Source organism: Azoarcus sp. PA01 (assembly GCA_001274695.2).
In the GTDB taxonomy this organism is placed as follows: Bacteria; Pseudomonadota; Gammaproteobacteria; order Burkholderiales; family Rhodocyclaceae; genus Aromatoleum.
This window is the reverse complement of sequence record LARU01000004.1, coordinates 1,192,707-1,280,760: the sequence shown is the minus strand read 5'-3', so window position 1 is coordinate 1,280,760 and position 88,054 is coordinate 1,192,707. Positions and strand designations below refer to the sequence as shown.

Genomic DNA, 88,054 nt, shown 5'->3' with positions numbered 1-88,054 from the left:
AATCGCCTTCGGGTGGATTCGGCATTGCAAAGATTGAGTGCTCACGGAAGTCAGTAGAGATTCTTTGAGTACTTTGTTGGATTGAACTTAAGAGTTTGATCCTGGCTCAGATTGAACGCTGGCGGCATGCTTTACACATGCAAGTCGAACGGCAGCGGGGCTTCGGCCTGCCGGCGAGTGGCGAACGGGTGAGTAATGCATCGGAACGTACCCAGTCGTGGGGGATAACTACGCGAAAGCGTAGCTAATACCGCATACGCCCTGAGGGGGAAAGCGGGGGACCTTCGGGCCTCGCGCGATTGGAGCGGCTGATGTCGGATTAGCTAGTTGGTGGGGTAAAGGCCTACCAAGGCGACGATCCGTAGCTGGTCTGAGAGGATGATCAGCCACACTGGGACTGAGACACGGCCCAGACTCCTACGGGAGGCAGCAGTGGGGAATTTTGGACAATGGCGCAAGCCTGATCCAGCCATGCCGCGTGAGTGAAGAAGGCCTTCGGGTTGTAAAGCTCTTTCAGACGGAAAGAAATCGCGCGGGTCAATAGCCTGCGTGGATGACGGTACTGTCAGAAGAAGCACCGGCTAACTACGTGCCAGCAGCCGCGGTAATACGTAGGGTGCGAGCGTTAATCGGAATTACTGGGCGTAAAGCGTGCGCAGGCGGTTGTGTAAGACAGGTGTGAAATCCCGGGCTTAACCTGGGAACTGCGCTTGTGACTGCACGGCTAGAGTACGGCAGAGGGGGGTGGAATTCCACGTGTAGCCAGTGAAATGCGTAGATATGTGGAGGAACACCGATGGCGAAGGCAGCCCCTGGGCCGATACTGACGCTCATGCACGAAAGCGTGGGGAGCAAACAGGATTAGATACCCTGGTAGTCCACGCCCTAAACGATGTCGACTAGTTGTTCGGGAAGGTAACTTCCTGAGTAACGCAGCTAACGCGTGAAGTCGACCGCCTGGGGAGTACGGCCGCAAGGTTAAAACTCAAAGGAATTGACGGGGACCCGCACAAGCGGTGGATGATGTGGATTAATTCGATGCAACGCGAAAAACCTTACCTACCCTTGACATGCCTGGAATCCTCGAGAGATCGAGGAGTGCCTTCGGGAGCCAGGACACAGGTGCTGCATGGCTGTCGTCAGCTCGTGTCGTGAGATGTTGGGTTAAGTCCCGCAACGAGCGCAACCCTTGTCGCTAATTGCCATCATTAGGTTGGGCACTTTAGCGAGACTGCCGGTGACAAACCGGAGGAAGGTGGGGATGACGTCAAGTCCTCATGGCCCTTATGGGTAGGGCTTCACACGTCATACAATGGTCGGTACAGAGGGTTGCCAAGCCGCGAGGTGGAGCCAATCCCACAAAGCCGATCGTAGTCCGGATCGTAGTCTGCAACTCGACTACGTGAAGTCGGAATCGCTAGTAATCGCAGATCAGCATGCTGCGGTGAATACGTTCCCGGGTCTTGTACACACCGCCCGTCACACCATGGGAGTGGGTTTCACCAGAAGTAGGTAGCTTAACCTTTCGGGGAGGGCGCTTACCACGGTGAGATTCATGACTGGGGTGAAGTCGTAACAAGGTAGCCGTATCGGAAGGTGCGGCTGGATCACCTCCTTTCAAGAGAAGACGGCCGCGGCGGCCGCAGTATCCACAACTTATCGGTTGTTCAGGCAACGAGCGCCTCGCAGGCATGAGGGTCTGTAGCTCAGCTGGTTAGAGCACCGTCTTGATAAGGCGGGGGTCGTTGGTTCGAACCCAACCAGACCCACCACCGCCGCAGGACAGGGGGGGATTAGCTCAGCTGGGAGAGCACCTGCTTTGCAAGCAGGGGGTCGACGGTTCGATCCGTCATCCTCCACCACCGCCTCATCGGGTGGGCTCGAGAGTAGGGCTAAGCAGTGCGCACGGACGGTGCGTAGTGCTTAGGCCTAGTGCCAGTGTTCTTTAACAAAGTGGAAGAAGTAAAGTGTGCGACAGTGGGCCGCAAGGCGCGCTGTTGCATGGGTTGGTGTGATTGCATTTTTTGCATTCACCTGCGCTTTGAACCAGCGCAGGTGAGTGCGCACAAGCGTGAGTTCGTCTATGACGGTGCACCCTGGCGACAGGGTCCATGGTTATAGGATCAAGCGACTAAGTGCATGTGGTGGATGCCTTGGCGATCACAGGCGATGAAGGACGTGCAAGCCTGCGAAAAGCGGGGGGGAGCTGGCAATGGAGCTTTGATCCCCCGATGTCCGAATGGGGAAACCCACTCCTTTTGGAGTATCCCGCGCTGAATACATAGGCGTGTGGAGGCGAACGCGGCGAACTGAAACATCTAAGTAGCCGCAGGAACAGAAATCAACCGAGATTCCCCAAGTAGTGGCGAGCGAACGGGGAGGAGCCTGCACGACTAAACCAATTACTTAGCAAAACGGTCTGGAAAGTCCGACGATACAGGGTGATAGTCCCGTATGCGAAAAGTGGCTGGCGGGTCTGAGCGTGCGACAAGTAGGGCGGGACACGAGAAATCCTGTCTGAAGATGGGGGGACCATCCTCCAAGGCTAAATACTCGTGATCGACCGATAGTGAACCAGTACCGTGAGGGAAAGGCGAAAAGAACCCCGGGAGGGGAGTGAAATAGATCCTGAAACCGCATGCATACAAACAGTGGGAGCCTCCTTTGTGGGGTGACTGCGTACCTTTTGTATAATGGGTCAGCGACTTACGTTCAGTAGCGAGCTTAACCGAATAGGGGAGGCGTAGGGAAACCGAGTCTGACAAGGGCGATTGAGTTGCTGGGCGTAGACCCGAAACCGGATGATCTATCCATGGCCAGGATGAAGGTGCGGTAACACGCACTGGAGGTCCGAACCCACTAATGTTGAAAAATTAGGGGATGAGCTGTGGATAGGGGTGAAAGGCTAAACAAATCCGGAAATAGCTGGTTCTCCCCGAAAACTATTTAGGTAGTGCGTCGTACGGACACTTGCGGGGGTAGAGCACTGTAATCGTTGGGGGGTCACTGCGATCTACCCCGCGATAGCAAACTCCGAATACCGCAAAGTGATATACGGCAGACAGTCCTGGGGTGCTAACGTCCTGGGACAAGAGGGAAACAACCCAGACCGCCAGCTAAGGTCCCAAATACATGGCTAAGTGGGAAACGAAGTGGGAAGGCCCAGACAGCTAGGAGGTTGGCTTAGAAGCAGCCATCCTTTAAAGAAAGCGTAATAGCTCACTAGTCGAGTCGTCCTGCGCGGAAGATGTAACGGGGCTCAAGCCATGAACCGAAGCTGCGGATCTCGCAAGAGATGGTAGGGGAGCGTTCCGTAAGCCTGCGAAGGTGTCTCGAGAGGGATGCTGGAGGTATCGGAAGTGCGAATGCTGACATGAGTAGCGATAAAGGGTGTGAAAAGCACCCTCGCCGAAAGCCCAAGGTTTCCTGCGCAACGTTCATCGACGCAGGGTGAGTCGGCCCCTAAGGCGAGGCAGAAATGCGTAGTCGATGGGAAACGGGTCAATATTCCCGTACCGCTCTTAGATGCGATGGGGGGACGGAGAAGGTTAGGCCAGCCGGGTGTTGGACGTCCCGGTTTAAGCGTGTAGGCGTGCCCCGTAGGCAAATCCGCGGGGCTAAGCTGAGGCGTGATGACGAGGGCTCTTTGAGCCCGAAGTGGTTGATACCATGCTTCCAGGAAAAGCCTCTAAGCTTCAGTCTAAGAGCGACCGTACCGCAAACCGACACAGGTGGGCAGGTAGAAAATACCCAGGCGCTTGAGAGAACTCAGGAGAAGGAACTCGGCAAATTGATACCGTAACTTCGGGAGAAGGTATGCCCCGCTAGCTTGTAGGCGAACAGCCGAAGGGCGAAGGGGCCGCAGAGAATCGGTGGCTGCGACTGTTTATTAAAAACACAGCACTGTGCAAACACGAAAGTGGACGTATACGGTGTGACGCCTGCCCGGTGCCGGAAGGTTAAGTGATGGGGTGCAAGCTCTTGATCGAAGCCCCGGTAAACGGCGGCCGTAACTATAACGGTCCTAAGGTAGCGAAATTCCTTGTCGGGTAAGTTCCGACCTGCACGAATGGCGTAACGATGGCCACACTGTCTCCTCCTGAGACTCAGCGAAGTTGAAATGTTTGTGAAGATGCAATCTCCCCGCGGCAAGACGGAAAGACCCCATGAACCTTTACTGTAGCTTTGCATTGGACTTTGACGGGACTTGTGTAGGATAGGTGGGAGGCTGTGAAGCGGGAACGCCAGTTTCCGTGGAGCCAACCTTGAAATACCACCCTGGTGTCGTTGAGGTTCTAACCTTGGCCCGTGAATCCGGGTCGGGGACCGTGCATGGCAGGCAGTTTGACTGGGGCGGTCTCCTCCCAAAAGGTAACGGAGGAGTACGAAGGTCGCCTAGACACGGTCGGACATCGTGTTGATAGTGCAATGGCAAAAGGCGGCTTGACTGCGAGACCGACAAGTCGAGCAGGTGCGAAAGCAGGTCATAGTGATCCGGTGGTTCTGTATGGAAGGGCCATCGCTCAACGGATAAAAGGTACTCTGGGGATAACAGGCTGATTCCGCCCAAGAGTTCACATCGACGGCGGAGTTTGGCACCTCGATGTCGGCTCATCACATCCTGGGGCTGTAGCCGGTCCCAAGGGTATGGCTGTTCGCCATTTAAAGTGGTACGTGAGCTGGGTTTAAAACGTCGTGAGACAGTTTGGTCCCTATCTGCCGTGGGCGCTGGAAGTTTGAGAGGACCTGCTCCTAGTACGAGAGGACCGGAGTGGACGCACCCCTGGTGTACCGGTTGTGACGCCAGTCGCATCGCCGGGTAGCTAAGTGCGGAAGAGATAACCGCTGAAAGCATCTAAGCGGGAAACTCGCCTCAAGATGAGACTTCCCCGGGGCCTCGAGCCCCCTGAAGGGTCGTTGAAGACCACAACGTTGATAGGTCGGGTGTGGAAGCGCAGCAATGCGTTGAGCTAACCGATACTAATTGCCCGTGAGGCTTGATCCTATAACCCTGGATCGAACACCGCGTGACGACTCACCGAAAAAAACGCCTCACACCTCCCCCACACACTTCGCTTCTCCGCTTTGTTACCCCTTACAGTCTGACGACCATAGCATCCTGGTACCACCCCTTCCCATCCCGAACAGGACCGTGAAACAGGACCGCGCCGATGATAGTGCCCATGCGGGTGCGAAAGTAGGTCATCGTCAGACTAACTCTTCACCCGAAAAGCCGCTTTCCCGAACCGGAAAGCGGCTTTTTGCTGTCCACCTGCCGCCCAACCCAGCCACGACACGCCCGCGCCGCCCGGCCGCAGTAAGCCCCTGAAGAACACGCCTTCTCCCGTTCCGCTGCCCCTTGAAGACAGTGTCAACAAACTTTTCTTTCCTGGTCACTATGGACGTCGTCATCCCGCGCCGAGGCCGGCGCACAGTAAGCACCCGGCGAAGTCATCTGTGATGGAGCGCCGCGATTGAGGAGGATGGTGTCCACCATCAACTGATCGTGGACACCATCATGGAGATTGCGAAACCGCAACGCCAGAAGCGGCAGCACAGCGAGGAATTTCGGCAGGCGGTTGTTCAGGCGTGCGGCGAGCCTGGCGCGTCGGTGGCTGGGGTGGCGCTGGCCAACGGCGTGAATGCCAACCTGGTGAGGAAATGGATGGCCAAGCGCGGCGTGAGGCCGCCAGGCCAAAGCGTGCGGCGGGGTGCATTGCAGGCTGCCGTTTCCGAATTTGTTCCGCTCCACGTTGCGCCGGCATCGCCCCCGGACATCCGCATCGAGCTTTGCCGGGGCAACACGACGGTGCGCATCGAGTGGCCTGTGCAGGCGGCCGGCGAATGCGGCGCCTGGCTGCGTGAGTGGCTTCGATGATCCGGATCGACGCGGTCTGGCTGGCGGTGCAGGCGCTGGACATGCGGGCCGGTACCGATACGGTGCTGGGTCGGGTCGTTCAGGTGTTCGGTGAAGCGCGGCCGCACCATGCCTACCTCTTCGCCAACCGTCGAGGCAACCGAATGAAGGTGCTGGTCCATGACGGCTTCGGCATCTGGCTGGCGGCGCGCCGACTCCAACAGGGGCGCTTCCATTGGCCGGCCGGCGAGACGACGGCGACGCTGAGTCGGGCGCAGTTCGACGCCCTGGTGCTGGGGCTGCCGTGGCAGCGGATCGGCGACGACGGCATCATCCGGGTGCTGTGAGCCGCGGCAATTCTGACCTACCCTAATAGCCAACGAGCATCAGGGCGGGCATCATGCCCGCATGCTTCTTCCTGCCCGGCTTGACGAACTGAATGCGGATGAACTGCGCCACCTGGTGCAGGAATTGGCCGCCGAAGTCAGCCAGCAAGCGGCGCTGATCGGCCAGAAGGATCACGAGCTGAACTGGCGTCAGGCCAAGATCGACAAGCTCACGCATGAACTGGCGTTGCACAAGCGCTGGCGGTTCAGTGCCCGATCCGAGCAGCTGTCGGCCGAGCAGGCGCGACTGTTCGAGGAAACCGTCGACACCGACCTCGCCGCAATCGAAACAGAACTCGAACAGCTGTCGAGTCCGAAGCCACCGGACGAGAAAGCCAAGCCGCGTCGGCAGCCGCTGCCGCCGCATTTGCCACGCCACGACATCCACCACGAACCGGAGCAGAGGACCTGCCCCTGCGGCTGTCAGCTCAAGCGCATCGGCGAGGATATCGCCGAGAAGCTCGACTACACGCCGGGCGTGTTCACCGTCGAGCGGCACATTCGCGGCAAGTGGGTCTGTGCCCAGTGCGAGACGCTGATCCAGGCCCCGGTGCCGGCGCAAGTGATCGACAAGGGCATTCCGACCGTCGGCCTGCTGGCGCACGTGATGGTCGCCAAGTTCGCCGATCATCAACCCTTGTATCGGCTGAGCGGCATCCTCGATCGGTCCGGCATGACGATTCCGCCCTCGACGCTCGGCCAGTGGGTCGGCGTAACCGGCGTCGCGCTGCAACCGCTGGTCGACGCTCTCAAGGAGGCGTTGCTCGAGCGTCCGGTATTGCATGCCGACGAGACGCCGGTGGCGATGCTCAATCCCGGTGCCGGCAAGACGCATCGGGCGTATTTATGGAGTTACGGCACGCCGGTCTTCGAAACGATGAAGGCGGTGATCTACGACTTTGCTGACAGCCGGGCGGGCAAGCACGCGAAAGCCTTCCTCGGCGACTGGCGAGGGACGCTGGTCTGCGACGATTACGCGGCCTATAACGCCCTGTTTGCCCACGGGATCACCGAAGCAGGATGCATGGCCCATGCGAGGCGACGCTTCTTCAACCTGCATGCCAACCACCAGAGCCAGATTGCCGGCGAAGCGCTCGAGATCTTCGGCCAGATCTACGGCGTCGAGCGCGACGTGGCCGACCTGACCGCCCATGAACGGCTCCGAATACGACAGGCGAAAGCGCGACCGATCGCCGATGCCTTGCATACTTGGCTGATGACGCAACGACAACGCGTGCCAACCGGTTCGGCGACGGCCAAGGCCATCGATTACAGCCTGAATCGATGGGCGGCACTGACCCACTATCTTGACGACGGCCGGGTGCCGATCGACAACAACTGGATCGAGAATCGAATCCGGCCGGTGGCCCTCGGCCGTGGGAACTGGCTATTCGCGGGCAGCCTGCGCGCCGGCCAGCGGGCGGCGGCGATCATGAGCCTGATTCAGTCGGCCAAGCTCAACGGCCACGATCCGTATGCCTATCTGAAGGACGTCCTCGCCCGGCTGCCGACCCAACCGGTCAGCCGGATCAGCGAGTTGCTGCCGCATCGCTGGCAGCCCCAATCCGGCGCCTGCTGATCCGCGTTACCGGCCGTCAAGATGAGATGGCCGGTTGGATACTCCTCCCGGCTCCCTAGCCACTGAAGATCGTGGCCACGACCTTTTCTTTCGTGGACAGTGTGGACGTCGTCATCCCGCGCCGAGGCCGACGCACTCACAGTGAAGCATTCAAGCAGGCGGTGGATCTCGGCCTGCCGTGCGTCCGGCATTTCGGTGGCTCGCGTCGCATTGGCCTACCAAGTACCGGCAGCAGGATCATCAGATCCCGGTACAGAATGTCTTCGGAATTTCGGATATGCTCGGATAACCTAATTCGACAGCGAGCAATCATGCAGGTCGTCGTCGGATTTCATGTTATCAACGAGCTAAAACGGGATGCAAGATGAGTGAAGCGGTCCGCGATTTTTCACAGTGCTACGGTCATGCTTTCGAGGACCTGAAAGTAGGTATGTCAGCGGCGGTCGGGCGCACCGTAACCGAGGCGGATATCGCTATTTTTGCCGGTGTTTCGGGTGATACGAATCCCGTTCACCTCGATGCCGAATTTGCGGCGTCGACGATGTTTGGTGAACGAATCGCTCATGGGATGCTGTCGGCGAGCTTCATTTCCGCAGTGTTCGGTACCAAGCTGCCGGGACCGGGGTGCATCTATCTCGGGCAGTCGATGAACTTCAAGGCGCCGGTCAAAGTCGGCGAGACGGTCGTTGCGCGTGTGACGGTGCGCGAACTCGTGACGCACAAGCGCCGTGCGTTCTTTGATACTGTCTGTACGGTGGCCGGAAAAGTGGTACTCGAAGGCCATGCGGAGATCTATCTCCCCGCCAGGGACTGACAGGTCTTCCCTCCCTTGCAGCAGCGAGGGCGTGGCCGATGAAGTGGGGGCGACTACGCCGTTTCGATAATCGGTGCGCGCTTCAGGGCGCGCCAGCACCGACGCGCTTGTCACATTCGATCAGCGCATACGCCGAATGATTGTGGATGGATTCGAAGTTTTCGGATTCCACCCGGTAACTGTCGACTCGCGGCTCGGTATTGAGAAGACCGGCAACGTCGCGAACCATATCCTCGACGAACTTTGGATTGTCGTACGCGTGCTCGGTCACGTATTTCTCGTCAGGGCGCTTCAACAGGCCGTAGAGCTGGCAGGAAGCCTGACTTTCGACGAGCTGCACGAGCTCTTCGATCCAGAGGAAGCTGTTCGTTTGAGCAGTGACGGTGACGTGAGAGCGCTGATTGTGAGCGCCATATTCCGAGATCTTTTTCGAGCACGGGCACAGGCTCGTTACCGGTACGACGGTCTTCATCGTGAAACTGTATGCGCCGCCTTCCCGTATTTCGGCGGTAAACGTGACCTCATAGTCCATGAGGCTCTGAACGCCGGAGATCGGGGCGGATTTGTTGATGAAATAGGGGAAGGTAAGCTCGATCTGACCCGTCTCGGCTTCAAGGCGCTTGACCATTTCACGCAGCATCGGCTCAATCGACTCGACTGAAATCTCCCGCTCGTTCCCGTTGATGATCTCAATGAAGCGCGACATGTGAGTCCCCTTGAAATTATGGGGGAGGCCGACGTACATGTTGAAAACGGCAATCGTGTGCTGCACGCCGCCGTTCTTGTCGCTGACTCGCACTGGATGACGAATGGACTTTATGCCGACTTTGTCGATGGCCAGTTTCCGGCTGTCGTTGAGATTCTGGACGTCGGGAATGGCCTGAGCCTGGTGTGAAGTCATCTGCTGTTCTCTGGTGAAGCCGGTAGTGAATCCTATCATTCCCGACAAAAACACTCAACTATTGTCAGGGTGGGCGCGCCTTATTGACGCCACAATTCCCGGAGCGTCAAGTCCGACCGACTCGAGGAGCTGGGACTGGTCTCCGTGGTCGATGAAGGCGTCCGGCAAGCCGAGGCGCAGCAGCCGGGGGCGGTTTTGCAGGTTTTCCAGCACTCTCGCCACCTCTGATCCAGCGCCTCCGACAACGGCGTTTTCCTCGAGGGTGACGATGAGATCGTGGCGAGCGGCCAGTTCCTCGATAAGCGTGACGTCGAGCGGTTTGACAAAACGCATGTTGGCCACCGTCGCGTCGAGCTGCTCGGCGGCCTGCAGTGCATTGAGGAGAAGACTGCCAAAGACGAGCAGCGCAATGCGCTGGCCGTTTCGACGGACCTCGCCTTTGCCAATCGGCAGCGCCGCCATCGCGGTTTCCGGCTCCACCTGCATTCCGCTGCCGCGGGGGTAGCGCACCGCCGCTGGCCCGTTGTGGCGGTAAGCCGTGTAGAGCATCTGCCGGCACTCGTTTTCATCGGCAGGCGCCATGACGACAAGGTTGGGAATGCAGCCGAGATAGGAGAGGTCGAAGGCTCCGTGATGCGTGGCCCCGTCGGCCCCGACGAGTCCGGCGCGATCGATCGCAAACACCACCGGGAGGTTTTGCAACGCGATGTCGTGGATGAGCTGGTCGTAGGCGCGTTGCAGGAAGGTCGAATAGATCGCCACGACGGGCTTGAAGCCCTCGCATGCGAGGCCTGCGGCGAATGTCAGCGCGTGCTGCTCGGCGATCCCTACGTCATAGTAGCGATCCGGGAACTCCTGCGCGAAGCGCACCATCCCCGAGCCCTCTCGCATCGCCGGAGTGATGCCGACGACTTTTTGATCCTGGGCGGCGATGTCGCACAGCCAGTCTCCGAACACCTGCGTGTACGTGAGCTTGGCGGCGCCTTTGGCGGTCTGGATGCCCGCGGTATGGTCGAATGTCGAGACCCCGTGGTAGAGGACGGGATCCGCTTCGGCGAGCTTGTACCCTTGTCCCTTGCGCGTGATGACGTGCAGGAAGTGCGGACCGTTGAGCTTGCGCAGGTTCTGCAGCGTCGGGAGCAGGGCGTCGAGGTCATGCCCATCGATGGGGCCGTAATAATGGAAGCCGAACTCCTCGAACAGCGTTCCCGGAGTGATCAGCCCCTTCACATGCTCTTCGACCTTGCGGGCGAAGTCGAGCATCGGCGGGGACACACCGAGCACTTTTTCGCCGGCACGGCGCGCGGCATTGTAGGTTCGCCCCGAAAACATGCGGGCGAGGATCTTCGTCAGCGCGCCGACCGGAGGTGATATCGACATTTCGTTGTCGTTGAGAATCACCAGCAGGTTGATGTCGCGCATGTCTCCGGCATTGTTCAGGGCTTCGAAGGCCATGCCCGCCGACATTGCGCCATCGCCGATCACCGCAATCGAACGCCGTTGCTCGCCGCGGTCGCGTGCGGCCACCGCCATTCCCAGCGCAGCCGAAATCGACGTCGACGAGTGCGCGGTGCCGAACGTGTCGTAGCTGCTTTCCGAGCGGCGCGGGAAGCCCGAGATTCCGCCGAACTGGCGCAGCCTGCTCATTGCCTCGCGTCGGCCGGTGAGGATCTTGTGTCCGTAGGTCTGGTGACCCACGTCCCACACGATGCGGTCGTCCGGCGTGTCGAAAACGTAGTGCAGCGCGATCGACAGCTCGACCGTGCCGAGGTTGGAAGACAGGTGTCCGCCGGTCTTCGAGACCGACTCGATCAGAAATTCGCGCAGCTCCGCGGCGAGTGCCGGGAGTTCGCGACGGTCCAGCTTGCGCAGATCAAACGGTGAGTCGATGCGGTGAAGCAGGGGGTACGGGGGCATGTGCAGGTCCGGCGGAATCGGAAATTCAGAATCTTCGATGGACGATGAAAGTGGCGAGTTCGTCGAGTCTGGCGGCCTCGAGTCCGAAAGGCGCGAGAGCTTCACGGGCGTCGGCAAGCAGCGATTCGGCGAGCACGCGCGCTTCCGTCATGCCGAGGAGAGTTACGTAAGTCGGTTTGTTGTTGTCGGCATCTTTGCCGGCTGTTTTTCCGAGCGTCGCCGTGTCCGACTGGGTATCGAGGATATCGTCGACGACCTGGAACAGCAGGCCCACGAGCTTGCCGTAGTGATCGAGGCGTTCCATGAGGTCGGCGTCGAGTCTCGTGCCGCACGCCGCTCCGAGCAGTACCGAAGCCCGGATCAACGCGCCGGTCTTGTGGATATGCATGTATTCGAGCTCTTCGCGGCTGAGCTGTTTGCCGACCGCCGCAAGGTCGATCGCCTGTCCGCCCGCCATGCCTCGCGAGCCGGACGCGCGCGCGAGCTGGGCGACCATCGCCAGCTGCTGCGACGGGTCCTCGGTGAGCAGGTGCTCGGAGAGGGACTGGAAGGCGAGCGCCTGCAGGGAGTCCCCCACGAGCAACGCCGTCGCGTCGTCGTATTCGACATGCACGGTCGGTTTCCCGCGCCGCAGCACGTCATTGTCCATGCAGGGCAAGTCGTCGTGGACCAGGGAATAGGCGTGAATCAGCTCGACGGCGCAGGCAACTTTGTCCAGCCGCTCAGCAGCAGCACCGACGAGACCTCCTGCCCCATGGACGAGCAGCGGTCGGATGCGCTTGCCGCCGCCGAGCACGGCGTAGCGCATCGCTTCGTGAAGCCGGGCGGGAGCGATGTTCGCGTCGGGGAGAAGATTTTCCAGCGCGGTTTCCGAGCGTCGCTGGATGGCTTCCATCCAGGCCAAAAAATTCGTGTGGCTCATTCCTGGTCCCTCATGTCTTCAGCCGGATTCAACGGCGCCAGAACATCGTTTTCCAGCTGGCGCACCCGCTGTTCAGCGGCTTGCAGAGTTTCCTGACAGTGTTTCAGCAGGTTGGCGCCGCGTTGATACCGTTCCAGCGCCTGCTCGAGCGAGATCGCTCCGCTTTCCATTTCCTGAACAATCGCTTCGAGTTCGGCAATGGCGGATTCGAAGGATTTTGGCGCAGTTGGGGCCTTGGCCATGACTCGAAGCCGTGCAAAATAAAAGGGGGAAAAGTAACCGATCGGGCTACTGGCGGTCAAACAACTTCTCGAATAGAATCATCCGCTCATTTTTCCGAATTTCTTGGAATTTACAGGGGAGGTTCGGGGATGTCCGATCTCGCATTCAAGGCCAAAACGGCCCCGGCGATTTCCCAGTTGCCGGTTTCGATGTACTTCGACGAAAAAATCTTCGAACTCGAGAAGCGCCTGTTGTTCCAGGGCGGGGCGGGATATGTCGGCCACGAGTTGATGGTACCGGAAGTCGGAAACTATCGCTCTCTGGAATGGCTGGATCACTCCAAGTTGCTGTTTCGCACGCACGACGGCATCCATCGCCTGTCGAACGTCTGCCGGCATCGCCAGGCAATCATGTTGGAAGGTGCGGGCAGTGCCGAACGGATCGTCTGCCCGGTCCATCGCTGGACGTACGACCAGCAGGGCCGCCTGCTCGGTGCGCCGCGTTTCCCCGAGAATCCGTGCCTCGACCTCAAGCGTGATGCGCTGGAAAACTGGCGTGGCCTGCTGTTCGCCGGTCCGCGCTCGGCCCGCGCCGACCTGGCCGGAATGGAGGTGGCGCCGGAACTCGACTTTTCGGGCTTCAAGCTCGATCGGGTCGAGATTCACGAGTGCAATTACAACTGGAAGACCTTTATCGAGGTGTACCTCGAGGATTACCACGTCGTGCCCTTCCACCCTGGCCTGGGACGCTTCGTTAGCTGTGACGACCTGTCTTGGCAATTTGGCGACTGGTACTCGGTGCAGCGTGTCGGCATCACTTCGCTCGCGAAGCCCGGTTCCGAGGCATACCGGACGTGGCATGAGGCGATCCTCGCCTACTACGGCGACAGCCGGCCGGCCCAGGGCGCGATCTGGCTGACGTATTACCCGAACGTGATGGTGGAGTGGTACCCGCACGTGCTCGTCGTCAGCACGCTGGTGCCGCGCGACGTGAACAGGACGACCAACGTCGTCGAGTTTTACTACCCTGAGGATATTGTCGAGTTCGAACGCGAGTTCGTCGCTGCCGAACAGGCTGCCTACATGGAAACCGCGATCGAGGACGACGACATCGGCGAGCGCATGGACCGGGGTCGCCGGGCGTTGCTGCAGGAAGGGCGCGACGAGGTCGGGCCGTATCAGTCGCCGCTCGAGGACGGGATGCGGCATTTCCACGAGTTCTACCGGCGCATCCTCGGGCCGCATCTCTGAGTGCGGCCGCCACCGCGTCCGGCGGTCGCGCGCGGTGAACGGCCGAGCCGCGCGCCGGCGGGAGTTCAGTCCGGAGTCTGAAGCTCGCGCGGCAGCGGGAAGGTTACGCGCTCGGGCACTCCTTCAAGCGTGCGCACCGAGCTTGCTCCCAACTCCTTGAGGCGTTCGACGACTGCATCGACGAGCACTTCCGGTGCCGACGCGCCGGCCGTGACGCCGACGCGTTTCTTGTTTTCGAGCCATGCCGGGTCGATGCCGGCGGCGTTATCGACGAGATACGCCGGCACCCCGAGCAGTTCGGCGACTTCGCGCAGGCGGTTCGAGTTCGAGCTGTTGCGCGAGCCGACGACGAACACGATATCGACCCGCGGCGCCATGAACTTGACCGCGTCCTGGCGGTTCTGCGTCGCGTAGCAGATGTCGTCTTTCTTCGGGCCGACAATCGCCGGGAAACGCGCCCGCAGTGCGGCGACGAGCGTCGCGGCGTCGTCGACCGACAAAGTCGTTTGCGTGACGTACGCGAGCTGCTGCGGGTCGGCGACTTTCAGCTTTGCGACGTCCTCGACGACCTCGACGAGGTGGATGCCGTCACCGACCTGTCCCATCGTCCCTTCGACTTCGGGGTGGCCCTTGTGTCCGATCATCACGATCTCGCGCCCCTGCTCGCGCATGCGGGCGACTTCCAGATGAACCTTGGTCACGAGCGGACAGGTCGCGTCGAAGACTCGCAGGCCGCGCCTTGCCGCTTCGCTGCGCACGGCCTGCGGCACTCCGTGCGCGCTGAAGATCACGGTCTGGCCGGTCGGCACTTCGTCGAGGTTTTCGACGAAAATCGCGCCTTTCGCGCGAAGCCCGTCGACGACGAACTTGTTATGCACGACTTCATGACGTACGTAGATCGGCGCACCGAAACGGGCGAGCGCCTGCTCGACGATCTCGATCGCGCGCTCGACGCCCGCACAGAAGCCGCGCGGAGTCGCGAGCAGGATTTCCTTGTCGTCCATGACTGTTCCCTGGGGTGGCTGGGCTCGGAGCTTCGCGTTCGGGCGCTCAAAGAACGCCGATCACTTCCACTTCGAAGCGGATCGTCTTGCCGGCGAGCGGGTGGTTGAAATCGACGACCGCGAACGCGTCGTTGATTTCCCGCACGAGGCCCGAATAGCGGGAACCGTTGGGGGCGCTGAACTCCATGATCGTCATCGGTTCGATCTCTTCTTCCGGCATGTGCTCCCGTTTCACACGCTCGATCAGCTCAGGATTGTGAGGGCCGAACGCCTCTTCGGGCGCGAGCGTGAACAACTGGTGCTTGCCGACTTCGAGGCCGGCGAGCACCCGCTCGAGGCTCGGAAGCAGTTCTCCGGCACCGAGCTGCAGCGTCGCGGGCGTGCCTTCGAAAGTGCTGATCAGCGGTTGGCCGTTTTCCATGGCGATGCGGTAGTGCAGCGTCACCAGGCTGTCGGGTTGGACGATCTGGGTCACGAGGGGTTCTCCGAAGTGGATGTGTCGCGCGAGGCATCGCGGGGTGAGCGAAATTGCGCCCACAGCATCACGGCGACGCCGACAGTGATCGCGGAGTCGGCGACGTTGAAGGCCGGCCAGCCGTGGCGGCCGATATGGAAGTAGAGAAAATCGACCACTGCCCCATGCACGAGCCGGTCGATGACATTGCCGACCGCTCCGCCAATGATGAGGCTGAACGCCAGCGGCAGCGCGCGTTCGCGCTGGTGATCGCGCAGCATCGCGAGCAGCCAGCCACAGACGACGAGCGCGAGCACAACGAAGAACCAGCGCTGCCACCCGGAATGGTCGGCAAGAAAGCTGAATGCCGCGCCCGGGTTATAGACCAGGACGAGCTGAAAGAAGTCCGTGACGCGCACCGCCTCGCCGAAGTCGAGCCGTGACAGCACCAGCCATTTCACGAGCTGGTCCAGCGCCACGACCAGCGCAGCCAAGCCGAGCCAACCGAAGAAACGTCGCGTCAGCCCGTGCGGTGCAATCGGCGCGGCTTCCCGAAACGGTTCAGGCATGCGTGCGACTTTCCCCGGCGCCATGGAGGTTCGTGCAGCAGCGGCCGCACAGCTCGGGGTGATCGGCATCGGCGCCGACGTCTTCGCGGAAATGCCAGCAGCGGCCGCACTTCTGGTGACTCGAGGGCACCGCGTCGACGCCTTCATCGGCGTCGGTTTCGACGCGCACCAGTTCCGCGCGGGACGTGATCAGCACGAAATGCAGATCGGCGCCGACGCTCGCGAGCGCATCGAAACGCGCCCCGCTCGCGCGCACGCGCACTTCGGCCTGCAGCGAAGCGCCGATCCTGCCGTCGCTGCGCAGGCTTTCGAGCACTTTCTGCACCTCGGCCCTCGCGCTGCGGATCAGCTCCCAGCGAGCGAGAATCTCATTGCTGGCCGCGAGTTCGGGCAATTCGTGCCAGGTGTGCAGCATCACGCTGCCGTCGGCGTCGTTGCCGGTCACCCGCCAGATCTCCTCGGCGGTGAAGCTCAGGATGGGCGCCATCATCCGGGTGATCGCCTGCGTGATGTGCCACAGCGAGGTCTGGGCGGCCCGGCGCGCGCGGGAGTCGGCCTGCGTCGTGTACAGGCGATCCTTGAGGATGTCGACGTAGAACGCCCCGAGATCCTCGGCGGCGAAGTTCTGCAGCGCCTGCACGATCTTGTGGAACTCGAAGCGCGCGTAATCCCCCGTGACCTGCTCCTGCAGGCGGCGAGTCAACGCGAGCGCGTAATGGTCGATGTCCAGCCACTGCTCGACCGGCACGGCGTGGCGGGCGATGTCGAAGTCGGCAGTGTTGGCGAGCAGGAAGCGCAGCGTGTTGCGCAGGCGGCGATAGACTTCGACGACACGGTCGAGGATCTCCTTCGAGATCGTGAGCTCACCCGAATAATCGGTCGCGGCGACCCACAGGCGCAGGATCTCGGCGCCGAGCTTGTCCGAGACTTCCTGCGGCGCGACGACGTTGCCTTTCGACTTCGACATCTTCTTGCCCTGGCCATCGACGACGAAGCCGTGCGTCAGCAATGCGTCGTACGGAGCACGCCCGTCGATCGCGCAGCCGGTCAGGAGCGACGAGTGGAACCAGCCGCGGTGCTGGTCCGAGCCTTCGAGGTAGAGGTCCGCCGGCCAGCGGCTGTCGGCAGCGTGCGAGCCGCGCAGCACCGTCCGGTGCGTCGTGCCGGAGTCGAACCAGACGTCGAGCGTGTCGCACATCTTTTCGTACTGCGCGACGTCGCTGCCGAGCAGTTCCGCCGCGTCGAGCTTGAACCAGGCGTCGATGCCGTGCCGTTCGACGCGCTGCGCGACCTGCTCGAGCAGTTCGAGCGAGCGCGGGTGCGGTTCGCCGGTTTCCTTGTGCAGGAACAGCGGGATCGGCACACCCCAGTTGCGCTGGCGCGACACGCACCAGTCCGGTCGGTTCGCGATCATCGAATGCAGCCGCGCCTTGCCCCACGCGGGGTAGAACTGCGTCTCGTCGACGGCTTTCAGCGCCAGTTCGCGCAGCGTCGCGCTCCCCGGCTCGACCGCTTCCCGCCCCGGCAGGCGGTCCATGCCGACGAACCATTGCGTCGTCGCACGGTAGATCACCGGCGTCTTGTGGCGCCAGCAGTGCATGTAGCTGTGCGTCAGCGTGCCCGAGGCGAACAGGCTGCCGACTTCGGCGAGCTTGTCGACGATCTTCGGGTTCGCGTCCCACACTGACAGGCCGCCGAAAAAAGGCAGGCTTTCGTGGAACACGCCGTCGCCCTGCACCGGGTTGAGGATGTCGTCGTTGCGCATGCCGTAGCGCATGCAGGACTGGAAGTCGTCGAGGCCGTAGGCCGGCGCGCTATGCACGATGCCCGTACCGGCATCGGCCGCGACGTAGTCGCCGAGGAACACGGGCGAGAGGCGGTCGTAGAACGGGTGGCGGAAGTTGATGCGGTCGAGCGCGACGCCCCGGGCGGCAGCGAGCACGCGACCTTCGAGCTGGTAGCGTTCGAGGGCCGATGCGCGCAGTTCGGCAGCGAGGATCAGCAGGCCTTTCGGCGTTTCAAGCAGTTCGTACATCAGTTCGGGATGCACGTTGAGCGCCTGGTTGGACGGGATCGTCCAGGGCGTCGTCGTCCAGATCACGATGTGGACGGGCTGCTCCGGCAGGGAATCGAGGCCGAAAGCGCGCGCGAGCTTGTCACGTTCGCTGTCGGCAAGCGGGAAGCCGACATCGATCGCGGGCGATTTCTTGTCCTGGTACTCGACTTCGGCTTCGGCGAGTGCCGAACCACAGTCGAAGCACCAGTTGACGGGCTTCAGCCCCTTGAACAGGAAACCTTTGCGGAGCAGATCGCCGAGCGCGCGGATTTCGTCCGCTTCATTCGAGAAGTTCATCGTCCGGTACGGGTTGTCCCAGTCGCCGAGCACGCCGAGGCGGATGAAGTCCTTCTTCTGCCGCTCGATCTGCTCTGCGGCGTACTCGCGGCACAGTTCCCGGGCCCGATCGGCCGGCAGGTGCTTGCCGTGCTGCTTCTCGATCTGGTGCTCGATCGGCAGGCCGTGGCAGTCCCAGCCCGGCACGTACGGCGCGTCGAAACCGGCGAGCGTCTTCGAGCGGACGATGATGTCCTTGAGGATCTTGTTCACCGCGTGGCCGATGTGGATGTCGCCGTTCGCGTACGGCGGGCCGTCGTGCAGGATGAACTTCGGCCGTCCGGCCGCCGCGTTGCGGATCTTCTGGTACAGCTTCTTCGCCTGCCAGTCGGCAACCCAGCCCGGTTCGCGCTTCGCGAGATCGCCGCGCATCGGGAACGGGGTGTCTGGCATGTTCAGGGTCTTGCGGTAATCAGCCATGGTGGTGTTTTCGGCCTCAGGGGCGAATCGGGTGTTGTGCGAACCAGGCGCGCGCGTTTTCCGCGTCCCGGGCAATCTGGGCGATGAGGGCGTCGAGCGATTCGAACTTGGTTTCGTCGCGCTGCTTGTTGAGGAAATGGACGCGCAGGTGGGCGCCGTAACAGTCACGGTCCCAGTCGAAGAGATGGACTTCAAGCGTCGGCCGCCCCGCAGCGGTTATCGTCGGCCGCACACCGATGCTCGCGACGCCTGCGACGGGTTCCGCGGCGAGTCCTTCGACCGCGACCGCGAACACGCCCGACAGCGCCGGCCGGCGGTGTTTCATCTGGATGTTCACGGTCGGATAGCCGAGCGTGCGGCCGATCTTGTCGCCGTGCACGACACGCCCGGCAATGCTGTAAGGCCGGCCCAGCAGCCGCGCGGCATGGGCGAGATCGCCTTGTGCGAGCGCTTCCCGCACCGCCGAGCTCGACGCGCGTTCTCCGCCGACATCCAGCGTCGGCATCGCTTCGACTGCGAACCGATGGCTGGCGCCGCGGGCCTGCAGCAACGCGAAGTCGCCCTGGCGCTTCACGCCGAAACGGAAGTCGTCGCCGATGATCAGGTGCCGCACGCCGAGGCCGCGCACCAGGATGTCGTCGATGAACTGGTCGGCGGTCAGTGCCGCGAGGCGCGCGTCGAAACGGCAGACGTGGACACGATCGACACCGCAGCTGGCGAGCAGCAGCAGCTTTTCGCGCAGCGACGCGAGGCGTGCCGGAGCGTCGGCCGGCGAGAAGTATTCACGCGGATGAGGTTCGAACGTGAGCACCACCGCCGGCAGGGCCAGCGCACGGGCCTTGTCGGTGAGCAGCTTGAGCAGCGCCTGGTGGCCGCGGTGCACCCCGTCGAAATTGCCGATGGTGAGGACCGAGGACTGCGCCGCGCGCTCCGGAATCCCGCGAAAAACCTGCATGACCGCCCGAAAAAGCGGTAATTATAACGGCAACGCGAGCGCTCTGGCGGTTCGCGCCGGTCAGTCCAGCTGCGCGACCCGGGTCGGGCCGAGCGGCGGGTTGTCCTTGAAGTAGCGACGCAGGCCGCGCATGATCGCTTCGGCCATTTTGTCCTGATACGCGTCGTCGTTCAGGCGCCGCTCTTCCTCCGGGTTGCTGATGAACGCGGTCTCGACGAGGATCGACGGGATGTCCGGCGCCTTCAGCACCGCGAATCCGGCCTGTTCGACGTGCGCCTTGTGCAGCGTATTGATGTCGCCGAGCTCGTTCAGCACGGCTTTGCCGAGCTTCAGGCTGTCGTTGATCGTCGCCGTCTGCGACAGATCGAGCAGCGTGCGTGCGAGATGGCCTTCCTGTTTCGCGAGATTCACGCCCCCGATCAGGTCGGCGTCGTTTTCCTTTTGCGCGAGCCAGCGCGCGGCCGAACTCGACGCGCCGCTTTCCGACAGCACGAACACCGAGCTGCCGCGCGCTTCGGGGCGGACGAACGCGTCGGCGTGGATTGACACGAAGAGGTCGGCCTGTACGCGCCGTGCCCGCGTCACCCGCTGGCGAAGCGGCACGAAATAATCGCCGTCGCGCGTCAGCACCGCGCGCATGTTCGTCTCGGCGTCGATCTTCCGCTTCAGCCGGCGGGCGATCGACAGCGTGACGTTTTTTTCGAAGCTGCCGCGCCGCCCGACCGCGCCGGGATCCTCGCCGCCGTGGCCGGGATCGAGCGCGACGGTGAGCAGCCGGTTCGCGGGCGGACGCTTCTGGCGCTTTGCCCTGTCCTGCACGGCCTGCTGCACTGGCGCGTCGCCGCTTCGCGCAGCCACGGCATCGCCGGCGGCAGCATCGAGCGGCGAGGATTTCTCGATCAGCGCGAGCAGCGGGTCGACCGGCACGGTCGGATACAGATCGAGCACCAGGCGGTGGCGGTAATCGCCGACCGGCTGGAGCGTGAATATCTGCGGAGTGATCTCGTTCTTCAGTTCGACGACCAGCCGCACGACGCCGGGACGATTCTGCCCGGCGCGGATCAGGCGGATATACGGATCGGACTCGAGCACCTTGGAGGGCAAGGTCTGCAGCACGCTGTCGAGTTCGATATCTTCGAGATCGACGACGAGGCGGTCGGGATCCTTGACGAGGAGGTGGCTGAACTTCAGTTGGCGGCTGCCTTCGAGCGTGATGCGGGTGTAATCGTCGGCGGGCCAGACGCGCACCGCGACGAGGCTCGCGGCCGCGGCGACCGGACTCACGAGCAGCACAAGGGCGCCGCCGGCGAACTTCAGAACGTCGCGCCGGCCGAATTTCGGCGTGGCGGACGTCACGGAGCGGGCCGGTTCAGTTCCGAGTTCAGTTTTCTTGTACATGTCCGTCCTGCCTCCGTCAGCGCAGCGGCCTCGAGGCGCCGACCCGTGCCGGCGACGACGAGGCGCACTTCCACGTCCGCCGGTGCGAGATAGGGACTGGCTTTATCGGGCCATTCCACGAGGCACGCGCCGAGGCCGCCGAAGTACTCGTCGAGTCCTGCTTCCAGATATTCTTCCGGCACTGCGAAGCGATAAAAATCAAAGTGATATAAGTTTAATCTAGAAAGAACATAAGGTTCAATCAAGGTGTAGGTCGGACTTTTTACTTTTCCGGTGTGACCGAGTGCGCGCAGCACGCCGCGAACCAGCGTCGTCTTCCCGGCGCCGAGATCCCCTCGCAGATAAATCACCAACCCGGCATGCAGGGCCGGCGCGAGCGCCGCGCCGGCAGCTTCGGTGTTGGTTTCGTCATCGAGCTGCGCGATGAACCCGCAGCCGCTATCATCTGCGGCGTGAAGAATTCGAATCATCAGGGTGCCTCCGGGCACGCTGCGCCGCGCGAATCGCTCGCGACCGTTGCGGAGCAGCTGAACATATGGGCCAGGGAACTGGGTTTCGCCGCCGTCGGCATCGCGGACGTCGATCTTGCCGGCGCCGAGCCTGGTCTGGCGGCGTGGCTCGCCAGCGGTTTTCACGGCGAGATGGATTATATGGCCCACCACGGCATGAAGCGGGCGCGCCCGGCTGAATTGCTTCCGGGCACGCTGCGCGTCATCAGCGTCCGGATGAACTACTGGCCGCACGCAGCTGAGGCGCAAGCTGCGCTCAATGAGCCTACGCACGCGTATGTGTCCCGCTACGCGCTCGGCCGCGACTACCACAAGCTGATGCGCTCACGCCTGCAGAAGCTCGCCGAGCGCATCGCTGCGGAGGCGCCGCACGGCTACCGCGTGTTCGTCGACTCCGCGCCGGTGCTCGAAGTCGAACTCGCGACGCGCGCGGGCCTGGGCTGGCGTGGCAAGCACACGCTCACGCTCGACCGCTCGGCCGGTTCGTTCTTTTTTCTCGGCGAGATCTTCACCGACCTGCCGCTGCCGGTCGATGCGCCGGCGCAGCCTCATTGCGGCTCGTGCCGGGCCTGCCTCGACGCCTGTCCGACCGGAGCGATCGTGGAGCCGTACCGGGTCGACGCGCGGCGCTGCATCTCGTACCTGACGATCGAGCTCAAAGGGGCGATCCCGGAGGAGCTGAGAGCGCTGATCGGCAATCGCATCTACGGCTGTGACGACTGCCAGCTGGTATGCCCGTGGAACCGCTTCGCGCAGCTCACCGCGGAGCCCGATTTCGCGCCGCGCCACGGCCTCGACCGTGCGAGCCTGGTGGAACTGTTCGGCTGGAGCGAGGCGGATTTCTCGGTGCGCATGGCGGGCAGCGCGATCTACCGCATCGGCTTCGAATGCTGGTCGCGCAATCTCGCCGTGGCGCTCGGCAATGCTCCCACATCGCCCAACATCGTCGCCGCGCTCCGGTCGCGCGCCGATGACCCTTCGGCGCTGGTGCGCGAGCACGTCGCCTGGGCGCTGAAGCAGCATGGCGCTGCCTGAAGCGGGCTCTGCGGAAGACCGGCGACGCAGGCCACGGTCTGCCCCGGACCGATTACGGCTAGAATGCCGCGCTTCCAACCGTCCCGGGCTTCCTCGTGAATTCTTCGCGACCAATAGGCGTCTTCGATTCCGGCATCGGCGGGCTCACGGTCGTGCGCGCGCTGATGGAACGGCTGCCGCTCGAACATATCGTCTATTTCGGCGACACCGCGCGCGTTCCATATGGCGTCAAGTCGGTCGCGACGATCCGGCACTTTACCGAGCAGATCGCCGAGTTCCTGCTGCAGCAGGACGTCAAGATGCTGATCGTGGCGTGCAACACGATGGCGGCGGTCGCGGCCGAAACCGTGCGGCAGCGGGCGGGCCGCATCCCGGTGCTCGATGTCATCGAAGCCGGAGCACAGGCTGCGGTCGCGCAGTCGCGCAGTCGCGGCATCGGCGTCATCGGCACGCCGACGACGGTCAATAGCAACGCTTACGCGCGCCGCATCCATGCGCTCGACTCCAGCGCGCGCGTCTATTCGCAAGCCTGTCCGCTGTTCGTGCCGCTCGTCGAAGAAGGCTGGCTCGATCATCCGGTGACGCGGCTGACCGCCCAGGAATACCTCAAGCCGGTGCTCGCCGAGGAAGTCGACAGCCTCGTGCTCGGCTGCACGCATTACCCGTTGCTGAAGCCGCTGCTGCGCGACGTCGTCGGGCCGGGCGTGCGGCTCGTGGACTCCGCGCTGACGACCGCGGAACTCGCCGCGGCGAAACTGCACGCGCTCGGCCTCGCCAACACCGATCCGGGTGAAGCCGCGTACCGGTTCGTCGTCACCGACGTGCCGCTGCGCTTCCAGACGATCGGTGAACGTTTCCTCGGACGTTCGCTCGGCCAAGTCGAAAAGCTCGACTGGTAGCGAGCGCCGGCACAGCGTTCCGGCCGCTGCGCTGCGCAGCCTTTTTTCGTGAACTAAGCTTCAGGCAGACGCGATGCGCCCGGACGAGCGCCGCGATGCGGAGGAGGCGGACATGGAGCAGCAGCGCAAACTTGCAGTGATCGTGGGGGCCGGGCCGGGACTGGGCTGCGCGCTCGGACGGCGTTTCGGCAAGGCGGAGATGAACGTCGCGATGGCGGCCCGCGACGTCGCGCGGCTCGAGTCGTTGACGATGGAGTGCGCGGCGATCGGGCATGGCGCGAAAGCGTATTCGTGCGATGCCGGCAAGGAGAAATCCGTCGAGGACTTCTTCAGCCAGGTGCGCGCCGAGTTCGGCGAGCCGGACGTCGTGATCTACAACGCCGGCGCCTTCGTGCCACGAGGCCTTGTCGAAACCACTGCCGAAGAGTTCGAGCGCTGCTGGCGCGTCGGGTGCATGGGCGGTTTTCTCGTCGGGCGCGCAGCGGCCCGCTCGATGCTTGAACGGCTCGAGCGCGGCGGGCGCGGCGGCACGATCCTCTTCACCGGCGCGACGGCGAGCCTGCGCGGCAGCGCGGGTTTCCACAACCTCGCGGTCGGGAAGTTCGGCCTGCGCGCGCTCGCCCAGAGCATGGCGCGCGAGCTGCAGCCGAAAGGCATCCACGTCGCGCACGTGATCATCGACGGGCGCATTCGCCCGGCGTCCAGCATCGAACACAGCGCAGAAGCGAGCGACGACATGCTCGACCCGTCAGCGATCGCGGAAGCCTATTTTCAGCTGCATTGCCAGCCGCGCAGCGCGTGGACGCAGGAAATGGACCTGCGTCCGTGGGTCGAGAAATTCTGAAGCCCCGTCGCCGTCGCGGGAGCTATCAAGGCGGCAATCAAATGCAATCGTTGCCGGGTTAATAACGGACGGCACAGTGTTCCGGGAGCGCGGCGCGTTTGTCCCGGTGCCGCGCGTGCTATTCCTCCGGACCGGTCGCGATCGGGCGGCGCGGGTCGGCGCACCACTCGCTCCACGAGCCGGCGTAGAGCCGCGACCCGGACAGGCCCGCCGACTCCATTGCCAGCAGGTTGTGGCACGCGGTGACGCCCGATCCGCACTGGTGGACGACGCGGTGCGCGTCGCGCCCCTTCAGCAGCGTGCCGAACTCCTCGCGCAGCACCGAAGCCTGCTTGAAACAGCCGCCCCCGATGAGGTTGTCGCGGAAAAACCGGTTTTTCGCTCCCGGAATGTGGCCACCGACCGGGTCCAGCGTTTCGTTCTCGCCGCGAAAACGGTCCGGGCTACGGGCGTCGATGAGCATGATGTCGCCGGTGTAGAGGTGGTCGAGCACGAAGGCGGCGTCGACGACGGCGGGTTGCAGCGAAAGCGAGAAAGTCGTCGGCCGGACGGATGGAGTTTTGTTCGTCAGCGCCTGCCCTGCGGCGCACCACGCGACGAGTCCGCCGTCGAGCACCGCGACGCGGCGGTGGCCGAGCCAGCGCATCATCCACCACAGCCGCGCGGCGAACATGCCGCCGGCGTCGTCGTAAGCGATGACCTGGGTGTCGTTGCCGATGCCGAGGTGCCCGATCCGGGCGGCGAAGTCGGCCGGATCGGGGAGGGGGTGGCGGCCGTTGGTACCGGTCATGCGGCCCGACAGGTCTTCGTCGAGATGCAGGAAATGCGCGCCCGGCAAGTGGCCGCGCTCGTACGCCGCCCGCCCGAAGCCCGGGTCGGCGAGATCATGCCGGCAATCGACGATACGCCAGTCGGGGTCGTCGAGGTGATCCGCCAGCTCGCGGGCGGCGATCAGCGTGCCGTACGAAGCGTTCACTGCGCGGGCTCCGCGGCCGCCTCCAGCCAGCTGCGCGCTTCGGTTTCATCGGCAAACACAAGCACTTCGGCGTCGACGAAGAGTTGCGAGATCCACGCGCTCCAGGTCAGCCACTGGTCTTCGGTCAGCACCGCGATGCGGCGGAAATCCCGCGCGTGGCGACGCGAGAACTTGATTTCTTCCCAGGCGACATCCAGCGTGAAGCCGGCCATCTGGCGCAGGTCGAAGAGCAGGTTGACCGGGCCTTCGAACTGCACCTTGTAATTGACGATCTCTTCGAACTCCTTGTAGTCGGCGAGGGTGAATTCGCCGAATACGGCGACGGAGACGAGGTTCGGTTGGTGGTCGGTCGTGATCATGGCTGCCTCCGCAGGGCCATTGAATTATGCGGACTACTATAGTCCCGGCCGATGGGCGCTTCAATCGCGATGTCCGACGCCGGCAGACCCTAGTGCGGGATGGTCACGCGGACGGGGGCGCGGTAGTCTTGCGTCATTGCGAGCACCGCCGGAGGCGTCATGAGTTATCTGCTGGCCCTGGACCAGGGGACGACGAGCTCGCGGGCGCTCGTGCTGGATCGCGACGGGCAGGTGAAGGGCGCCGCCCAGCAGACGTTCGCGCAGCACTACCCGCAGCCCGGCTGGGTCGAGCACGATCCGGCGCAGCTTCTCGCGACCCAGTTCGATTGCGCCAGGACGGCGCTTGCCCGGGCCGGCGTCGCCGCTTCTGCGCTGGCTGCGGTCGGCATCACGAATCAGCGCGAAACCACGCTGCTGTGGGAACGTTCGACCGGCCGGGCGCTCGCACCGGCGATCGTCTGGCAGGATCGGCGCACTGCGGCAGCATGCGACCGGCTGCGCGAGGCCGGCCACGCCGACCTGATCCGCGCGAGCACCGGCCTCGAGCTCGACGCCTATTTCTCGGCGACGAAGCTCGCCTGGCTGCTCGACCAGGTCCCCGACGCACGCGCCCGGGCCCGGGCGGGCGAACTGGCGTTCGGCACCGTCGACAGCTGGCTGGTCTGGCACCTCAGCGGCGGCGCGCTGCACGTGACCGACGCCGGCAACGCGTCGCGAACGATGCTGTTCAACATCCACCGCTGCGAATGGGACGAATCGCTGCTCGCGCTGCTCGACATTCCGCCCGCGCTGTTGCCGCGCATCGTCGACAGCAGCGGAGTGTGCGGCACGACCTGCGCCGATGTGCTCGGCGCAGCGGTGCCGATCGCCGGCATCGGCGGAGACCAGCAGGCAGCGACGTTCGGCCAGGCATGCTTTGCCCACGGGATGGCGAAAAACACTTACGGCACTGGCTGCTTCCTGCTGATGAACACCGGCGCGGCGCCGGTGACGTCGACGAACCGTCTGCTGACGACGATCGGTTGGCGCTCGCAGGGCGAGACCTGTTACGCGCTCGAAGGCAGCATTTTCATCGGTGGCGCGCTCGTGCAGTGGCTGCGCGACGGGCTGGGGCTGATCAGGCGCGCGGAGGACGTCGAGGCGCTCGCCGCGAGCGTCGCGGACAGCGACGGGGTCGTGCTGGTGCCGGCGTTTACCGGGCTCGGCGCACCGTACTGGGACGCGTATGCGCGCGGCACGCTGCTCGGGCTGACCCGCGGCACGGGTGCTGCGCACATCGCGCGCGCAGCCCTCGAGGCGATCGCGTTGCAGACGGTCGATCTCGTCGCCGCGATGAACCGCGACGGCGCCGGGCCGCTGGCCGAACTGCGGGTCGATGGCGGTGCGGCGGCAAACGATCTGCTGATGCAGATCCAGGCGGATCTGCTCGGAGTTCCGGTGGTCCGTCCGAAAATGCTCGAGACCACTGCGCTCGGAGCGGCGTATCTCGCCGGGCTCGGAGTGGGAATGTGGTCCGGCATCGAGGAGCTTGCGTCGCACTGGCGCGCCGAACGCCGCTTCGAGCCGGTGATGGCGGAGGAGCGGCGCGAGGCGGCGATCGCGCGCTGGCGGCGGGCGATCGAACGGGCCCGGGGCTGGGCCGCGGCATGAGGGTGGGCGGCGAGGAGGGAAGCGTCCATGCGGCGCAGGAGACCGGTTTTCATGGGCACGGCCAATCAGTTGCGTGGGAGCGCCGACTTGCCCGCGCGGCGCTGCTCGATCGCCTGCGCCGCTCGCAGCGCTGGGATGTGGTCGTCATTGGCGGCGGCGCGACCGGCCTAGGGTGCGCGGTCGATGCCGCTGCGCGCGGCTATTCGACGCTGCTTGTCGAAGCATGCGACTTCGCGAAAGGGACCAGTTCGCGTGCGACGAAGCTGATCCACGGCGGCGTGCGCTATCTTGTCCGGGGCGAGCTCGCGCTGGTGCGCGAAGCGCTGGCCGAGCGTTCGCGGCTGCTGGCGAATGCGCCTCACCTCGTTCATCCGCTGCGTTTCGTCGTGCCCGCCTATCACTGGCACGACCGGACGCGCTTCGCGCTGGGGCTCGGTTTTTACGATCTGCTTGCCGGCATTCACGGCATCGAACGCAGCCGGAGGCTCGACGCGGCCGCCACTGCCGCGGCGCTGCCAGGCCTCAGTCGCGTCGGGCTGAGGGGCGGGATCGCCTACTGGGACGCCCAGTTCGACGATGCGCGCCTGGCGATCGCGCTGATGCGCACGGTGTTCGACCTCGGCGGCCTGGCGCTCAACTACCTGCCGGTCGACGACCTGATCATCGAAGCCGGCAGCGTTCGCGGCGTCATCGCGCGGGATGCGGAGAGCGGTGAGCTTTTCCGTATCGCTGCCCGCGTCGTCATCAATGCGACCGGCGTATGGGCCGATGCGGTGCGGCGCCTCGAGCGTCCTGCGGCCCGTGCGCTGGTGCGCCCGAGTCAAGGCGTGCACGTCGTCGTCGACCGGAGTTTCCTTCCGGGCGATGCCGCGTTGCTGGTGCCGCAGACGCCGGATGGACGCGTGCTGTTCGTCATTCCGTGGCAAGGCAAAGTCCTGATTGGGACGACCGATACGGCTCGCTCCGACGTGCCGCTGGAGCCCGACGCTTTGCCCGGTGAAGTGGAGTTCATCCTCGCGACTGCGGCGCGCTATCTCGTGCCGGCGCCGACGCGAGGCGATGTTCGCAGCATCTTCGTCGGCCTCCGGCCGCTCGTCGGTGACGACGAGAAGACGGCGACGCCGCGGCTGTCGCGCGAGCATTGCATCGAGGTGTCGCCCGGCGGGCTGGTGACGATCACCGGCGGCAAATGGACGACGTACCGGCGGATGGCCGAGGAAACCGTCGAACGGGCTTGCGCTGTCGCGAGGCTGCCGCGACGCCCCGCAGCCACTGCCGCACTGCGCCTGCATGGCGCGACCACCGGCTTTTGCGGCGACTGCTACGGCAGCGAGCGGGCGGTCGTCGACGGGCTGCCCGGTGCCGGACGGCGCATACAGGACGGCCTGACGCTGACCGAAGCCGAAGTGCGTCATGCCGCGCGGTTCGAGCTCGCGCGCGGCGTCGAGGACGTGCTGGCGCGCCGGCATCGCGCGCTGTTTCTCGACGCTGCCCGCGCGAGCGCGGCGGCCCCAACGGTCGCGACGCTGCTCGCCGAGGAACTCGGACGCGATGCGCAGTGGTGCGCGGACGAAGTCGCACACTTTCGCGCGCTGGCGATTCGCTATGGCGCGCCGACCGGAGACTGCTCATGACGAAAACCCGCGCGGTATCGCTGACGGCGGTCGCGATGCTCGCGTTCGCTGCGAACTCGGTGCTGTGCCGGCTTGGGCTGCAGCAGGACGCGATTGACGCCGCGAGCTTCACGGTGATCCGCCTGCTGTCGGGCGCGCTGGCATTGGCGCTGCTGCTCGGCGCGCGCGGCGTGGCGCCTGCGCGCGCCGGGAACTGGCGCTCCGCGTCTGCGTTGTTCGCGTATGCCGCGGCATTTTCGTTCGCGTATGTGTCCTTGCCGACCGGTGTCGGCGCGCTGCTGCTGTTCGCGGCAGTGCAGGCGACGATGATCCTCACCGGGCTCGTGCGTGGCGAGCGGCTGACGATGGCGCAACTGGCGGGGCTGCTGCTCGCGTTCGGCGGGTTCATTTATCTGGTGCTGCCGGGCCTGTCCGCTCCGCCGCTCGGCGGCGCGCTGCTGATGGTCGGTGCCGGCATCGCGTGGGGTGTGTATTCGCTGCGCGGACGCGGCACGCGCGACCCGCTCGCGGCGACCGCCGGAAACTTCCTGCGCACCGTGCCGATGGCGATCGCGCTGGCAATGCTCGGGGTCGGCAGCGTCAACATCCAATCGGCGGGCGTGCTGTACGCGGTGCTGTCAGGCGCGTTGGCGTCCGGTGCCGGCTATGTCGTCTGGTATGCCGCGCTGCGCGGCCTCAGCGCGACCGACGCGGCGACCGTGCAGCTGAGCGTGCCGGTGATCGCTGCGCTCGGCGGTGTGCTGCTGCTCGGCGAAGTCGTGACGTTGCGGCTCGTACTGGCGTCGGTGGCGATTCTCGGCGGCGTTGCGATCGTGCTGCGCGGGCGTTGAGCGGGCAGCGCTCGGCGACGCGCTGCGGATTCGTTGGGGTTCCTTCAGCGGGCCGCGCTGCTGCGGGTGCTCGAGTGCGGCAGCGTCACGAGCGCTTCGAGCCCGCCGCCCGGGCGGTTCGCCAGCGACACGTCGCCCCCTTGCGCGCGCAGCAGGTTGCGCGCGATCGCAAGGCCGAGGCCCGTGCCGCCGGTGTCCCGGCTGCGTGACGCTTCGGCACGATAGAAAGGCTCGAACACTTTTTCGAGTTCGGCTTCCGGCAAGCCCGGGCCGTGGTCGCGCACGCGGATCTCGAAGCGCTGCGGCGTTTCGGCGATGGTGACGTCGACGCGGCCGCCGAACTTCACGCCGTTTTCGATCAGGTTCCACAGCGCGCGGCGCAGCGCGCCCAGGCGCGCGTGGCATGGCGTTCCCGTCCGCCCCGCAAGCGTCACGTGCCAGCCCATGTCGCCTGCGTCCTCGCAGAGTGCAGCGACCAGCGCATTGAGGTCGATCGCGCTGGCGGCGGCGGTCGCGTCCAGGCTGCGCGCGTAGTCGAGGCCTTCCTTCGCGAGCGCCTGCATGGCGTCGAGATCGGACTGGATTTTCGCCCGCACCGCTTCGTCCTCGACGAGCTCGGCGCGCAGCCGCAGGCGCGTGATCGGCGTCTGCAGGTCGTGCGAGATCGCAGCCAGGATCCGCGTGCGCTCGCCGACATGCTGCTGCAGGCGTTGCTGCATCCGGTTGAAGGCGTGCGCCGCGCGGGCGACCTCGACCGGGCCGTCGGTGTCGATCGGCGGATGGTTCGGATCGGCACCGAGCGCATCGGCTGCGGCAGCGAGCCGCGACAGCGGCCGCGTCGCGATGCGCACCGCGAGCCACGACAGCAGCGTGACGCCGGCGATCAGCGCGAGCAGCGCGGCGACGAGACTGCCGGGCGGCAGCGGCGGAGGGGGGGCGAACAGGGCTCCCGGCAGGCGGACCGTCAGCGGCGCACCGTCAGCGAGGCGTACGCTCGCGAGCGGTTGCGCACGGCGTGGATGGGCGTCGTCGCGTGTCCGGGAGTGCTCGAAGACTCCCACCTCGCGATCGGGCAGGGCCTGATTCAGCGCTTTTCGCAGCGGAGAACCGGCCGTCAGCGGCTGCGCGTCGGGCGGGGGCACCTCCAGCGTGAGCCGCAGGCGCCGTCGGCCGAGCGTTCTGATCCAGTCCTCGCGCTGCTCGGGCGGGAGGCTGTCGAGCACGTCGACGATCGCGACGATCTCCCTTGCGACGCCTTCGAACAGCACGTCGCGCCCGTGCCGATGCCGTTCGCCGACGAACAGCGCAAGGCTCACCGTCAGCACCAGCGCGATGCCGATCAGCCAGATCAGCATCAGGCGGGCGAACAGCGTGCGTGGCCACGGAGCGCTCATGCGCGCGCAGGCGGTTCGGCGACCGCGACGGTGCTCGCGAGCACGTACCCTTCGTTGCGCACCGTCTTAATGATCGCGGGCTCGCGGGCATTGTCGCGCAGGCGCTGGCGCAGGCGGCTGACGAGCAGATCGATCGAGCGGTCGAACGCGTCGGCTTCGCGGCCCTGCGTCAGTTCCATCAGCTGATCCCGACTGAGCACGCGCTGAGGATGGGTGAGGAACACCATCAGCAGGCGATGCTCGGCGCCCGACAGCGGGACGATCGTGCCGTCCTGGTCGATCAGGTGCCGGCCCGCGGTATCGAGCCGCCAGCCGGCAAAGTGCAGCTGGCCCGCATGATCGGCGGGCGAGCTTTCGAGGTTCGGCGGCAGCGCGCGGGCGCGGCGCAGGATCGCGCGGATGCGGGCATAGAGCTCGCGCGGCACGAACGGCTTGGGCAGGTAATCGTCAGCGCCCATCTCCAGGCCGACGATCCGGTCCATGTCTTCGCCGCGCGCGGTGAGCATCAGCACCGGCAGGTTTGGGTAGGCACTGCCGCCGGCCCGCAGGTTGCGGCACAGCGTCAGCCCGTCCTCGCCCGGCATCATGATGTCGAGCACGATCAGGTCGACGCGATGACGCTCGAGCGCGGCTTTCATCTCGCGTCCGTCGGCCGCGGTCGTGCAGCGCAGCCCCTGCTTCTCGAGATAGTCGGCGAGCAGGCTGCGAATCTCTTTGTCATCGTCGACGATGAGGATGTGGTCGTTGGAGGCGGTCATGTTCCGGGCTGGCGGCGGTCGAAGCGGGGCGGCGAATGAATCTCTGATGTGAATCATAAGGGGAGCGCCGGAGTGTCTTGTATCCCAGAGTATCTGCGCCGCGCGCCGAGACATGCTCATGCAAACGGGAGCGCTGCGGACAAATGCGGCTTACATCCCGGTGTTCAAATGATTGCGCCGCCCGGACTCGAAGGGCGTTCCAGATCAACACGGAGAACCATCATGAAAACCTGGATCAAGACCGCAGTTGCCGCGGCTGTCGCCGCGACGGCAGCTTTCTCCGCTCCCGCCGTCATTGCCGGAGGCGGTGGGGGCTGGCATGACATGCACGGTGGCATGCATGGGGGCATGCACGGCATGAAGCATCGCATGGATCCCGAAGCGATGAGTGCGCGCGCGGACCGGCATCTGGCCCAACTGCAGGACGCCCTCGCGCTCCGCCCGGAGCAGCGCCCGGCGTGGGAGACGTTCAGCGCCGCGATGCGCAGCAGGGCGCAGAAGGCCGCCGAGCAGATTCAGTCGAAGCGATCCGCCGAGCGCCCGATGACCGCGCCCGAGCGGATGGAGCGCATGGAGACGTTCGCCGAAACGCAGCTCGAATCGATGCGGGAAATGCACGCGGCCGCCGCGAAGTTTTATGACGTGCTCGATGCTGCGCAGAAGAAGACTTTCGACGAGCAGTTTCACGTCGGGGGCCGTCGCCACTGGGGCGAGCGGCAACAACGACCGGCGGGCATGGAAGGTCCCGCGGCGCCGACCCGCGCGCCGTGAAATTGCAAGGGGCCGCGCGTTGCAGGCGGCTCCGCCCGAAGCGGAGGGCGGCACGGGTGCCGCTCCCCAAACAAAAAGCCGCGTCTCGTGAACGCGGCTTGCCGGGATGGGCAGGCCTGATCGCGGCCTGCCCGGATCGAAACGATCAGTGGAACTGTTCTTCTTCGGTCGAACCGGTCAGCGCGGTAACGCTCGAGGTACCGCCCTGGATCACCGTCGTCACTTCGTCGAAGTAACCCGTGCCGACTTCCTGCTGGTGCGACACGAAAGTGTAGCCACGGTCACGCGCAGCGAACTCGGGCTCCTGGACTTTCTCGACGTAAGCCGACATGCCGCGCTTCGCGTAGTCCTGGGCGAGGTCGAACATGTTGTACCACATCGAATGGATACCGGCCAACGTGATGAACTGGTACTTGTAGCCCATCGCGCCGAGCTCGCGCTGGAACTTCGCGATCGTCGCATCGTCGAGGTTCTTCTTCCAGTTGAACGACGGCGAGCAGTTGTAGGCGAGCATCTTGCCCGGGTGCTTGGCATGCACCGCTTCGGCGAACTTGCGCGCGAACTCGAGGTCCGGCGTGCCGGTTTCGCACCACACGAGGTCGGCATATTCGGCGTACGCGATCGCGCGGGAGATCGCCTGCTCGAGCCCCTTGTTGGTCTTGTAGAAGCCTTCAGCGGTGCGCTCGCCGGTCAGGAAAGGCTTGTCGTTCGCGTCGTAGTCGCTCGTCAGCAGGTCGGCTGCTTCGGCGTCGGTACGGGCGATCACCAGCGTCGGCACGCCCATGACGTCCGCGGCGAGGCGGGCGGCAAGCAGCTTCTGCACGGCTTCGGCGGTCGGCACCAGCACCTTGCCACCCATGTGGCCGCACTTCTTCACCGAAGCGAGCTGGTCTTCCCAGTGCACGCCCGCGGCGCCGGCGCGGATCATCGCCTTCATCAGCTCGAAAGCGTTCAGCACGCCGCCGAAACCGGCTTCGGCATCGGCAACGATCGGCGCGAAGTAGTCGACGTAGCCCTTGTCGCCCTTGTTGATGTTCTTCGACCACTGGATCTGGTCGGCACGCTGGAACGCGTTGTTGATGCGCTCGACGACCGTCGGCACCGAGTTGACGGGGTACAGCGACTGGTCCGGGTACATCGCGGCGTACGAGTTGTTGTCGGCCGCAACTTGCCAGCCCGACAGGTAGATCGCCTTGATGCCGGCCTTGACCTGCTGCATCGCCTGACCGCCGGTCAGCGCGCCGAGGCAATTGACGTACGGTTCGTTGTTCACAAGGTTCCACAGCTTTTCCGCACCGACGCGCGCCAGGGTGCTTTCGGGCTGGATCGAACCACGGAGGCGGACGACATCGGCGGCAGTGTAGTTGCGCTTGATGCCTTTCCAGCGGGGGTTTTCAGCCCAGTCTTTCTCGATGGCGGCGATTTGCTGTTCGCGGGTCAGGGTCATGGCAGATTCCTTGTTGGCTAACGATTTATGAGCGTGGAAACGTTCCTCGCGCGCGTCTGGCGATGTGCCCGCGGATTCATTTCCGTTCGATTGCCGTCGTGCGGCGCAGGCGACATCGAGTGACGAGGAGTATAGGAAGGTTTTCGCTCTGCAGCAACAGGTCTTATATAAGATATAAGAAATTATTTAGGCGTTGCTTTTCAGGAATTTAAGGGCGAAATTTTGCATCGTGGAATCGCAGACGGCGTTGTGAAATGAATTGCTGCTGCATTGCCGCAGAAAATGCTGTTGACCGCGTTGCTCCGGAAAGCGCCGGGGGAGCATGCAATGCATGAAGCCGGCGCAGCTGCACGCCGGCTCGCCGCGGGAAGGAATCAGAGCAGCGACGATTCCGAAACGACGATCCCGTCCTCGTCGGCGTAAAGGAAATGCCCGGGCGTGAAGGTCACGCCGCCGAACGTCACGGCGATGTCACGCTCGCCGGCGCCTTTCTTGATGCTCTTGAGCGGATGAGTGCCGAGCGCGAACACTCCCAGTTCCATCGTGCCGATCGGCTTCGAGTCTCGAATGCAGCCGTAGACGATGACTCCGGCCCACCCGTTTTTCACGCCGAGCAGCGCCAACTGGTCGCCGACGAGCGCGCAGCGCAGCGAGCCACCGCCGTCGACGACGAGCACTTTGCCTTCGCCCGGTTCTTCGAGCGCCGCACGCACCAGGGAGTTGTCCTCGAACACCTTGAGTGTCGTGATCGGGCCGCAAAAGGCAGTGCGTGCGCCGTAGCTCCGGAACATCGGGCTGACGACTTTGACGCGGGTTTCGTGCGCATCGCACAGATCGGCGGTCTGGAATTCCATGCTTCTTCCTTCGTTTTCAGGGGAGAGAAAGTGTACTGTGGCGCCGCCATTCACGCGCGCCACCGGGTGCTGCGGGGCAAAAAAACAAAAAAGCGGCCCGCGGGCCGCCTTTCCGGAGCGCGGCGGCTCAGGCCGTCGCCGCCTCCATCTGGTCGAAGACCAGCTTGACCTTCCCGTCGGCATCGAGATCGATGGTCACCTTGCCCCCGTTCGCCAGCCGGCCGAACAGCAACTCGTCGGCCAACGCGGACCGAATCGTGTCCTGGATCAGGCGAGCCATCGGGCGCGCACCCATCATCGGGTCGAAGCCTTCGCCGGCCAGCCATGCCTTCAGCTCGTCGGTGAAATGCGCCTCGACCTTCTTCTCGTGCAACTGCGCCTCGAGCTGCATCAGGAACTTGTCGACGACGCGCAGGATGACTTCGTTGTCGAGCGCCTTGAACGAGATCGTCGCATCGAGCCGGTTGCGGAATTCCGGCGAGAACATGCGCTTGATGTCCGCCATCTCGTCGCCCGCTTCGCGCTTGGCCGAAAAACCGATCACCGCCTTCTGCATCGACTCTGCCCCCGCGTTCGTCGTCATGATCAGGATGACGTTGCGGAAGTCCGCCTGGCGGCCGTTGTTGTCCGTCAGCGTGCCGTGATCCATCACCTGCAGCAAAATGTTGTAGATGTCGGGATGCGCTTTCTCGATTTCGTCAAGCAGCAGCACGCAATGCGGCTTCTTCGTGATCGCCTCGGTGAGCAGCCCGCCCTGGTCGAACCCGACATATCCCGGCGGCGCGCCGATCAGTCGGCTGACTGCGTGGCGTTCCATGTATTCGGACATGTCGAAGCGCACCAGTTCGATGCCCATCGTGAACGCCAGCTGTCGCGCGACTTCCGTCTTGCCAACACCGGTCGGCCCGGAGAACAGGAAGCTGCCGATCGGTTTCGCCGGATTGCCGAGGCCCGAGCGCGACATCTTGATCGCCTTCGCGAGCGCGTCGATTGCCGTTTCCTGGCCGAACACGACGTTCTTCAAATCGCGCTCGAGGTTCCTCAATGCAGTCTTGTCGTCGTTCGACACGCTGCGCGGCGGGATCCGCGCGATCTTCGCGACGATATCCTCGATTTCGCCTTTGCCGATGAGCTTGCGCTGTTTCGATTTCGGCAGGATCCGCTGCGCCGCGCCCGCTTCATCGATGACGTCGATCGCCTTGTCCGGCAGGTGACGATCGTTGATGTAGCGCGCCGAAAGTTCGGCCGCAGAGGACAGCGCCGCTGCCGAATACTTGACGTTGTGATGTTCCTCGAAACGGCTCTTCAAGCCTTTCAGGATCTCGACCGTTTCCGCTACCGAGGGCTCGGAAACATCGACTTTCTGGAAACGCCGCGACAGCGCGTGGTCTTTCTCGAAGATCTGGCGGAACTCCGAATAGGTCGTCGCGCCGATGCATTTCAGTTGCCCGGAGGACAGCGCCGGCTTGAGCAGGTTCGACGCGTCGAGCGTGCCGCCCGATGCCGCCCCCGCACCGATGAGCGTATGGATCTCGTCGATGAAGAGAATCGCGTTCTGGGTTTCGCGCAGCTGCTTGAGCACCGCTTTCAGCCGCTGCTCGAAGTCGCCGCGATACTTCGTCCCCGCCAGCAGCGCACCCATGTCGAGCGCATACACCTGAGCCCCCTCGAGGATCTCCGGAATCCGCCCTTCGATGATCCGCCGTGCCAGGCCTTCGGCGATCGCCGTCTTGCCGACCCCCGCTTCGCCGACCAGCAGCGGATTGTTCTTGCGCCGGCGGCATAGCGTCTGGATGACGCGCTCGAGCTCGCGGTCGCGTCCGATCAGCGGGTCGATCTTGCCGACCAGTGCCTGCTGGTTGAGATTCTGCGTGTAATTCTCGAGTGCGCCGCCCGGTTGTGCCGTTTCCGTCTCCTGTTCGCCTTGTTCGGACTCGCTGCGTCCTGGCGCATTCGCCCCTTGCTGAGGCGCTTTCGCAATGCCGTGCGAGATGAAGTTGACGACGTCCAGTCGCGAAATATTCTGCCGTTGCAGGAAGTACACCGCGTGCGAATCCTTCTCGCCGAAAATGGCGACCAGGACGTTCGCGCCGGTCACTTCCTTCTTGCCCGACGATTGGACGTGCAGTATCGCGCGCTGGATGACGCGCTGAAATCCAAGCGTCGGCTGCGTGTCGATCTCGTCCACGCCTTCGACTCTCGGAGTGTGCTCGTTGATGAAAGTCGTCAATTCACGCCGTAGTTCATCGACGTTTGCGGCGCATGCGCGCAAGACTTCGGCGGCTGACGGATTGTCGAGCAACGCGAGCAGCAGATGTTCAACAGTGATGAACTCATGCCGCTTCTGTCGCGCCTCGACAAAGGCCATGTGCAGACTGACTTCAAGTTCCTGCGCGATCATTCTCAATTTTCCTCCATCACGCACGCCAGCGGATGCTGGTGCTGCCGGGCAAAGGCGACGACCTGTTCGACCTTGGTCGCGGCGACGTCCTTCGGAAAAACGCCGCACACCCCCATGCCTTCTCTGTGGACTTGGAGCATGACCCGGGTCGCCCGTTCGCGGTCCATGCCAAAAAATTTCTGCAGCACGACTATGACGAAATCCATAGGCGTGAAATCGTCGTTGAGCAGTAGCACCTTATAAAGTGGCGGCGGCTTGGTGCGAGTTTGCTCCGCCTCGAGTAAAAACTCGTCCTGCTTTTGAGTGGCCATGCGGTTCATTCTAATGAAGTCGAGGCAGAGTGCAACATGCCACCGGGAGAGCGAAAACGGCCGGTGCGACGGCAAAAAAGCGATGTCCGTGCTGTTGCGATGCAAGAACGGCTCCCGGCGGCGGCGCTCAGCTTCATTCAACGGGGTGGGCGTTGTACGGCGGGAGGGAAGGGCGGGAATTGATGCGATGCAAAAAAACCACCTTCTACGAAACGCTTGACGCTGTTCTTGCAAATGCGTAAAAGCAGGATCGTGCTAAATGCGAAGCTAAACGCACTGGTTCTGCACGTTTTGGCTGCCTACGCAGCCCGATTGGGCTTTACTGCTGCGTTTTACTGCGCATGGATGCACTAAAGGGGTGATTTCCTGCATCGTTTCAAGCAATTTTGAAGGATTACGGCAACATGGCAACTGGTACCGTCAAGTGGTTCAACGACTCCAAGGGCTTCGGCTTCATTACTCCGGACGACGGCAGCGAAGATCTCTTCGCGCACTTCTCCGCGATCAACATGAACGGGTTCAAGACGTTGAAGGAAGGGGAGAAGGTTTCCTTCGAAGTTACCCAGGGTCCGAAGGGCAAACAGGCTTCTAACATCCAGAAGGCCTGATAGTCCTGGCAATCCGGCACGCTGAATCACTGTCGCGGGACGGGTTCCAGAAAGCAAGAGGCCGCCGGAGCGATCCGGCGGCCTCTTGCTGCTTGCGGGAGCCAACGCTTGCGCGGGCATCGCCCGCCGGGCAGCTCACTTCAGCTTGATTTCCTTGTACAGCACGTGCTTGCGTACGACCGGGTCGTACTTGCTGAACTCGAGCTTGTTCGGGGTGGTGCGCTTGTTCTTCGAGGTCGTGTAGAAGTGACCAGTACCTGCGGTCGACTCCAGCTTGATTTTTTCGCGGGCGCCTTTGGCCATGTGAGTCTCCGTACGTTTGCTTCAGTTGCGTGGCGAGGCGTCAGACCTTCTCGCCGCGGGCGCGAAGTTCGGAGACGACCACGTCGATGCCCTTCTTGTCGATGGTGCGCAAGGCGGCATTGGAAACGCGCAGGCGGATCCAGCGGTTTTCGGATTCGCTCCAGAACCTGCGGTTTTGCAGGTTCGGCAGGAAGCGGCGCTTGGTTTTGTTATTAGCGTGGGAAACGTTGTTTCCCACCATCGGTGCTTTACCGGTCACTTGACAGACGCGAGCCATACGATGCTCCAGGGAATTCGGATTTCGGAAAACCTCGGATGGTATCGCAGAAGCCCGGGTGGGTGCAAGAAAACAAAGTGGAATCAGCGCTTCGGCGCGACTTCCGGGGCGTCCTGGCGCAGCGCTTCGAGGGCTTGGTGTTCGGTGCGGTAGTCGGCGTGCGAACCGAGCCTCAGCCACAGGCCGGTTTTCTGCATCACGTCGATGACCTGTTTTTTCAGGCCGCAGAAAGCCAGGTTCCTGTTCGTTCCGCGCAGGCGCTCGATGAGCAGCGAGAGCGTGTGCAGGCCGGTCGCATCGATCGTGTTGATGCCCGCGGCGGAGATCAGCACGGTGTGCACGCCGGAGTGGGTGGCCGCCGCGGCGAGCACGGCGCGCTCGAAGGCCGCAGCGGTGACGAACGTGAGCGGGCTGTCGAAGCGCAGGATGACGATGGCAGGGTCGGGATGCTCGAGTCCGAAGCGGGCGAGATCGCGATAAGTGCCGTCGGGATGCAGGCCGAGCAGCGCCGTGCGCGGGCGCATCTCGCGGTAGAGCATCAACGCCAGCGACAGCAGCAGTCCTGCGAGGACGCCGTTCTGGATGTTCGGCGCGAACACCAGCGTGCCGACGAAGGTGAGCGTCGAGGCGAGGCCGTCGTCGCGCCCGGCCTGCCAAGCGCGGGCGAGCGCGCGGAAATCGATCAGGCCGGTGATGACATGCAGGATGATTGCCGCGAGCACCGCCTTGGGCAGGTGCCACAGGAGCGGCGTGAGGTAGAGCAGCGTCACGAGCACGCACGCGGCGGCGAACAGCGACGAGAGCCCGCTCCTCGCGCCGGAGACGTAGTTGAGCGCCGAGCGCGAGAACGACGCGCTGACCGGCAGCGCGCCGCTGATCGCCGCGGTGAGTTTCGCCAACCCCTGGCCGATGAGTTCCTGGTTCTGATCCCAGTCCTGGCCACTTTTTCCGGAGATCAGCTTGGCGCTCGAAGTCGCTTCCATGAAACTCACCAGCGCGATGACGAATGCGGCCGGGATCAGCGCGACCGCCGCATTCCAGTCGAATTCCGGAACGCCGAGGACGGGGAGGCCGGCCGGAATCGCTCCGACGACCGCGCCCCCTCGCGACCCGTAGCCGACTGCCGCCGAAGTCGCGGTTGCGCAGGCGACGACGATCAATACCGCCGGGAATCGTGGCGCAAAACGCCTGAGCAGCAGCAGTGCGAGCAGCGATCCTGCGCCGAAAGCCGCCGACAGCGGATGCGCGGTGCCGAGGGCTCCCAGCGCCGTCCAGAAGTCGACCAGGAAATGCGTCGACTGCGGCATTACCACGCCGAGCAGCGCCGGCAGCTGCGACAGCCCGATGATCAGGGCTGCTGCGTTGATGAAGCCGGTCATCACCGGGCGGGAAAGCAGATTCAGCAGCCAGCCGGCGCGCAGCGCACCGAGGGCCAGCTGGATGAAGCCTGACAGCAGCGCGAGCAGGATCGCCAGCGTCAGGAAAGCGGGGGACGCCGGATCGGCGAACGGCAGCAGGCTCGCGCCGGTGAGGATCGACGTCAGCGCGACGGGGCCGGTCGACAGCTGCGCGCACGAGCCGAAGAGTGCCGCGACGATGGCCGGCAGCAGCGCGGCGTAAAGCCCGACATGAGGGGGCAGCGAGGCGAGCTGTGCGTAGGCCAGCGACTGCGGGATCATCATCAGCGCAACCGTGATGCCGGCGATCAGGTCGCCTCGCAGCGACGCCGCCGACCATTGCCGACGCCAGGCGAGGAAGGGGAGCAGACGGCCGAGCAGCGGCGGGAGCGAGGTCATTGAAACCGGAGCCTCGGGGCGGGCGGGAAACCGATGGTAGCAAATGGCGGATGGGTGGATGGGCGCAATCCGCGAGTGGCGCATCAGGGTAAGTCCCGATGCTGACAGCGAGACATTTGGCGGTTAGTATTCGGAAGTTGTCAGACAACTTTGCGAAGACATGAGCGCCACCCCGATACCCGAACGTCCTCCTTCTCTCGGCGCTGCGATCGCCCGGCAGCTCGAGCAGTGGATCAGCGAGCAGCAACTCCCGAAGGGGGCACAGTTGCCGACGGAAAAGCTGCTGTGCGAGAAATTCGGCGTGAGCCGGGCGGTGATCCGGGAAGCGATCTCGCGCCTCAAGGCCGACGGATGCGTCACGACGCGCCAAGGCTCGGGCGCCTATGTCGCCGCCCGTCCGGGACAGGGCAGCTTTCGCCTGCTGCACGGACTGTCGCCGTCGGCGACGATCCCGACGGACGAAATCTCGGATGTTTTCGAGCTGCGCTGTCTCGTCGAAACCGGCGCGGCCGAGCGTGCCGCGCTGCGTCGCACGCCGGCGGACCTGAGGCGCCTGCGTGAAGCGCTCGCGCGGATGGACGAGGCGCTCGGGTCGGAATCCGATGCGGTGGGAGACGACGACGCGTTCCATGTCGCGATCGCCGCGGCGACGCAGAATCCGCATATCGAGCGCTTCCAGGCATTCATGGGGCGGCAGTTCTCGGACTCCCGGGCGCCGACGTGGAGCGCCGAAGGTCACCGCAGCGGACGGGCGCGGCAGGCGCAGGCCGAGCATGCGCGGATTTTCGAGGCGATCGCCCATGGCGACGCGGACGCCGCGCGCGCTGCGGCGCAGGCCCATCTGGTATGCGCCGCGCGCCGCCTCGGGCTCGATCCGTCGCGTTGGGGTAAGGAACAACTGGAGGGAGCACAATGAACTTCGACGCCGAAGCGCCGGCACCGGGTGAGCGGGAGGTCGATTTTTCCGCGGTCGACAAGGTGCGGCTGGTCGAAGCGCTGGCGAGCGTGCTGCCCGCCGGAGCGCTGATGTACGACGCCGAGGATCTGCGACCTTACGAGTGCGATGGTCTTTCCGCCTACCGGCAGCTGCCGCTGATTGTCGCGCTGCCCACGACCGAGGAACAGGTTGCCGAGGTGCTGCGCGTCTGTCATGAACTGCGCGCGCCGGTGGTCGCACGGGGCGCGGGCACGGGCCTGTCGGGCGGCGCGCTGCCGCACGCGCATGGCGTCGTGCTGTCGCTGGCGCGTTTCAACCGGATCCTGCATCTCGACCCGCATGCGCGCACCGCCGTCGTCCAGCCGGGCGTGCGCAACCTCGCGATCTCGGAAGCGGCGGCGCCGCACGGGCAGTATTACGCGCCGGACCCGTCGTCGCAGATCGCGTGCACGATCGGCGGCAACGTCGCCGAGAACTCGGGCGGCGTGCATTGCCTGAAGTACGGCCTGACGGTGCATAACCTGCTCCGCGTGCGCGGCGTGACGATCGAAGGCGAGATCGTCGAACTCGGCAATCACGCGCTCGACGCGCCCGGCTACGACCTGCTCGCGCTGATTACAGGCTCGGAAGGAATGCTGGCCGTCATTACCGAAGTGACCGTCAAGCTCACGCCCAAACCGCAGCTCGCGCAGTGCGTGCTCGCCGCGTTCGACGATGTCGTCAAGGCCGGCGCGGCCGTCGCCGAGATCGTCGCCGCGGGCATCATCCCCGCCGGACTCGAGATGATGGACCAGCCGGCCACCGCCGCCGTCGAGCAGTTCGTGCACGCGGGCTATCCGCTCGATGCGAAGGCGATCCTGCTGTGCGAAGCGGACGGCACGCCCGAAGAGGTCGCCGAGGAGATCGCGCGCGTCGGTGCGGTCCTCGAGGCGGGGGGCGCGACCGAGATTCGCGTGTCGCGCGACGAGGCCGAGCGGATGCGCTTTTGGGCCGGGCGCAAGGCGGCGTTTCCCGCTGCGGGGCGCATCTCGCCCGATTACTACTGCATGGACGGCACGATCCCGAGGAAGCGCCTCGGCGAGATGCTCGAAGCGATCCAGGTGATGGAACGCAAGCACGGGCTGCGCTGCATCAACGTCTTCCACGCCGGCGACGGCAACCTGCATCCGCTGATCCTGTTCGATGCGAACCAGCCAGGCGAACTCGCGCGGGCCGAAGACTTCGGCGCCGAAATCCTCGAGCTCTCGGTCGCGCTCGGCGGCACGATCACCGGCGAACATGGCGTCGGCATCGAGAAGATCAACCAGATGTGCAGCCAGTTTTCACGGCCCGAGATCACGACGTTCTTCCGCGTGAAGGCCGCGTTCGATCCGGCCGGGCTGCTCAATCCCGGCAAGGCGATCCCGACGCTGAACCGCTGCGCCGAGTACGGCCGCGAGCGCGTCAGCAAGGGTCACGTGCCGTACCCGGATATCCCCCGCTTCTGATGGAGAAGGGGTGGATCCAGCTGTTGCTCGTCGGCGTGCCGGTGCTGTCGCTGATCGGTTCATGGCTGGCGCTGCGCGTGGTCGCGCAGCGCGGCACGCGGCGGCGGGGCGAATCCGGGACGGCGCACAAGACAATCATCAGGGCAGAGGCGAATGAGCGACGCGATTGAACAGTGGCAGGAGCGCGTGCGGGCAGCGGCGGCGACCGGGACCGCGCTGCAGATCCGCGGCGGCGGGACAAAAACGTTTTACGGGCGGGCGCCGGCCGGCGAGCTGTTCGATGTGCGCGGCCATGCCGGCATCGTCAGCTACGAACCGACCGAACTGGTCGTGACCGTGCGTGGCGGCACGCCGCTCGCCGAACTCGAGGCGCTGCTCGCCGACCGGCGGCAGATGCTGGCGTTCGAGCCGCCGCATTTCGGCGCGACGGCGACGATCGGCGGCTGTGTCGCAGCCGGGCTTTCCGGACCGCGCCGCGCCGCGGCCGGTGCGTTGCGCGACTTCGTGCTGGGCGTGAAGATCCTTGACGGTCGCGGCGAAGTGCTCACCTTCGGTGGCCAGGTGATGAAGAACGTCGCCGGCTACGACGTCTCGCGACTGATCGCGGGCAGCCTCGGGACCCTGGGGGTGATTCTCGAAGTGTCGCTGAAAGTGCTGCCGCGACCGGTTGCGGAAGCGACATTGAGCCTCGCGATGAGCGAAGCCGAAGCGATCGCGCGGTTCAACGAATGGAGCGGCCAGCCGCTGCCGCTGTCGGCGTCGGCGTGGAGCGACGGGGTGTTGAACGTGCGCCTGTCGGGCGCGGAAGCCGCGGTGCGCTCGGCGCTGGCGCGACTCGGCGGGGAGGTGGTCGCGGAAGATGCGGCGGACGCGTTCTGGGCCGGGCTGCGCGAACAGACGGCGGACTTCTTCGGCGACGCGGCGCTCGACGAGGCAGGGACGTCGCTGTGGCGGCTGTCGGTGCCGAGTTCCGCCGCGCCGCTCAAACTCGCCGGGCAGCAGTTGATCGAGTGGGGCGGCGCGCTGCGCTGGCTGCGCTCGACGGCCGGCGCCGACATGATCCGCGAGCGGACCGCGGCGCTCGGCGGCCACGCGACGCTGTTCCGCGGCGGAGCGCGCAACGGACAGGTGTTCCATCCGCTGGCGGCTCCGCTGATGACGATCCACCGTCGCCTCAAGCACGCCTTCGACCCGGCCGGCATCTTCAATCCCGGCCGCCTCTACGACGGACTCTGACATGCACACCCAGCTTGCCGATTTCATCAAGGACACTGCCGAAGGGCGCGAGGCCGAAGCGATCCTGCGCAGCTGCGTGCATTGCGGCTTTTGCACCGCGACGTGCCCGACCTACCAGCTGCTCGGCGACGAGCTCGACGGGCCGCGCGGACGGATCTACCTGATCAAGCAGCTGCTCGAGGGGCACGACGTCACCGAAAAGACACGCTTGCATCTGGACCGCTGCCTGACGTGCCGCTCGTGCGAAACCACTTGCCCGTCCGGCGTGCAGTACGGCCGCCTTGCCGATATCGGCCGCCACCTCGTCGAAGCGCGCGTGCCGCGCACCGGCGTGGACCGGGCAAAGCGCTGGGCGCTGCGCGAGTTCGTTCCGCGCGCCGGCTTGTTCGGCGCCGCGATGAAGGCCGGCCGCACGGTGCGCCGCCTGCTCCCGCCGGCGCTGCGGGAGAAAGTCGCCGAGCTTCGGCCCGCCGGACCGCGGCCCACTCGGCGCCATGCGCGACGCATGATCGCGCTGGCCGGTTGTGCGCAACCGGCGATGGCGCCGTCGATCAACGCGGCCACCGCACGCGTCCTCGATACGCTGGGCGTGTCGCTCGTCGAGATGCCGGGTGCCGGCTGTTGCGGCGCGGTGCGTTATCACCTCAACGACCAGGAAGGCGGGCGGGACGATGCACGCCGCAACATCGACGCGTGGTGGCCGGCCATCGAGCGCGGCGAGGTCGAGGCGATCGTCATGACGGCTTCGGGCTGCGGGGTGCAGGTCAGGGATTATGCCCATCTACTCGCGCAGGACTCGGCCTATGCCGACCGCGCCGCGCGCATCGCAGCGATGACCCGCGATGTCGCCGAGATCCTCGCTGCCGAAAGCGAGCGCCTGCACGAATTGCTGGAGCGTCGTTGCGGCGAGCCGGAAGCGGTCGCGTTTCATTCGCCGTGCACGCTGCAGCATGGGCAGCGGATTCGTGGCGTCGTCGAAAACCTGCTCGCTGCCGCCGGATACTCACCGACGCCGGTGCGCGACGCCCATCTGTGCTGCGGGTCGGCCGGCACCTATTCGCTGCTGCAGCCGGAATTGTCGCAGCGCCTGCGCGACGACAAGCTGGCCGCGCTCGGCGCAGGCGGCGCGCCGCTGATCGCGTCGGCCAACATCGGTTGCATCGGCCATCTTCAGGCGGGCACGGCGACGCCGGTGCGGCACTGGATCGAGCTCATCGACAGCCGGCTCAACGGCACGATGCTCTGAGCGCGACCGGAACGATTACGTTCACCGCCCCGGATTGTCGGCGACCAGCATCTTCGCCTCGGCTTCGGCGACCTTCACGCCGTCCTGATTCGTGCACGCGCCGGACAGGCTGACGATGCCGCCCTGGTGTTTCGGTTTGTCGTCCAGCGCGTCGACGGTCCACACCATCGTCAGCGTGTCGCCGGCGACGACCGGTGCGATGAACCGCGACGTGTGCTCGACATACGCGATCGCGGTGCCGTGAAAAACCATGCCGAGATGGGCGGCCATGAACGAGGTCGTCACGTAGCCGTGCGCGATCCGGCTGCCGTACCGGCTCTGCCCGGCGACGCGCTGGTTCACGTGCAGCGGGTTGAAGTCTCCGAACAGGCCTGCGCTGAGCACGATGTGGGTTTCGGTCAGAGTCATCGAGGTTTCGAATGCGTCGCCGATACGCACCTCGTTGTAACCGCGTCCTGAATGCATCCCTATCTCCTTCGCGATATGAGTGGATATGCGGCGTGATGCATTTCACGCGCCACACGTAGCAGTTCTGCATCAACGTACCGCAGCGCGGCGCCGCTGGCTATCATTGCCAGCGGTCAATCCCGCTCGCCACCATGCCACTCATCGTCGAAACCTGCATCGCCCGGCACATCGGGGATCGGAGCGAACAGCAGGATCGCGTCGCGGTGTTCGGGCACCCGTCGCTGCGCGGCACGATGATCGCCGTTCTTGCCGACGGCATGGGTGGACACGCTGGCGGCGAACTTGCGGCTGAACAGGTGGTGCTCCATGCGAGGCGGAATTTCGAAGCCGGGGTTCCGGACGCCGGCTGCCCCGGGCAACTGCTCGAGAGGATCGTCACCGACGCCCACAGTGGCATCCGGCGGGTTCGGGCCGGCAGCGGGAAGGAACCGCACAGCACGGCTGTCGCGCTGATGCTGCGCAGCGGGCAGGCGCACTGGATCCACTGCGGTGATTCGCGCGTCTATCACTTTCGTGGAAGCGAGACCGTGCGCCGCAGCCAGGACCATTCGCTGGTCGCCGAACTGCAGCGCCGCGGCCGACTGGACGAGGTTGCGGCGTCGTCCCATCCGCAGCGCAGTGTCCTGTTGTCGTGTCTCGGCGGTCACCGGCCACCGCAGCTCGCGTTCGGTGAAGCTCCCGCACGGGACGGGGACAACTTTCTGCTGTGTTCCGATGGCCTGTGGCGCCATTTTTCCGACGACGAGCTGGCCGCGGTGATCGCCGCGAACCCGGCGCGCGATGCGGCCGATACGCTCGTCCGGCTCGCGCGCCGGCGGGCTGCCGGAAGCGGCGACAACATCTCTCTTGTCATCATGAAAGTATGCAGCGGTGCGGCGCAGGCAGGCGCCGGACGCCCCGAGGCTATAGCCGCAACCAGTTGCGCCGCCAGAAAATCGCCGCCATGCCCAGTGCCACCGATCCCATCATCCCCATTGCGACATAGAAGCCCCAGTCTTCGTCGAGCAGCGGCATGACCCGGAAGTTCATGCCGAAGATGCCGGTGATCAGCGTCGCCGGCAGGAACAGCGTCGTCAGCACGGTGAGAATCCGCACCTCGACGTTGAGGCGGTTGCTGACCGATGACAAATAGATGTCCATCAGGTCGCCGAGCAGTTCGCGAACGGCGTCGAGTGTCTCGACGACGTGGACCAGATGGTCATAGACATCGCGCAGATACAGGCGCGTGTCGGCGCTGAAGAATCTGCTCTCGCCCCGGATCAGGCCGTTCAGCACCTCCCGCAGTGGCCAGATCGCGCGTCTCAGCAGGTGCGTGTCGTGCTTGACGAGGTTGATCGTTTTGAGCAGCGCGGGCGTGGGGCTGACGAGCGCATCGTCTTCGAGATCCTCAGCGGTGTCGCCGAGGCGATCGACGATGACGAAATACTGGTCGACGATCGCGTCGAGCAGCGTGTAGGCCAGATAGTCGGTGCCGTGCTGCAGGAACGGTGAGCCGGGGATGCGCATCCGCTCGCGAATCGGCTCGAAAGTGCCGCTGCGCCGTTCCTGAAACGTCAGCACGAAATTCTCGCCGAGCACGAGGCTGACCTGATCCGAACCGAGCGTGCGGGTCGCGCCGTCGTATTCGAACACTCGCGCCACGCAGTAGAGGTACGTCCCGTAGTCCTCGATCTTCGGGCGCTGGTGGGTGTTCAGGATGTCCTCGAGCACCAGCGGGTGGAGCCCGAAACGGCGCCCGATCTCGCCGAGGATTTCGGCGTCCTGCAGACCATACACGTTGAGCCACAGCCGCTTGCGCTGTGGCCGGTAGGCGCGTGATTCGGCGATGCTGGCGAAGCGGCGCTCCTCGATTCCGCCATCGTCGTAGGCGAGCAGCGAGATCGTCGGGCGGTCCGTCTTGACGGCGCCGACATGCACCAGCGTGCCCGGCGGCAGGCCCGCCTTGGCCGCCGTCAGCGACTTCGATTTGCGACGCTTCGTGTTCGCTCGTGTCGTATTCATCTGTCGCAGTGCAAAAAAACGGTATTGCGTTGAGGTAGGGTATCAGTATTATCCCGTATGCGCTGCTCATGCATCGCCCTTGATGCAGAGCAAGAAATCCATAAAAGCAACAGGGTGACGGCGCGTTCACCCGCGAATACTCGCGGACCACGGGGGAGGGCGGGCGATGGACCCGATCGGGTGGCAGCGGTTGCTGCCTCCCGGTTTTTTTGTCTGTCGCCGGCCTGCGGTTGGGTCCGCGCAAGGTTCATCACACAAACCTTTCAGGGAGAACGGCCTATGGCTCTGTTGATCGGAGTGCCTGCGGAGACCGTGCCGGGCGAGCGACGTTTGTCGGTCGTTCCGGACGTGGTCAAGAAATACCTGGATCTCGGGGCGCAAGTCATGGTGGAGGCTGGCGCCGGCCAGCCTGCCCACTATCGCGACGAGACTTTTGTCGACGTGAGGTTCGCCGCTTCGGCGGACGAAGTGTGCGCGGCCGCCGACGTGGTGTTCTGCGTCCAGCCCCCATCGCCCGAGCGGATTGCGGCGATGCGTGAAGGGGCGGTGCTGATCGGCCTGCTGCAGCCGTGGTCGGATGTCGAACGCGTGAAGCAGCTCGCCGAAAAACGCATCACCGCGTTCGCGATGGAGCTCTTGCCGCGGATCTCGCGCGCGCAGAGCATGGACGTGCTGTCCTCCCAGGCCGCAGTGGCGGGCTACGAATGCGCGCTGATCGCGGCCGACCACAGCCCGAAGTTCTTCCCGATGCTGACTTATGCCGCCGGCACGATCCGCCCGGCGAAAGTGCTCGTCATCGGCGCGGGCGTCGCAGGTCTGCAGGCGATCGCGACCGCGCGGCGCATCGGCGCAATGGTCGAGGCGTACGACGTGCGCCCCGAGACGCGCGAGCAGATCGAGTCGCTCGGCGCGAAGTTCGTCGACACCGGCGTCGCGGCCGCCGGCACCGGCGGCTATGCGCGCGAACTCACCGATGACGAGAAGGCGAAACAGGCCGAGCGGCTCGCGAAGGCGGTCGCGCAGTGCGACGCGCTGATCACGACCGCGGCGATTCCCGGCAAGCGCGCGCCGCGCATCATCACCGCCGACATGGTGCGGCGCATGAAGCCGGGCGCCGTCGTCGTCGACATGGCGGCCGAATCGGGCGGCAACGTCGAGGGCACGGTCGCCGGCGAGAAGACCTGGATCAACGACGTGCTCGTCATCGGGCCGGCCAACATTGCCAGCCGCATGCCGGTCCATGCCTCCGAAATGTACGCGAAGAACCTGTTCAATTTCCTTTCCCCGTTCATCAAGGAAGGAGCGCTCGCGCTCGACTGGGAAGACGAAGTGTTGGCCGGCACCTGCCTCACCCATGCGGGCGAGATCAGGCACGCGGGCGTCAAACAGGTACTCGGGCTCTAATCGGAGGACGCAATCATGGATGGCATAACTGCTCTGTACGTTTTCATGCTGGCCGCGTTCACCGGTTACGAGGTGATCTCGCGCGTGCCGGTGATCCTGCACACGCCGCTGATGAGCGGCTCGAACTTCATCCACGGCGTCGTGCTCGTCGGCGCGATGGTCGTGCTCGGCCACGCCGATCCGGAAGACCCGGTGCAGCTGGCGATCGGCTTCGTCGCGGTGTTTCTCGGCGCGGCGAACGCCGCCGGCGGCTACGTCGTCACCGAACGGATGCTCGCGATGTTCAAGTCCGACCGCAAGTCGGGAGGTGCGAAATGAACACGCTGATCCAGCTGGCGTATTTCGGCGTCGCGGTCGTCTTCATTCTCGGCCTCAAGGCAATGAGCTCGCCGGTCACCGCCCGCAAGGGCATCGTCTGGGCCGGCTACGCGATGATCGCGGCGACGCTCGTCACCTTCTACACGCCAGGCATGCAGAACTACGGCCTGATGATCACCGCGATCGTGCTCGGCGGCGGCGTCGCGTGGTGGAGCGGTCGCGTTGTCAAAATGACCGACATGCCGCAGATGGTCGCGATCTACAACGGCATGGGCGGCGGCGCGGCGGCGGCGATCGCGGCGCTCGAGTTCGCCCGCGGCGGCGTCCATAGCCCGGGCGTCGCGACGCTCGCGGTGCTGGGCGCGCTGATCGGCTCGGTCGCGTTCTCGGGCTCGTGCATCGCGTTCGCGAAGCTGCAGGGCATCATGACGAAGACCTGGCGCCTGCCGCAGCAGAACCTCGTGAACATCGGGCTCGCGGCGCTCACCGTGCTGCTCGGACTCGCGATCGTCATCAGCGGCACGCCGGTGCCGGCGCTCATCATCGCGTTCTTCATCGTCGCGCTTGCGCTCGGCGTGATCCTCACCAGCCCGATCGGCGGGGCCGACATGCCGGTGGTGATCTCGTTGCTGAACGCCTTCACCGGGCTTGCGGTCGGCTTCGAAGGCTTTGTCCTCGGCAACCCGGCGCTGATTGTCGCCGGCATCGTCGTCGGCGCGTCCGGCACGCTGCTGACACAGCTGATGGCGAAGGCGATGAACCGCCCGATCCGGAACGTCATCTTCACGCCGATCACCGGCGAGGCGGCCGGCGGCGGCGAGGCGATCGAGGGCTCGATGAAGGAGTTCTCGGCGCTCGACGCGGCCTCGGTGATGCGTTACGCCTCGAAAGTCATCATCGTGCCGGGCTACGGCATGGCGGTCGCCGGCGCGCAGCACAAGGTGTGGGAGATGGCGCAGCTGCTCGAAGAAGGCGGCGTCGAGGTGGTGTTCGCGATCCATCCGGTCGCCGGGCGCATGCCGGGCCACATGAACGTGCTGCTCGCCGAAGCGGGCGTGCCGTACGACAAGATCTTCGACCTCGAGGAGATCAATGCCGACTTCCCGCAGGCGGACGTCGCGCTCGTCATCGGCGCCAACGACGTCGTCAACCCGGTCGCGCGCACCGACAAGTCGAGCCCGATCTACGGCATGCCGATCCTCAACGTCGACATGGCGCAGAACGTCATCGTCGTCAAGCGCGGCAAGGGTGCGGGCTACTCGGGCATCGAAAACGCCCTGTTCTACAGGGACAACTGCCGCATGCTGTACGGCAGCGCGCAACAGGCGATCGGCGAAGTCATCACGCACGTCAAGGCGCTCGAAGCCTGAGCATGTCGTGAGCGCTGCCGGCCGGCCTTTCCTCGGGAGGGCCGGCCGGTGACGTTTACGCTTCGGGCTCCCGCATCCGAAACGGTTGCCGCAGCGCCGCGATGATCACGGCGCTGCACGATGGCCATGCATCACGACCATCGCGTCGGGGTGGCCGGCGGCGTCGATCCGGTAGGCGACGATGACGGCGTCGAAAGTCGTGCCGTTTGCGCGGCGGTGGCGCCACCTGCCGGACGCGGCGAGAGGGCTGCCGTTTTCCGGCCCACTGCACAGATCGGCGAGGCGCATCCCGCACAGGCGCTCGTACGGATAGCCATACGCCGTCACCGCGCTGGCGCTGGCGGCAAAGATCCGCAGCTCGGGGCCTTCGCACAGCAGCGTCGGCAGCGGGCAGTCGGCGAACAGCCGCTCGACCAACCCGTCGTCGTTCGGTGCAGCGCGTTGCGGCGGCGCGTCGGGATGGTACGCCGGCGCAAGCACACCTGCGGCCTTCCCGCTGTTTGGCGGAAGTATCAACAGCTGCCACCCGGGTTTCGGCCCGGGCAGGATGCGCCCGGACAGCGTCTCCCGGTTGCCCGGTGCGCCGATGCGGGCGAACTGCGGCTCGCCGCGCCGGGGCCAGGTCACTGCCAGTCGCGCCTCCAGCGCGTGTCCGACGAGCTCTGCGCGGGCGAGTCCGAGCGTGCCCAATGCCGCCGCATTCGCGGCAGCGACGCGGCCCTGATCGTCGATGACGAGGACCGGTTGTTCGAGCGCCGCAGCAAGGCGCGGCCACACCGGGTCGACGAGAGCGGAAAGGGCATTCGCTCCCGCTGCGGGGCTCAGGATCAGCGCGTGAATCCCCGGCCGCAGGCGCGCGGCCGCGACGAAGCGCAGTTCCCGTTCCCGCTTTTGCGGCAGCGAGACACGCAGGCTGCCGCGCGTCTCCCCGCGGATGAATAGCCGGGCGCGCGCGTCGAGGAACTCCCGTTCCGATGGGAACAGATCGGCGAGCGGGTGACCGGCGACCTGCCGGTAATCGCGTTCGAGCAGTCGGCACGCCGCGCTGTTGGCTTCGAGCACGACTTCGTCACCGGTAATGACGAGCCCTTCGTCGAAGAGCTCGAACAGGGCCAGATACAGGCCCGCCTCCATGCCCTCGGAAAAGTCCGGAATGAAAGGTTCTTCGGGATCATCGCTGCCCTTCTGGCGGAAGGCATTCATCGGTGCGGGCATTCCAGGGATTCCGAAGGCTTTTCGGGGTGTGCCCAGATTACTTGAAGCGCGCCGCCGGAAAGGCCCGGAATAGGCGGGTGTGCCGGGCCTATTTCCGGCCGAGGCCGCCGAGCAGCACCGCGATCGGGCGCTGGGGGCGACGGGGCGTACCGGATGCCGTCCCGCCTGCAGCCTGATCCGCCGGCCGATTCGGATCGATCGGCGAAGCCGCCGGCTGGTACGGCTTGGTGTAGTCGAACCCGTCCGCGGCGATTGTCGAGCGTCCGGTGCGCCGACGCACTTCACTGCTTCGCGACGACGATGCGGGCCGGGCCTCGCGCGGCGCAGGAGCTTTCTTCTGGCCGGTTTCCTTCGGCGCTTCGGGAGCGCTGGCGGCGGTGCGGCGGCCTTGCCGGCTGCGGATGCCGGGTTCGAAAAAATCCGGCTCGGGATCGAAACCCGGCACGATTTCCTGCGGAATCTGCAGCTTGATGAGCTTTTCGATTTCCGCAAGGTGGTGCTTCTCTTCCGCGCTCACCAGCGAGACCGCGTTGCCCTGGCGCCCGGCGCGCCCGGTGCGGCCGATGCGGTGCACATAGTCTTCAGCGGTATGCGGGAGTTCGAAATTGATCACCGACGGCAGGTCGTCGATGTCGAGCCCGCGCGCCGCGACGTCGGTCGCGACGAGCACCCGCAGCTTGCCGGACTTGAACGCTTCGAGCGTGTCGGTGCGTTGCGCCTGGCCCTTGTCGCCGTGGATCGCGTCGGCGGCGATGCCGTGGCGTTCGAGGAAATGCGCGAGCCGACCGCACGCGAGCTTCGTCGCGACGAACACCAGCGCCTGCGTGTCCGGCTCGTGGCGCAGCAGATGCGCGAGCAGGTTGCGCTTGAGGCCCGCGGAGACCGGGTGCACGCGGTGAGTGATCGTTTCGGACACCATGTTGCGGCGCGCGACTTCGATCAGCTGCGGTTCTTTCAGCATCTGGTCGGCGAGCTTCTTGATCTCGTCCGAGAACGTCGCCGAGAACAGCAGGCTCTGACGCGCCGCGGGCAGCAGGTCGAGGATGCGGCGGATGTCGGGGATGAATCCCATGTCGAGCATGCGGTCGGCTTCGTCGAGCACGAGCATCTCGACCTGACCGAGCTGGATCGTCTTCTGCTGGACGTGGTCGAGGAGTCGCCCCGGGGTCGCGACGACGATCTCGACGCCGTTGCGCAACTCCTGGATCTGCGGCTTCATGTCGACGCCGCCATAGATGCACGTGCTGCGCAGCGGGACGTACTTGCTATAGGTCCTGACCGACTCGAAGACCTGCATCGCGAGTTCGCGCGTCGGCGCGAGGATCAGCGCCCGCACCGGATGGCGCGCCGGACTCGTCGAAGTGCTGGCGTGGCGCGCGAGGCGCTGCAGCAGCGGCAGCGTGAAGCCCGCGGTCTTGCCGGTGCCGGTCTGGGCGCCGCCCATGACGTCGCGGCCGGACAGGACCACCGGGATCGCCTGCTGCTGGATCGGGGTGGGGGTGGTGTAGCCGGATTCGGCTACTGCACGGAGCAACTCGGGGATCAGTCCGAGATCGGCGAAACTCATAGGCGCCTTTCTTCGATAGGGGCCTGCCGCGCGAGATGCGATGCCGGAAGAGGCGATTGCATGAACGGTATCCGGAACGGAGCGGTTCCGGGAGGGCTCGTGCCATCCGGCAGGCCGGGTGCTTTAAACCGGCCATTATACATACACGTACAATTCGAGGGGCTTGTGCCGCATGTGGTTTTCCGACACCGGAGACCGCCCGCAGAGAGGCCGGCGGATCAGACCGCCGCGGCGCGCAACGCCAGGTAGCCGGTGATCTCTTCGCGATCGTGGTACAGGTGCTTGAAGCGCAGCTCGAACGGACCTGCCTGGGCGAGGCGCTTGGTGATCAGCGCCCGGCACTGTTCGACGGCCTCGAGGCGTTTTTTCATCGGCAGCTTGAGGTTGAAGATCGTCCTGCGGCAGCGGCCAGTCGCGATCCAGTCGGCAACGAGCGCCGCGATCCGCGTCGGCTGTTCGACCATGTCGCAGACCATCCACTCGACCGGACGCTGCGGACGCCACGTGAAGCCGTCCGCGCGTACGTGCTCGACCATCTCGGTCGCCATCACCGAAGGCGCCATCGGCCCGTTATCGACCGCGGTCACCCGCAGACCGCGATGCGCGAGCTGCCAAGTCCAGCCGCCGGGCGCGGCGCCGAGGTCGACGGCGCGTAGCCCCGCCCGCAGGCTCGCGCTGCGCTCGGCTTCGGTCAGCAACGTGAAGATCGCTTCGGCGAGCTTGAGCGTCGAACGGCTGGCGGCTTCGCGCAGCATGCGCAGACGCGGAATCCCCATCGGCCACAGCGCGGCCTGCCCGGGGAGGGCGGCGCACAGCCACGCGGTGGCGGTGTCGGGGAAGAGGATGTGCAGTTCGGGAAGGCCTTTCGCGCCTTCGCGAAACGCGCCGATCCGTTCGAGTTCATGCTGCAGCGGCACGGTGAAGCGGCGACAGAAGCCGGATTGCTGCTTGGCCTCGTCGGTGTCGGGAGTTTCCAGCATCAGCTGCGCGAAGCGCTGACCGGCATTGCGCGTCGCCGCGGCGATCGGCGTCGCCCGGTCGCGTTCGGGCAGGTTGTCGACGCGGGCGAACCACGGCAGCAGTTGGCGCGCGAAAATCAGCGTGCGCCAGTCGCAGCGTTCGGCGAGGTCTGCAAAGGCGACCGGCTCGTGGGTTTCGAAAGTCGCGAACGCGCTGCCGGGGCGGGTGCGGACGAAGCCCGTCAGCCCGATCCCGGCGGCGAAGTCGTCCAGTTCGGCGGCGACTTCCTTTTCGAATCCTGCACGGCACAGTGCGAGCAGGCCGGAGGCGGTCAGGCCGAGGCGATTCGTTGGAGTGGCAGGCATCAGGTCCGTTTTGCGGCACGCGTGTTGTTTCAGGTCGCGCGGATGATAAGGCAAGTCGGCGCCCGGGCGACGGCAAGTTTGTTTTTTCGCGCGGCGCAGTTTCAGGACGTCGTGCGCGCGCGGCGCACGCGACGTTCCTCGTCCGCCGCAGCCGGGGCAGCGGTCTCGTCGATTTCCTTCGTGCCGGCTGCGCCCGACGAAAGCGCCGACGGGGCGTTGGGGTGCGAAAGCTGCGAGGGTACCGACTGCATGCTGTTCTGCATCATGTAGTCGTTCATTTCCCGCCAGCCGGCGAACACCGCGGCCTTCTGCGCCTTCGCATTGAGCAGGTAGCAGTCTTCGAGGGAGCGGCCGGAATGGCGACATGCCCCGCCGATGGCTTTGCCTTCCGCTTCCGCGACGGCCGCGTCCTTTTTCGGATCGGGCAGTTCGAGCAGCATGCCGATCTGCTCGCAGCCGCCGAGTGCGACGAGCAGCAGGAGGGGAGTCAGGCGTTGCGCGAACATGGGCAGAAGGACACCGGAGGTGGGAAGCTGAAGCGGTTAACGTCATCGCCGCGGAAATCTTGATAAATCTTGATGGATCGCCGCCGGTCGCGGACTCCGGGCAACCTCGCCGAACTCTATACTGTGAGCGTTCGAGGTGCAGTATCACGTGAAGGACTGGAGAATGAGAGTGCTGACCGGAGTCGCAACGAAATGGGCCGCGCTGCTGCTGTGCGGAGGAGGTTTGCTGGGGATCGGAGCGGGTGCCGCGCAGGCGGCCAAAGCGGTGGCGCGTCCGCCCGCTGCGGTGGCGAGCGAGCCGAAGGAGATCCACCTCGTCCACCAGCTGGACTCGAAGCGGGAAGAGGCGCTGAAGCAGCTCGTCGAGCGCTTCAACGAGCGCAGCAAGGATTATCGGCTCAGTGTCAGGACAGGTACGTGGAGCGATGACGGCTCCCCCCACCTGATGATCCTGCCCGGCGAGGACATGGAACGCTTTCTCGGCGGAAAGCCGCGCTACAAAGCGTTGGCGGCCGTCATGCGCGAAGGCGGCGTGCCGCTGCCGGCCCTCAAGCCGCCGGCGATCATGACGCGCGCGCTAATCGATGCGAAAGGCCAGCTGCTCGCGTTGCCGGTTGGCTTGTCGACGCCCGTGCTGTACATCAATCGCGGCGAATTCCGCCGCGTCGGCCTGAATCCCGATGCGCCGCTGAAAACCTGGTTCGAACTGCAACAGGCGCTCGGCCAGCTGTTCGATTCGGGTTCGACGTGTCCTTACACAGTCTCGCAGCCCGGTCGCGTGATGATCGAGAACACCAGCGCCTGGCACAACGAGCCGGTGTCCGCGCGCCAGGGCAAGAGCGAGCGCCCGTCGTTCAACGGCATGCTTCAGGTCAAGCACGTGGCGATGATGGCGAGCTGGCACCGTGCCCGCTATCTGCGCATCTTCGGCGCCGAGAGCGAGGCCGAGCAACGGTTCGCGAGCGGGGAGTGCGCGGTGATCGCCGCGCCGTCGGCGAGCTGGACCGATTTCCGGCGGACGGCGCAGTTCGAAGTCGGCATTGCGCCTCTGCCGTACCACGAGGATTTCCCCGGGGCTCCGCAGAACACGCTCGCCGACGGCGCGGCGATGTGGGTCGCCGCCGGCAAGCGGCCCGCCGAGTACAAGGCGATCGCGCGCTTCGTCGGCTTCTGGCTGCAGCCTGAGAACCAGGTCGCGTGGCAGCGTGAATCGGGCTATCTGCCGCTGAACCGCGCGGGCGTGTTCGCAGCCCAGAGCGAAGTGCTGGGGCCGGACCTGGAGAACATCAAGGTCGCCGTGTCGCAGCTGAACAACAAGCCGGCGACGGTCGAATCGAGTGCGTCGCCGCTCGCCGGTCGTGCCCGCATGCTCGACATCCTCGACGAAGAACTCGGCGCGGTGTGGGCGGATCGCAAACCGGCGAAGGAAGCGCTCGACAACGCGGTGACGCGGGTCCAGGCGGCCGCAGTGCCGGTCCTGCGCTGATGCATTTGGCAACAGCGATGACGCCTCGCCCCTGGCCTCTCGCCCCGGTGCTGGCCCATCGCTGCGGCGGCGCGCTCGCACCCGAAAATACGCTGGCAGGCCTCGCGGCGGCGGTCGAGGCCGGATGTGGTGGCGTGGAGTTCGACGTGATGCTCAGCGGCAGCGGCTCGCCGGTGCTGATCCACGACGAAACGCTCGATCGCACCACCGACGGCCACGGAAGCGTTGCCCTGACCCGGGACGAAAACCTCCGCGCGCTCGACGCGGGAAGGTGGTTCGATGCGCGTTTCGCCGGCGAACGGGTGCCGACGCTAGACGAGGCAGCCGCGCGATGCATTTCGCTCGGGCTGTCCGTGAACCTCGAGATCAAGCCGGCGGCGGGGCAGGACGAAGAAACCGCCCGCGTCGTCGCGCGTCGTGCCGGCGACCTTTGGACCGGGACTGCGGTGGTGCCGCTGCTGTCATCGTTTTCCGAGCTCGCGCTGGAAGTTGCCGCGCAGCTTGCCGCGCATCTTCCTCGCGGGCTGCTCGTCGAGCGGATGCCGCCGGATTGGCTGCAGCGCTGCCGCCGGGTCGGTGCGGCGGCCCTGCATGCGGACGCCCGATACCTCGATCGGCTAACCGTGATCGAGGCCCGTGAGGCGGGCCTGTGGGTGGCAAGCTACACGGTGAACGACCCGGGCCGTGCGCAAACCCTGTTCGACTGGGGCGTCGATTGCGTCATCACCGATCGGCCCGACCTCGTATGCCCAGTGGTGACGCAACACAGGAGCAGCCCCGAATAGCCTGCCGGCTTCGGCGCGCGGTTCTGTTGACGCCACGCCGGCCACCCCCATAACATCCGCCTTTTTCCCGCGAGTGCCCCGCCTTGTCGACTCAGCAGCTCTACGCGCCGATTGCCGCCGACATGCAGGCAGTCGACGCGGTCATTCGTGAACGCCTTCACTCGGACGTCGTTCTCATCCGGCAGGTCGCGGAATACATCATCCACAGTGGCGGCAAGCGGCTGCGGCCCGCACTGGTGCTCTTTTCCGCCGGTGCGATGGGTTACCGCGGGCAGTCGCATCACCAACTTGCCGCCGTCATCGAGTTCATCCATACCGCCACGCTCCTGCACGACGACGTCGTCGATGAGTCCGAGCTTCGTCGCGGCAGCAAGACGGCCAATGCGCTGTTCGGCAATGCCGCGTCGGTACTGGTCGGCGATTTCCTGTATACCCGCGCGTTCCAGATGATGGTCGGGGTCAACGACATGCGCGTGATGCAGGTGCTGGCCGATGCGACGAACATCATCGCCGAGGGCGAGGTCCTGCAACTGCTCAATTGTCACAACGCGGATGTCGAAGTCGAGGATTATCTGCGCGTGATCCGCTACAAGACCGCGAAACTGTTCGAGGCAGCGACACGCCTCGGCGCCATCCTCGGGGGGGCGAAAGAGGAGCAGGAACGAGAAGTGGCTGCGTTCGGCATGCATCTTGGCACCGCCTTCCAGATCATCGACGACGTCCTGGACTATTCGTCCGACGAAGCGGCGACCGGCAAGCATCTCGGCGACGACCTGGCCGAAGGCAAGCCGACGCTGCCGCTGATCCACGTGATGAAGCATGGCAGCACCGAGCAGGCCGCCCGGGTGCGTAACGCGATCGAAAGTGGCGGGCGCGACGACTTCGAGGCAGTGCTCGCGGCGATTCGCGAAACCGGCGCGCTCGACGAGGCACGGCGGTGGGCGCGTGCCGAGGCGCAGCTCGCGATCGACGCTCTCGGCGTACTTCCCCCTTCCATTTTCAAAGATGCACTGCTACAATTATCGGACTTTGCAGTTGTCAGGAATTACTGATCGCTACAGGACGTCGGGGAATAGCTCAGCCTGGTAGAGCACTGCGTTCGGGACGCAGGGGCCGGAGGTTCGAATCCTCTTTCCCCGACCAAGAATTCCCGCGAAAAGCCACTCGGAAGAGTGGCTTTTTTGTTTCGGCGCGAAGCCTTGATTTGCGTGCAGCCCGCATCGGGAACGAATCTCCCGGGGGACCCGTGCCCCGGCCTCGGTAGCGCGATAAATCCTTCCCCGTCACTGACCGTGCAGATCTTCCAGTCGTGACGGCTTGTCCGGCTGCGCGAGCAGGAGTTGCGCGAGACGGGCGCGCTGCGCCTCGTCGAGGATTTCGCGTTCGGCAAGCAGTTGCTCGATCATCAGTCGCTGTTGCTCGTGCTGCAGGCTGGCGATGGCGACGCGCTCGGTTTCGATCGCCTTGCGATCCACGTTCGCTGCGAAAATTGCGCGGATCATTGCGGCACGATGAGCTTCGATGCGCGCCGCGGTGTTACTGAACTGGCGCAGGAAAGGTTGCTCGGCGGCGTGCCAGCGTTCGAGCTGACGAGCGTCGAGGCCGAGGTGGACGGGCAGCGACGGGGCGGGCCCGGTGGTTGTGGAAGCTGGCCGCAGGACATGGACGCCCGCCGCCGCGACGACGCCGAGATTGACCAGGACTGAACACGTCAGGGCGAAGCGCAGCGTCGAAAGTTTCATCTGAAGTCATTTCCGGAAGGGCACGATTTCGGGACGGGGCAAAGATTGCCTGGCGGAATCGGACCGAACACTGCCATCGCCAGCATTGCCGGCCCGTGAGGCACGTCGCCGGCAGGGGGGCGGAGCAGCGTGCTCCCGACCTGGAGACCCAGCATCAGCGCCGCGGCGCCGCCCAGCGGAAACACGAGCCAGCGCAGCGCGGGCAGGAACCAGCGCAGCCCGGGTCGGGGTGCGAGGCGCGATCGCGGGGGGCGGGCGCGGATGCGGGCTTCGACCACGGCCCCGAGATCGAAGCCGAGCCGCTCCTGCGGCAGCGCGTCGAGCCGGCAGCGCAGCGTTTCCAGTTCGCACAGCATTTCCCTGCACGCCGCGCACTGGTCGATATGCGTGAGCAGCGCCCGAAGCCGGCGCGGCGGGAGCTGGCTATCGAGCAATGCCGACAGCGCGAGCGTTTTCGGGCAACGCTCAGGCATGATCGTCTCCTGTCTTGCATCCGAGCCGTTCGAGCAGGGCCGCACGCGCGCGCGCGAGGCGCGACTTCACGGTGCCGGGGCGCAGGCCGAGCGTCCGAGCGATATCGCTGTAGCTGAGGTCCTCGACCTCGCGCAGCAGCAGGATTTCCCGCTGCTCGGTCGGAATCCGCTGCAGCGCCCGCGCAAGCTGCGCGTCGCGCTGGCGGGTCGCGTAGCAGGCTTCCGGACCCATCGCGGTGTCGACGATATCGAGTTCGTCGGCGAGCGGCGCGAACTGGACAAGCTGTCGGCGGCGCAGCATGTCGATGCTGAGGTTGCGGGCGATCTGCAGCAGCCACGTCGAAAAGCGCGCCTGCGGACGCCACTCGGGCAGCGCCTGCCACGCTTTCATGAACACCTCCTGCGTCAGCTCCATGGCTTCATCGCGTGTTCCGGTGAGCCGCAGGATGAAAGTGAACACGCGGTCCTGATGCCGTCGCACGATCTCGCCGAACGCTCGCGTATCGCCGGCGCGCGCGAGGACGATGAAGGCGTGGTCCCGGTCGGCGTCCGCATCGTCCATGCCTCTGCCCGGCGTCGCGGCTCAGTGCGCGGGAGCGACCGGCGTCCACGCCGGATGGTCGAAGTAGGTGCCGTAATTGTCGAGTGCCCTGACCAGGTGCACCACGCCCTTGCTGCGATCGCCGACGGCCTTCTTGCCAGTAATCACTTCGACTCCGTCGCCGAGTTCGGCGATGATGCCATGCAACACCGCATCGGCGTCGGGCGCAAGTTTGCAGTTCTGCACGATGTAGGCGATCTCGTTTTCGACCGTGTCGCCCAGGGACCGGTACTGGTCATCGGTGAACGTGCCGCGATGAACGGCCGGGAGGCTGTGTTCGACGGCAGCGCGGATCTTCAGCATGCCCTGCTGCAGCGCGGCGTCGGTATGCCATCTGCTGCCGGCATCAAGCTTGAGGATGGCGGTGCCGCTATCGTGATCATGGGCGCCGGCCGCAAGGGCGGGGGGGAGTCCAGCGAAGCTCGCGGCGAGGAGACAGGTGGCGAGCAAGGTCTTGGCAGTGCGTGTTTTCATTTTCCGTATTCCTTCCGTGTGCGTCGAAGAGCCAGCTGGGTCGCTGCAGCTTCAGCGGCTTCCTGCTGCCCTGTCGAGTAAAACGAATGGGGACGGCGAATGTTCCATGAGAATGGCTCTGAGGGCGTTGCCGATTGGCGTTGTCGATCCGAGGAATCTGTCGTGTCAAGACGACGGGCATCACTGCCGGACAACCTCAAGTTGTTGAAGAATAATAAAAATAGCAGAAGGGGACGGAGATCATGCGCTCGCAGCGGGAGCGTAAGCCGCTGAAAACACTGAGTGTCGGCTGTCGCCCCTGAACGACGGCACGGGGCGCTTCGTGTTCGTAGAAAGATTGACACCGCGCGGAGCGGGGCGGCTAAGAACGAAAAAATTCCTGTTATTCAGACGATTGCGTGCGTTACGCGGGGGTGTTTTCAGGCTTTTCTGTGCGCAGTTGCGGCCGCGTTCCGGGAAGGCGGCCGACCGTTGTCGCGACGCTGTCCGTCTGCCCGAAAAATCCTGGAGCTGCCGTTGGTTTCGGCAAAAACAAAATTAAATCAAGCGCATGGGTCAGATTCTTGAACGATGCCAGAAACGCATGCTCTCCTGGCCAGCTTCTTGCACGAGATACTCGCGGTCGGACATTCCGACGCCCCGCCGCATTCTGCGGAGGGGGAACTGCTCAACCAGAGCCGCAAGGCAGGAGGACGAGATGAAGATCAGCTATCGCAAGTCGTTGCTCGCCGGCGCAATTGCCGTATTGGTCGCGACGCCGGGGTGGGCTGGCACCGACGCCTCGAAGACGAATGACAGCATGCCCCAGGCCGAGAGCACCCAGAGCACAAATCCGCGCATGGACAGGTCACGGGCGAATCCCGCGGGGGTGGTCTATACGATGTCGCCTCGCGAGCTACGCGGGAAGGATGTCATCGGTCCCGGCGGCGACGAAATCGGGTCGGTGGCGGCGGTCGTGCATAGCCGCCACGAGAAGGATCTGCAGGCGGTGATTTCAGCCGGCGGTTTCCTCGGGATCGGCGACAAGAAAATCACGGTCCCTCTCGATCAGTTGCAATACGTCGATGGCCAGCTTCGCATCAACGCGAGCGAGGAGGAACTGAAGGCGAGGCCGGAGTATCAGCCTGAGCGGTACGTCGAGCTGGAGTCTGGTGATCAGCCGATCAGCGAGTTCTCGGCGTTCGAACTGGAGGAGTCGAGCCGCGACGCCACGCCGCGCTCACAAGACCAGCTTCGCTGGCAAGACTCCGAAGGGGCAGAGCGCAGTCCGAACAGCGACGCGGACGGCGAACTGCTGCCCTGACGCTGCTTCAACGCTCGAAGGCTGCGAGGTCGGCGGCCTTCGTGCGGGCGGCGGTGGTTGCTCCGCAATTGCTCAGAACGAGGCGCGGCGGATCGAACGAGAAGATGAACGGCGCTGCGCGCTGCAGGGCGTTGAGCCCGAGGATCGCGCGCGTCTTTCCGGGAAACACCGCCGCCTCGACGTTATTGAGCCAGCAGCCATCGCCGATGCTCACGGCCTTGATCGCGTAAACCGGCACGTCCAGTTCAGTGCCGTTTGCAAGTCGGCCGCGCAGTTGTCTGACGTAGTGCGCCTGACCCGCGCCCTGCAGCGTGGCCAGCATTTCCTCGTTGATCGTCATGTAGCCTGAACCGGTATCGACCATCAGGTCGACAGCTCCCAGCCCGCCGATCTTTCCCTGCACATAGAAAGTCGTCGCGCTGTTCGCGCGCATGGCCACAGTGGTATCGAATTCCCCGGCACCGGCAAGGGAAGAGGTGCCCGCCCAAAGTGTGAGTAGCAGGCACATGAACTTCTGCATCGGATCGTCCTCGTCAAATCGCGTCGCGTGGTGAGCGTCCAGCGAATCGGACGCAGGACGAAAGGCAATAATGAAAGCAACAGATTGCAAAAAAGTCAAACATTGCGCGTGTAACAATGTCGACGAATCCCTGTTCACTCGACTACCGCACCCATGGTACCTCAAGAGGGACAGGCGGTGTCGCGAAAGACACGAACAGCGAAGTCTCGGGGGCGAGGAAAGTGAGGGGCGAGCTTTCAGGCGCTGCCGAGATGGCGGCCGCTGCTGCGCGGGCGCGTCATGCCCGTGGCGTTGTAGAGCTGGGGTTGCCCGGCTGCCGCAAGCAGGACCGAGAGCGCCGACTGGTTGTGCTGCATCCGTTCGACGATCAGCTTGCCGTTGATCTCGTTGCGATGCTGCGCGTTGCGCGCGAGTTCGCGGATTTCGTCCCAGCAGGTCAGGGTGTCGGGCAGCGCCCGACAGAGTTCGCGAATCGACGCTTCGTCGTTCGGGCGCCCGAGGCGGCCGAGCAGCAGCGCGCGGTCGTTATGCACGCGTTGCAGTTGCCGGTGGCGCTGCGATTTTTCCTCGGTTAGCGCGAGCAGCGTGTCGGCGTCGCCGGTGATCAGGAGCGCCTCCTCGCGTTCGAGCAGCGCGAGAAACGCGCGCAGCAGTGCCGCTTCGCTGTCGATCAGCGTCGCCAGACGCTGCAGTTCGGGTTGCGGCGTCACGATTCGCGCCGGGGGTCGAACATCTCGCGCACCGAGTCGAGCACGCCCTTGGCGATGCGATCGGCATCCACCTTGAAGCGCCCTTCGCTGATTGCCTGGCGGATTTCGTTTACGCGGCCACGATCGACGACCGGAGTGGAGGCCATTGCCGCTTCGGCCTTGTTCAGGCTCGACGACAGCGATGACAAGTGTACGTTCTCGCCATCTGCGGCGGGTTTGGACGTCGCCGGCTGGGACCGTGACCGGCTCTCCACAGGTACGGAGCCGGCTGGCTTCGGGGTACCTTCGATCTTCACGGCGCAGCTCCCATTGAATATTCTCTGACCGTGTCAACGGTTCGCGCGGCGAAAACTTTAACCGTTGGCGGGCGTCCGCCAGTGAGCGGGCGCGAATGCCGGCGATCGACGCAAGCGCTCGTTCGCCTGCCCAGGCCTCGCATTCAAAATTGCACTTCGACGACCCCGCCACCGCGCGCGAGGCCTGAAACGACCTGATCATTGCCGATCCGGACCCGTACGGGCTCGCCTTCGGCTGCGGCGTTGAGGGCGCGTCCTTCGTTCGACACGCTGAAGCCCTTGCCGCTGCCGACGACTTTTACCGCCTGACCCTGCCGCACTGCCGGCGGGAGGCGCAGCATGCCGCTGTGCAACGTGCTGCCGGCGCCGAGCGCATAACGCGCGGGATGCCCGACCGCCTGCGTCGGGTCGGTCAGCGTCCCCGACGGTTCGGCGGCGAGGTCGCCGTTTCGCCGTTCGAGATCGGCCGGACCGACGATCTGGCCGGCGCGAAGCGCGCGGGCGGTGACGAGATACTCTGCCATTACCGCGACCCGCGCCGGCATATACGCGGTCCACGGAGCCGGCGAGTTGCAGCGCACACCGACGTTGATCCGCCCCCACGCCCGGGTGCCGGCCGGCAGGAACGCTTCGAGCGCCGCGCATGCCGGGAGGTTGTTCCGCGCATCGAACCCGCCAACGGAGATTCCGACTTTTCCCGGCAGCCCGACAGTCTGCTGCTCGAGAAATGCCGCCACTGTCCGCTCGACCGCTTCGGGAGGCTGCTGCGCGCCCGCCGGCAGGGGCAGCATGACGGTCGTGACAGTCGCCACGGCAACGGCAGGAAATCGGCGAAGCAAGAATCGGTTTTTCCGCATGGCGCGATTGCACCACGCCCGCGTGCGCGCGGCAACCGCCGTCGCGTTCCCGCTTCGCCCCTGCGCGGGCGGCAAGTTTTTCCGCACGGCGGCAGGCAGGCGGCCGAAACCGGCAGCGAAAGCGGCGAAATTGACCGGTAATTTCCAGTCTTATCGGCGCAAGGCCGTTGTGATGTGACGACTAAGATCGCTGGCATGGAAGGTGCGATGGGTCGACGCCCGCCGCTGCTTCCGGTAACGGCGGTTACAGCAGGATCTTGAGGTGATGCCATGAAATCCCGACTCGACAGCGCGCTGCAGTTTCATCAGACCGCGCTCAACGTGCAGGCCCGGCGTCAGCAGTTGCTGGCCTCGAACATCGCGAACGCCGACACGCCGAATTACAAGGCGCGCGACGTGGATTTCGCCGCTGCGCTGAAAGGCGCGATCGGCGCACGGAGCGGACCACTGGCGCTCTCGGGCACTTCGGCGCGCCATCTTTCGGCCGAGCAGGGGACGCTCCTCGAACCTCATGTCGGCTATCGCAGCGAGTTCCAGGCGAGCGTCGACGGCAACACCGTGAACATGGACGTCGAGCGCGCGGCATTTGCCGAAAACTCCCTGCAATACGAAGCGAGCGTGACTTTCATCAACAGCCTGTTGCGCGGCATGCAGACCGCGATCAACGGCCAGTGAGCGAGGTAGGCAGGTCATGAGCATGTTGAACGTCTTCTCGATCGCGGGCTCCGCGCTGCATGCGCAGTCCGCACGCCTCAACGCGACCGCGTCGAACCTCGCGAACGCCGACAGCGTCGCCGGCCCCGATGGCCAGCCCTACCGCGCCAAGCAGGTGGTGTTTACGGCGACGCCGACGGCCGGGCCGGGCGCAGTGGGAGTGCAGGTCACGGAGGTCGTCGAGAGCGGGGCGGCGGGACGCCTCACGTACGACCCTGGCAATCCCGCGGCGAACCCCGAAGGCTACGTCGAGATGTCGAACGTGAACGTCGTCGAGGAGATGACCAACATGATCTCGGCTTCGCGCGCCTACCAGACCAACGCCGAAGTCATGAACACGGCGAAAACCCTGATGCAGCGCACGCTGGCGATCGGCCAGTGAGCGGGCGACCGGAGCGATCATGACAACTGTCAATAGCGCGGCTTCCTCGGCGGCCGATGCCGTGATGTCGACGCTCGCGCGCAACAGCGCCGCACCCGAAAAATCCGACGAGCTCAGCCAGACCCGTTTCCTGAAGCTGCTGACCACGCAGCTCAAGAACCAGGATCCGATGAACCCGCTCGACAATGCGCAGGTGACTTCGCAACTGGCGCAGATCAGCACCGTCGACGGCATCGAGCGGCTCAACACGATGCTCGGCCAGATCATGGAAGGCCAGCAGTCCTCCGAAGCGATGCAGGCGGCCGCTCTCGTCGGCCGCGGCGTGCTGGTGCCGGGCAAGGGCCTGACGCTGACCGAAGCCGGCGCGGTCGGCGGCTTCTCGCTCGATGCTCCGGCCGACAAGGTCACGATGAGCATAAAGGATGCGAACGGTCTCGAAGTCGCGAACGTCGCGCTCGGCGCGTTCGACGCCGGCACGCACAACTTCCAGTGGGACGGCGCAGCGGCCAACGGCACCCGCGCGGCGAACGGCAAATACACCGTGAGCATCGCCGCGACTGCCGGCGACGACACCGCGGCGGCCGAATCGCTTGAGTTCGGCGCGGTGTCGAGCGTCGTGCGCGGACCGAAAAGCACCGATCTGCAGATAGGCGATCTGGGCATCTTCAGGATGTCCGAGATCCGGCAGATTCTCTGATTTCCGAACTCCGAGGGACAGGATCATGGCATTCCAGCAGGGATTGAGCGGCCTCGCCTCCGCGTCGAAGGCGCTCGACGTCGTCAGCAACAACGTCGCGAACGCGAACACGGTGGGCTTCAAGACCGGGGCGGCGCAGTTTGCGGACGTCTTTGCCTCGTCGCTGTCGGGAGCGTCCGGGGGAACGCAGGTCGGCATCGGCACCCGAATCGCGAAAGTCGCTCAAAGCTTCACCCAAGGCAACATCACCGTCACCAACAACCCGCTCGACATGGCGATCAGCGGCGACGGCTTCTTCCGCCTGGTTTCGCCGGACGGGACCGGAGCGCCGGTCTATTCGAGAAACGGACAGTTCAACGTCGATCGCGACGGCTACGTCGTGAACGCGCAGGGCTTTCGCCTGACCGGTTTCGGCATCAGCGAAACGGGGCAGGCCGGCACGATCGGCGAACTGAACCTCGGGGCCGGCGCGGCATTGGGCGAGCCGAAAATGACCACCGAAGCCTCGTGGACACTGAACCTCGATTCGCGCATGGACGCGCCCTCTCCGGTGGGCGGTAGCATCGACGAAGTCGATCTCGACGCCGAGCCGCCGGTTCCGCTGAAAGCGACGATGTACAACTCCACGACGACCACCAACATCTACGACTCGCTCGGAAATGCGCACACGCTCGCTCTTTACTTCGTCCAAGACGACGCTGCGGGCCAGTGGAAGGTGTACCGTTCGGTCGATGGGGCGACGCCGGAGAGCGCCGGCACGTTGTCGTTTACCGCGAGCGGCCGGCTGGAAAATGAAGCCACCGATGCGGACGTCGGAGTGTTCGACTTGTCGCTGGATTTCTCCGACAGTGGTGCCCAGGCCGACCAGGCTGTCCGCCTGAACTTTCGCGGCAGCAGCCAGTACGGCGACGCTTTCGGCGTCAACAGCATCGGGCAGGACGGGTACCGCCCGGGCGAATTGTCCGGGATCTCGGTTTCCAAGGACGGCCTCATCCGCGCGAGCTACAGCAACGGCGAAAGCCGCGATCTCGGTCAGGTCGCGCTGGCCAGTTTCGACAACCGCAACGGCCTGCAACCCCTCGGCGGAAACCTGTGGGCCGCGACGCGCGACAGCGGAGACGAGCGCATCGGCGCGCCGGGCGACACGAACCTCGGGCTGTTGACGCCGGGTGCGGTCGAAGAGTCGAACGTCGACCTCACGAGCGAACTCGTGCAGCTGATCGTGCAGCAGCGCGCCTACCAGGCGAACGCCCAGTCCGTGCAGGCGCAGAACACGATCCTGCAGACCCTCGTCAACCTCGGATGAGCATCGCTGAAACGCCCCTCGGCGCTGCCGGGCACGGGCAAACGAAGGGGAAAGGCGCATGGACCGTCTGATCTACACCGCGATGAGCGGCGCGAAACACACCATCGGCCAGCAGGCTGCGGTGTCGCACAACCTCGCGAACGCGACGACGACCGGCTTTCGCGCCGAACTGCACAAGCTGCGTGCGGTGCCGATGCAAGGCGAGGGCCTGCCGACGCGCGCGTTCGTCATCGATGCGAGCGTCGCGACGAACTTCGAGGCCGGGCCGCTGCAGCAGACCGGGCGCGCGTTCGACGTCGCAGTCGAAGGCAAGGGCTGGCTCGCGGTGCAACTGCCCGATGGCTCCGAAGGCTATACGCGCAACGGCAGCCTGGAAGTCAGCCCGAACGGCGTGCTGCAGACGCGAGGCGGCCTGCCGGTGCTCGGCGACGGCGGTCCGATCACGATTCCGCCCGACAACGAAGTGCTGATCGGCAAGGACGGCACGATTTCGGCGATGCGCGGCGGCGGCGCGCAGAACGTCGTCAATAACCTCGGCCAGCTGAAGCTCGTCAATCCGCCGGAGACTTCGCTCGTGCGCGGCGACGACGGGCTGTTCCGGCTGCGCGACGGCGGCGCCGCGCCTCGCGACGAGGCCGTGCAGGTCGCCGGCGGCTACCTCGAAGGCAGCAACGTCAGCGTCGTCGATCAGATGGTGTCGATGATCGCGTTGGCACGCCAGTTCGACATGCAGACCAAGATGCTGCAGACCGCGCAGCAGAACGACCAGGCGGCAGCGCAGGTGCTCGCGGCCCGCTGAGCGGGGGCGGCCGCGCGACGGAATTAGCGGGTCTTTTGGGCGGGTGTTCCGGCGATTGAAGCCGCCGGTCACCGCCTAGACTGGTCCGGACACTTGCAGGCAGCCTCCCTGCCTGCCCAGGAAAGGGACTCAGCATCATGATTCGTTCATTGTGGATCGCCCGCACCGGCCTCGAGGCCCAGCAGACGCAGCTGGATGTGATCTCCAACAACCTCGCGAACGTCTCGACGAACGGCTACAAGCGCTCGCGCGCGATCTTCGAGGATCTGCTGTACCAGACGATCCGCCAGCCCGGCGCACAGAACACGCAGCAGAACCAGATCGGCAGCGGCCTGCAGCTCGGCACCGGCGTGCGGCCGGTCGCGACCGAGCGCATCCACACCCAGGGCAACCTGCAGCAGACCGGCAATGCGATGGACATGGGCGTGCAGGGAGCCGGTTTCTTCCAGGTGACGCTGCCCGACGGCACACCCGGGTACACGCGCGACGGCGCGTTCCAGCTCGACGCGCAGGGCCAGATGGTCACCGCCAGCGGCTATCCGCTCGAACCGGCGATCATCATCCCGAACGACGCGCAGTCGGTGACGATCGGCAAGGATGGCACGGTCAGCGTACTGCAAGCCGGACAGGCGACGCCTACGGTCGTCGGCAACATCCAGCTCGCGACTTTCGTCAATCCGGGCGGACTGTCGAGCGCCGGCGAGAACCTGTTCCTCGAGACCGCATCGAGCGGCGTCGCGACGCCGAATGCGCCGGGGACGAACGGCGCCGGAGTCATCAATCAGCAGTATGTCGAAACCTCGAACGTCAACGTCGCCGAGGAACTCGTCAGCATGATCGCGACGCAGCGCGCATACGAACTGAATTCGCGCGCGATCCAGACTTCCGACCAGATGCTCGGGCGGCTGACGCAGCTGTGACCGCATGCGCGACGAAGGCCGCGCGCCTTTTTCCGGCAATGTTTGCCGCGCTGCTGTCGGGCTGCGCATCGATCTATTCGACGCCGCCGACGGCGGTGCATCAGCCGATGACCGCGCGGCCGGAAGCGCGCGGGCAGGTCGTTCCGGCAACGGGCGCGATCTTCCAGGCGGCGCAGGCGCGGCCGCTGTTCGAGGACCGTCGCGCGCGGCTCGTCGGCGACACGCTGACGATCAACCTCGTCGAACGCAACGCCGCGCAGAAAGCGGCGAACAGCAACGCGACGCGCGGCTCGAGCGTCGAAGGCGGCATCACGGCGGCCTCAAAGGTGCCATTCGCGGGGCTCGCGGGCATGAATGTCGAGGCGGGCGTCGACTCCGAGTTCTCGGGCGAAGGCGCATCGAAGGCGAACAACCAGTTCAACGGCACGATCACCGTCACCGTCATCGAGGTGTATCCGAACGGCAACCTGCTGGTGTCGGGCGAAAAACAGGTCGCGATCAACCAGGGGAACGAGTTCATCCGCTTTTCCGGCATCGTCAACCCGATCACGGTCACCGCGGCGAACACCGTGCAGTCGACGCAGGTCGCCGACGCGCGGATCGAATACAAGGGCAGCGGCTATATCGACGAGGCGAACACGATGGGATGGATGCAGCGCTTCTTCAACATCGTGCTGCCGTTCTGACCGCCGTCCGGAGAATGAATGATGTTTCGCGATGATGCGCAGAAGACTCCGGCCCAGCTGTTCCGCATCGCGGCGTGCGCGCTCGGCCTGCTGCTCGGTTGCGGCGGGGTGGCAGCTGAGCGGCTGAAGGATCTCGCGTCAGTCGCCGGCGTGCGCGACAACCAGCTCGTAGGCTACGGCCTCGTCGTCGGCCTAGATGGCAGCGGCGACCAGACGACGCAGACGCCGTTCACGGTGCAGAGCATCATCAACATGCTCGGCAACATGGGGGTCCAGCTGCCGCCGGGGACGAGCCTGCAGCTGAAGAACGTCGCCGCGGTAATGGTCACGACGAGCCTGCCGCCGTTCGCGCGTCCCGGCCAGCAGATCGACATCACCGTGTCGTCGATCGGCAACGCGAAAAGCCTGCGCGGCGGCACGCTGGTGATGACGCCGCTGAAAGGGGCCGACGGCCAGATCTACGCGATGGCGCAGGGCAACCTGCTGGTCGGCGGCGCAGGCGCGTCGGCGGCCGGCTCGTCGCAGACGATCAACCACCTGTCGGCGGGCCGCGTGCCGGGCGGCGCGACCGTCGAGCGCGCGGTGCCGACGATGCTCGGGCAGGGCGAATTCGTGCTGTTCGAACTCAACGACAACGACTTCGGCACCGCGCGGCGCGTCGTCGATGCGATCAACCTCGCGACCTCCGCCGGCACTGCGCAGGCGCTTGACGGGCGCAGCATCCAGGTGCGCGCGCCGCTCGACGTCTCGGACCGCGTCGGCTTCCTCGGCAAGCTCGAGAATCTCGATGTCACTCCAGTGCAGCAGGCGGCGAAAGTCATCGTCAATTCGCGCACCGGCTCGGTCGTCATGAACCAGGGCGTGACGTTGCAGAACGTCGCGGTCGCTCATGGCAACCTCACCGTGACGATCGATGTCGACACCGCCGTCAGCCAGCCCGCGCCGTTCTCGCGCGGCGAGACCGTCATCACGCAGCGCGGCACTGTCGACATCCAGCAGGACCAGGGCAGCCTGCACCACGTGCGTGCCAGCGCGAGCCTGGCCGACGTCGTCAAGGCGCTCAATGCGCTCGGCGCGACGCCGATGGACCTCGTCAGCATCCTGCAGGCGATGAAGGCGGCGGGATCATTGCGCGCCGAACTCGAGGTGATCTGAGGATGGCCATCCCGGCGCAGATCAACGCGATCGACCCGAATGCCCTCGCCGACCTGAAGCGCCTGTCGCGCGACGACAATTCGCCCGCGGCGCTGCGCGCGACCGCCAAACAGTTCGAGGCGCTGTTCCTGCAGATGGTGTTGAAGTCGATGCGCGATGCGGTGCCGTCCGAAGGGATGTTCAACAGCGACCAGACGCGGCTTTTTCAGGCGATGCAGGATCAGCAGACGGCGATGAACATGGCGCAGGGCCGCGGCACCGGGCTTGCCGACGTAATCTTTCGCCAGCTCGGCGGCGAAGCGCTGGAGAAATCGGCTGCGGCGCACGACGCTGGCGCCGCGGGCGCGCCGCCCGTGCCGCCGCGCACGGCAATCCTTGCCGCACGCGCCCACGTGCCGGCAATCGCCGCCGCGCCAGACGTTGCGGACCCCAGGCTGCCCTCGGCAGACGACGCGCCTGCGCCGGGCACGGAAGCGCAGGCTCGTGCCGCGTCCGGCGCGCGTGACGTGCCGAACGGCGCCGGCGAGTTTGTCGACCGCGTGTGGCCGCACGCCGGCAGCGCGAGCCGCGCCACCGGCATCCCGGCGCATTTCATGGTCGCGCAGGCGGCGCTCGAAACCGGCTGGGGGCGGGGCGAACTGCGCCGCGCCGACGGCACGCCGAGCTTCAACCTGTTCAACATCAAGGCCGGGGCGGACTGGAAGGGCGCGGTCGTCGAAGTGCCGGTCACCGAGTATGCGAATGGCCGGGCGTACACCGAGAACGCGCGCTTTCGCGCCTACGGCTCGTATGCCGACGCGTTCCGCGATTACGCGAACCTGCTGCGCAATAGCCCGCGCTACGCTGCGGTGCTCGGGCAGACCGACGCCGCCGGCTTCGCCCGCAGCCTGCAGCACGCCGGCTACGCGACCGATCCGATGTACGCCGACAAGCTGACGCGGATCATCGGCGGCAACACGCTGCGCACGGCGCTCGCCGGCTGACCCCGGCGACTGCAGCGTGGCAAAAGTCTTGCTTGTTAGCCCGGCAGGCAAATACCGTTCGGGCTGTGCCCTTCGACAAGCTCAGGACAGGCTTGTCGAAGCCCTGCCAATGCCCTTCGACAGGGTCAGGGCGAACGGTTCTAGTTAATTGCCGCCTTAATTGAGATTCATCGAGCGCAGCACGAAAAAGGAAACGAGCATGGCCGGACTCCTCAGCATCGGTCTGACAGGCATCAACAGTTCGCAAGCGAACCTGTTGACGACCAGCCACAACATCACCAACGCCAACACGCCCGGCTACAACCGCCAGACGGCGATCATCACGACGAACGATCCGCAGTTCAGCGGCGCGGGTTTCTTCGGTCAGGGCTCGAAAGTCGATGCCGTGCGGCGCCAGTACGACCAGTTCCTGGGCCAGCAGGTGCTCAATGCGTCGGCGCGCAAGGAAGAGCTTTCCGCATACGACGCGCAGCTCGGCCAGCTCGACAACCTGCTCGCCGATCCGTCGGCAGGCCTCGCGCCGGCGCTGTCCGATTTCTTCAAGGGCGTGCAGGACGTCGCGACCAACCCGGCGAGCATCGCGGCGCGCCAGGCGCTGATCTCGTCGGGTGAAATGCTCGCGTCGCGCTTCAACGCGCTCGACACCCGGCTCGGCGAAATCAATAGCCTCACCGAAGGGCAGATCGCCGGCGCGGTCGAGTCGATCGATGCGTACGCGCGCCAGATCGCCGACATGAACCGGCAGATCGGCGCCGTGCAGGTTGCCGGACCTTCGGTCCAGGCGAACGACCTGCTCGACCAGCGCAACATGCTCGTCGCCGAGCTCAACAAGCTCGTCAAGGTCAGCACGGTGACCGAGCGGGACGGCTCGCTCAGCGTGTTCGTCGGCAGCGGCCAGGCGCTCGTCGTCGGCACCACCGCTTCGGAACTCGCCGTCAAGCCTGATCCGTCCGACCCGCTGCACAGCACGATCGAGCTCACGACAGCGGGCGGCGGCGCAGTGCCGCTGCCGGATTCGCTGTTCACCGGCGGGCAGCTCGGCGGCCTGCTGAAGTTCCGCAGCGAAGCGCTCGACCCCGCGCGCGACAAACTCGACCAGATCGCTTTCGATTTCGCGAGCGCGTTCAATACCCAGCACGGGATGGGCCGCGCCCTGAACGGGGATGCGAGGGGCGCGTTTTTCGCGCTGCCGAGGGAAGTGTCCGGGGCGGCAGGCGCGCTGCGGGTGGCGATCTCGGATCCGCACACCATTGCTGCTGCCGCCGCCGCTTCAGGCTCCGAGCCCGTCGGCCGTTCGGACAACCGCAATGCGCTCGCGCTGGCGGCGCTGCAGACCGCCAAATCGGTCGTAACGGTTGGCTCGGGGACGGCGACCGTCGGGTCGGCGTATTCCCAGCTTGTCAGCTCGGTCGGCAACCAGGCGCGCGAAGTGCAGATCGGGCTGAAAGCCCAGCAAGCGCAGCTCGACCAGGCCACTGCGGCGCAGCAAGCGCTTTCCGGCGTCAATCTCGACGAAGAGGCGGCCAACCTGATCCGTTACCAGCAGTCCTACCAGGCGGCGGCGCGCGTGATGTCGGTTGCGGGCACGCTCTTCGACGAAATCCTCTCGATCGCGCGCTGAGCCGGAGTAACACCATGAGAATTTCCACGAGCATGATCTTCGACTCCGGCCGCGACGCGATGCTGCGGCAGAGCGCGGATTTGCTGCATACGCAGCAGCAGCTGTCGACCGGCAAGCGCGTGCTGAGGCCGTCCGACGACCCGATCGCGGCGGCGCGCGCGCTCGAGGTTTCGCAGAGCAAAAGCGTCAACGAGCAGTTCCGGACGAACCAGGGCTATGCGAACGACGCGCTCGCGTCGCTCGAAAGCAGCCTGGGCAGCATCGGCGACATCCTCACCTACATCCGCACGCGGGCAATCCAGGCCGGCAATGCGGCGCTGTCGCCGACCGAGCACGAGGCGATCGCAGTCGATATCGAGGCGCAGTTCAACGCGCTGGTCGGCATCGCGAACAGCAAGGACGGCACCGGCGAATACCGCTTTGCCGGCTATCAGTCGGGGACTGAGCCGTTCCCTGCTGACCTTGCTTACGCGGGCGACGACCAAGCACGCAGCATCCAGGTTGCGGCGTCGCGGACGATGCCGGTCGGGGTGCCGGGCAGCGAAGTGTTCCAGGTCGAGGGAAATCAATCCCGGACGTTCGAGTCGATTTCCAGCTTCATCAACAGCTTGCGCAATCCGCCGCCGGGCGGCGTTTCCGGAATCGTCGCAAACGCGATCGACGGCATGGATGCCGCGCTCGACAAGGTGAACACGATCCGCGCGTCGGTCGGTTCGCGCATGGTCGAACTCGACGCGCTGGCGGACATGTCGGCGACGCAGGACGTGCAGTATGCCGAGACGCTGTCGCGGCTGCAGGACCTCGACTATGCCGAGGCGATCTCGCGGTTCTCGAAGCAGCAGGCGATCCTCGAGGCCGCACAGCAGTCGTATGTCCGCACGACCGGCTTGTCGCTGTTCGACCTGCTGCGCTGAGCGACCGTGTCGTTCCGCCGCGTCGCGCTGTGCCTGATTCTCCCGCTCGCCGGCGGCTGCCTCGCGTTGCCGCTGCCGCGTCATGCGGGCGCCGACACGGCGGGCGAAAGCGCATCGCTGCCGCGCCTGAACGACGCCGATTACCCCCCGCCGCCTGCGGTCGCGTATCTGCCCCACGACCCGCAGTCGCCTGCATGGGACGTGGGCGTCGTGCGGCTCGACGCCGAGCGGGTGCGCTTCGACCTGCGGATGAAGTCGCTCGTCACCGGCGGCGAAGGCGAAGCGCGGCAGGTGTTCGTGCGCGCTGCGCAGCGCATCGCGGACGCCGGAGGGTTTGCCGGGTTCGAAGTGGTGCGCTACGAGGAGAGCGTCGAATCGAGCTGGCCGTTCGCGCAGCGCACCGCAGTCGGCGAAGTGCGGCTCGTGCGCTCGCGCATCTGGCCGGCGATGTAGCGGCGCCGGCCGCTCAGCCGAACGCGCGGAACAGCTCGTTGATCGCGCCAAAGCCACGTTCGAAAAGGCTTTGCAGCACCGGCGCGAGCGTGTCGAGGCTCAGCAGCAGGACGAGGAAGCCGACCGACAGCGTCACCGGAAAGCCGACGGCGAACAGGTTGAGCTGCGGCGCAGCGCGCGTCAGCACGCCGAGCGCGGTGTTCGTGATCAACAGCGCCGCGACCATCGGCAGCGCCATCATCAGCCCGGACGCGAACATCACTGCGGCGTAGCGCACGATCAGCAGCCAGCCGTCCGCTTTCGGCACCGCTCCGACCGGCAGCCACTCGAAGCTCGCGACGACCCCCTGGATCAGCATCAGGTGGCCGTCGAGCGCGACGAACACCAGCAGCGCGACCAGGCCGAGAAATTCCGCGATTACCGACGTCTGCGCGCCGCTCTGCGGGCTGAAGAACACGGCGAACGACAGGCCCATCTGCAGGCCGATCATCTCGCCGGCGACGTCGACCGCGGCGAACACCAGCCGCATCACGAAGCCCGTCGCGATGCCGATGAACGCCTGCTGCGCGAATATCGCGAGCTGCTCCATCGAGCCACCGGGAACGGGAGGCATCGGCGGCAGCGCCGGCAGCACCGCCATCGCGATCGCGAGGCCGACGGCGAGGCGGACTCTCACCGGCACCATGCGGTTGCCGAACAGCGGCGCCGCCGACACGAGCCCGAGCAGGCGCGCGAGCGGGAACATCAGCGTCGCGATCCACGCGTCGAGCTGGGCCGCGGTGATGCTCAGCATGGAAAACGCACTAGTAGTCGGTTCCAGAAAAATCATTCCACTGAATCCGTTCGGCCTGAGCTTGTCGAAGGCCAGTTGCGGCAACGCAATTGCGGTTCGACAGGCTCACCGCGAACGGTAACTGGTTTGCTGGAACGGACTACTAGCCGATCAGCGTCGGGATCGATTCGAACAGCCGGCGGGTGAAATCGGTGATCAGCGCGATCATCCAGTGCCCGGCGACGACCATCGTCGCAAACACGGCGACGAGCTTCGGCACGAAGGTCAGCGTCATCTCGTTGATCTGCGTCGCGGCCTGGAAGACGCTGACGATGAGGCCGGTGACGAGCGCAGCGAGAAACAGCGGCGCCGCCATCAGCAGCGTGATTTCGACGGCCTGGCGGCCGATATCGACGACGATGCCCGGAGTCATGGCGTGCCTGTGCGGGTTAGGGAGCGAAACTCTGGACCAGCGAGCCGATCAACAGCGTCCAGCCGTCGACCAGCACGAACAGCATGATCTTGAACGGCAGCGACACGATCACCGGCGACATCATCATCATGCCCATCGACATCAGCACCGACGCGACGACCATGTCGATGATCAGGAACGGAATGAAGACGACGAAGCCGATCTGGAACGCGGTCTTGAGTTCCGACGTGACGAAGGCCGGCACGACGACGCGCATCGGCAGGTCCTCGGCCTTTTCGACCGGCTGAGTCTTCGACAGCCGCGCAAACAGCGCGAGGTCGGGCTCGCGCACCTGTTTCAGCATGAACGCCTTGACCGGCACCGTGCCGCGCTCGAGCGCCTCGTCGAAGCCGATCGTGCCTTGCGACATCGGCACGTAGGCGTCGGCATGGACCCGCTCGACGACCGGCGACATGACGAAGAAAGTGAGGAACAGCGCGAGGCCGAGCAGCACCTGGTTCGGCGGCGAGGTCTGCGTTCCCATCGCGGTGCGCAGCAGCGCGAACACGATGATGATGCGCGTGAAACTCGTCATCATCAGCACGACCGCGGGCAGAAAGCTCAGCGAAGTCAGCAGCAGCAGCGTCTGCACGCTCAGGCTGTAGGTCGTGCCGCCCCCAGGAGCGGGCGTGCCGGTGATCGCGGGCAGCCCCTGCGCTGCGGCGGTCAGCGGCGCGAGGACCAGCAGCGCCACGAGGCTGCGAGTGAGGGCGGGGACGAACATCGGGCGTTCAGCGCGCATCGTTGCGGCGCTCCATCGCGCGCCGCAGCCAGCCGGGAAAGTCCCCGGAAGTCGGTGCGGGCGGCTCGGCAAGCGCTGCGTCGGCAAGCTCGGCGGCCGCGACGGTATGCAAGGTGCGAACGTTCGATGCGGTGACGCCAAGCACCAGCACCTGCCCCGCGATTTCGACGAGGACGACGCGTTCGCGCGGCCCGACCGCGACTGCGCCGAGCACTTTCAGGCCGGCCGCCGCCCCGCGGGGCGCCGACAGGCGCTTGAGCAGCCATAGGCTGGCGAGCAGCAGCCCGATGACGATCGCCAGGCCGAAAAGGGTCTGTCCGAGGCTCCCGGCAAAGTCGGGGCTTGCGTCCGCAGCCTGCAGCGAAGGGGCGGCGGTCGACAGGAAAAAGGGAAGGATGCTGCGTGCGTTCACGACCTGCTCGACGGCTGTGCGGATGGATGGACTTTAAGCGCCGCGCCAGCGCCGCCAGCCTGCGATAAGACGGGCAAAAAGGCGATTGTTCGGCGCTTCGCCGTCGCTCGCGGCCGAGACTCCACCTCCGCGGGGAGGCCGGGCGCAGGGGCGTGATACGGCAGTGTTTGCCCCGCGGTCAGCCGCGGATTTTCCGCATCCGTTCGGCCGGCGTGATGATGTCCGTCAGGCGGATGCCGAACTTGTCATTGACGACGACGACTTCGCCTTGCGCGATCAGCGTGCCGTTGACCAGCACGTCCATCGGTTCCCCGGCGAGGCCGTCGAGCTCGACGACCGAGCCGTGCGCGAGCTGCAGCAGGTTGCGGATCGAGATCTTCGTGCGCCCGAGTTCGACGGTCAGCTGGACCGGAATGTCGAGGATCATGTCGAAATCGTTGAGCGCGCCGGAGCGCGGGCCGGGGGCGCCGAAGTCGGGGAACAGGTGGCTCGCCGGCTTCGCCTGGTAAGGCGATTCAGCCGCCGCGGCGAGGTCGGCGGCCACGCGGCGCGCTTCGGCGTCCGCGCCGTTTTCGGTCGCGGACTGTTCCATCATCGCCGCGGCCCAGTCGTCCTCGGTGATCTGGCCATCGTTGTCGTGCTCAGCCATGGTGGCCTCCGGGTGGTGAGTTGTCGGCATTGTCGCTGGCGAGGAAGCGTTCGACTTTCACGGCGTACTTCGCGCCCTGCCGGCCGTAGCCCAGTTCGAGGATCGGCGTGCCGTCGACTTCGCCGTGGACGTGCTCCGGGACGTCGATCGGGATCACGTCGCCGACGCGCATGTTGACGATGTCGCGCAGCGAGATTCGCGCGCTGCCGAGGTTGCAGACGAGCTCGACGTCGGCGGCCTGCAGCTGCCGCGTCAGCAGCTTGATCCAGCGGTTGTCCTGCGTCAGGTGGTCGCTCTGCATCGTCGAGTACAGCAGGTCGCGGATCGGCTCGACCATCGAGTATGGGAAGCACACGTGCATGTCGGCCTGCGAGCCGCCGAATTCGAGCGAGAAGCTCGCCGAGATGACGATCTCGGACGGCGTCGCGATGTTCGCGAACTGCGAGTTCATCTCCGAGCGGACGTATTCCATCTCGATCTTGAACACCGGCGCCCAGGCGCGCGAATATTCGGCGAACACGACGCCGAGCATGCCCTGGATGATGCGCTGCTCGGTCGGCGTGAAATCCCGCCCTTCGACGCGCGAATGGAAGCGGCCGTCGCCGCCGAACATGTTGTCGACGACGAGGAACACCAGGTTGGGGTCGAACACGACCAGCCCGGTGCCGCGCAGCGGTTTCGCCAGCACCAGGTTGAGGTTCGTCGGCACGACGAGGTTGCGGACGAATTCACCGTATTTCTGCACCTTCACCGGCCCGACCGAGACTTCGGCGTTGCGGTGCATGTAGTTGAACAACCCGATGCGAAGATAACGGGCGAAGCGCTCGTGGATCAGCTCCATCGTCGGCATGCGCCCGCGGACGATACGTTCCTGCGTCGCGAGGTTGTACGGCCGCACGCCTCCGGGCTCGACGGCATCCTCTTCGAGTTCCTCCGGTTCCCCGGCAACGCCTTTCAGCAGGGCGTCGACTTCCTCCTGTGACAGAAAATCGGAAGACATGGCTGCCGTTTCCCTACTGGATGATGAACGAGTCGAAAAGCACTGCCTGGATCGGGCCGGCCGGTCCGTTGGCGCGACTGCTTTTGGACGGGGCGCCGAGCATGCTGTTGGTGCGTTCGACGATCTCGTCGGCGAGCGCTGCGCGATCTTCGGGAGTCGACAGTTCGGACGGCAGCTTGCCGGCGAGCAGCAGGTTGATCTCGTGGCGGATCGAAGGCATGAAGCCTTTCAGGTTTTCGCCGGTTTCCGCGTCGGCGGTCCGCAACGCCAGCACGACCTGCAGGTAGCGCTCGCCCTCGGCGGGGGAAAGGTTGACGGTGAACGGTTCGAGCGGGACGAAAGTCGGCGGCTTGCTGAGGTCGACAACCGGGGCGGCGACATGCTCTTCGGGATGTTCGTCAGCCGCGGCGTTGTTTTTCTTCAGCATCAGCAGGCCGACGATCCCTGCAGCGAGCAGGAGCAGGATCACCGCCAGCGCAGCGACAATGAGCACGAGCTTCTTCGGCCGTCTGCGCACGCGTGCAGGTTCCGCTGCTGCATCTGCCGGGGCGGCAGGGGGAGCCTTGGCCATCAATCATTTCTCCAGTGTCGACAATCGAGAGTATGGGCGCGGCGCACGTCGCGCGAACGGCCGAAAAGTGGGGTGGAGCGGCCGCAATTCAGGCGCTTCATGCAAAGGTATCGACCCTTCCCGTGCCGGCGCGCGACCAGGCGATCGATATCGGCACCGCCGGCGCACCGGTCGCTGCTGCGTCGGACGCGACGCCGGCTGCCTGGCCGCGTGCGTTGCGTCCGGGGCCGTTTTCCTGTCCGGCTTGCTGCCCGTCCGACGTGCCGACGCTGGTCTCGCCGAGACTGATGCCGGCCTGCTGCATCATCTCGCGCAGGCGCGGCAGCGCCTGTTCGAGGGCGTCGCGTGCCGCGGACGTCGCGGCGACGAAATGGGCGACGGTCTGGTCGCCGCTGACGTGGATGGAGACTTCGAGCTTGCCCATCTGCGGCGGCGTGAGGACGAGCTCGGCTTTCGACTCGTTGCGTCCGACGAGCCACACCACGCGATTTCCGACCTCCTCGGCCCACGCGCGCTGCGGGCCGGCGGGCGTGTGCACCGGCAGCTGCGTCACGGGTTCGCTGCGCACGGCCACGTTGAAGCCCGCACCGGACAAACCGGTGGCGGTGCCACTCGCGGCGGGCGCGTCGCCCGACGCACCGGAAATCGCTCCGGCAGGGTCGGAAAGCTGCGCTTCGACGCGCGCAGGCAGTACCCCGGCCAAACCGGGAGCCGCATCCTGTTGCGCGGATCGGGCGGCAACATTGACGAGCTTGCTGCCGCCGGCGTCCGCCTCGTTCGTCGCAGCGGTGACTTCGGCAATCAGTTTTTCGAGCAGCGGCACTGCGGAGGCGCGTTCGGTGCCGTCCTGCAGCACGGGCGCCGACACGGCCTGGTCGCCGGCCACGGCGCCCCCCTCGGCGATCACGGCGGCAGGAGCGGGTACGAGGCCGGCAAAGCTTGCCGCGAGCGCGCCATCGGGCGGCGGCGCTGCGCTTTCGCCTGCGACTACGTTTTCGGAAGCAGGGGCGAGCGACGAGGCGGGCTGTCGGACCTCCGCAGCGCTCGACCGATCCTCGCTGCCCGTTTCGATGTCGTCGCCGCAAGTGGCACGGGCGGCTTCAGCGTTCGCGTCGCGGTGCCGAACCTCCTGCGCCCGGTCAGCGGCGGCCGCATTCTCCGCCCGGCGAAGGTCCTGGCTCCGATCCTGGCCAGCGGGTGACGGTGCTTCCGGGCGCCCAGACGAACGGGCGGTGACCGGCCGTGTGCGGGCAGGCCCGCGCTCGGCTGCACTCATCCGCCGTTCGAGCGCCTCCGAAAAGCTGTTGTCGATCGCCCTCTCGGAGGCGCCCGCAGCGGACGAGGCCCGGCCGGACCTTGCCACGACAGTCGGTGCGTGGGTGAGGAGCAGCTTGTTCAACAGCGGATCCGGCATGTCGGGTTCTCTTACGCGGCGAATGAAGTGTCGAGCATCGGGGGTGGCGCACGGAACGATTGGTCGCGACTAGCAAGCCTTGTGCCACTCGCGGCTCACATGCCGGCGACCTCGTCCGGGCCGCGGGCGCGAAAACGTTTCGCCGCGTGCTCGTCGGACTGGCGCTGATCCTGCCGCGCGGCTTTGCGGGCTTCATCGGTTTCGTGGCGCTCCTGCAGCGTGCCGAAAGCCTTGACCTTGTTCCGCTGCGCCATCCACGCGTGCTGGCCGGCGGCGGTGTGGCGGCGCGCGTTGGCGACGTTCGCCGCCTGCAGCGCGATCGCTTCGTCGATGCGGCCGATGAACGCGCTGTAGTTGCGCCACGCGTCGGGGGTGATACCGTTGCGCGCGGTTTCCTGGAAGCGCGCTTCATACTCGGCGCGATAATTCTGCAGCAGCTCGAGCTTGCGGCTGCCTTCCTGCTCGGTGGCGACGAGCTCGCCGAGCCGGCGCGCGGCGTCGTCCATGCGGTTTTGCGTCAGGTCCAGCAGCGGTTGCAGCGGAAAAGGTCGGCTCATCGGATCGGATCGGTATGCGGCGCGGGTCAGGCGCCGTGAAAGGTGTCGGCATGCCCGGGCGGGGGGAGACGGGGCGTCATTCTATGGCCCGGCGGCGCGCGCATCCGTGCCACTTGTCACCCGCCGGAGAACAAAGTGCGCAGATTCGCGGTCGCCTGCGGCCAGGTTTCCTGCTCGTCGATGCGCTGCTGCAGGAAGCTTTCAAGTTTCGGGTAGAGCGCCACGGCGCGGTCGAGCAGCGGGTCCGAGCCGGCCTGGTAGGCGCCGACCGCGATCAGGTCGCGCGCGCGCTGGTAGCGCGAGAACAGCTGCTTGAAGCGCCGTACCAAGTCGAAATGCTCGGCCGTGACGAGCCCGTGCATCGCGCGCGAGATCGACTGTTCGATGTCGATCGCCGGGTAGTGGCCCTGGTCGGCGAGCGTGCGCGACAGCACGAAGTGGCCGTCGAGGATCGCGCGTGCCGAGTCGGCGATCGGATCCTGCTGGTCGTCGCCTTCGGCGAGCACGGTGTAGAACGCCGTGATCGAGCCGCTGCCTTCGAGCCCGTTGCCGGCGCGCTCGACGAGCGCCGGCAGGCGCGCGAAGACGCTCGGCGGGTAACCGCGCGTCACCGGCGGTTCGCCGATCGCGAGCGCGATCTCGCGCTGCGCCATCGCATAGCGCGTCAGCGAATCCATCACCAGCAGCACCTGCTTGCCCTGGTCGCGGAAATATTCGGCGATCGTCGTCGCGTACGCCGCGCCCTGCAGCCGCATCAGCGGGCTGGTGTCGGCGGGGGCCGCGACGACGACGGAGCGCGCGCGGCCTTCGGCGCCGAGGTTGTGCTCGATGAATTCCTTGACTTCGCGGCCCCGCTCGCCGATCAGCCCGACGACGATGACGTCGGCCGACGTGAAGCGCGCCATCATGCCGATCAGCACGGATTTGCCGACGCCGGAACCGGCGAAAAGCCCGAGGCGCTGGCCGCGGCCGACCGTCAGCAGCGCGTTGATCGCGCGGATGCCGACGTCGAGCGGCGTGTCGATCGGCGCGCGTGTCAGCGGGTTGAACGGGCGGCTCTGCAGCGAGCGGGCCTCCGTCGTGCCGAGCGGGCCGAGGCCGTCGAGCGGGCGCCCGGCGCCATCGAGCACGCGGCCGAGCAGCTTGTCGCCGACCGGCAGGTGCTTCGCGCGGTCGGACGTGCGCCGGCGCGGCGGCGAGGTCGTGCCGAGCGCCGGGCGCGGCGGGGGGACTTCGAGCGGCAGCACCGGCGCGCCGGGCGCGAGCCCGAACACGTCGTCAGTCGGCATCAGGTACAGGCGGTCGCCGCTGAAGCCGACCACTTCCGCTTCGACCGTGCCGCCGCCGCTCGCGATGATGCGGCAGTCGGCGCCAAGCGGCAGCTTGAGGCCGGACGCTTCCATGACAAGCCCGTTGATGCGGGTCAGGCGGCCGGACACTTCGAACGGCGCTGCCGACGCCGCGAGATCGCGGTGCTCGGCCAGGTAAGCACTCCACGCGTCGGCGTGGCGCATTACCCGGGTTCCTGCCACGTGGTGTCCGCGCGGCCGAGGGTTTCGAGGACGCGCCGCCAGCGGGTTTCGAGCGTCGCGTCGAGCTGGCTGGCAGCGGTCTGCACGACGCAGCCGCCGCGGCTGATCGCGTCGTCGTCGATCAGCGTCGGGTGGCCGTGGCCGGACTGCTCGGCGAGGTGGGCGCGCACCAGCGCGACATCGTCAGGATGCAGATGGATGCGGGCCTGCCCCTGCGGCAACTGGTTCAACGCCAAGCGCACCGTCTCGATGACGGTTTCCGGCTGCTCCGCGAGGGTATTGCGGACGAGGCGTCGTGCGACTTCGATCGCCAGCCCGACGAGCTCCTCGGCGACGTCGCGGTCGAGACGGGCGAGCGCGTCGTCGAGGGCGTCGGCGAGCACCGCGATCCGCAGCGCTTCCTGGCGCGCCTGTTCGGCGCCTTCGCGGTAACCGGCCTCGTGCCCGTCGCGGCGCGCGTCCTCGAACATCGACTCGATGTCCGCCGCGGTCGGCAGGCGCACCGGCGGTTCGGGGTCCGGCGGCACATCGGGGGGCGGCGCGGGTTCAGGTTGCGGCGGCGCAGGCGGTGGGGCGGGCTCGGGAGCGTGCGCCGAATCGGCTTGGGCGGGTGCCGGCTCGGCGCCGAACGCGGTCGGCTCCCAGCGACGGTACGCTCCGACCGCCTGGTGGCGCGAAAGGCTCATCGGCGGCTCCGGCGCTGCCGGGCGCAGGTGTTGCACCGCTCGCCCGAACTACGCGAGCTACACGAACGCATCGTCGCCCCCTTTGCCGCCGAGCACGATCTGGCCTTCCTCGGCGAGGCGACGGACGACCTTGAGGATCTCTTTCTGCTCGGCCTCGACTTCGGACAGGCGCACCGGACCTTTCGACTCGAGGTCTTCGCGCAGCATTTCGGCCGCGCGCTGCGACATGTTCCGGAAGATTTTCTCGCGCAGCTCGGGCGCCGCGCCTTTCAACGCGGTGATCAGCGAGTCCGACTGCACTTCGCGCAGCAGCGCCTGCACGCCGCGGTCGTCGATGTCCATGATGTTCTCGAACACGAACATCTCGTCGAGGATCTTCTGCGCGAGGTCCGGATCGTATTCGCGCACGTTGTCGAGCACCGCGGTTTCCGCGCCGACACCGACGAAGTTCAGGATCTCGGCGGCATGGCGCACGCCGCCCATCGACGCCTTCTTGACTGCCGAAGCGCCTGACAGCATGCGGCCGAGCGCTTCGTTGAGCTCCTTCAGCGCCGTCGGCTGGACGCCGTCGAGGGTTGCGATGCGCAGGATCACGTCATTGCGCAGGCGGTCGGGAAACTGCTTCAGGATCTCGCCCGCCTGGTCGAATTCGAGGTGCACGAGGATCGTCGCGATGATCTGCGGATGCTCGTTCTTGATCAGGTCGGCGGCCGTGAGTGGGTCCATCCATTTGAGACTCTCGATGCCGGCGGTGTCCGACCCCTGCAGCACGCGGGCGATGATGTGGCCGGCACGTTCGTCGCCGAGCGCCTTGGTCAGCATCGCGCGGATCTGCTCCTCGTCGGCTTCGACTGGCGCGCCCTTGAGGCGGTGTTCGTCGAGTTGGTCGAGCACCGCTTCGACGCGCGTGCGCTGCTGCGAGGGCAGGCTCGCCATCGCGGTGCCGAGCTTCTGCACTTCCTTCGGGCCGAGCAGCTTGAGCACTTCGGCGGCGTGGTCCGCTCCCAGCGCGAGCAGCAGCGTCGCACTTTTTGCGAGTCCTTCGTCAGGAGTGTTCATTTCTTGCTCTCATCGTTCGCACCCATCCATTCCTTGATCAGGTTCGCAACCACTTTCGGATCGGACTGGGCGAGCTCCTTCGCGCGGATGAGTTTCTCGTCGAAACTCGCGAGCCGCGGACCTGCGGAGAGGCTCAGCAGCGCGTGCTCGTCGTCTTCTTCGTCGACGATCGCCTCGATCTCTCTCGGAGGAGGTGCGACGCTGCGCAGCAGCGGCCGGATCACGCCGAAGTACACGAATCCGACCGCGGCGAGGAGCGCCGCGTATTTCAGCAGCTCCTTGCCGAGGTCGATCATCGCGGGATCCTTCCACATCGGCAGTGCCGCTTCGGCTTCTTCCGGCGGCGCGGCGAACGGCGCGTTCGACACGTTCAGGCTGTCGCCGCGCGCCTGACTGTAGCCCATCGCTTCGCGCACGAGGTTCGTCAGACGCGCGATCTCGTCGTCCGTCAGCGCCACGGTGCGCGTTTGGCCGTTCGGCAACGTCTCGCCGCGATGATTGACGACGACCGCGACCGACAGCCGCCGGACCTGGCCGAGCGCCTGGCGCGTGTGCTGGATCGTGCGGTCGAGCTCGTAGTTCAGCGTCGAGGAACGGTTGCTGTTGAGCGGCGCTCCGGCGGCGTTTGCGGCGCCGGGCAACGCGGGATTCGTGATCGGGGCGGTCGCCGGGGCGGGCGGCTGGTTCGTCAGCGCGCCCGGCACGCCTTGCGCCCCCGGCTGGCGCGTTTCCTGTTCGCTGCTTTGCTGGCTGCGGATCGCCTGTTCGGCCGAGGGGTTCGGCTTGTACGTCTCCGCGGTCTGTTCGACCTGATTGAAATCGACGTCGGCCGTGACCTGCGCCTTGAAATTCGCGGCGCCGACGATCGGCGTCAGGATCGCCTCGATGCGGCGGATGTAGCTCGCCTCGACTTCGCGCACGTAGCTCAACTGCGTCGCGTCGAGCCCGGCGTCGCGCAGCGGGTCGGCGCGCGTCGTCAGCAGCGTGCCGCTCTGGTCGATGACGCTGACGCGCTCGTTCGAGAGCTGCGGCACGCTCGATGCGATCAGGTGCACGACGCCGGCGATCTGTGCCGTGTCCATCGTGCGTCCCGGGTGCAGGTTCACCATCACCGAAGCAGTCGGTTTCTGCTCGTCGCGCAGGAACCCGGACTGTTTCGGAATCGCCAGGTGCACGCGCGCGGACGCGACCGACGCGATCGCCTGGATCGTGCGGGCCAGCTCGCCTTCGAGGGCGCGCTGGAAATTCACCTGTTCGTGGAACTGCGACACGCCGAGCTTCTGGTTTTCCATCAGCTCGAAACCGACCAGGCCGCCTTTGGGCAAGCCCTGCGCCGCGAGCCGCAGGCGTACGTCATGGACCATCTGCGACGGGATCAGGATCGCGCCGCCGCCCGGAGAAAACCGGTACGGCACGTTCTGCTGCTGCAGCGCGGCGACGATCGCGCCGCCGTCGCGTTCCTCGAGGTTCGAGAACAGCACCGCGTACTCGGGGGCGCGGCTCCACAGCCACACGCCGACGACGACCGCGATCGCAAACGCGACGGCCGCCGCTGCCGCGAGCTTCTGGCGCTGACCGAGTTCGTTGAAGCGCTGCAACACCTGCTGCGGTGCCGGCAGCGTTTCCCGCGCGACGGCGGTGACGCCGGTAGACATGGTCGAGTCCTTCAATCGTCCGACTTTTTCGGGTGACGCATTGTCCGCTCGCGGGCGCAACTTCCCCGGCGGGATAAGCGGCAGTTTTTGCCACCTATTTGCCGGTTGCCGGGTGCCGCCGCGCCGTTAATCTGCCCGTCGTGAAAACCGATCCCGCCACGATGCCCGCCGAATCCTGCGTGCCCGCGTCGCCGAGCGCCGCCCAGCGCCTCGACGCAGCGCAGCTCGCCGAAGCGTTCGCGCTGTTTTCGCGTGCTTCCGAAGAGCTGTCGACGGCCTACAACGCATTGCAGGGGCAAGTGTCGCAGCTCACCGAGCGGCTCGACGTGCTGCTCGGCGCGCTGCCGGCCGGCGTCGTGATGCTCGACCGAACCGGGCGCATCGTGCAGTTCAACCGCGCCGCCGAAAACCTCCTCGGGGGCGGGCTCGCCGGCGAGCGGTGGGACGCGGTCGCCTGCCGCTTCGGCGACACCGGCACGCCGGGCGAACGGACGGTCGGCAGCGAGCCGGGCGCGCGCCGCGTGTCGCTGTCCGACACCGCGCTCGAATCCGGCGAAGGCCGCATCGTGCTGCTCCACGACGTCACCGACACGCACCGCATGCGCCTGCAGGCCGAGCGCAGCGAGCGGCTCGCGGCGATGGGCGAGATGGTCGCCGGGCTCGCGCACCAGTTGCGCACGCCGCTCGCCGCCGCGCTGCTCTACACCGGCAACCTGCGCCAGCCCGAGCTGGCGCCCGCCGACCGCGCGAAAGTCGCCGAGCGGGCGATCGAGCGACTGCGCCACCTCGAGCGGCTCATCGGCGACATGCTGCTGTTCGCGCGCGGCGACAGCCTCGGCCGCGAACGTTTCGGCGTCTGCGAGCTGGTCGGCGAAGTCGC

87 protein-coding genes, 3 tRNA genes, 3 rRNA genes and 1 pseudogene (1 of these 94 running past the window's edge) are annotated in these 88,054 nt (G+C 65.6%); 45 read left to right on the top strand and 49 right to left on the bottom strand.

Features of this window, described 5'->3' with window-relative positions; translation table 11 throughout:
* Nucleotides 1–83 precede the first annotated feature (83 nt).
* The 9 genes from PA01_18240 to PA01_18200 all read left to right on the top strand — a co-directional run bounded on the left by PA01_18240 (nucleotide 84) and on the right by PA01_18200 (nucleotide 8,636).
* Nucleotides 84–1,618, top strand: a 16S ribosomal RNA gene (locus tag PA01_18240).
* 77 nt (nucleotides 1,619–1,695) lie between these two features.
* Nucleotides 1,696–1,772: transfer RNA gene (locus PA01_18235), tRNA-Ile, on the top strand.
* A 15-nt stretch (nucleotides 1,773–1,787) separates the two neighbouring features.
* A tRNA-Ala gene (locus PA01_18230) sits at nucleotides 1,788–1,862 on the top strand.
* A gap of 259 nt (nucleotides 1,863–2,121) precedes the next feature.
* Nucleotides 2,122–5,005: ribosomal RNA gene (locus PA01_18225) — 23S ribosomal RNA — on the top strand.
* A gap of 96 nt (nucleotides 5,006–5,101) precedes the next feature.
* A 5S ribosomal RNA gene (rrf, locus tag PA01_18220) occupies nucleotides 5,102–5,214 on the top strand.
* Together the 16S, 23S and 5S rRNA genes with 2 tRNA genes alongside form the textbook arrangement of a ribosomal RNA operon.
* 292 nt (nucleotides 5,215–5,506) lie before the next feature.
* Nucleotides 5,507–5,878 carry a transposase gene (locus PA01_18215; GenBank protein ID KON80438.2) on the top strand — a complete coding sequence of 124 codons (372 nt, stop codon included), beginning with the start codon at nucleotides 5,507–5,509 and terminating at the stop codon, nucleotides 5,876–5,878.
* Nucleotides 5,875–6,204, top strand: a complete 330-nt coding sequence (gene tnpB, locus PA01_18210) for an IS66 family insertion sequence element accessory protein TnpB (protein ID KON80313.1) — start codon at nucleotides 5,875–5,877, stop codon at nucleotides 6,202–6,204. The genes PA01_18215 and tnpB overlap by 4 nt, the downstream gene beginning before the upstream one ends.
* Nucleotides 6,205–6,265: 61 nt before the next feature.
* The gene (locus PA01_18205) at nucleotides 6,266–7,822 is read left to right on the top strand and encodes an IS66 family transposase (protein KON80312.1); all 1,557 of its coding nucleotides are present in this window, start codon (nucleotides 6,266–6,268) and stop codon (nucleotides 7,820–7,822) included.
* A 364-nt stretch (nucleotides 7,823–8,186) separates the two neighbouring features.
* On the top strand, nucleotides 8,187–8,636 hold the full coding sequence (locus tag PA01_18200) for a MaoC family dehydratase (protein KON80311.1): 450 nt from the start codon (nucleotides 8,187–8,189) through the stop codon (nucleotides 8,634–8,636).
* An 82-nt stretch (nucleotides 8,637–8,718) separates the two neighbouring features.
* Here the strand turns inward: PA01_18200 and folE2 are convergent, their stop codons facing one another.
* Genes folE2 through PA01_18180 form a run of 4 tightly spaced genes read right to left on the bottom strand, consistent with a single transcriptional unit; the run spans nucleotide 8,719 to nucleotide 12,618 of the window.
* A complete protein-coding gene (gene folE2, locus PA01_18195; GenBank protein KON80310.1) occupies nucleotides 8,719–9,537 on the bottom strand; it encodes a GTP cyclohydrolase FolE2 in 819 nt (272 codons plus the stop codon).
* A 54-nt stretch (nucleotides 9,538–9,591) separates the two neighbouring features.
* Complete coding sequence (dxs, locus tag PA01_18190; GenBank protein ID KON80309.1) at nucleotides 9,592–11,454, bottom strand: 1-deoxy-D-xylulose-5-phosphate synthase; 1,863 nt, start codon at nucleotides 11,452–11,454, stop codon at nucleotides 9,592–9,594.
* A 25-nt stretch (nucleotides 11,455–11,479) separates the two neighbouring features.
* Nucleotides 11,480–12,376, bottom strand: coding sequence for a polyprenyl synthetase family protein (locus tag PA01_18185; protein KON80308.1), 897 nt, complete (start codon nucleotides 12,374–12,376; stop codon nucleotides 11,480–11,482).
* A complete protein-coding gene (locus PA01_18180) occupies nucleotides 12,373–12,618 on the bottom strand; it encodes an exodeoxyribonuclease VII small subunit (GenBank protein KON80307.1) in 246 nt (81 codons plus the stop codon). Before PA01_18180 ends, PA01_18185 begins: the two co-directional genes overlap by 4 nt.
* A 129-nt stretch (nucleotides 12,619–12,747) precedes the next feature.
* Between PA01_18180 and PA01_18175 the strand changes: the two genes are divergently transcribed.
* The gene (locus tag PA01_18175) at nucleotides 12,748–13,848 is read left to right on the top strand and encodes an aromatic ring-hydroxylating dioxygenase subunit alpha (protein KON80306.1); all 1,101 of its coding nucleotides are present in this window, start codon (nucleotides 12,748–12,750) and stop codon (nucleotides 13,846–13,848) included.
* A 65-nt stretch (nucleotides 13,849–13,913) separates the two neighbouring features.
* Here PA01_18175 and ispH read toward each other — a convergent pair whose 3' ends face one another.
* Genes ispH through tsaE form a run of 7 tightly spaced genes read right to left on the bottom strand, consistent with a single transcriptional unit; the run spans nucleotide 13,914 to nucleotide 21,510 of the window.
* Nucleotides 13,914–14,852, bottom strand: a complete 939-nt coding sequence (ispH, locus tag PA01_18170; protein KON80305.1) for a 4-hydroxy-3-methylbut-2-enyl diphosphate reductase — start codon at nucleotides 14,850–14,852, stop codon at nucleotides 13,914–13,916.
* Between the two features lie 46 nt (nucleotides 14,853–14,898).
* On the bottom strand, nucleotides 14,899–15,327 hold the full coding sequence (locus tag PA01_18165) for an FKBP-type peptidyl-prolyl cis-trans isomerase (GenBank protein KON80304.1): 429 nt from the start codon (nucleotides 15,325–15,327) through the stop codon (nucleotides 14,899–14,901).
* Nucleotides 15,324–15,875 carry a signal peptidase II gene (gene lspA / locus PA01_18160; GenBank protein KON80437.2) on the bottom strand — a complete coding sequence of 184 codons (552 nt, stop codon included), beginning with the start codon at nucleotides 15,873–15,875 and terminating at the stop codon, nucleotides 15,324–15,326. The genes PA01_18165 and lspA overlap by 4 nt, the downstream gene beginning before the upstream one ends.
* A complete protein-coding gene (gene ileS / locus PA01_18155) occupies nucleotides 15,868–18,687 on the bottom strand; it encodes an isoleucine--tRNA ligase (GenBank protein KON80303.1) in 2,820 nt (939 codons plus the stop codon). The genes lspA and ileS overlap by 8 nt, the downstream gene beginning before the upstream one ends.
* Before the next feature lie 16 nt (nucleotides 18,688–18,703).
* Entirely contained in the window at nucleotides 18,704–19,642 is a 939-nt protein-coding gene (locus PA01_18150) for a bifunctional riboflavin kinase/FAD synthetase (GenBank protein ID KON80302.1), read from the bottom strand.
* 60 nt (nucleotides 19,643–19,702) lie between these two features.
* Entirely contained in the window at nucleotides 19,703–21,040 is a 1,338-nt protein-coding gene (locus PA01_18145; GenBank protein ID KON80301.1) for an N-acetylmuramoyl-L-alanine amidase, read from the bottom strand.
* A complete protein-coding gene (tsaE, locus tag PA01_19220; GenBank protein ID KAI5912378.1) occupies nucleotides 20,995–21,510 on the bottom strand; it encodes a tRNA (adenosine(37)-N6)-threonylcarbamoyltransferase complex ATPase subunit type 1 TsaE in 516 nt (171 codons plus the stop codon). The genes PA01_18145 and tsaE overlap by 46 nt, the downstream gene beginning before the upstream one ends.
* Between tsaE and queG the strand changes: the two genes are divergently transcribed.
* The 3 genes from queG (at nucleotide 21,493) to PA01_18130 (ending at nucleotide 24,327) form a co-directional block, all read left to right on the top strand.
* The gene (gene queG / locus PA01_18140; GenBank protein KON80436.1) at nucleotides 21,493–22,584 is read left to right on the top strand and encodes a tRNA epoxyqueuosine(34) reductase QueG; all 1,092 of its coding nucleotides are present in this window, start codon (nucleotides 21,493–21,495) and stop codon (nucleotides 22,582–22,584) included. The genes tsaE and queG overlap by 18 nt on opposite strands.
* Before the next feature lie 95 nt (nucleotides 22,585–22,679).
* The gene (murI, locus tag PA01_18135) at nucleotides 22,680–23,483 is read left to right on the top strand and encodes a glutamate racemase (GenBank protein KON80300.1); all 804 of its coding nucleotides are present in this window, start codon (nucleotides 22,680–22,682) and stop codon (nucleotides 23,481–23,483) included.
* A 112-nt stretch (nucleotides 23,484–23,595) separates the two neighbouring features.
* Entirely contained in the window at nucleotides 23,596–24,327 is a 732-nt protein-coding gene (locus tag PA01_18130) for an SDR family NAD(P)-dependent oxidoreductase (GenBank protein KON80435.1), read from the top strand.
* 118 nt (nucleotides 24,328–24,445) lie between these two features.
* Here PA01_18130 and PA01_18125 read toward each other — a convergent pair whose 3' ends face one another.
* Both PA01_18125 and PA01_18120 read right to left on the bottom strand, forming a co-directional pair.
* Complete coding sequence (locus PA01_18125) at nucleotides 24,446–25,303, bottom strand: sulfurtransferase (GenBank protein ID KON80299.1); 858 nt, start codon at nucleotides 25,301–25,303, stop codon at nucleotides 24,446–24,448.
* A complete protein-coding gene (locus tag PA01_18120; GenBank protein ID KON80298.1) occupies nucleotides 25,300–25,662 on the bottom strand; it encodes an STAS/SEC14 domain-containing protein in 363 nt (120 codons plus the stop codon). The genes PA01_18125 and PA01_18120 overlap by 4 nt, the downstream gene beginning before the upstream one ends.
* 159 nt (nucleotides 25,663–25,821) lie before the next feature.
* Between PA01_18120 and glpK the strand changes: the two genes are divergently transcribed.
* Genes glpK through PA01_18105 form a run of 3 tightly spaced genes read left to right on the top strand, consistent with a single transcriptional unit; the run spans nucleotide 25,822 to nucleotide 29,776 of the window.
* Nucleotides 25,822–27,312: a glycerol kinase GlpK gene (glpK, locus tag PA01_18115; protein ID KON80297.1), complete on the top strand. Its 1,491-nt coding sequence runs from the start codon at nucleotides 25,822–25,824 to the stop codon at nucleotides 27,310–27,312.
* Complete coding sequence (locus tag PA01_18110) at nucleotides 27,309–28,946, top strand: glycerol-3-phosphate dehydrogenase/oxidase (protein ID KON80434.2); 1,638 nt, start codon at nucleotides 27,309–27,311, stop codon at nucleotides 28,944–28,946. Before glpK ends, PA01_18110 begins: the two co-directional genes overlap by 4 nt.
* Nucleotides 28,943–29,776 (top strand): DMT family transporter, encoded by an 834-nt coding sequence (locus PA01_18105; protein ID KON80296.1) that lies wholly within the window; start codon nucleotides 28,943–28,945, stop codon nucleotides 29,774–29,776. The genes PA01_18110 and PA01_18105 overlap by 4 nt, the downstream gene beginning before the upstream one ends.
* A 44-nt stretch (nucleotides 29,777–29,820) precedes the next feature.
* Here PA01_18105 and PA01_18100 read toward each other — a convergent pair whose 3' ends face one another.
* Entirely contained in the window at nucleotides 29,821–31,170 is a 1,350-nt protein-coding gene (locus PA01_18100; protein ID KON80295.1) for an ATP-binding protein, read from the bottom strand.
* Nucleotides 31,167–31,928, bottom strand: coding sequence for a response regulator (locus tag PA01_18095; GenBank protein KON80294.1), 762 nt, complete (start codon nucleotides 31,926–31,928; stop codon nucleotides 31,167–31,169). Before PA01_18095 ends, PA01_18100 begins: the two co-directional genes overlap by 4 nt.
* Nucleotides 31,929–32,150: 222 nt before the next feature.
* Between PA01_18095 and PA01_18090 the strand changes: the two genes are divergently transcribed.
* Nucleotides 32,151–32,699 carry a Spy/CpxP family protein refolding chaperone gene (locus tag PA01_18090; protein KON80293.1) on the top strand — a complete coding sequence of 183 codons (549 nt, stop codon included), beginning with the start codon at nucleotides 32,151–32,153 and terminating at the stop codon, nucleotides 32,697–32,699.
* Between the two features lie 145 nt (nucleotides 32,700–32,844).
* On the opposite strand, the gene aceA is transcribed toward PA01_18090, so the two are convergent.
* The 4 genes from aceA to clpS form a co-directional block, all read right to left on the bottom strand.
* On the bottom strand, nucleotides 32,845–34,146 hold the full coding sequence (gene aceA, locus PA01_18085) for an isocitrate lyase (protein KON80292.1): 1,302 nt from the start codon (nucleotides 34,144–34,146) through the stop codon (nucleotides 32,845–32,847).
* A 374-nt stretch (nucleotides 34,147–34,520) separates the two neighbouring features.
* On the bottom strand, nucleotides 34,521–35,000 hold the full coding sequence (gene rraA, locus PA01_18080; GenBank protein KON80291.1) for a ribonuclease E activity regulator RraA: 480 nt from the start codon (nucleotides 34,998–35,000) through the stop codon (nucleotides 34,521–34,523).
* 127 nt (nucleotides 35,001–35,127) lie between these two features.
* Complete coding sequence (gene clpA / locus PA01_18075) at nucleotides 35,128–37,401, bottom strand: ATP-dependent Clp protease ATP-binding subunit ClpA (GenBank protein KON80290.1); 2,274 nt, start codon at nucleotides 37,399–37,401, stop codon at nucleotides 35,128–35,130.
* A gap of 2 nt (nucleotides 37,402–37,403) precedes the next feature.
* Nucleotides 37,404–37,712 carry an ATP-dependent Clp protease adapter ClpS gene (gene clpS, locus PA01_18070; GenBank protein KON80289.1) on the bottom strand — a complete coding sequence of 103 codons (309 nt, stop codon included), beginning with the start codon at nucleotides 37,710–37,712 and terminating at the stop codon, nucleotides 37,404–37,406.
* Nucleotides 37,713–38,116: 404 nt separating this feature from the next.
* Between clpS and PA01_18065 the strand changes: the two genes are divergently transcribed.
* Nucleotides 38,117–38,320 (top strand): cold-shock protein, encoded by a 204-nt coding sequence (locus PA01_18065; protein KON80288.1) that lies wholly within the window; start codon nucleotides 38,117–38,119, stop codon nucleotides 38,318–38,320.
* A gap of 135 nt (nucleotides 38,321–38,455) precedes the next feature.
* Here PA01_18065 and rpmG read toward each other — a convergent pair whose 3' ends face one another.
* From rpmG to sulP, 3 genes are all read right to left on the bottom strand, one after another.
* A complete protein-coding gene (gene rpmG, locus PA01_18060; protein KON80287.1) occupies nucleotides 38,456–38,623 on the bottom strand; it encodes a 50S ribosomal protein L33 in 168 nt (55 codons plus the stop codon).
* A 40-nt stretch (nucleotides 38,624–38,663) separates the two neighbouring features.
* A complete protein-coding gene (rpmB, locus tag PA01_18055) occupies nucleotides 38,664–38,900 on the bottom strand; it encodes a 50S ribosomal protein L28 (protein KON80286.1) in 237 nt (78 codons plus the stop codon).
* Nucleotides 38,901–38,983: 83 nt separating this feature from the next.
* Nucleotides 38,984–40,696, bottom strand: a complete 1,713-nt coding sequence (sulP, locus tag PA01_18050; GenBank protein KON80285.1) for a sulfate permease — start codon at nucleotides 40,694–40,696, stop codon at nucleotides 38,984–38,986.
* 160 nt (nucleotides 40,697–40,856) lie between these two features.
* Between sulP and PA01_18045 the strand changes: the two genes are divergently transcribed.
* Genes PA01_18045 through glcF form a run of 5 tightly spaced genes read left to right on the top strand, consistent with a single transcriptional unit; the run spans nucleotide 40,857 to nucleotide 45,602 of the window.
* Nucleotides 40,857–41,612, top strand: a complete 756-nt coding sequence (locus PA01_18045) for a FadR family transcriptional regulator (protein ID KON80284.1) — start codon at nucleotides 40,857–40,859, stop codon at nucleotides 41,610–41,612.
* On the top strand, nucleotides 41,609–43,120 hold the full coding sequence (locus PA01_18040) for an FAD-binding protein (protein KON80283.1): 1,512 nt from the start codon (nucleotides 41,609–41,611) through the stop codon (nucleotides 43,118–43,120). The genes PA01_18045 and PA01_18040 overlap by 4 nt, the downstream gene beginning before the upstream one ends.
* Entirely contained in the window at nucleotides 43,120–43,290 is a 171-nt protein-coding gene (locus PA01_19215; protein ID KAI5912373.1) for a hypothetical protein, read from the top strand. Before PA01_18040 ends, PA01_19215 begins: the two co-directional genes overlap by 1 nt.
* Complete coding sequence (glcE, locus tag PA01_18035) at nucleotides 43,274–44,356, top strand: glycolate oxidase subunit GlcE (GenBank protein ID KON80282.1); 1,083 nt, start codon at nucleotides 43,274–43,276, stop codon at nucleotides 44,354–44,356. Before PA01_19215 ends, glcE begins: the two co-directional genes overlap by 17 nt.
* A 1-nt stretch (nucleotide 44,357) precedes the next feature.
* Nucleotides 44,358–45,602, top strand: a complete 1,245-nt coding sequence (gene glcF / locus PA01_18030) for a glycolate oxidase subunit GlcF (protein KON80281.1) — start codon at nucleotides 44,358–44,360, stop codon at nucleotides 45,600–45,602.
* A gap of 21 nt (nucleotides 45,603–45,623) precedes the next feature.
* Here the strand turns inward: glcF and PA01_18025 are convergent, their stop codons facing one another.
* Complete coding sequence (locus PA01_18025) at nucleotides 45,624–46,067, bottom strand: MaoC/PaaZ C-terminal domain-containing protein (protein KON80280.1); 444 nt, start codon at nucleotides 46,065–46,067, stop codon at nucleotides 45,624–45,626.
* Nucleotides 46,068–46,201: 134 nt separating this feature from the next.
* Between PA01_18025 and PA01_19210 the strand changes: the two are divergent.
* A pseudogene (locus tag PA01_19210) lies at nucleotides 46,202–46,933 on the top strand (serine/threonine-protein phosphatase).
* A gap of 40 nt (nucleotides 46,934–46,973) precedes the next feature.
* Here the strand turns inward: PA01_19210 and corA are convergent.
* Entirely contained in the window at nucleotides 46,974–48,071 is a 1,098-nt protein-coding gene (corA, locus tag PA01_18015; GenBank protein ID KON80278.1) for a magnesium/cobalt transporter CorA, read from the bottom strand.
* Between the two features lie 279 nt (nucleotides 48,072–48,350).
* On the opposite strand from corA, the gene PA01_18010 reads away from it, so the two are divergent.
* The 3 genes from PA01_18010 to PA01_18000 are packed head-to-tail and all read left to right on the top strand — an operon-like array spanning nucleotide 48,351 to nucleotide 51,163.
* Nucleotides 48,351–49,475 (top strand): Re/Si-specific NAD(P)(+) transhydrogenase subunit alpha, encoded by a 1,125-nt coding sequence (locus PA01_18010; protein KON80277.1) that lies wholly within the window; start codon nucleotides 48,351–48,353, stop codon nucleotides 49,473–49,475.
* A gap of 15 nt (nucleotides 49,476–49,490) precedes the next feature.
* Nucleotides 49,491–49,793: an NAD(P) transhydrogenase subunit alpha gene (locus PA01_18005; protein ID KON80276.1), complete on the top strand. Its 303-nt coding sequence runs from the start codon at nucleotides 49,491–49,493 to the stop codon at nucleotides 49,791–49,793.
* Nucleotides 49,790–51,163 carry an NAD(P)(+) transhydrogenase (Re/Si-specific) subunit beta gene (locus tag PA01_18000; GenBank protein KON80275.1) on the top strand — a complete coding sequence of 458 codons (1,374 nt, stop codon included), beginning with the start codon at nucleotides 49,790–49,792 and terminating at the stop codon, nucleotides 51,161–51,163. Before PA01_18005 ends, PA01_18000 begins: the two co-directional genes overlap by 4 nt.
* A gap of 105 nt (nucleotides 51,164–51,268) precedes the next feature.
* On the opposite strand, the gene PA01_17995 is transcribed toward PA01_18000, so the two are convergent.
* The 4 genes from PA01_17995 to PA01_17980 form a co-directional block, all read right to left on the bottom strand.
* Nucleotides 51,269–52,378, bottom strand: a complete 1,110-nt coding sequence (locus PA01_17995) for a PAS domain-containing protein (protein ID KAI5912372.1) — start codon at nucleotides 52,376–52,378, stop codon at nucleotides 51,269–51,271.
* Nucleotides 52,379–52,466: 88 nt separating this feature from the next.
* The gene (locus tag PA01_17990) at nucleotides 52,467–53,945 is read right to left on the bottom strand and encodes a DEAD/DEAH box helicase (GenBank protein KON80274.1); all 1,479 of its coding nucleotides are present in this window, start codon (nucleotides 53,943–53,945) and stop codon (nucleotides 52,467–52,469) included.
* A 218-nt stretch (nucleotides 53,946–54,163) separates the two neighbouring features.
* Entirely contained in the window at nucleotides 54,164–55,270 is a 1,107-nt protein-coding gene (gene rlmM / locus PA01_17985; GenBank protein KON80433.1) for a 23S rRNA (cytidine(2498)-2'-O)-methyltransferase RlmM, read from the bottom strand.
* Between the two features lie 101 nt (nucleotides 55,271–55,371).
* Nucleotides 55,372–55,776 (bottom strand): hypothetical protein, encoded by a 405-nt coding sequence (locus PA01_17980; protein ID KON80273.1) that lies wholly within the window; start codon nucleotides 55,774–55,776, stop codon nucleotides 55,372–55,374.
* 163 nt (nucleotides 55,777–55,939) lie between these two features.
* Between PA01_17980 and PA01_17975 the strand changes: the two genes are divergently transcribed.
* The 4 genes from PA01_17975 to PA01_17960 all read left to right on the top strand — a co-directional run bounded on the left by PA01_17975 (nucleotide 55,940) and on the right by PA01_17960 (nucleotide 59,190).
* Nucleotides 55,940–57,262 carry an extracellular solute-binding protein gene (locus PA01_17975; GenBank protein KON80432.2) on the top strand — a complete coding sequence of 441 codons (1,323 nt, stop codon included), beginning with the start codon at nucleotides 55,940–55,942 and terminating at the stop codon, nucleotides 57,260–57,262.
* Between the two features lie 17 nt (nucleotides 57,263–57,279).
* A complete protein-coding gene (gene ugpQ / locus PA01_17970; GenBank protein ID KON80431.1) occupies nucleotides 57,280–58,047 on the top strand; it encodes a glycerophosphodiester phosphodiesterase in 768 nt (255 codons plus the stop codon).
* Between the two features lie 83 nt (nucleotides 58,048–58,130).
* A complete protein-coding gene (gene ispB, locus PA01_17965; protein KON80272.1) occupies nucleotides 58,131–59,099 on the top strand; it encodes an octaprenyl diphosphate synthase in 969 nt (322 codons plus the stop codon).
* 14 nt (nucleotides 59,100–59,113) lie between these two features.
* Nucleotides 59,114–59,190 (top strand) — tRNA-Pro (locus PA01_17960).
* A gap of 140 nt (nucleotides 59,191–59,330) precedes the next feature.
* Here PA01_17960 and PA01_17955 read toward each other — a convergent pair.
* Genes PA01_17955 through PA01_17935 form a run of 4 tightly spaced genes read right to left on the bottom strand, consistent with a single transcriptional unit; the run spans nucleotide 59,331 to nucleotide 61,337 of the window.
* Nucleotides 59,331–59,789, bottom strand: a complete 459-nt coding sequence (locus PA01_17955; GenBank protein KON80271.1) for a periplasmic heavy metal sensor — start codon at nucleotides 59,787–59,789, stop codon at nucleotides 59,331–59,333.
* The gene (locus tag PA01_19205) at nucleotides 59,786–60,262 is read right to left on the bottom strand and encodes a zf-HC2 domain-containing protein (protein ID KAI5912371.1); all 477 of its coding nucleotides are present in this window, start codon (nucleotides 60,260–60,262) and stop codon (nucleotides 59,786–59,788) included. The genes PA01_17955 and PA01_19205 overlap by 4 nt, the downstream gene beginning before the upstream one ends.
* Nucleotides 60,255–60,824: a sigma-70 family RNA polymerase sigma factor gene (locus tag PA01_17940; protein ID KON80270.1), complete on the bottom strand. Its 570-nt coding sequence runs from the start codon at nucleotides 60,822–60,824 to the stop codon at nucleotides 60,255–60,257. Before PA01_17940 ends, PA01_19205 begins: the two co-directional genes overlap by 8 nt.
* A gap of 21 nt (nucleotides 60,825–60,845) precedes the next feature.
* On the bottom strand, nucleotides 60,846–61,337 hold the full coding sequence (locus PA01_17935; GenBank protein ID KON80269.1) for a hypothetical protein: 492 nt from the start codon (nucleotides 61,335–61,337) through the stop codon (nucleotides 60,846–60,848).
* A 697-nt stretch (nucleotides 61,338–62,034) separates the two neighbouring features.
* Between PA01_17935 and PA01_17930 the strand changes: the two genes are divergently transcribed.
* The gene (locus PA01_17930; protein KON80268.1) at nucleotides 62,035–62,640 is read left to right on the top strand and encodes a PRC-barrel domain-containing protein; all 606 of its coding nucleotides are present in this window, start codon (nucleotides 62,035–62,037) and stop codon (nucleotides 62,638–62,640) included.
* A 7-nt stretch (nucleotides 62,641–62,647) separates the two neighbouring features.
* Here the strand turns inward: PA01_17930 and PA01_17925 are convergent, their stop codons facing one another.
* From PA01_17925 to flgA, 4 genes are all read right to left on the bottom strand, one after another.
* Complete coding sequence (locus tag PA01_17925; GenBank protein KON80267.1) at nucleotides 62,648–63,160, bottom strand: retroviral-like aspartic protease family protein; 513 nt, start codon at nucleotides 63,158–63,160, stop codon at nucleotides 62,648–62,650.
* A 236-nt stretch (nucleotides 63,161–63,396) separates the two neighbouring features.
* Entirely contained in the window at nucleotides 63,397–63,870 is a 474-nt protein-coding gene (locus tag PA01_17920) for a flagellar protein FlgN (protein KON80266.1), read from the bottom strand.
* Nucleotides 63,867–64,166, bottom strand: a complete 300-nt coding sequence (gene flgM / locus PA01_17915) for a flagellar biosynthesis anti-sigma factor FlgM (protein KON80265.1) — start codon at nucleotides 64,164–64,166, stop codon at nucleotides 63,867–63,869. The genes PA01_17920 and flgM overlap by 4 nt, the downstream gene beginning before the upstream one ends.
* Before the next feature lie 143 nt (nucleotides 64,167–64,309).
* Nucleotides 64,310–64,957, bottom strand: coding sequence for a flagellar basal body P-ring formation chaperone FlgA (gene flgA / locus PA01_17910; GenBank protein KON80264.2), 648 nt, complete (start codon nucleotides 64,955–64,957; stop codon nucleotides 64,310–64,312).
* 336 nt (nucleotides 64,958–65,293) lie between these two features.
* On the opposite strand from flgA, the gene flgB reads away from it, so the two are divergent.
* The 12 genes from flgB (at nucleotide 65,294) to PA01_17845 (ending at nucleotide 75,653) form a co-directional block, all read left to right on the top strand.
* Complete coding sequence (gene flgB, locus PA01_17900; protein ID KON80262.1) at nucleotides 65,294–65,698, top strand: flagellar basal body rod protein FlgB; 405 nt, start codon at nucleotides 65,294–65,296, stop codon at nucleotides 65,696–65,698.
* Nucleotides 65,699–65,714: 16 nt separating this feature from the next.
* Nucleotides 65,715–66,119: a flagellar basal body rod protein FlgC gene (flgC, locus tag PA01_17895; protein ID KON80261.1), complete on the top strand. Its 405-nt coding sequence runs from the start codon at nucleotides 65,715–65,717 to the stop codon at nucleotides 66,117–66,119.
* Nucleotides 66,120–66,138: 19 nt separating this feature from the next.
* Complete coding sequence (locus PA01_17890) at nucleotides 66,139–66,816, top strand: flagellar hook assembly protein FlgD (GenBank protein KON80260.1); 678 nt, start codon at nucleotides 66,139–66,141, stop codon at nucleotides 66,814–66,816.
* Between the two features lie 25 nt (nucleotides 66,817–66,841).
* Nucleotides 66,842–68,122 carry a flagellar hook protein FlgE gene (flgE, locus tag PA01_17885; protein ID KON80259.1) on the top strand — a complete coding sequence of 427 codons (1,281 nt, stop codon included), beginning with the start codon at nucleotides 66,842–66,844 and terminating at the stop codon, nucleotides 68,120–68,122.
* 58 nt (nucleotides 68,123–68,180) lie between these two features.
* On the top strand, nucleotides 68,181–68,921 hold the full coding sequence (flgF, locus tag PA01_17880; GenBank protein ID KON80258.1) for a flagellar basal-body rod protein FlgF: 741 nt from the start codon (nucleotides 68,181–68,183) through the stop codon (nucleotides 68,919–68,921).
* A gap of 137 nt (nucleotides 68,922–69,058) precedes the next feature.
* On the top strand, nucleotides 69,059–69,841 hold the full coding sequence (gene flgG, locus PA01_17875) for a flagellar basal-body rod protein FlgG (GenBank protein KON80257.1): 783 nt from the start codon (nucleotides 69,059–69,061) through the stop codon (nucleotides 69,839–69,841).
* Between the two features lie 38 nt (nucleotides 69,842–69,879).
* A complete protein-coding gene (locus tag PA01_17870; GenBank protein KON80430.1) occupies nucleotides 69,880–70,527 on the top strand; it encodes a flagellar basal body L-ring protein FlgH in 648 nt (215 codons plus the stop codon).
* A gap of 18 nt (nucleotides 70,528–70,545) precedes the next feature.
* Nucleotides 70,546–71,682, top strand: a complete 1,137-nt coding sequence (locus PA01_17865; GenBank protein KON80429.2) for a flagellar basal body P-ring protein FlgI — start codon at nucleotides 70,546–70,548, stop codon at nucleotides 71,680–71,682.
* A 2-nt stretch (nucleotides 71,683–71,684) separates the two neighbouring features.
* Entirely contained in the window at nucleotides 71,685–72,665 is a 981-nt protein-coding gene (flgJ, locus tag PA01_17860) for a flagellar assembly peptidoglycan hydrolase FlgJ (protein ID KON80256.1), read from the top strand.
* A 199-nt stretch (nucleotides 72,666–72,864) separates the two neighbouring features.
* Nucleotides 72,865–74,286: a flagellar hook-associated protein FlgK gene (flgK, locus tag PA01_17855; GenBank protein KON80255.1), complete on the top strand. Its 1,422-nt coding sequence runs from the start codon at nucleotides 72,865–72,867 to the stop codon at nucleotides 74,284–74,286.
* Nucleotides 74,287–74,300: 14 nt separating this feature from the next.
* On the top strand, nucleotides 74,301–75,200 hold the full coding sequence (flgL, locus tag PA01_17850; protein ID KON80254.1) for a flagellar hook-associated protein FlgL: 900 nt from the start codon (nucleotides 74,301–74,303) through the stop codon (nucleotides 75,198–75,200).
* 6 nt (nucleotides 75,201–75,206) lie between these two features.
* The gene (locus PA01_17845) at nucleotides 75,207–75,653 is read left to right on the top strand and encodes a hypothetical protein (GenBank protein KON80253.1); all 447 of its coding nucleotides are present in this window, start codon (nucleotides 75,207–75,209) and stop codon (nucleotides 75,651–75,653) included.
* A 13-nt stretch (nucleotides 75,654–75,666) separates the two neighbouring features.
* Here the strand turns inward: PA01_17845 and fliR are convergent, their stop codons facing one another.
* The 13 genes from fliR to fliF form a co-directional block, all read right to left on the bottom strand.
* The gene (gene fliR / locus PA01_17840) at nucleotides 75,667–76,446 is read right to left on the bottom strand and encodes a flagellar biosynthetic protein FliR (protein KON80252.1); all 780 of its coding nucleotides are present in this window, start codon (nucleotides 76,444–76,446) and stop codon (nucleotides 75,667–75,669) included.
* 142 nt (nucleotides 76,447–76,588) lie between these two features.
* Nucleotides 76,589–76,858, bottom strand: a complete 270-nt coding sequence (gene fliQ / locus PA01_17835; protein KON80251.1) for a flagellar biosynthesis protein FliQ — start codon at nucleotides 76,856–76,858, stop codon at nucleotides 76,589–76,591.
* 16 nt (nucleotides 76,859–76,874) lie between these two features.
* Nucleotides 76,875–77,639 carry a flagellar type III secretion system pore protein FliP gene (gene fliP / locus PA01_17830; protein KON80250.1) on the bottom strand — a complete coding sequence of 255 codons (765 nt, stop codon included), beginning with the start codon at nucleotides 77,637–77,639 and terminating at the stop codon, nucleotides 76,875–76,877.
* Nucleotides 77,629–78,051 (bottom strand): flagellar biosynthetic protein FliO, encoded by a 423-nt coding sequence (fliO, locus tag PA01_17825; protein KON80428.2) that lies wholly within the window; start codon nucleotides 78,049–78,051, stop codon nucleotides 77,629–77,631. The genes fliP and fliO overlap by 11 nt, the downstream gene beginning before the upstream one ends.
* 178 nt (nucleotides 78,052–78,229) lie before the next feature.
* The gene (gene fliN, locus PA01_17820) at nucleotides 78,230–78,700 is read right to left on the bottom strand and encodes a flagellar motor switch protein FliN (protein ID KON80249.1); all 471 of its coding nucleotides are present in this window, start codon (nucleotides 78,698–78,700) and stop codon (nucleotides 78,230–78,232) included.
* Nucleotides 78,693–79,700, bottom strand: coding sequence for a flagellar motor switch protein FliM (gene fliM / locus PA01_17815; protein ID KON80248.1), 1,008 nt, complete (start codon nucleotides 79,698–79,700; stop codon nucleotides 78,693–78,695). Before fliM ends, fliN begins: the two co-directional genes overlap by 8 nt.
* Nucleotides 79,701–79,713: 13 nt before the next feature.
* Nucleotides 79,714–80,271, bottom strand: coding sequence for a flagellar basal body-associated FliL family protein (locus PA01_17810; protein ID KON80247.1), 558 nt, complete (start codon nucleotides 80,269–80,271; stop codon nucleotides 79,714–79,716).
* A 97-nt stretch (nucleotides 80,272–80,368) separates the two neighbouring features.
* Nucleotides 80,369–81,157, bottom strand: coding sequence for a flagellar hook-length control protein FliK (locus PA01_17805; protein ID KAI5912370.1), 789 nt, complete (start codon nucleotides 81,155–81,157; stop codon nucleotides 80,369–80,371).
* A gap of 623 nt (nucleotides 81,158–81,780) precedes the next feature.
* A complete protein-coding gene (fliJ, locus tag PA01_17800; protein KON80246.1) occupies nucleotides 81,781–82,242 on the bottom strand; it encodes a flagellar export protein FliJ in 462 nt (153 codons plus the stop codon).
* A 116-nt stretch (nucleotides 82,243–82,358) separates the two neighbouring features.
* A complete protein-coding gene (fliI, locus tag PA01_17795; GenBank protein ID KON80245.1) occupies nucleotides 82,359–83,756 on the bottom strand; it encodes a flagellar protein export ATPase FliI in 1,398 nt (465 codons plus the stop codon).
* Nucleotides 83,756–84,460, bottom strand: a complete 705-nt coding sequence (locus PA01_17790) for a FliH/SctL family protein (protein KON80244.1) — start codon at nucleotides 84,458–84,460, stop codon at nucleotides 83,756–83,758. The genes fliI and PA01_17790 overlap by 1 nt, the downstream gene beginning before the upstream one ends.
* A gap of 57 nt (nucleotides 84,461–84,517) precedes the next feature.
* Complete coding sequence (gene fliG, locus PA01_17785; protein KON80243.1) at nucleotides 84,518–85,519, bottom strand: flagellar motor switch protein FliG; 1,002 nt, start codon at nucleotides 85,517–85,519, stop codon at nucleotides 84,518–84,520.
* Nucleotides 85,516–87,174, bottom strand: a complete 1,659-nt coding sequence (gene fliF / locus PA01_17780) for a flagellar M-ring protein FliF (protein KON80242.1) — start codon at nucleotides 87,172–87,174, stop codon at nucleotides 85,516–85,518. Before fliF ends, fliG begins: the two co-directional genes overlap by 4 nt.
* 161 nt (nucleotides 87,175–87,335) lie before the next feature.
* Here fliF and PA01_17775 point away from each other — a divergent pair, with 161 nt between their 5' ends.
* Nucleotides 87,336–88,054, top strand: partial view of a HAMP domain-containing histidine kinase gene (locus tag PA01_17775; GenBank protein KON80241.1) — the 5' portion only. It continues 454 nt past the right edge of the window; only the first 719 of its 1,173 coding nucleotides appear in the window; its start codon is at nucleotides 87,336–87,338; the stop codon falls past the right edge of the window.

Bases quoted from the DNA above. Each gene is read 5' to 3' on its own strand.
- tnpB (KON80313.1), top strand. From the start codon at position 5,875: ATGATCCGGATCGACGCGGTCTGGCTGGCGGTGCAGGCGCTGGACATG.
- PA01_18205 (KON80312.1), top strand. From the start codon at position 6,266: ATGCTTCTTCCTGCCCGGCTTGACGAACTGAATGCGGATGAACTGCGC.
- PA01_18200 (KON80311.1), top strand. From the start codon at position 8,187: ATGAGTGAAGCGGTCCGCGATTTTTCACAGTGCTACGGTCATGCTTTC.
- folE2 (KON80310.1), bottom strand. From the start codon at position 9,537: ATGACTTCACACCAGGCTCAGGCCATTCCCGACGTCCAGAATCTCAAC.
- dxs (KON80309.1), bottom strand. From the start codon at position 11,454: ATGCCCCCGTACCCCCTGCTTCACCGCATCGACTCACCGTTTGATCTG.
- PA01_18185 (KON80308.1), bottom strand. From the start codon at position 12,376: ATGAGCCACACGAATTTTTTGGCCTGGATGGAAGCCATCCAGCGACGC.
- PA01_18180 (KON80307.1), bottom strand. From the start codon at position 12,618: ATGGCCAAGGCCCCAACTGCGCCAAAATCCTTCGAATCCGCCATTGCC.
- PA01_18175 (KON80306.1), top strand. From the start codon at position 12,748: ATGTCCGATCTCGCATTCAAGGCCAAAACGGCCCCGGCGATTTCCCAG.
- ispH (KON80305.1), bottom strand. From the start codon at position 14,852: ATGGACGACAAGGAAATCCTGCTCGCGACTCCGCGCGGCTTCTGTGCG.
- lspA (KON80437.2), bottom strand. From the start codon at position 15,875: ATGCCTGAACCGTTTCGGGAAGCCGCGCCGATTGCACCGCACGGGCTG.
- ileS (KON80303.1), bottom strand. From the start codon at position 18,687: ATGGCTGATTACCGCAAGACCCTGAACATGCCAGACACCCCGTTCCCG.
- PA01_18150 (KON80302.1), bottom strand. From the start codon at position 19,642: ATGCAGGTTTTTCGCGGGATTCCGGAGCGCGCGGCGCAGTCCTCGGTC.
- PA01_18145 (KON80301.1), bottom strand. From the start codon at position 21,040: ATGTACAAGAAAACTGAACTCGGAACTGAACCGGCCCGCTCCGTGACG.
- tsaE (KAI5912378.1), bottom strand. From the start codon at position 21,510: ATGATTCGAATTCTTCACGCCGCAGATGATAGCGGCTGCGGGTTCATC.
- PA01_18130 (KON80435.1), top strand. From the start codon at position 23,596: ATGGAGCAGCAGCGCAAACTTGCAGTGATCGTGGGGGCCGGGCCGGGA.
- PA01_18120 (KON80298.1), bottom strand. From the start codon at position 25,662: ATGATCACGACCGACCACCAACCGAACCTCGTCTCCGTCGCCGTATTC.
- glpK (KON80297.1), top strand. From the start codon at position 25,822: ATGAGTTATCTGCTGGCCCTGGACCAGGGGACGACGAGCTCGCGGGCG.
- PA01_18110 (KON80434.2), top strand. From the start codon at position 27,309: ATGAGGGTGGGCGGCGAGGAGGGAAGCGTCCATGCGGCGCAGGAGACC.
- PA01_18105 (KON80296.1), top strand. From the start codon at position 28,943: ATGACGAAAACCCGCGCGGTATCGCTGACGGCGGTCGCGATGCTCGCG.
- PA01_18100 (KON80295.1), bottom strand. From the start codon at position 31,170: ATGAGCGCTCCGTGGCCACGCACGCTGTTCGCCCGCCTGATGCTGATC.
- PA01_18095 (KON80294.1), bottom strand. From the start codon at position 31,928: ATGACCGCCTCCAACGACCACATCCTCATCGTCGACGATGACAAAGAG.
- PA01_18090 (KON80293.1), top strand. From the start codon at position 32,151: ATGAAAACCTGGATCAAGACCGCAGTTGCCGCGGCTGTCGCCGCGACG.
- aceA (KON80292.1), bottom strand. From the start codon at position 34,146: ATGACCCTGACCCGCGAACAGCAAATCGCCGCCATCGAGAAAGACTGG.
- rraA (KON80291.1), bottom strand. From the start codon at position 35,000: ATGGAATTCCAGACCGCCGATCTGTGCGATGCGCACGAAACCCGCGTC.
- clpA (KON80290.1), bottom strand. From the start codon at position 37,401: ATGATCGCGCAGGAACTTGAAGTCAGTCTGCACATGGCCTTTGTCGAG.
- clpS (KON80289.1), bottom strand. From the start codon at position 37,712: ATGGCCACTCAAAAGCAGGACGAGTTTTTACTCGAGGCGGAGCAAACT.
- PA01_18065 (KON80288.1), top strand. From the start codon at position 38,117: ATGGCAACTGGTACCGTCAAGTGGTTCAACGACTCCAAGGGCTTCGGC.
- rpmG (KON80287.1), bottom strand. From the start codon at position 38,623: ATGGCCAAAGGCGCCCGCGAAAAAATCAAGCTGGAGTCGACCGCAGGT.
- rpmB (KON80286.1), bottom strand. From the start codon at position 38,900: ATGGCTCGCGTCTGTCAAGTGACCGGTAAAGCACCGATGGTGGGAAAC.
- sulP (KON80285.1), bottom strand. From the start codon at position 40,696: ATGACCTCGCTCCCGCCGCTGCTCGGCCGTCTGCTCCCCTTCCTCGCC.
- PA01_18045 (KON80284.1), top strand. From the start codon at position 40,857: ATGAGCGCCACCCCGATACCCGAACGTCCTCCTTCTCTCGGCGCTGCG.
- PA01_18040 (KON80283.1), top strand. From the start codon at position 41,609: ATGAACTTCGACGCCGAAGCGCCGGCACCGGGTGAGCGGGAGGTCGAT.
- PA01_19215 (KAI5912373.1), top strand. From the start codon at position 43,120: ATGGAGAAGGGGTGGATCCAGCTGTTGCTCGTCGGCGTGCCGGTGCTG.
- glcE (KON80282.1), top strand. From the start codon at position 43,274: ATGAGCGACGCGATTGAACAGTGGCAGGAGCGCGTGCGGGCAGCGGCG.
- glcF (KON80281.1), top strand. From the start codon at position 44,358: ATGCACACCCAGCTTGCCGATTTCATCAAGGACACTGCCGAAGGGCGC.
- PA01_18025 (KON80280.1), bottom strand. From the start codon at position 46,067: ATGCATTCAGGACGCGGTTACAACGAGGTGCGTATCGGCGACGCATTC.
- corA (KON80278.1), bottom strand. From the start codon at position 48,071: ATGAATACGACACGAGCGAACACGAAGCGTCGCAAATCGAAGTCGCTG.
- PA01_18010 (KON80277.1), top strand. From the start codon at position 48,351: ATGGCTCTGTTGATCGGAGTGCCTGCGGAGACCGTGCCGGGCGAGCGA.
- PA01_18005 (KON80276.1), top strand. From the start codon at position 49,491: ATGGATGGCATAACTGCTCTGTACGTTTTCATGCTGGCCGCGTTCACC.
- PA01_18000 (KON80275.1), top strand. From the start codon at position 49,790: ATGAACACGCTGATCCAGCTGGCGTATTTCGGCGTCGCGGTCGTCTTC.
- PA01_17995 (KAI5912372.1), bottom strand. From the start codon at position 52,378: ATGCCCGCACCGATGAATGCCTTCCGCCAGAAGGGCAGCGATGATCCC.
- PA01_17990 (KON80274.1), bottom strand. From the start codon at position 53,945: ATGAGTTTCGCCGATCTCGGACTGATCCCCGAGTTGCTCCGTGCAGTA.
- rlmM (KON80433.1), bottom strand. From the start codon at position 55,270: ATGCCTGCCACTCCAACGAATCGCCTCGGCCTGACCGCCTCCGGCCTG.
- PA01_17980 (KON80273.1), bottom strand. From the start codon at position 55,776: ATGTTCGCGCAACGCCTGACTCCCCTCCTGCTGCTCGTCGCACTCGGC.
- PA01_17975 (KON80432.2), top strand. From the start codon at position 55,940: ATGAGAGTGCTGACCGGAGTCGCAACGAAATGGGCCGCGCTGCTGCTG.
- ugpQ (KON80431.1), top strand. From the start codon at position 57,280: ATGACGCCTCGCCCCTGGCCTCTCGCCCCGGTGCTGGCCCATCGCTGC.
- PA01_17955 (KON80271.1), bottom strand. From the start codon at position 59,789: ATGAAACTTTCGACGCTGCGCTTCGCCCTGACGTGTTCAGTCCTGGTC.
- PA01_19205 (KAI5912371.1), bottom strand. From the start codon at position 60,262: ATGCCTGAGCGTTGCCCGAAAACGCTCGCGCTGTCGGCATTGCTCGAT.
- PA01_17940 (KON80270.1), bottom strand. From the start codon at position 60,824: ATGGACGATGCGGACGCCGACCGGGACCACGCCTTCATCGTCCTCGCG.
- PA01_17935 (KON80269.1), bottom strand. From the start codon at position 61,337: ATGAAAACACGCACTGCCAAGACCTTGCTCGCCACCTGTCTCCTCGCC.
- PA01_17930 (KON80268.1), top strand. From the start codon at position 62,035: ATGAAGATCAGCTATCGCAAGTCGTTGCTCGCCGGCGCAATTGCCGTA.
- PA01_17925 (KON80267.1), bottom strand. From the start codon at position 63,160: ATGCAGAAGTTCATGTGCCTGCTACTCACACTTTGGGCGGGCACCTCT.
- flgA (KON80264.2), bottom strand. From the start codon at position 64,957: ATGCTGCCCCTGCCGGCGGGCGCGCAGCAGCCTCCCGAAGCGGTCGAG.
- flgB (KON80262.1), top strand. From the start codon at position 65,294: ATGAAATCCCGACTCGACAGCGCGCTGCAGTTTCATCAGACCGCGCTC.
- flgC (KON80261.1), top strand. From the start codon at position 65,715: ATGAGCATGTTGAACGTCTTCTCGATCGCGGGCTCCGCGCTGCATGCG.
- PA01_17890 (KON80260.1), top strand. From the start codon at position 66,139: ATGACAACTGTCAATAGCGCGGCTTCCTCGGCGGCCGATGCCGTGATG.
- flgE (KON80259.1), top strand. From the start codon at position 66,842: ATGGCATTCCAGCAGGGATTGAGCGGCCTCGCCTCCGCGTCGAAGGCG.
- flgF (KON80258.1), top strand. From the start codon at position 68,181: ATGGACCGTCTGATCTACACCGCGATGAGCGGCGCGAAACACACCATC.
- flgG (KON80257.1), top strand. From the start codon at position 69,059: ATGATTCGTTCATTGTGGATCGCCCGCACCGGCCTCGAGGCCCAGCAG.
- PA01_17870 (KON80430.1), top strand. From the start codon at position 69,880: ATGTTTGCCGCGCTGCTGTCGGGCTGCGCATCGATCTATTCGACGCCG.
- PA01_17865 (KON80429.2), top strand. From the start codon at position 70,546: ATGATGTTTCGCGATGATGCGCAGAAGACTCCGGCCCAGCTGTTCCGC.
- flgJ (KON80256.1), top strand. From the start codon at position 71,685: ATGGCCATCCCGGCGCAGATCAACGCGATCGACCCGAATGCCCTCGCC.
- flgK (KON80255.1), top strand. From the start codon at position 72,865: ATGGCCGGACTCCTCAGCATCGGTCTGACAGGCATCAACAGTTCGCAA.
- flgL (KON80254.1), top strand. From the start codon at position 74,301: ATGAGAATTTCCACGAGCATGATCTTCGACTCCGGCCGCGACGCGATG.
- fliR (KON80252.1), bottom strand. From the start codon at position 76,446: ATGCTGAGCATCACCGCGGCCCAGCTCGACGCGTGGATCGCGACGCTG.
- fliQ (KON80251.1), bottom strand. From the start codon at position 76,858: ATGACTCCGGGCATCGTCGTCGATATCGGCCGCCAGGCCGTCGAAATC.
- fliP (KON80250.1), bottom strand. From the start codon at position 77,639: ATGCGCGCTGAACGCCCGATGTTCGTCCCCGCCCTCACTCGCAGCCTC.
- fliN (KON80249.1), bottom strand. From the start codon at position 78,700: ATGGCTGAGCACGACAACGATGGCCAGATCACCGAGGACGACTGGGCC.
- fliM (KON80248.1), bottom strand. From the start codon at position 79,700: ATGTCTTCCGATTTTCTGTCACAGGAGGAAGTCGACGCCCTGCTGAAA.
- PA01_17810 (KON80247.1), bottom strand. From the start codon at position 80,271: ATGGCCAAGGCTCCCCCTGCCGCCCCGGCAGATGCAGCAGCGGAACCT.
- fliJ (KON80246.1), bottom strand. From the start codon at position 82,242: ATGAGCCGACCTTTTCCGCTGCAACCGCTGCTGGACCTGACGCAAAAC.
- fliI (KON80245.1), bottom strand. From the start codon at position 83,756: ATGCGCCACGCCGACGCGTGGAGTGCTTACCTGGCCGAGCACCGCGAT.
- PA01_17790 (KON80244.1), bottom strand. From the start codon at position 84,460: ATGAGCCTTTCGCGCCACCAGGCGGTCGGAGCGTACCGTCGCTGGGAG.
- fliG (KON80243.1), bottom strand. From the start codon at position 85,519: ATGAACACTCCTGACGAAGGACTCGCAAAAAGTGCGACGCTGCTGCTC.
- fliF (KON80242.1), bottom strand. From the start codon at position 87,174: ATGTCTACCGGCGTCACCGCCGTCGCGCGGGAAACGCTGCCGGCACCG.